The organism is Sphingobium sp. JAI105 (assembly GCF_015752145.1).
In the GTDB taxonomy this organism is placed as follows: Bacteria; Pseudomonadota; Alphaproteobacteria; order Sphingomonadales; family Sphingomonadaceae; genus Sphingobium; species Sphingobium xenophagum.
On the sequence record NZ_JADOUC010000001.1, the window covers coordinates 739,714 to 853,894 of the forward strand.

General features: G+C 63.4%; 109 protein-coding genes, 2 tRNA genes, 1 other RNA gene, 1 pseudogene and 1 other annotated feature (2 of these 114 running past the window's edge). Of the genes and pseudogenes, 40 read left to right on the plus strand and 73 right to left on the minus strand.

The window, feature by feature from the left end; genetic code table 11:
• The 5 genes from IWY39_RS03435 to gcvA all read right to left on the minus strand — a co-directional run.
• A protein-coding gene (locus IWY39_RS03435) for a putative bifunctional diguanylate cyclase/phosphodiesterase (RefSeq protein ID WP_107124640.1) crosses the window boundary here: on the minus strand, positions 1-94 show its start. Its footprint begins 1,661 nt before the window's first position; 94 of the gene's 1,755 nt are visible here — the first part of the coding sequence; its start codon is at positions 92-94; its stop codon lies beyond the left edge, outside the window.
• Between the two features lie 68 nt (positions 95-162).
• Positions 163-2,490, minus strand: a complete 2,328-nt coding sequence (parC, locus tag IWY39_RS03440) for a DNA topoisomerase IV subunit A (RefSeq protein ID WP_107124641.1) — start codon at positions 2,488-2,490, stop codon at positions 163-165.
• A gap of 66 nt (positions 2,491-2,556) precedes the next feature.
• Positions 2,557-2,853 (minus strand): CcdB family protein, encoded by a 297-nt coding sequence (locus IWY39_RS03445; protein WP_017182316.1) that lies wholly within the window; start codon positions 2,851-2,853, stop codon positions 2,557-2,559.
• Positions 2,853-3,110, minus strand: coding sequence for a type II toxin-antitoxin system CcdA family antitoxin (locus IWY39_RS03450; RefSeq protein WP_107124642.1), 258 nt, complete (start codon positions 3,108-3,110; stop codon positions 2,853-2,855). Before IWY39_RS03450 ends, IWY39_RS03445 begins: the two co-directional genes overlap by 1 nt.
• Positions 3,111-3,134: 24 nt before the next feature.
• Entirely contained in the window at positions 3,135-4,061 is a 927-nt protein-coding gene (gene gcvA, locus IWY39_RS03455; protein WP_181316715.1) for a transcriptional regulator GcvA, read from the minus strand.
• Between the two features lie 117 nt (positions 4,062-4,178).
• Between gcvA and IWY39_RS03460 the strand changes: the two genes are divergently transcribed.
• The 6 genes from IWY39_RS03460 to purC all read left to right on the plus strand — a co-directional run bounded on the left by IWY39_RS03460 (position 4,179) and on the right by purC (position 9,472).
• Positions 4,179-4,337, plus strand: a complete 159-nt coding sequence (locus IWY39_RS03460) for a hypothetical protein (protein WP_019053725.1) — start codon at positions 4,179-4,181, stop codon at positions 4,335-4,337.
• Positions 4,338-4,434: 97 nt separating this feature from the next.
• Complete coding sequence (gene otsB, locus IWY39_RS03465; RefSeq protein WP_107124643.1) at positions 4,435-5,145, plus strand: trehalose-phosphatase; 711 nt, start codon at positions 4,435-4,437, stop codon at positions 5,143-5,145.
• Positions 5,146-5,233: 88 nt separating this feature from the next.
• Positions 5,234-7,018 (plus strand): glycoside hydrolase family 15 protein, encoded by a 1,785-nt coding sequence (locus IWY39_RS03470; protein WP_261376053.1) that lies wholly within the window; start codon positions 5,234-5,236, stop codon positions 7,016-7,018.
• Positions 7,015-8,421, plus strand: a complete 1,407-nt coding sequence (otsA, locus tag IWY39_RS03475; protein WP_107124644.1) for an alpha,alpha-trehalose-phosphate synthase (UDP-forming) — start codon at positions 7,015-7,017, stop codon at positions 8,419-8,421. The genes IWY39_RS03470 and otsA overlap by 4 nt, the downstream gene beginning before the upstream one ends.
• A gap of 9 nt (positions 8,422-8,430) precedes the next feature.
• The gene (locus tag IWY39_RS24290; protein ID WP_261376052.1) at positions 8,431-8,562 is read left to right on the plus strand and encodes a hypothetical protein; all 132 of its coding nucleotides are present in this window, start codon (positions 8,431-8,433) and stop codon (positions 8,560-8,562) included.
• Between the two features lie 127 nt (positions 8,563-8,689).
• On the plus strand, positions 8,690-9,472 hold the full coding sequence (gene purC, locus IWY39_RS03480) for a phosphoribosylaminoimidazolesuccinocarboxamide synthase (protein ID WP_107124645.1): 783 nt from the start codon (positions 8,690-8,692) through the stop codon (positions 9,470-9,472).
• A 97-nt stretch (positions 9,473-9,569) separates the two neighbouring features.
• On the opposite strand, the gene IWY39_RS03485 is transcribed toward purC, so the two are convergent.
• Together IWY39_RS03485 and IWY39_RS03490 are read right to left on the minus strand one after the other, a co-directional pair.
• Complete coding sequence (locus tag IWY39_RS03485; RefSeq protein ID WP_107124646.1) at positions 9,570-10,322, minus strand: sulfite exporter TauE/SafE family protein; 753 nt, start codon at positions 10,320-10,322, stop codon at positions 9,570-9,572.
• Positions 10,323-10,371: 49 nt separating this feature from the next.
• A complete protein-coding gene (locus tag IWY39_RS03490; protein WP_019053721.1) occupies positions 10,372-10,521 on the minus strand; it encodes a hypothetical protein in 150 nt (49 codons plus the stop codon).
• Positions 10,522-10,684: 163 nt separating this feature from the next.
• Between IWY39_RS03490 and purS the strand changes: the two genes are divergently transcribed.
• Positions 10,685-10,918 (plus strand): phosphoribosylformylglycinamidine synthase subunit PurS, encoded by a 234-nt coding sequence (gene purS / locus IWY39_RS03495; RefSeq protein ID WP_017182327.1) that lies wholly within the window; start codon positions 10,685-10,687, stop codon positions 10,916-10,918.
• A gap of 3 nt (positions 10,919-10,921) precedes the next feature.
• Complete coding sequence (purQ, locus tag IWY39_RS03500) at positions 10,922-11,596, plus strand: phosphoribosylformylglycinamidine synthase subunit PurQ (RefSeq protein ID WP_107124647.1); 675 nt, start codon at positions 10,922-10,924, stop codon at positions 11,594-11,596.
• A 51-nt stretch (positions 11,597-11,647) separates the two neighbouring features.
• Here purQ and IWY39_RS03505 read toward each other — a convergent pair whose 3' ends face one another.
• The 4 genes from IWY39_RS03505 to wecB form a co-directional block, all read right to left on the minus strand.
• Positions 11,648-13,753 carry a GumC family protein gene (locus IWY39_RS03505; RefSeq protein ID WP_409994375.1) on the minus strand — a complete coding sequence of 702 codons (2,106 nt, stop codon included), beginning with the start codon at positions 13,751-13,753 and terminating at the stop codon, positions 11,648-11,650.
• Positions 13,753-14,448 carry a polysaccharide biosynthesis/export family protein gene (locus tag IWY39_RS03510; RefSeq protein WP_107124648.1) on the minus strand — a complete coding sequence of 232 codons (696 nt, stop codon included), beginning with the start codon at positions 14,446-14,448 and terminating at the stop codon, positions 13,753-13,755. The genes IWY39_RS03505 and IWY39_RS03510 overlap by 1 nt, the downstream gene beginning before the upstream one ends.
• Before the next feature lie 102 nt (positions 14,449-14,550).
• The gene (gene wecC / locus IWY39_RS03515; protein WP_107124649.1) at positions 14,551-15,846 is read right to left on the minus strand and encodes a UDP-N-acetyl-D-mannosamine dehydrogenase; all 1,296 of its coding nucleotides are present in this window, start codon (positions 15,844-15,846) and stop codon (positions 14,551-14,553) included.
• 266 nt (positions 15,847-16,112) lie between these two features.
• The gene (gene wecB / locus IWY39_RS03520; protein ID WP_107124702.1) at positions 16,113-17,222 is read right to left on the minus strand and encodes a non-hydrolyzing UDP-N-acetylglucosamine 2-epimerase; all 1,110 of its coding nucleotides are present in this window, start codon (positions 17,220-17,222) and stop codon (positions 16,113-16,115) included.
• Between the two features lie 210 nt (positions 17,223-17,432).
• Here wecB and IWY39_RS24295 point away from each other — a divergent pair, with 210 nt between their 5' ends.
• The gene (locus tag IWY39_RS24295; RefSeq protein WP_261376051.1) at positions 17,433-17,555 is read left to right on the plus strand and encodes a hypothetical protein; all 123 of its coding nucleotides are present in this window, start codon (positions 17,433-17,435) and stop codon (positions 17,553-17,555) included.
• 3 nt (positions 17,556-17,558) lie between these two features.
• Here the strand turns inward: IWY39_RS24295 and IWY39_RS03525 are convergent, their stop codons facing one another.
• Positions 17,559-18,419, minus strand: a complete 861-nt coding sequence (locus tag IWY39_RS03525) for an ABC transporter permease (RefSeq protein ID WP_017182335.1) — start codon at positions 18,417-18,419, stop codon at positions 17,559-17,561.
• A 115-nt stretch (positions 18,420-18,534) separates the two neighbouring features.
• Here IWY39_RS03525 and IWY39_RS03530 point away from each other — a divergent pair, with 115 nt between their 5' ends.
• A complete protein-coding gene (locus IWY39_RS03530) occupies positions 18,535-19,236 on the plus strand; it encodes a GcrA family cell cycle regulator (RefSeq protein ID WP_107124651.1) in 702 nt (233 codons plus the stop codon).
• Positions 19,237-19,306: 70 nt separating this feature from the next.
• Here the strand turns inward: IWY39_RS03530 and IWY39_RS03535 are convergent, their stop codons facing one another.
• Positions 19,307-20,149 carry an outer membrane protein gene (locus IWY39_RS03535; protein ID WP_017182337.1) on the minus strand — a complete coding sequence of 281 codons (843 nt, stop codon included), beginning with the start codon at positions 20,147-20,149 and terminating at the stop codon, positions 19,307-19,309.
• A 160-nt stretch (positions 20,150-20,309) separates the two neighbouring features.
• Between IWY39_RS03535 and parE the strand changes: the two genes are divergently transcribed.
• From parE to IWY39_RS23985, 3 genes are read left to right on the plus strand one after another with little or no spacing between them, the layout of a single operon-like run.
• A complete protein-coding gene (gene parE, locus IWY39_RS03540) occupies positions 20,310-22,286 on the plus strand; it encodes a DNA topoisomerase IV subunit B (protein WP_107124652.1) in 1,977 nt (658 codons plus the stop codon).
• Complete coding sequence (locus IWY39_RS23980; protein ID WP_231377489.1) at positions 22,283-22,708, plus strand: hypothetical protein; 426 nt, start codon at positions 22,283-22,285, stop codon at positions 22,706-22,708. Before parE ends, IWY39_RS23980 begins: the two co-directional genes overlap by 4 nt.
• 45 nt (positions 22,709-22,753) lie before the next feature.
• The gene (locus tag IWY39_RS23985) at positions 22,754-23,557 is read left to right on the plus strand and encodes a serine hydrolase (RefSeq protein WP_331274482.1); all 804 of its coding nucleotides are present in this window, start codon (positions 22,754-22,756) and stop codon (positions 23,555-23,557) included.
• Between the two features lie 25 nt (positions 23,558-23,582).
• Here the strand turns inward: IWY39_RS23985 and ccoS are convergent, their stop codons facing one another.
• From ccoS to IWY39_RS03610, 13 genes are all read right to left on the minus strand, one after another.
• Positions 23,583-23,723: a cbb3-type cytochrome oxidase assembly protein CcoS gene (ccoS, locus tag IWY39_RS03550; RefSeq protein WP_017182340.1), complete on the minus strand. Its 141-nt coding sequence runs from the start codon at positions 23,721-23,723 to the stop codon at positions 23,583-23,585.
• Positions 23,720-25,855, minus strand: coding sequence for a heavy metal translocating P-type ATPase (locus tag IWY39_RS03555; protein WP_107124703.1), 2,136 nt, complete (start codon positions 25,853-25,855; stop codon positions 23,720-23,722). The genes ccoS and IWY39_RS03555 overlap by 4 nt, the downstream gene beginning before the upstream one ends.
• Positions 25,855-26,310 carry a FixH family protein gene (locus tag IWY39_RS03560; RefSeq protein WP_107124654.1) on the minus strand — a complete coding sequence of 152 codons (456 nt, stop codon included), beginning with the start codon at positions 26,308-26,310 and terminating at the stop codon, positions 25,855-25,857. The genes IWY39_RS03555 and IWY39_RS03560 overlap by 1 nt, the downstream gene beginning before the upstream one ends.
• The gene (ccoG, locus tag IWY39_RS03565) at positions 26,307-27,737 is read right to left on the minus strand and encodes a cytochrome c oxidase accessory protein CcoG (protein WP_107124655.1); all 1,431 of its coding nucleotides are present in this window, start codon (positions 27,735-27,737) and stop codon (positions 26,307-26,309) included. The genes IWY39_RS03560 and ccoG overlap by 4 nt, the downstream gene beginning before the upstream one ends.
• 48 nt (positions 27,738-27,785) lie before the next feature.
• Positions 27,786-28,742 carry a cytochrome-c oxidase, cbb3-type subunit III gene (gene ccoP / locus IWY39_RS03570; RefSeq protein WP_107124656.1) on the minus strand — a complete coding sequence of 319 codons (957 nt, stop codon included), beginning with the start codon at positions 28,740-28,742 and terminating at the stop codon, positions 27,786-27,788.
• Positions 28,735-28,908, minus strand: a complete 174-nt coding sequence (locus IWY39_RS03575; RefSeq protein WP_017182345.1) for a cbb3-type cytochrome c oxidase subunit 3 — start codon at positions 28,906-28,908, stop codon at positions 28,735-28,737. Before IWY39_RS03575 ends, ccoP begins: the two co-directional genes overlap by 8 nt.
• Positions 28,905-29,651 carry a cytochrome-c oxidase, cbb3-type subunit II gene (gene ccoO / locus IWY39_RS03580; protein WP_107124657.1) on the minus strand — a complete coding sequence of 249 codons (747 nt, stop codon included), beginning with the start codon at positions 29,649-29,651 and terminating at the stop codon, positions 28,905-28,907. The genes IWY39_RS03575 and ccoO overlap by 4 nt, the downstream gene beginning before the upstream one ends.
• Positions 29,652-29,664: 13 nt before the next feature.
• Positions 29,665-31,317 carry a cytochrome-c oxidase, cbb3-type subunit I gene (ccoN, locus tag IWY39_RS03585; protein ID WP_107124704.1) on the minus strand — a complete coding sequence of 551 codons (1,653 nt, stop codon included), beginning with the start codon at positions 31,315-31,317 and terminating at the stop codon, positions 29,665-29,667.
• A 129-nt stretch (positions 31,318-31,446) separates the two neighbouring features.
• Positions 31,447-32,202: a Crp/Fnr family transcriptional regulator gene (locus IWY39_RS03590; RefSeq protein ID WP_107124658.1), complete on the minus strand. Its 756-nt coding sequence runs from the start codon at positions 32,200-32,202 to the stop codon at positions 31,447-31,449.
• A gap of 58 nt (positions 32,203-32,260) precedes the next feature.
• Positions 32,261-32,869, minus strand: a complete 609-nt coding sequence (gene fixJ, locus IWY39_RS03595) for a response regulator FixJ (RefSeq protein ID WP_107124659.1) — start codon at positions 32,867-32,869, stop codon at positions 32,261-32,263.
• 4 nt (positions 32,870-32,873) lie between these two features.
• Entirely contained in the window at positions 32,874-34,010 is a 1,137-nt protein-coding gene (locus tag IWY39_RS03600) for a sensor histidine kinase (protein WP_107124660.1), read from the minus strand.
• Between the two features lie 20 nt (positions 34,011-34,030).
• Positions 34,031-34,846 (minus strand): universal stress protein, encoded by an 816-nt coding sequence (locus IWY39_RS03605; protein WP_107124661.1) that lies wholly within the window; start codon positions 34,844-34,846, stop codon positions 34,031-34,033.
• 97 nt (positions 34,847-34,943) lie between these two features.
• Positions 34,944-36,308, minus strand: a complete 1,365-nt coding sequence (locus tag IWY39_RS03610; RefSeq protein ID WP_181316726.1) for a methyl-accepting chemotaxis protein — start codon at positions 36,306-36,308, stop codon at positions 34,944-34,946.
• A 143-nt stretch (positions 36,309-36,451) separates the two neighbouring features.
• Between IWY39_RS03610 and IWY39_RS03615 the strand changes: the two genes are divergently transcribed.
• Together IWY39_RS03615 and IWY39_RS03620 are read left to right on the plus strand one after the other, a co-directional pair.
• Positions 36,452-37,627 (plus strand): vWA domain-containing protein, encoded by a 1,176-nt coding sequence (locus tag IWY39_RS03615; RefSeq protein WP_107124705.1) that lies wholly within the window; start codon positions 36,452-36,454, stop codon positions 37,625-37,627.
• The gene (locus tag IWY39_RS03620; protein ID WP_107124663.1) at positions 37,627-38,610 is read left to right on the plus strand and encodes a 2OG-Fe(II) oxygenase; all 984 of its coding nucleotides are present in this window, start codon (positions 37,627-37,629) and stop codon (positions 38,608-38,610) included. The genes IWY39_RS03615 and IWY39_RS03620 overlap by 1 nt, the downstream gene beginning before the upstream one ends.
• Positions 38,611-38,715: 105 nt before the next feature.
• On the opposite strand, the gene IWY39_RS03625 is transcribed toward IWY39_RS03620, so the two are convergent.
• Complete coding sequence (locus tag IWY39_RS03625; RefSeq protein WP_107124664.1) at positions 38,716-39,801, minus strand: anhydro-N-acetylmuramic acid kinase; 1,086 nt, start codon at positions 39,799-39,801, stop codon at positions 38,716-38,718.
• A gap of 54 nt (positions 39,802-39,855) precedes the next feature.
• On the opposite strand from IWY39_RS03625, the gene tyrS reads away from it, so the two are divergent.
• Positions 39,856-41,073, plus strand: a complete 1,218-nt coding sequence (gene tyrS / locus IWY39_RS03630) for a tyrosine--tRNA ligase (RefSeq protein ID WP_107124665.1) — start codon at positions 39,856-39,858, stop codon at positions 41,071-41,073.
• A 76-nt stretch (positions 41,074-41,149) separates the two neighbouring features.
• Positions 41,150-41,503: a PilZ domain-containing protein gene (locus IWY39_RS03635; protein WP_107124666.1), complete on the plus strand. Its 354-nt coding sequence runs from the start codon at positions 41,150-41,152 to the stop codon at positions 41,501-41,503.
• On the opposite strand, the gene IWY39_RS03640 is transcribed toward IWY39_RS03635, so the two are convergent.
• Positions 41,466-42,548, minus strand: coding sequence for a mechanosensitive ion channel family protein (locus IWY39_RS03640; RefSeq protein ID WP_196871394.1), 1,083 nt, complete (start codon positions 42,546-42,548; stop codon positions 41,466-41,468). The two genes, IWY39_RS03635 and IWY39_RS03640, sit on opposite strands and share 38 nt — an antisense overlap.
• 51 nt (positions 42,549-42,599) lie before the next feature.
• Positions 42,600-44,663 carry an ATP-dependent DNA helicase RecG gene (recG, locus tag IWY39_RS03645; RefSeq protein WP_107124668.1) on the minus strand — a complete coding sequence of 688 codons (2,064 nt, stop codon included), beginning with the start codon at positions 44,661-44,663 and terminating at the stop codon, positions 42,600-42,602.
• An 87-nt stretch (positions 44,664-44,750) separates the two neighbouring features.
• Here recG and IWY39_RS03650 point away from each other — a divergent pair, with 87 nt between their 5' ends.
• The 5 genes from IWY39_RS03650 to IWY39_RS03670 all read left to right on the plus strand — a co-directional run bounded on the left by IWY39_RS03650 (position 44,751) and on the right by IWY39_RS03670 (position 50,343).
• A complete protein-coding gene (locus tag IWY39_RS03650; RefSeq protein ID WP_017182360.1) occupies positions 44,751-45,017 on the plus strand; it encodes an FAD assembly factor SdhE in 267 nt (88 codons plus the stop codon).
• A gap of 151 nt (positions 45,018-45,168) precedes the next feature.
• Positions 45,169-48,645 carry a transcription-repair coupling factor gene (mfd, locus tag IWY39_RS03655; protein ID WP_107124669.1) on the plus strand — a complete coding sequence of 1,159 codons (3,477 nt, stop codon included), beginning with the start codon at positions 45,169-45,171 and terminating at the stop codon, positions 48,643-48,645.
• A 111-nt stretch (positions 48,646-48,756) separates the two neighbouring features.
• Entirely contained in the window at positions 48,757-49,170 is a 414-nt protein-coding gene (locus tag IWY39_RS03660) for a hypothetical protein (protein WP_196871395.1), read from the plus strand.
• Positions 49,157-49,891, plus strand: coding sequence for a TorF family putative porin (locus IWY39_RS03665; protein ID WP_315897834.1), 735 nt, complete (start codon positions 49,157-49,159; stop codon positions 49,889-49,891). Before IWY39_RS03660 ends, IWY39_RS03665 begins: the two co-directional genes overlap by 14 nt.
• 56 nt (positions 49,892-49,947) lie before the next feature.
• Positions 49,948-50,343: an MAPEG family protein gene (locus tag IWY39_RS03670; protein ID WP_107124672.1), complete on the plus strand. Its 396-nt coding sequence runs from the start codon at positions 49,948-49,950 to the stop codon at positions 50,341-50,343.
• Here IWY39_RS03670 and IWY39_RS03675 read toward each other — a convergent pair.
• Positions 50,340-52,355 carry a putative bifunctional diguanylate cyclase/phosphodiesterase gene (locus tag IWY39_RS03675; protein ID WP_107124673.1) on the minus strand — a complete coding sequence of 672 codons (2,016 nt, stop codon included), beginning with the start codon at positions 52,353-52,355 and terminating at the stop codon, positions 50,340-50,342. The two genes, IWY39_RS03670 and IWY39_RS03675, sit on opposite strands and share 4 nt — an antisense overlap.
• A 122-nt stretch (positions 52,356-52,477) precedes the next feature.
• On the opposite strand from IWY39_RS03675, the gene moaA reads away from it, so the two are divergent.
• The 5 genes from moaA to IWY39_RS03700 all read left to right on the plus strand — a co-directional run bounded on the left by moaA (position 52,478) and on the right by IWY39_RS03700 (position 56,023).
• Positions 52,478-53,491, plus strand: coding sequence for a GTP 3',8-cyclase MoaA (gene moaA / locus IWY39_RS03680; RefSeq protein ID WP_017184534.1), 1,014 nt, complete (start codon positions 52,478-52,480; stop codon positions 53,489-53,491).
• On the plus strand, positions 53,488-54,264 hold the full coding sequence (locus IWY39_RS03685) for an NAD kinase (protein ID WP_017184535.1): 777 nt from the start codon (positions 53,488-53,490) through the stop codon (positions 54,262-54,264). The genes moaA and IWY39_RS03685 overlap by 4 nt, the downstream gene beginning before the upstream one ends.
• A 124-nt stretch (positions 54,265-54,388) precedes the next feature.
• Positions 54,389-54,463: transfer RNA gene (locus IWY39_RS03690), tRNA-Asn, on the plus strand.
• Positions 54,464-54,790: 327 nt separating this feature from the next.
• Complete coding sequence (locus tag IWY39_RS03695) at positions 54,791-55,570, plus strand: hypothetical protein (protein ID WP_145169802.1); 780 nt, start codon at positions 54,791-54,793, stop codon at positions 55,568-55,570.
• Between the two features lie 75 nt (positions 55,571-55,645).
• A complete protein-coding gene (locus tag IWY39_RS03700) occupies positions 55,646-56,023 on the plus strand; it encodes a hypothetical protein (RefSeq protein ID WP_145169804.1) in 378 nt (125 codons plus the stop codon).
• Here IWY39_RS03700 and IWY39_RS24540 read toward each other — a convergent pair.
• The gene (locus IWY39_RS24540; RefSeq protein WP_107124677.1) at positions 55,983-56,237 is read right to left on the minus strand and encodes an HGGxSTG domain-containing protein; all 255 of its coding nucleotides are present in this window, start codon (positions 56,235-56,237) and stop codon (positions 55,983-55,985) included. The genes IWY39_RS03700 and IWY39_RS24540 overlap by 41 nt on opposite strands.
• On the opposite strand from IWY39_RS24540, the gene IWY39_RS03705 reads away from it, so the two are divergent.
• Entirely contained in the window at positions 56,119-56,592 is a 474-nt protein-coding gene (locus IWY39_RS03705; RefSeq protein WP_181316718.1) for a hypothetical protein, read from the plus strand. The genes IWY39_RS24540 and IWY39_RS03705 overlap by 119 nt on opposite strands.
• Positions 56,593-56,607: 15 nt before the next feature.
• Here the strand turns inward: IWY39_RS03705 and IWY39_RS03710 are convergent, their stop codons facing one another.
• Positions 56,608-57,984 carry an IS701 family transposase gene (locus IWY39_RS03710; RefSeq protein WP_145170003.1) on the minus strand — a complete coding sequence of 459 codons (1,377 nt, stop codon included), beginning with the start codon at positions 57,982-57,984 and terminating at the stop codon, positions 56,608-56,610.
• Between the two features lie 105 nt (positions 57,985-58,089).
• Between IWY39_RS03710 and IWY39_RS03715 the strand changes: the two genes are divergently transcribed.
• Positions 58,090-58,374, plus strand: a complete 285-nt coding sequence (locus tag IWY39_RS03715) for a hypothetical protein (RefSeq protein ID WP_107124883.1) — start codon at positions 58,090-58,092, stop codon at positions 58,372-58,374.
• 40 nt (positions 58,375-58,414) lie between these two features.
• Here IWY39_RS03715 and IWY39_RS03720 read toward each other — a convergent pair whose 3' ends face one another.
• The 15 genes and pseudogenes from IWY39_RS03720 to dusB all read right to left on the minus strand — a co-directional run bounded on the left by IWY39_RS03720 (position 58,415) and on the right by dusB (position 76,382).
• Complete coding sequence (locus tag IWY39_RS03720) at positions 58,415-59,251, minus strand: IS5 family transposase (protein WP_107125139.1); 837 nt, start codon at positions 59,249-59,251, stop codon at positions 58,415-58,417.
• A gap of 94 nt (positions 59,252-59,345) precedes the next feature.
• Complete coding sequence (locus IWY39_RS03725; protein WP_107125138.1) at positions 59,346-59,693, minus strand: hypothetical protein; 348 nt, start codon at positions 59,691-59,693, stop codon at positions 59,346-59,348.
• 94 nt (positions 59,694-59,787) lie between these two features.
• Positions 59,788-61,298: pseudogene (locus IWY39_RS03730) on the minus strand (YfjI family protein).
• Positions 61,298-62,200, minus strand: coding sequence for a DUF7146 domain-containing protein (locus tag IWY39_RS03740; RefSeq protein ID WP_107125135.1), 903 nt, complete (start codon positions 62,198-62,200; stop codon positions 61,298-61,300). Before IWY39_RS03740 ends, IWY39_RS03730 begins: the two are co-directional and overlap by 1 nt.
• 29 nt (positions 62,201-62,229) lie before the next feature.
• The gene (locus IWY39_RS24545) at positions 62,230-62,418 is read right to left on the minus strand and encodes a helix-turn-helix domain-containing protein (protein WP_107125134.1); all 189 of its coding nucleotides are present in this window, start codon (positions 62,416-62,418) and stop codon (positions 62,230-62,232) included.
• A gap of 92 nt (positions 62,419-62,510) precedes the next feature.
• The gene (locus IWY39_RS03750; protein ID WP_107125133.1) at positions 62,511-64,148 is read right to left on the minus strand and encodes a hypothetical protein; all 1,638 of its coding nucleotides are present in this window, start codon (positions 64,146-64,148) and stop codon (positions 62,511-62,513) included.
• Between the two features lie 133 nt (positions 64,149-64,281).
• Positions 64,282-65,607, minus strand: coding sequence for an alginate O-acetyltransferase AlgX-related protein (locus IWY39_RS03755; RefSeq protein WP_107125132.1), 1,326 nt, complete (start codon positions 65,605-65,607; stop codon positions 64,282-64,284).
• Between the two features lie 328 nt (positions 65,608-65,935).
• Positions 65,936-67,138 (minus strand): tyrosine-type recombinase/integrase, encoded by a 1,203-nt coding sequence (locus IWY39_RS03760; protein WP_107125131.1) that lies wholly within the window; start codon positions 67,136-67,138, stop codon positions 65,936-65,938.
• Positions 67,139-67,363: 225 nt separating this feature from the next.
• A complete protein-coding gene (locus IWY39_RS03765) occupies positions 67,364-68,308 on the minus strand; it encodes a glutaminase (protein ID WP_107125130.1) in 945 nt (314 codons plus the stop codon).
• A gap of 129 nt (positions 68,309-68,437) precedes the next feature.
• On the minus strand, positions 68,438-68,920 hold the full coding sequence (gene hfq, locus IWY39_RS03770) for an RNA chaperone Hfq (protein WP_006960545.1): 483 nt from the start codon (positions 68,918-68,920) through the stop codon (positions 68,438-68,440).
• A gap of 157 nt (positions 68,921-69,077) precedes the next feature.
• Positions 69,078-70,448, minus strand: coding sequence for a nitrogen assimilation response regulator NtrX (gene ntrX / locus IWY39_RS03775; protein ID WP_019053683.1), 1,371 nt, complete (start codon positions 70,446-70,448; stop codon positions 69,078-69,080).
• The gene (locus IWY39_RS03780; RefSeq protein WP_107125129.1) at positions 70,438-72,693 is read right to left on the minus strand and encodes a sensor histidine kinase; all 2,256 of its coding nucleotides are present in this window, start codon (positions 72,691-72,693) and stop codon (positions 70,438-70,440) included. The genes ntrX and IWY39_RS03780 overlap by 11 nt, the downstream gene beginning before the upstream one ends.
• Before the next feature lie 109 nt (positions 72,694-72,802).
• Positions 72,803-74,254 carry a nitrogen regulation protein NR(I) gene (ntrC, locus tag IWY39_RS03785; RefSeq protein ID WP_017184539.1) on the minus strand — a complete coding sequence of 484 codons (1,452 nt, stop codon included), beginning with the start codon at positions 74,252-74,254 and terminating at the stop codon, positions 72,803-72,805.
• Positions 74,254-75,363, minus strand: a complete 1,110-nt coding sequence (locus IWY39_RS03790) for a two-component system sensor histidine kinase NtrB (protein WP_017184540.1) — start codon at positions 75,361-75,363, stop codon at positions 74,254-74,256. The genes ntrC and IWY39_RS03790 overlap by 1 nt, the downstream gene beginning before the upstream one ends.
• Complete coding sequence (dusB, locus tag IWY39_RS03795) at positions 75,360-76,382, minus strand: tRNA dihydrouridine synthase DusB (RefSeq protein ID WP_107125128.1); 1,023 nt, start codon at positions 76,380-76,382, stop codon at positions 75,360-75,362. The genes IWY39_RS03790 and dusB overlap by 4 nt, the downstream gene beginning before the upstream one ends.
• Before the next feature lie 98 nt (positions 76,383-76,480).
• On the opposite strand from dusB, the gene IWY39_RS03800 reads away from it, so the two are divergent.
• Both IWY39_RS03800 and IWY39_RS03805 read left to right on the plus strand, forming a co-directional pair.
• Complete coding sequence (locus IWY39_RS03800; protein WP_107125127.1) at positions 76,481-77,668, plus strand: bifunctional 2-C-methyl-D-erythritol 4-phosphate cytidylyltransferase/2-C-methyl-D-erythritol 2,4-cyclodiphosphate synthase; 1,188 nt, start codon at positions 76,481-76,483, stop codon at positions 77,666-77,668.
• Between the two features lie 4 nt (positions 77,669-77,672).
• On the plus strand, positions 77,673-78,191 hold the full coding sequence (locus IWY39_RS03805) for a CinA family protein (RefSeq protein ID WP_017184543.1): 519 nt from the start codon (positions 77,673-77,675) through the stop codon (positions 78,189-78,191).
• Here IWY39_RS03805 and IWY39_RS03810 read toward each other — a convergent pair.
• Positions 78,137-78,613: a type II toxin-antitoxin system RatA family toxin gene (locus IWY39_RS03810; RefSeq protein ID WP_107125126.1), complete on the minus strand. Its 477-nt coding sequence runs from the start codon at positions 78,611-78,613 to the stop codon at positions 78,137-78,139. The genes IWY39_RS03805 and IWY39_RS03810 overlap by 55 nt on opposite strands.
• 4 nt (positions 78,614-78,617) lie before the next feature.
• Entirely contained in the window at positions 78,618-79,583 is a 966-nt protein-coding gene (gene lipA / locus IWY39_RS03815; protein WP_019054332.1) for a lipoyl synthase, read from the minus strand.
• Between the two features lie 44 nt (positions 79,584-79,627).
• Here lipA and IWY39_RS03820 point away from each other — a divergent pair, with 44 nt between their 5' ends.
• On the plus strand, positions 79,628-80,266 hold the full coding sequence (locus IWY39_RS03820; RefSeq protein ID WP_017184546.1) for a carbonic anhydrase: 639 nt from the start codon (positions 79,628-79,630) through the stop codon (positions 80,264-80,266).
• 11 nt (positions 80,267-80,277) lie between these two features.
• A complete protein-coding gene (locus IWY39_RS03825; protein WP_107125125.1) occupies positions 80,278-81,102 on the plus strand; it encodes an NYN domain-containing protein in 825 nt (274 codons plus the stop codon).
• Positions 81,103-81,453: 351 nt separating this feature from the next.
• Here IWY39_RS03825 and ettA read toward each other — a convergent pair whose 3' ends face one another.
• A complete protein-coding gene (ettA, locus tag IWY39_RS03830; protein ID WP_017184548.1) occupies positions 81,454-83,139 on the minus strand; it encodes an energy-dependent translational throttle protein EttA in 1,686 nt (561 codons plus the stop codon).
• Between the two features lie 99 nt (positions 83,140-83,238).
• Here ettA and IWY39_RS03835 point away from each other — a divergent pair, with 99 nt between their 5' ends.
• From IWY39_RS03835 to IWY39_RS03845, 3 genes are all read left to right on the plus strand, one after another.
• Positions 83,239-84,612 carry a M20/M25/M40 family metallo-hydrolase gene (locus IWY39_RS03835; protein WP_107125124.1) on the plus strand — a complete coding sequence of 458 codons (1,374 nt, stop codon included), beginning with the start codon at positions 83,239-83,241 and terminating at the stop codon, positions 84,610-84,612.
• A 156-nt stretch (positions 84,613-84,768) separates the two neighbouring features.
• Positions 84,769-84,972, plus strand: a complete 204-nt coding sequence (locus IWY39_RS03840) for a hypothetical protein (RefSeq protein ID WP_017184550.1) — start codon at positions 84,769-84,771, stop codon at positions 84,970-84,972.
• Positions 84,973-85,239: 267 nt separating this feature from the next.
• Positions 85,240-85,316, plus strand: a tRNA-Pro gene (locus tag IWY39_RS03845).
• 13 nt (positions 85,317-85,329) lie between these two features.
• On the opposite strand, the gene IWY39_RS03850 is transcribed toward IWY39_RS03845, so the two are convergent.
• The 16 genes from IWY39_RS03850 to IWY39_RS03925 form a co-directional block, all read right to left on the minus strand.
• Positions 85,330-88,875 (minus strand): error-prone DNA polymerase, encoded by a 3,546-nt coding sequence (locus tag IWY39_RS03850; RefSeq protein ID WP_107125123.1) that lies wholly within the window; start codon positions 88,873-88,875, stop codon positions 85,330-85,332.
• Entirely contained in the window at positions 88,872-90,503 is a 1,632-nt protein-coding gene (locus IWY39_RS03855) for a Y-family DNA polymerase (protein WP_229380661.1), read from the minus strand. The genes IWY39_RS03850 and IWY39_RS03855 overlap by 4 nt, the downstream gene beginning before the upstream one ends.
• A complete protein-coding gene (locus IWY39_RS03860) occupies positions 90,388-91,242 on the minus strand; it encodes an ImuA family protein (RefSeq protein ID WP_107125121.1) in 855 nt (284 codons plus the stop codon). Before IWY39_RS03860 ends, IWY39_RS03855 begins: the two co-directional genes overlap by 116 nt.
• 39 nt (positions 91,243-91,281) lie before the next feature.
• Positions 91,282-92,022 (minus strand): prepilin peptidase, encoded by a 741-nt coding sequence (locus IWY39_RS03865; RefSeq protein ID WP_086485710.1) that lies wholly within the window; start codon positions 92,020-92,022, stop codon positions 91,282-91,284.
• Positions 92,019-92,741, minus strand: a complete 723-nt coding sequence (locus tag IWY39_RS03870; protein ID WP_019054325.1) for a type II secretion system protein N — start codon at positions 92,739-92,741, stop codon at positions 92,019-92,021. Before IWY39_RS03870 ends, IWY39_RS03865 begins: the two co-directional genes overlap by 4 nt.
• Positions 92,738-93,226 carry a type II secretion system protein GspM gene (gene gspM, locus IWY39_RS03875; RefSeq protein ID WP_196871396.1) on the minus strand — a complete coding sequence of 163 codons (489 nt, stop codon included), beginning with the start codon at positions 93,224-93,226 and terminating at the stop codon, positions 92,738-92,740. Before gspM ends, IWY39_RS03870 begins: the two co-directional genes overlap by 4 nt.
• A complete protein-coding gene (gene gspL, locus IWY39_RS03880; RefSeq protein ID WP_107125119.1) occupies positions 93,223-94,341 on the minus strand; it encodes a type II secretion system protein GspL in 1,119 nt (372 codons plus the stop codon). The genes gspM and gspL overlap by 4 nt, the downstream gene beginning before the upstream one ends.
• Positions 94,338-95,327 carry a type II secretion system minor pseudopilin GspK gene (gene gspK, locus IWY39_RS03885; protein ID WP_107125156.1) on the minus strand — a complete coding sequence of 330 codons (990 nt, stop codon included), beginning with the start codon at positions 95,325-95,327 and terminating at the stop codon, positions 94,338-94,340. The genes gspL and gspK overlap by 4 nt, the downstream gene beginning before the upstream one ends.
• Positions 95,320-95,985, minus strand: coding sequence for a type II secretion system minor pseudopilin GspJ (gspJ, locus tag IWY39_RS03890; RefSeq protein WP_107125118.1), 666 nt, complete (start codon positions 95,983-95,985; stop codon positions 95,320-95,322). The genes gspK and gspJ overlap by 8 nt, the downstream gene beginning before the upstream one ends.
• Positions 95,985-96,344, minus strand: coding sequence for a type II secretion system minor pseudopilin GspI (gene gspI / locus IWY39_RS03895; RefSeq protein WP_107125117.1), 360 nt, complete (start codon positions 96,342-96,344; stop codon positions 95,985-95,987). The genes gspJ and gspI overlap by 1 nt, the downstream gene beginning before the upstream one ends.
• 37 nt (positions 96,345-96,381) lie before the next feature.
• Entirely contained in the window at positions 96,382-96,831 is a 450-nt protein-coding gene (locus IWY39_RS03900; RefSeq protein WP_017184561.1) for a GspH/FimT family pseudopilin, read from the minus strand.
• A 46-nt stretch (positions 96,832-96,877) separates the two neighbouring features.
• Positions 96,878-97,420: a type II secretion system major pseudopilin GspG gene (gene gspG, locus IWY39_RS03905; RefSeq protein WP_107125116.1), complete on the minus strand. Its 543-nt coding sequence runs from the start codon at positions 97,418-97,420 to the stop codon at positions 96,878-96,880.
• Between the two features lie 9 nt (positions 97,421-97,429).
• The gene (gspF, locus tag IWY39_RS03910; protein ID WP_107125115.1) at positions 97,430-98,647 is read right to left on the minus strand and encodes a type II secretion system inner membrane protein GspF; all 1,218 of its coding nucleotides are present in this window, start codon (positions 98,645-98,647) and stop codon (positions 97,430-97,432) included.
• Positions 98,640-100,127: a type II secretion system ATPase GspE gene (gene gspE, locus IWY39_RS03915; protein WP_051034327.1), complete on the minus strand. Its 1,488-nt coding sequence runs from the start codon at positions 100,125-100,127 to the stop codon at positions 98,640-98,642. The genes gspF and gspE overlap by 8 nt, the downstream gene beginning before the upstream one ends.
• A 122-nt stretch (positions 100,128-100,249) precedes the next feature.
• Positions 100,250-102,430: a type II secretion system secretin GspD gene (gene gspD, locus IWY39_RS03920; protein WP_107125114.1), complete on the minus strand. Its 2,181-nt coding sequence runs from the start codon at positions 102,428-102,430 to the stop codon at positions 100,250-100,252.
• Positions 102,427-103,251, minus strand: a complete 825-nt coding sequence (locus IWY39_RS03925; RefSeq protein WP_107125113.1) for a type II secretion system protein N — start codon at positions 103,249-103,251, stop codon at positions 102,427-102,429. Before IWY39_RS03925 ends, gspD begins: the two co-directional genes overlap by 4 nt.
• Positions 103,252-103,420: 169 nt before the next feature.
• Between IWY39_RS03925 and IWY39_RS03930 the strand changes: the two genes are divergently transcribed.
• Positions 103,421-104,062, plus strand: a complete 642-nt coding sequence (locus IWY39_RS03930) for a prolyl hydroxylase family protein (RefSeq protein WP_107125112.1) — start codon at positions 103,421-103,423, stop codon at positions 104,060-104,062.
• An 81-nt stretch (positions 104,063-104,143) separates the two neighbouring features.
• On the opposite strand, the gene IWY39_RS03935 is transcribed toward IWY39_RS03930, so the two are convergent.
• The 5 genes from IWY39_RS03935 to IWY39_RS03955 all read right to left on the minus strand — a co-directional run bounded on the left by IWY39_RS03935 (position 104,144) and on the right by IWY39_RS03955 (position 110,184).
• Complete coding sequence (locus IWY39_RS03935) at positions 104,144-106,849, minus strand: TonB-dependent receptor domain-containing protein (protein ID WP_107125111.1); 2,706 nt, start codon at positions 106,847-106,849, stop codon at positions 104,144-104,146.
• A gap of 92 nt (positions 106,850-106,941) precedes the next feature.
• Positions 106,942-108,537, minus strand: a complete 1,596-nt coding sequence (locus IWY39_RS03940; protein ID WP_107125110.1) for a hypothetical protein — start codon at positions 108,535-108,537, stop codon at positions 106,942-106,944.
• Between the two features lie 244 nt (positions 108,538-108,781).
• On the minus strand, positions 108,782-109,165 hold the full coding sequence (locus tag IWY39_RS03945) for a tetratricopeptide repeat protein (RefSeq protein WP_026149798.1): 384 nt from the start codon (positions 109,163-109,165) through the stop codon (positions 108,782-108,784).
• A 327-nt stretch (positions 109,166-109,492) separates the two neighbouring features.
• Positions 109,493-109,848, minus strand: a transfer-messenger RNA (tmRNA) gene (ssrA, locus tag IWY39_RS03950).
• A 99-nt stretch (positions 109,849-109,947) separates the two neighbouring features.
• Complete coding sequence (locus IWY39_RS03955) at positions 109,948-110,184, minus strand: hypothetical protein (RefSeq protein WP_107125109.1); 237 nt, start codon at positions 110,182-110,184, stop codon at positions 109,948-109,950.
• Between the two features lie 223 nt (positions 110,185-110,407).
• On the opposite strand from IWY39_RS03955, the gene IWY39_RS03960 reads away from it, so the two are divergent.
• Positions 110,408-110,998 (plus strand): anthranilate synthase component II, encoded by a 591-nt coding sequence (locus IWY39_RS03960; RefSeq protein WP_107125108.1) that lies wholly within the window; start codon positions 110,408-110,410, stop codon positions 110,996-110,998.
• Between the two features lie 23 nt (positions 110,999-111,021).
• On the opposite strand, the gene IWY39_RS03965 is transcribed toward IWY39_RS03960, so the two are convergent.
• Together IWY39_RS03965 and IWY39_RS24300 are read right to left on the minus strand one after the other, a co-directional pair.
• Positions 111,022-112,512, minus strand: a complete 1,491-nt coding sequence (locus tag IWY39_RS03965; protein ID WP_181316774.1) for a SulP family inorganic anion transporter — start codon at positions 112,510-112,512, stop codon at positions 111,022-111,024.
• A gap of 14 nt (positions 112,513-112,526) precedes the next feature.
• Entirely contained in the window at positions 112,527-112,649 is a 123-nt protein-coding gene (locus IWY39_RS24300) for a hypothetical protein (RefSeq protein ID WP_019053649.1), read from the minus strand.
• Positions 112,577-112,632: a sequence feature (sul1 is cis-regulatory element that is thought to sense ions involved in sulfur or methionine metabolism; They are found in Alphaproteobacteria), on the minus strand. (Overlaps the previous gene by 56 nt.)
• 116 nt (positions 112,650-112,765) lie before the next feature.
• On the opposite strand from IWY39_RS24300, the gene trpD reads away from it, so the two are divergent.
• Positions 112,766-113,758 (plus strand): anthranilate phosphoribosyltransferase, encoded by a 993-nt coding sequence (gene trpD, locus IWY39_RS03970; RefSeq protein WP_107125155.1) that lies wholly within the window; start codon positions 112,766-112,768, stop codon positions 113,756-113,758.
• Positions 113,755-114,181, plus strand: the 5' portion of a protein-coding gene (gene trpC / locus IWY39_RS03975) for an indole-3-glycerol phosphate synthase TrpC (RefSeq protein ID WP_107125106.1). The gene runs 365 nt beyond the window's last position; 427 of the gene's 792 nt are visible here — the first part of the coding sequence; the start codon lies at positions 113,755-113,757; the stop codon falls past the right edge of the window. The genes trpD and trpC overlap by 4 nt, the downstream gene beginning before the upstream one ends.

Consider the following 114,181-nt stretch of genomic DNA (forward strand, 5'->3'; position numbering starts at 1 on the left):
CTATGACGAAGGATGGATATGCCTCCACGTCCCCCGCAACAGGGTCGTTGCTGGTCCTTCCGACTGGCCAGTTGCGCACAGAAATGGATTCCATGCCTTGGCCATATCGGGAAGCGGTAAATTTTCAGGAAACGATGCGCCGATCATTGTAAAAAATGGTCATTAAAAGCGATTGTCGCGCGGAAACCCGGTGGGTGGCATGCGGCCAGCCGCACCGCGCGCCACTTTCCACGGCGTCATGTCCGATTCGGTCCGCATCCGCCCGGTCTCGCCCCCCATCGCCCAGCTAAGTCCATCGGCCAGGCGGAAAGTGATGGCGTCCGACAGACCACCATCGCGATAGCGCTGCATCTGCACGCCCTGCCCACGCGCCATGCGGGGCATTTCGTCGAGCGAGAAAACGAGCAATTTGCGGTTTTCGCCAATCACGGCCACGCTGTCCGACCCCGGCGCGACCGGGCGGATGACAGCCAGCTTGGCGCCGGTGCGGACATTGACGACCTGACGCCCTTTGCGCGTTTCCGCCATGATCTCCGCCACCGCCGCAATGAAACCGCGCCCGTCGGAAGAGGCCAGTAACAATTCCGTGCCAGCCCGTGCGGGCATGAAGGCGACGATCGCGCCTTCATTGTCCATATCGACCAGCGACCGCACCGGATCGCCAAAGCCGCGCCCGCCCGGCAGCTTGTCCGATCCCAGCGTATAGACGCGCCCGGTGGACGTCGCGAGCAGCAGCTTGTCGGTGGTGTAGGCGTGGAACGCGAATTGCGGACCGTCGCCCTCCTTGAACTTGAGCGTATCGGCGGCAGCCAGATCGCGATGGCCGCTCATCGCCCTGATCCAGCCGCGTTCGGACAGAATGACGGTGATCGGTTCGCGCTCGATCATCGCCTCCAGCGGGATGTCCCGTGCGGGCCCGGCTTCCTCCACCAATGTACGGCGGTGGCCAAGGGCCGTGTCGGGGCCGTAGCGCTTGCGCAGCGCGGCAATGTCGCGCTTCAGCTTGGTCCGCTGGCGCTGCGGGCTTTCGACCAGCTTTTGCAGATCCTCCTGCTCCGCCACCAGATCGGCATGTTCGCGGCGCAATTCCATCTCTTCCAGCTTGCGCAGAGACCGCAGGCGCATGTTGAGAATGGCTTCGGCCTGCCGGTCGGTCAGGGCAAATTCGTCCATCATCACCAGCTTTGGCTCATCCTCCGTACGGATGATCTCGATCACCCGGTCAAGGTTGAGATAGGCGATGATATAGCCATCGAGCAGTTCGAGCCGATCGGCGATCTTGGCTAGGCGATGCTGCGCGCGCCGGACCAGCACGTCGATCTGGTGCTTTAGCCATTCGATCAGCACCGCGCGCAACCCCAGAACGCGCGGCGTATGGGTGGCGTCCAGCACGTTCAGGTTGAGTGGAAAGCGGTTTTCCAGATCGGTCAGTCGGTAGAGACTGTCCTTGAGCACCTGCGGATCGACATTGCGGTTCCTAGGCGTGATGACGATGCGGATCGTCTCATCGCTTTCATCGCGCACATCTTCCAGAATCGGCAGCTTCTTGTCGTTGATCAGGGCCGCGATCTGCTCGATCAGCTTGCCCTTCTGCACCTGATAGGGAATTTCGCTGACGATCAACTGCCAGGTGCCGCCGCTCAATTTCTCTATGCCGGTCGGTTCCCAGACGCCCTGATCATCCTTGCCGGTCGAAAAGCGCGCACGGGTGCGGAACGCGCCGCGCCCCGTGGCATAGGCTTCCGCAATGATTGCGGGACTATCCACCAGCACGCCGCCAGTGGGGAAGTCCGGTCCCTTTACCACTGCCATCAACGCCGCATGATCCGTATCGGGATTGTCGATCAGCAAGCTGGCGGCATCGAGTATTTCGGTCACATTATGCGGCGGTATGCTGGTGGCCATGCCCACCGCAATGCCGCTGGCACCATTGGCAAGCAGGTTGGGGAAAAGGCCGGGGAACACCTCCGGCTCTTCATCCTCGCCATTATAGGTCGGGCGGAAATCGACCGTACCTTCGTCCAGCCCCGCCATCAGGTCGGCGGCAGGCTGGGTCAGGCGCGCTTCGGTATAGCGCATCGCGGCGGCATTATCGCCGTCGATATTGCCGAAATTGCCCTGCCCGTCGACCAATGGCGTGCGCAGGACGAAATCCTGCGCCAGCCGAACCATGGCGTCATAGACGCTGCTGTCGCCATGGGGGTGATATTTGCCGATGACGTCGCCCACGACGCGGGCGCATTTCTTGTAGCTTGTGCCGTTGCGGGCAGGGTTGGCGACCAGCACGTCGGCCGACGCGCCGGACGGCTCCATCCTGAGCAGCCGCATCGCCCAGAGCAGGCGGCGATGCACCGGCTTCAACCCGTCGCGCAAATCCGGCAAGGACCGCGCGGTAATGGTGGACAGGGCATAGACGAGATAACGCTGCGACAGCGCCGCGTCGAACGGATGGTCCTTGATATTGTCGAAAGGATCGCGAAAATCGGTCATTACGCGCGGGATAGCAGCACGGGGACGAAACGGAAACGGAGATTTGGCCGGGATCGAACCGCAGCGTTAAAATCCCACCAGCAGCATGTCCAGCGCGGCGGCTATCACGTCCTGATGATCGTGCAGCGACAAGGCCGGCTGCCCAAGCGACCGGGCCGGAACCGCCCCCGCAAACTGGGTCATCATGACCAGCGTTTCGCCTTCAATCTGAAAATATGGATTAAGGCGCGCCATGGGTGTGCCAACGTCGGCAATGGGGATGAGCGGTACAACGAATCGGGTCGTCAGATGATCGAGCAAATCGGCCTGGCAATCCAGAACCCAACTACCGTCGGACAGGCGATGCGCGCTAAATCTTGCCATTAGAACATGCGATATTTTTCGAGCGGCAGGCCATGTTTTTCGACATAGGCGTTGGAAGCAGCAATACCCTGGGCATTCTCCTCTTGCCAGCGGCGTCCGCGTTCGGCGGCGATTTGCTTGGCCAGCGCGTCTTCACAGGTGCGGGACAAGTTGATTCCCAACGCCCGCGCCTCTGCGACAAGCGCCACATCCAGCGACAGGTTGGTCGCCTTTCGCGTCCCGATCCGTTCATGCCTGGTCACAACCAACTCCTTCATGAAACATGCGCATGAACATACGCATCATTCGTCACGGGGCAAGTAGCGTCCCTGCGGGTCATCGGCGATGGCGGCGGCAAATTCGGCGCTGATCCAGTCGCGAAACGCCTTCACCTTGGGCGTGTTGCGAGCGTGGGGCGGATAGACGATCCAGTAGCTCGCGATCTCGCGGACATAGGATGGCATGGCTTCGACCAGCAGGCCCGCCTCCACCTCCGCCTTCCACAAAAACAGGTTCAGGATGGCGATCCCCTGCCCCCCGATCGCGGCACGACCTTCCATCACCTGGCTGTCGAGCGCGATGCCCGGCGGCCCGCCTGCCGGATCGGCCTCCACCCCCATGGCCGCGAACCATTCATGCCACCACATATCGTCGGGCGACAGGCGCGGCAGGGCATGAAGCGCCTGCGCATCGGCGACCGGGCCATGGCGCGCCAGCCAGGCCGGGCTGCACATCGGCGCCAGGCGGTTGTGCGTCAACAGCCGTGCCTCCAGCCCCGGCCAATTGCCCTTCCCGCCGCGAATCGCCAGATCCACGCCGGTGCGGGCAAGATCGACCACCGCGTCCTCGGCCTGGATGCGAACCGCCAGCCCCGGATGACGCATCTGGAACGCGCCGATCCGGGGGGCGAGCCAGAGATGGGCGAAACTATTGGTGCAACTGATGGTAAGGACCATCGAATGATCCTGCGCCAGAGCGGCAAAGCCCTGCCGCATCTGGTCGAAAGCGCGGATGATGACCGGCGCGATTTCCCGTCCCTTGTCGGTAAGAAGCACCCGGCGGCCGGCGCGCTGGAACAGGCTCAGCCCCAGCCGGTCCTCCAGCAACTTGACCTGATAGCTGACCGCCGCCTGGGTCATGCCCAGTTCCTGCGCGGCGGCGGTGAAATTTTCGATCCGGGCAGCGGCTTCGAACACCCGAACGGCGGAGAGCGGAGGCAGGGCGGACATGGCTTTCCATAAGGGGAGCTTATTATCACTGTCCATGCTTTTGTTGGATGTCGTTACGGAACAGGCGCATTGGTCGCTTCGCACACATGCACCATTTCAATCGAAAGGATCGCGACCATGCGCGACCAGTATGACGCCCGGTTGTGGACGGACCATCATCGCGAAGCCAGCGCCGGGATCGACCGGCTGATTGCACGGATCATGCAGGCATTTCGCGTGCTGCATTCAATCCATTGGTCGGCCCCCTGGTCCGATGACAGCCGGTGCGGCGCGTAAAAACGACAAGGGGCTACACAACAGGGGTTGCGAATTGGCGGTAAAGCGCCACTTTGCGCCCGTGTCAGATCATCCCCTCCCCCCGCCCCCGCCCGCCTTGTTGACCGACGCGGCGCTGTTCCTCGATTTTGACGGGACGCTCACGCCCATTACCGACACCCCCGACGGGGTGATTGTGGATGATGGACTGGTGCAGTTGCTCCTGGCGCTGCGGGAAAGGCTGGACGGGCGACTGGCGATCGTGAGCGGGCGGTCGATCGAAACGCTGCGCGCGCTGGGCTTTGCCGACTTCCTGCTGGCTGGCACCCATGGGCTGGAATTTGCCCGCCCCGGCGGCGCCATCGCCGCGCCAGCGCGCCTCGCGGCAATCGATGATGCCGAAGCCGCCTTCAACGCCTTTGCCGCCGACAAGCCCGGCGTGCTGGTCGAACGCAAATCGATCAGCGTCGGGCTGCACTATCGCGGTGCCCCTGCCTGGCAGGATGCCGCGCATGCGCTGGCCCGCCAATGGGCCGATCAGGACGGTCTGGCGCTTCAGCAGGGCAAGATGCTTTATGAATTGCGGCCCGGTGGCGCGGACAAGGGCAGCGCGGTCCATGCGCTGATGGCGCAGGGGCCAATGGCGGGCGGTGTGCCGGTCTTTATCGGCGACGACGTGACCGACGAGGAAGGCTTTGCCGCCGCCGTCGAACTGGGCGGGGTTGGCATATTGGTCGGACCTGTGCGACAAACGCGAGCGGCATATAATTTGGAACAGGTTGCCGCCGTCAGGCATTATCTGCGAGAGGGGGTTGCACGGCTCGCATGATCCGTGCCCCCTCAATTTGCCAAAAAGCATTAGGGGCAGTGCGATAAACAGCAATACTCACCCAATATTGGGCGGCAACGCCCGCAATTTGGACCTCTGGCCGATTGGCAATTGCCAGGCATCGGCGCTGATCGATCGGGCCGGTCGGATGGTATGGGCCTGCGTTCCCAGGGTCGACGGCGATCCCGTCTTTTCCGCGTTGCTCGACGATGCTGATTGGGATGATGACGCCGCGATCGGTTTCTGGGCGATCGAACTGGAAAATTGCGTTGCGGTGGAGCAATATTATCTGCGCAACACCCCCGTTCTGGTCACGCGCCAGAGCGACACGCAGGGCAACGTCATCGAAATTTTCGATTTTTGCCCCCGCCACAAGCATAAGGGCCGCATGTATCGCCCGGTCGCCTTCGCCCGGATCGCGCGCCCGGTGGCCGGATCGCCGCGCATAAGAGTGCGCCTGCGCCCGACGACGGCCTGGAATGCGGAAAAGGTGCCGATCAATTACGGCTCCAACCATATCCGCATGGTCCTGTCCTACATGGCGATGCGGGTGTCGACCGACGCGCCGATCGGCCTGATCGCGCAGGAAAGCTGGTTCCGGCTGGAGCAGGACGCCCATTTCTTCATGGGGCCTGACGAAGGATTTTCGGACGCCTTGCGCCCGGCGCTCCAGCGGATGCTGGACGACACGGTGGAGGAATGGCGCCTGTGGGTGCGCGGCCTCGCCATCCCGGCGGAATGGCAGGAAGCGGTCATCCGGTCCGCGATCACACTCAAACTGTGCCAGCATGAAGAAACTGGCGCGATTGTCGCGGCGCTGACGACCAGCATACCCGAACATGCCGATTCGGGTCGCAACTGGGACTATCGCTACTGCTGGGTGCGCGACGCTTATTATACCGTCGAAGCACTCAACCGGCTGGGCGCGCTGGATGTGCTGGAAACCTATCTGGTCTATCTGCGCAACATCGTCGATGGCGCAAAGGGCGGGCATATCCAGCCGCTTTACGACGTGCGCGGCAACGCCACGCTGACCGAATGGGAAGCGGACGAACTGCCCGGCTATCGCGGCATGGGCCCGGTGCGGGTCGGCAATGCCGCCTACAGCCAGATCCAGCATGACGCCTATGGCCAGATCGTCCTGTCGTCGGTGCAGGGCTTTATCGACTGGCGGTTGCTGCGCATGGCGGGTCATGCCGATTTCGAGGCGCTGGAGGCCGTGGGCGAGCGGGCCTGGAGCGTCTATGACAAGCCGGATGCGGGTTTGTGGGAACTGCGCAATCGCACCCATGTCCACAGCTATAGTGCGGTGATGTGCTGGGCGGCGTGCGACCGGCTGGCCCATGCCGCGCTGGCGCTGGACCTGCCGTTGCGCGCTGCGCACTGGCAGAACCGCGCCGACACGATGAAGGCGCGCATCATCGATGCGGCGTGGCGAGAGGACAGCCAGGCCATATCGGCGAATTTCGAGGATGATTCGCGCGACGCATCGCTGCTGCAACTGCTCGACCTGCGTTTCCTGAGCGCGGATGATCCCATGTTCACCGGCACATTGGCCGCTCTGGAGGCGGATTTGCGGCGTGGCAATGACATGCTGCGCTACAGCGCGCCCGACGATTTCGGCGAGCCGGTGACTGCGTTCAACGTCTGCACCTTCTGGCTGATCGAAGCACTGCATCGCACCGGTCGTACGGAAGAAGCCCGCACCCTTTTCGAAGAGATGCTGAGCCGACGCACCGCCGCAGGATTATTGTCCGAGGATATTGATCCTGTGACCGGGGAATTGTGGGGCAATTATCCTCAAACCTATTCGCTCGTCGGCATCATCAACTGCGCCGTCTTGTTGAGCAAACCCTGGAGCGTGATGCGATGAGTCGCCTGATTGTCATTTCCAACCGCGTGTCCCGACCCAACAAGTCGGGCAATCAGGGCGGACTTGCGGTCGCGCTGGCGCAGGCATTGCGGGAAAGCCGGGGGACATGGATCGGCTGGTCGGGCGAAATCACCGATAATTTCACTGGCCATATCGGCTTTTACGAGGATGACGGGGTCAAGACTGCGACGATCGACCTGGAAGAACAGGATGTCGACGAATATTATAACGGGTACGCCAACAAGACGCTGTGGCCGCTCTTCCACTTCCGCATTGATCTGGCCGAATATGCCCGCGATTTCGAGGGCGGCTATAACCGGGTCAACCAGCGCTTTGCCGATACAACCGCGCCGCTGATCGAGCCGGAGGACGTCATCTGGGTTCATGATTATCACATGATCCCGCTGGGCCAGATGCTGCGTGACCGCGGCCACCGCAACAAGATCGGTTTTTTCCTCCACATCCCCTGGCCACCCACGCGATTGCTCGTGTCGCTGCCCCATCACAGCAAGCTGGTCAGCACCTTGTTCGCCTATGATGTCGTAGGGTTCCATACCGAAGAATGGCTCGAATCCTTCCGCCATTATGCCGAGCGGGAGATGGGTGGTACGGTGAACGGCGATTTCATCACCGTTGGCGACCGGACGATCCAGGCGGTCGCTTGCCCGATCGGGATCAACGCGAAGGAATTTGCCGAAGCGGCCGAAAGCGAGGTTGCACAGAACATGCTCCGGCAGATACGCGCCTCGCTTCAGGACCGCTCGATGATCGTCGGCGTCGATCGGCTGGACTATAGCAAGGGGCTGGAGGAGCGGTTCAACGGCTATGCCCGCTTTCTGAAGGACCATCCCGACCAGCATCGCAAGGTTTTGCTGACCCAGGTCGCGCCGCCTTCGCGCGGCGAAGTCGAAAGCTACCAGCAGATACGCGCCGCGCTCGATTCCCTCGCCGGGCGGATCAATGGCGAATATAGCGATGTGGACTGGACGCCCATCCGCTACGTCAACCAGGGTTATCCGCGCGACAAGCTCGCCGGCATTTATCGCAGCGCCAAGATCGGGCTGGTCACGCCGTTGCGCGATGGCATGAACCTGGTCGCCAAGGAATATGTCGCGGCGCAAGACCCGGAGGATCCGGGCGTTCTGATCCTGTCCCGCTTTGCCGGGGCCGCTATGCAGCTCAAGGACGCGCTGCTGATCAATCCCTACAGCCCGGAGGAAATGTCCGACGCCATCCTGCGCGCGCTCGCCATGCCGCTGGATGAACGCAAGCGTCGCTGGCGCGCCATGATGGATAGCGTTGAAAAGCAGGACATCAGCTGGTGGCGGCAATGCTTTACCGGGCGACTGATGGCGGTGGATCGCGATACGGCGCGGGTTGAGCCGGAAGCTGCGGACAGCTAACAACGGCGCATGATCGATGATGATGATGAGCCGCGCGGTTTGGCCGCAACCCTGCGCGCCCGATCAGGCGTCATCATCGGCGCGATCGGTATGGTGGCGTGGATAGCGTTGCTATGGGCGATGTTCGGCGACGTGCTGTAAGGGCCGCACCAATTGCACCTCCGCCCGCTTTGTTCTATGGGCGAGGCCCAAGCAGCCCCGGCACCCGCTGATCCTTCTCGATTCGCGATTGTCGGGGCGCAGTATTTTTGACCAGACAGGAACGCGCATGGCCCGTCGCCGCCAGATTTACGAAGGCAAGGCAAAGATCCTTTATGAAGGCCCGGAACCGGGCACGATCATCCAATATTTCAAGGATGACGCAACCGCCTTCAACGCGCAGAAGAAGGGCACGATTTCCGGCAAGGGCGTGCTCAACAACCGGATTTCCGAGCATATCTTCACGCTGCTCGGCCAGATCGGCGTACCGACCCACTTCATCCGCCGCCTCAACATGCGTGAGCAGCTGGTGCGTCAGGTGGAGATCGTGCCGATCGAAGTCGTCGTGCGCAACGTTGCCGCCGGGTCGCTCAGCAAGAAGCTGGGGATCGAGGAAGGCACGCAACTGCCCCGCACGCTGATCGAATATTGCTACAAGGATGACGCGCTGGGCGACCCGCTGATTTCCGAAGAGCATATCGCCTGCTTTGGCTGGGCGACGCAGGAAGAGATGCACGACATTGCCGACATGGCGATCCGCATCAACGACTTCATGTGCGGCCTGTTCGCCGGGATCGGCATTCGCCTCATCGACTTCAAGCTGGAGTTCGGTCGCCTCTATGACGGCGATTACAGCCGCATCATCCTGGCCGACGAGATCAGCCCCGATGGCTGCCGCCTGTGGGACGCTGCGACCAACGAGAAGCTGGACAAGGACCGTTTCCGTCGCGATCTGGGCGGCGAAGTGGAAGCCTATCAGGAAGTGGCGCGCCGCCTGGGCCTGCTGCCCGAAGGGCGGGACACCACGGTGCTGGACCTCGACACGCATCGCAAGAAGCGCGAGAAGGAATAAATCCTTCGATCCGCCGTCATCCTGACGCAAGTCAGGATCCAGAGTTGGCGCAAAGCCGCCTTGGATGCCGGATCAAGTCCGGCATGACGGTTATGGGTTACGCCATCAGCGCATCGGCAACCAGCTTGATGCCCAGCAGCACCATCAGCACATAGATCAGCGTGTAGAAGCGCGCAGCATCCACCCGCCGCACCAGCGCGACGCCCGCCAGCGTCGCAACGATCGCGACCGGCAGCAGCATGGCGGTCGCCGTCAGATTGCCACGCGTGAATTGCCCCAGCGCGGCATAGGCGGGCACCTTCATCCAGTTCATGACCGCGAAGGCGACCGCCGTGGTCCCGACCAGCATGTCGCGCGGCAGGCGCCTGGGCAGCACCCACATCTGGAACGGGGGCGAACCGGCATGGGCGATCTGGCTGGAAAAGCCGCTGGCGACGCCGAGCAGCATGCCCACCCAATCGGGCGATGTGGACGGCAACACGATCGCCCCGCCCCGCTCGACCCATAGCCGTTGCAGTCCGAACACGATCGAAATCGCGCCCAGCGCGCCCAGAACCGTGGTTTCATGCACTTGCGCGGCAAACAGATAGCCAAGCGTCACGCCGACCGCCGCGCCGGGCAGCATCACCCGCAAGATATGGCCGTCCCAGCTTTTCCGGAATGCCCAGACGCTGACGGCGTCCTGCACGATCAGGATGGGCAGCATTATGGCCGCGCCGCGTACCGGGTCCACACCCAGCGCCATGATCGGCATGGCCAGCGCGCCGACCCCGGCAAAGCCGCCCTTGGCGAGGCCCGATATGGCCATGGCGATGAAGGCGCAGGCGTAATAGAGATAATCGGGGTCCATAGCGCTTCGCCTAGCGCAAGGGACAGGCAATTGGCATTGAAAAAGACGCTCAGCGACTGGCGCGATAGCCGATCGTCAGGCCCAGGCTGAAGGTCGCGAGCAGGGCAAGCTGCACCTTTCCATGCGGGTCGTCATAGCCCACAATCTGTTGCCCCCAAGCGAACAGCCCGACAAACATCGCCAGCGCCACCCCGGACATGCCTAATGCTCCCCCCGGATTTCTGCGCCATGACAGTATCGGATGAGATGCTAACAAAAGCATAATGGCTTGCCACCCCGCCACACCGGGACTAGGGGAGCGGCAAAGTCGATCCCCCGGACCGCACGGTTCGGCCCTGTCCGTCTCAAGGAGTTCGCCGCTCATGAAAGCCCGCATTTTCGTCACCCTCAAGGGCGGTGTCCTCGATCCGCAGGGCCGGGCGATCCACCATGCGCTGGAAGGCCTGGGCTTTGACGGCGTCAATGACGTGCGCGCGGGCAAGCTGATCGAACTGGACCTGGCCGATGGCACCAGTGACGAGGATATTGACGGCATGTGCCGCAAGCTGCTCGCCAATACGGTGATCGAAAACTACCGCATCGAAAAGGTCGCCTGAGCCATGAAGAGCGCCCTCATCGTCTTTCCGGGCAGCAATTGCGACCGCGACCTGGCGGTGGCGTTCGAGGCTGCGACCGGCGCGAAGCCAGCCATGGTGTGGCACCGCGATACCGAACTGTCCGACGACATCGACCTGATCGGCGTGCCCGGCGGCTTTTCCTATGGCGACTATCTGCGGTCCGGCGCCATGGCGGCGCGGTCGCCGGTGATGCAGGCGGTGGCGCAGGCGGCCGATCGCGGCGTGTTCGTGCTGGGCATCTGCAACGGCTTTCAGGTGCTGACCGAAAGCGGCCTGCTGCCCGGCGCGCTGCTGCGCAATGCCGGTGGGCATTTCGTGTGTCGCGACGTCGCGCTGACGGTCGACAATGCGCAGAGCGCCTTCACCAGCCGCTACGCAGCGGGCGAGACGATTTCCTATCCGGTCGCGCATCATGACGGCAATTATTTCGCCGACGACGCGACGCTCGACCGGCTGGAAGGCGAAGGCCGGGTCGCGCTGCGCTATGCGGAGAATGTCAACGGTTCGGCGCGCAACATTGCGGGCATATTGAACGACAAGGGCAATGTGCTGGGCATGATGCCGCACCCCGAACGGGTGATCGAGACTGCCCTTGGCGCGACCGATGGCAAGCGCCTGTTCGACGGCCTGGTCGAAGGACTGATGGCGCGGGCCTGATGGCGATTTAACACAGCCTCCGTTCGTTTCGAACGGATATTTGCATTTCCCTCACCCGCCGCGGTGATAATCATATTCCATTGCCCGCCCCTGCTGCTTGGTCAGGATCGCGCCGATGATCGTGCCGCCTGCCCGGCGCAGGCGGTCCACGGCGGCGCGCAGGCCACCATGATGGTTGCGCCCCCATTCGACGACGAGCAGGCTGGCCTGCACCCTGCCCGCCAGCAGCAGCGTATCGGTCCCGCCCAGGATCGGCGGGGCGTCTATCAGCACCGCGTCATAACTGTCGCGCACGGCCAGTAGCAGCGCTTCGAATGCCGGGGTCGCCAGCAGTTCGGCCGGATTGGGCGGCACCGCGCCACAGGGGAGCAGCGCCACGCCAGACGTGCCGGTTTCCACGATAACCTCTTCGGCGCTGGCCTGCCCGGTCAGCAAAGCGCTGATGCCGCGACCGGCTGGCAGGCGGAACAGGCTGTGCTGGACCGGGCGGCGCATGTCGCCATCCACCACCAGCACCCGTTTGCCCAGGCCCGCCAAGGCCAGAGCCAGCGCATGCAGGGTCAGCGACTTGCCCTCCCCCTCCTGCGCGCTGGTGACGAGGATCGAGCGCGGCAGGCCGTCCGCCGACGCCAGCAGCAGCGACGACGCAAGCGGCGTGAAAATATCGACCGGCTGCGGGGCGTCGCCCGTCACCGGCACCGACCCCAGCAGCGGCAGACCGACCCGTTCGGTCAGCGTATCGGCGGACGTTACAGCATCATCGAACATGTGCCGCGCCGCGACCAGCAGCAGGCCCAATGCCATCCCGCCCAGCGACGCCAGCAGCAATGTCATGCCGATGCGCGGCGAAAAGGGCCGGGTCGGCACGGCTGCGCGATCGAGCGGCTGGATGCGACCGGCCTGAAACCCCGCCTGCGACGCCATGTCGCGATAGCGCTGGAGCAGGCTGTCATGCAGCATCCTGTAGGTATCGACAGACCGTTCCAATATGCCCGTCTGCACGTCACGCCCGCGTTCGGCCTGCGCCTGCCGCTCCAGATCGGCGATTTCGGCCGCAATCTGGGTTTCGCCATGCACCGCAACCTCATATTGTTCGCGCAGCGACGCGCGAATGGTGTTCGCCATCGCCTCCGCCTGATCGTCCAGCGCCGCCAGACGGGCGCGCGCCTCGCGCATGTCGGGATGGGCATCCTTGCGGAACTGCCGTTCCTCGACAATGGCGGCGCGCGCTTCGGCGCGGCTCGTCATCAGGCTCTGCATCGCGCCATTGCCCAGCACTTCGGGCAGCGTTTCAGGACTGGCGCGACGTGCGCCCTCCCACCGCTTCTGCGCCGCGATCCGATCCGCCAGCGCCTGCGCGCGATAGGCGTTTAACTGGGCGAGACGCGCGGCGATCGTGCCTTGCGGCGGGCGCTGCGTATCATCGCCATCGTCCGTCACCCCGCTGGTGCGTGCGGCATAGACCGCCAGATCGCGCTCGGCCCGCGCCAGATCCTTGCGCGCCCCGTCCAGTTCGCCCAGCAGGAAGCGGCGCGCCTGCACGCCCGATTCAAAGCCGCGCTTCAGGTCCGCGCGGATCAGGCTGTCGGCATAGCTGTTGGCGACGCGCGCGGACAGGACCGGGTCCGCACTGACGAAGCTGATGCGCAGAACGCGCGACTTGCCGGGCAGATCGACCTCCAGATTGTCGCGCAGCAGGCGCACCACCATATCCTGTTCGACCTGCCGCTGGGTCAGGCTGCCTGCGCCTTCGGTCGGGCGCTTGCGGTCCATGCCCGCAAAAAATGTAGGGGTGCCGACCAGCGCCAGATCGCGCGCGACCTCTTCGGCCAACGCCCGGCTGCGCAGCACCTCCAGTTCGGTCTGCATCAGCGATTCGATGTCGCCCGGCGCACCATGGGTCGCGGCCTGCGCATTTGACCCGGCGGCGCCCGCTGGCACGTCCTGCACCTCGACTGATGCCGTGGCACGATAGTCCGGGGTGGACATCAGGATGATCAGCGCGCCCGCCAGCAGGCACAACGCCATGGTGACGAACAGGATGACGCGATGGCGGCGCAGCACGGCCCAGCCGTGGCGGGTGGCGGCCGCGAAACGGGCGGCGCGGCCCTCGCCCAGCACGATTCCGTCAGACGCCATGGTGTCCGGTCCGCTCATCAATTCTTCCCGTCCAGGGCAATGAACCCGGCGGCCAGCGCCGGCGCGGCCAGCAAGGTGCCGCCCAATATCGCCTTCGCCCGCGACAGGCCGACAATGATCATATCGCCGGGCAGGATTTCGGGATCGGCGGCCTTGCCCCGGCGAATAGCGGCAAGATCGAACATCGCGGCCTGCCGTTCCCCGTCAATCTGCCGCACGACAATGATTTGCGAGAGGCTGGCGAGCCGGGTCGGCCCTTTGGCCAGCGTCACCGCCTGGCTAAGCGTCAGGCGCCCGTCGACCGGGAACAGGCCCGGTTCCCGCACTTCCCCGTCCACGGTGATGCGGCGGCCGACCGCCTTCTTCACGAATATGGTGACTTGCGGCGACACCAGATAGCGCTGGCCCAGCCGATCGGCGATCAGGTCTGCCGCATCGCCGGATGACAGGCCGGCAACCGGCACATCCCCGATCAGCGGCATCCGCACCATGCCAGCAGCGCTCACCTGCGCATCCTCCAGCGACAGGTCCGGCTCATGATAGACCTGAATGCGCAGCAAATCGTCGGGGGACAGGCGATAATCCATGCCGATGGCGGGCGCTGGCGGAATGATCGCATAGGCCTCGTCACCGCGCGGTGCCGGCTCGACGCTCGCGCAGGCAGACAGCAACGCGCAACCGCTCATCGCGGCATAGATCTGCCTGATGGTCATCTGCACTTCTGCCCCCTTATGGCCCGATTGAGGCCGGGGGGTAGCGGTGCGGCACGACGAAGGCAACCACAGGCGCGACGGGTCGCGCCCGATGGCCGGTCGTCAGACGGCGACGCGCCCCGGCGCCGGTTCGGCGAAGCGGCGTGGCTGATCGGGCCAGATGCCGCGGGTGTCATAAACGGCCTTGCCGACACGTTCATCGACGGGGACAGATTTGAACATGTCATGATCGACAAGAATGACAAACACGCCACATTGTTCCAGAGCCGTATCGAGATCGATCAGTTCCGCGCCCGTCCCGGCAAATTCCATCGGCAGGGCATGGGCGTAGGGTTCGACCAGCTTGATCCGGCGACCATAGCGACGGGCCAGCCGCGCGGCGACCTTGACTGCCGGGCTTTCGCGGAAATCGTCGATATTCGCCTTGAACGCCAGGCCCAGGCAGGCAACATCCTCGCCAGCAAAGGCATCGATCATGTCAGACGCCTTGGCCACGACATAGTCGGTCTTGCCGTCATTCACTTCGCGCGCGGTGCGGATGATGCGGGCATTTTCCGGGTCGCCATGGACGATGAACCAGGGATCGACCGCGATGCAATGGCCGCCGACGCCGGGACCGGGGGAAAGGATATTGACGCGCGGATGGCGGTTGGCCAGCCGGATCACTTCCCACACGTCGATGTCCATATTCTCCGCGATCACCGACAATTCATTGGCAAAGGCGATATTGACGTCACGGAAGCTGTTTTCGACCAGCTTGACCATCTCCGCCGCGCGGGCCGTCGTGGTGATGCACGCGCCGCGCACGAACTGGCGATAGAAGCCCAGCGCCTTGCGCGCGCAACGCGGCGTGATGCCGCCAATGCAGCGATCATTGTCGATCAACTCGACCAGGATACGGCCGGGCAGAACGCGCTCCGGGCAATAGGCGATGGCGATGTCGCCCTGCACGCCCTTGCCGGGCATTTTGAGGTCGGGGCGCATCGTGCCGATGACATCGCGCATCGCTTCGGTCGTGCCGACAGGCGATGTGGATTCCAGAATCACCGTGTCGCCCGCCTTCAGCACCGGGGCGATCGTGCGCGCGGCTTTCAGGACATAGCTGATGTCGGGCGCGCGATCTTCCGCCACCGGGGTCGGCACGGCGATGATGAACACGTCGCTTTCCTCGACCTCCAGGCTGGCGCGCAGATTGCCGCGCGCGACGACGCCTTGCACCAGTCCGTCAAGATCGACTTCCTCGATATGCACCCGGCCGGAATTGACGGTTTCCACGACATGGGCGGACACGTCCACGCCAACCACCTGCGCGCCGCCACGCGCGATCAGGGCTGCGGTCGGCAGGCCGATATAGCCAAGGCCGATGACGGAAACCTTCTGCTTGGTGTCGACGGGCATGAACAGGCAGTCCTTATGAGGCTAAGATTTGCCGCAGTTTCTGCCCGGAAATGCTGAAGATTTCGGTAACGGTGGCACCAAGATCGACCTTCTCCCCCTGGGGGAGAAGGATATGGAGCCTTACCGCATCCGAAGGATCGGTTAGGCGCAGTTGGATGAGGGGGCAGTGCGCCAACGTCAGGGCGGACGCCCTCACCACTGCGACTAAGGCAGCAAGCTGCCTAGTCTCGTTGCCTCTCCCCTGCGGTAGAGGAAATTATGACGCTCTATCCCGCGATAACGCCGGCAATCCGCTCCGCCGCATGGCCATCACCGAACGGATTATGCGCCCGCGCCATGGCATCATAGGCGGCCTCATCATCCAGCAACGCCAGCACTTCACGCACGATCAGCGCGCGGTCGGTCCCGACCAGCTTGGCCGTCCCGGCCTCCACGCCTTCTGGCCGCTCGGTCGTTTCCCGCATCACCAGAACCGGCTTGCCGAGCGAGGGCGCTTCTTCCTGCACGCCGCCGCTATCGGTCAGGACGAGGGTGCAGAGATCAAGCAGCCGCACGAAATGCGGATAATCAAGCGGCTCGATCATCGCGACATTGGGCAGGCCGCCCAGCACTGCGTCCATGATCGGGCGGACATTGGGGTTGGGATGAACCGGAAAGATAACAGCCACGTCAGGCCGCGCCGCGATGTCGGCGATGGATCGGGCGATCGCCTCCATGCCGCCACCGAAATTTTCGCGCCTGTGGCTGGTGACGGCGATGATCCGCTTGCCAGCGAAACGCGCGGCAAGATCATCAAGACCGCTGGCAAGCGTGGGATCGGCCAGCACCCGGTCGCGCGTCGCGAGCAACGCGTCGATCACGGTATTGCCGGTAATGTGGATACCCGCTGCGTCCCGGCTTTCGCGCAACAACGCATCGGCAGCCGCCTGCGTCGGCGCGAAATTCATGTCCGCGATGCAGGCGACGACGCGGCGGTTCACCTCTTCGGGCCAGGGGTGGTGGATGTCGCCGCTGCGCAGTCCCGCCTCGACATGGGCAACGGGGATCTTGCGATAATAGGCCGCCAGGCTCGCGACCATGGTGGTCAGCGTGTCGCCATGGACGACGATGCGATCAGGCTTTTCGGCGTCGAACGCCTTGCCCAGTTCGACGATCAGCTTGGCGGTCAGCCCGTCGAGCGTCTGGTTCGGGACCATGACGTCAAGGTCGACGTCCGGCACGATCCCGGCAATCTCCAGCACCTGATCCAGCAGGCCGCGATGCTGGGCCGTCACGATGACGCGGGTTTCCACGCCGGGCCGCGCGCGCAGGGCGTGGATCACCGGAAACATCTTGATCGCTTCGGGGCGGGTGCCGAACACTATGGCGATCTTCATCATCAATCTTTCTTGCTGCAAAGCGGTATCGCAGCCGCTGTGGCAGAGAAATGTAACCATCGCCTGAACGCAGGCGGCCCCGCAGATGCTTTTGCAACGCCCCGGCGCATGCTAGGGCAACGATCTTGCTGCGGGTGATGATGATTTTATGCAGGTTGCGATGATCGAGACTGGCCAGGCGCGCACCCGGATTGGCGGATCGAACCGCTGATGTGGCCCTGGGACGAGGAACATCGCGATGACGCCCTGCCCCGCTGGCATCACTGGCTGCTGGCGATCGTGATGCTCATCGTCCTCAGCGCGCTCATGCCGATCTTCGCCGCCTTTTCCTGACCGTTACGCCTTGATCTTCCAGCCGCGCTTCAACAGCGTGTAGCAGAGCGTGCCAAGCCCGATATTGAGCGCCAGCAATACGCTGCTGCCCACCACGATGTTGGTATCGGCCGCCGCTACGAAGCCATAGCGGAAGCCTGAAATGATATAGAAGAACGGGTTGGCGTGGCTGATCCCCTGAAAAAAGGGCGGCAGCCGGTCGATCGAGTAGAAAGTGCCCGACAGCAGCGCCAGCGGACCGATAACGAAGTTGGTGACCGCGGCGTTATGATCGAACTTGTCGGCCCAAATGGACGTCAGCACGCCCAGAAAGGCGATGAAGCTGGTGCCGATCAGGGCGAACCACAGCACCGCCCACAGATGCGCGGGGGTGACATGGACACCGGGCCACAGCGCCATGGCCGCCCACAGCGCGGACCCCACGAACAGCGCGCGCGTGACCGATGACGCCACCAGTGCGCCCAGCAATTCACCCACGGAAATAGGCGGCATCAGATAATCGACCAGCGTTCCCTGCACCTTGCCCACCATCAGCGGAAAGCTGGCATTGGCGAAGCAGGCGTTGATCATGCCCATGATGATCAGGCCGGGTGCGACGAAATCGGCGAACGGCACCGCCTGCCCGCGCAGCATCACGGTGCGACCGCTGCCGCCCAGCGCGACGATGAAGATGACCAGGAACAGCAGGGTGGTGATGGCCGGTCCCCACACCGTCTGAAGCTGCACCTTCATGAAGCGGCGCACTTCCTTCAGATAGAGCGCCCAGCTGCCCGCCCAGTTGATGTTGCGAATCACCGGCACCCCCGGTTCGGGGAATGGCGGCGTGGCGGGCGCGGTCGGGCTAATTTTGGGCTGGTCGTTCATGGATGGATCGACTATCGGCTGAGAGGATTTGCTGCAAGGGCGCTGTTCACGGATTTGAACCTGCGCACCGGCTCCCCATATAGGGGCGCAGCCAGATATTTTGAGGAGTGTTTCATTGTCCTGGACCGACGAGCGTATCGACCAGCTCAAGGGTATGTGGGAACGCGGCCTGACCGCCAGCCAGATTGCCGAGGAATTGGGCGGCGTCAGCCGTAATGCGGTGATCGGCAAGGCCCATCGCCTGGGCCTGCAATCGCGTCCTTCGCCGGTCAAGGCCAATGATGCGCCCAAAAAGGCTCCCGCGCCGCCGCGCAAGCCAGCCAGCCCCGCTCCGGCGGTCGAAGCAGAGGCCGCGCCGCGCCCGGTTGCGCCCGCGCCGGTGGCCGAAGCTCCTGCCCCAGTCCGCGCCTTCACGCCTGCCGCAGCGCCTGCCGCGCCTGCGCCAGTGCCCGTCGCTGAAGACGCAGCCGCCAAGCCGCAACCGCGCATCGTGTCGGTCGGGCCGGGCGGTTTCCTGCGTCAGGGTCCGGGCGATCAGCAGGCGCCGATCCCGCCCGCGCCGCCCCGTCGCCTGGTCCCGGCCAAGCCCAGTGCGGAAATCGCGGGCAAGACGTCGTTGCTCGACCTCACCGAGCGGATCTGCAAATGGCCGATGGGGCATCCGGGCGAGCCCGACTTCCATTTCTGTGGCGAGCAGGTGAACCCCGGCTTCCCCTATTGCGTCGAACATTGCGGCCGCGCCTATCAGGCGCAACTGCCGCGCGGCACCCGCCGCCCGCCCCCGCCGCTGCCTTTCGGCGGCCCCAGGGTGCGTTGACCATCTGACCCGGATACAAAAAAAGGGGCCGGTTCCTGCGTAGGAACCGGCCCCTTTTTCATGCCATCTATCAGAAGCGGAAGCTGGTGGTCACCATCACGCTCTGCGTGTCGAACTTGTCGCCACGGTTCATGCTCGTGCCGCCCGACGGGGTGATCAGGAACGGATTGGTGGCAGGCGCAGTCCCCGCACCGACATCGACGCGATAATCGTCGACATTATAGCGGGTCCACAGATAGCGCGCGCCGATCGAGAAATTGTCGGACACTTTCGCTTCGAGGCCGCCACCCATGGTCCAGCCCCATGCGTCTTCCTTGGCATTGACCGAGGTAAAGCTGTTCGCGCCATTGCTGGTGCTAAAGCTGTTCTTGACCTTGGCATAGGCAAGACCGCCAGTGATGTAGGGCATGATGCCGCTGGGCGTGGTGTAGCCCAGGCGCGCGCGCAGATTGCCGTTCCAGTCGATCCGCCGCGTCATGGTGTAGAAGGCCGGGGTGGTCGAATATTCGGTCACGCTGTCGCTGATATAGGCCTTGCCCGCTTCGGCGACGACACCGGCGACGATGCCGCCGAACTGCATGTCATAACCGACATGGCCCATCCAGCCGATCGCATCCTTGTCATCGTCGCAACCCGACGCCGGGGTGGGGCCGCGCGCTGCGCCGCCGCAAGTGCCGGGCGAAAAGGCATTGGCGCCGGTGATGGTGGTCACCGTGTCATTGTAGCTGCCGTCGGCATTGGTATCGAAGCGCAGATGCTCTGCGCCGTCGCTCTTCTGGAAATTATAGCCGAACGACCCACCCACATAAGGGCCAGTCCAATCGACCGGGCCGCTATCCTGTGCGAAGGCGGGGGCCGCCGCCAGAGCGAGCGCCAGGGTGGCGCCAAGCGGCGCGATACGGTTGAAAAACATTGAAAAAATCTCCTCGCCTGATCGGGTATCGAAACCCAACTGCGCTCCGCTAACGGATCGAACGGCGCTTTTGTTTCACATCGCAATGCAACATTTTGTTGCTGTTGCCATTTCAGCACAGTGCTTGCGCGGATCGCGCGCCTGCCTATAGCTTGCAATCATGTCCGATGACCTGTTCGCCGCCCAGCCCACATCCTCCTCCGGCTATGATGCCTCCGCCATTGAAGTGCTCGAAGGACTGGAACCAGTCCGTCGTCGCCCTGGCATGTATATCGGCGGCACGGACGAGCGCGCGCTGCACCATCTCGCGTCCGAAGTGCTGGACAACAGCATGGACGAAGCGGTGGCGGGTCATGCCACGCGGATCGAGGTGACGCTGGAGGCGGGCAACCGCCTGACCATCATAGACAATGGCCGTGGCATGCCGATCGACGAGCATCCGAAATTTCCCGGCAAGTCGGCGCTGGAAGTCATCATGACGACGCTCCATTCGGGCGGCAAGTTTGAGGGCAAGGCCTATGCCACGTCGGGCGGCTTGCATGGCGTGGGGGCCAGCGTCGTCAACGCGTTGTCGACCGAAACCGTGGTGGAGGTCGCCCGCAACAAGGAATTGTTCCGCCAGAGCTTCTCGCAGGGATTACCGCTTGGCCCGCTGGAAAAGGTGGGCGCTGCCCCCAACCGGCGCGGCACGTCCGTCAGCTTCACGCCGGACACGGCCATTTTCGGCGAGCAGAAGTTCAAGCCGGCGCGCCTCTATCGCCTCGCCCGGTCAAAGGCCTATCTGTTCGCGGGTGTCGAGATACGCTGGAAATGCGATCCTTCGCTCATCAGCGACGATACGCCAGCAGAAGCCGTGTTCCAGTTTCCCGGCGGCCTTGCCGATCATCTGAAGGAACAGGTCGGCAATCGCGAATGCGCGACCAGTGTGTTTTTCACCGGCAACCAGGATTTTCCCGGCATTGCTGGCCGGGTCGAATGGGCCGTCGCCTGGCCGCTCTGGTCCGATGGCAGCTATAGCTGGTACTGCAACACCATCCCCACGCCTGATGGCGGCACGCATGAAGCGGGGTTGCGCACCGCTTTGGTCAAGGGCATCCGCGCCTTTGGCGATCTGGTCGGTCAGAAAAAGGCGAAGGACATCACCGCCGACGACATCATGACGTCATCGGAAATCATGCTGTCGGTATTCATCCGCGAACCGCAATTTCAAAGCCAGACCAAGGACCGCCTGACCAGCCCGGATGCGGCGCGACTGGTGGAAAATGCGGTGCGCGACCATTTCGACCATTTCCTCACCGATCATATGGATCGCGGCAAGGCGCTGCTCGCCTATGTCATCGACCGGATGGACGATCGGCTGCGGCGCAAGCAGGAAAAGGACGTCAAGCGCAAGACCGCGACGAGCGCGCGCAAACTGCGCCTGCCCGGCAAACTGACCGACTGTTCGACCGACAATCCCGAAGGAACCGAGATTTTCCTGGTCGAAGGCGATTCGGCGGGCGGCTCGGCCAAGCAGGCGCGCGACCGCAAGACGCAGGCGATCCTGCCCCTGCGCGGCAAGATATTGAACGTCGCATCCGCCAATACTGCCAAGATCCTGGCCAATCAGGAAATTGCCGACATGATCCTGGCGCTGGGCTGCGGCACGCGCAAGGACTGCAACCCCGACAATCTGCGCTATGAGCGCATCGTCATCATGACCGACGCCGACGTCGACGGCGCGCACATCGCAACGCTGCTGATGACCTTCTTCTTTCAGGAGATGCCGGAACTGGTGCGGCGCGGGCATCTCTATCTCGCGCAGCCGCCGCTCTACCGGATCGTGGCGGGCGGCAAGAGCCTCTATGCCAAGGATGACGCGCATCGCGAGGAACTGTTGCGCAAGGAGTTCAAGGGCAAGAAGGTCGAGGTCAGCCGCTTCAAAGGGCTGGGCGAAATGAACCCGATGCAGCTGCGCGAGACCACGATGGACCCCGCCACCCGCAGCCTGATCCGCATCACCCTCCCCGCCGATGTCGAGGACCGCGCCAGCGTGCGCGATCTGGTCGACCGGCTGATGGGGACCAATCCGGCGCACCGCTTCGCCTTCATTCAGGAAAATGCAGCGGCGGTGGACGAAGAAGCGATCGACGCATGAAGATGCTTGTCGCGGCGCTTGCCTTGCTGGGGCTGGCGCTGTGGCCGACCGTTGGCGCAGCCAGGGACGCGACCTATCAGGCCAGGGCCGACCAGCTATTGTCGATCCTGTCCGCGCCGGGCGGCGAGGACACCTATTTCTCCACCCTGTTTCTGGACGCCGTCCCGGTCGCGCAATGGCGCGCATTGGCCGCCGATCTGCGCAAGCAATATGGCAAGCCGCTGGCGCGCGGCGCAGTGCAGGTCGAAAGCCCGACGACAGGCGTGGTGGAAATCCGTTATGAGCGGGCGACGATCGGCTTTACGCTGGTAGTCGCCCCCCAGGCGCCCAACCGGGTGGTTGGCCTGCAACTGGTCGGCACGCGGCGGACGGATGACGATATGGACCGGGTTATGGCCGGCATCGCTGCCCTCCCCGGCTAGGCCGCGCTTTCGATAGCGCAACTGGGCGATGCAGGCCCAGCCTGGCTGCACGAGCAGCACGCCGATACGCTGATGGCGACGGGATCATCCTTCAAACTTTATATATTGGCGGAACTCGCCCGCGCCGTGGCAGCAGGCGAGCGACGCTGGAGCGACGTCATCCCGCTGTCGCACAAAAGCTTTTCAGGGCGGCTATTGACGACGCCCGATGGCGCGCCGATGACGCTGCACAGTCTGGCGCTGGCGATGATCGCGGAAAGCGATAATAGCGCGGCCGATACGCTGTTGCTGGCGCTGGGGCGCACGCGGGTCGATGCCATGGTCGCAACCAGCGGCCATGCCCGCCCGGACGCGACGCTGCCCCTGCTGACGACGGCGGAAGCGTTCGCGCTCAAAATGCCCGCCCATGCCGATCTCGCGCGCAACTATGCCGCAGCGACGCCGGACCAGCGCCGTGCGATCATCACTGCCAACGCCGCGCAACTGACGGCGGGCGCGGTCGACATCGGCACGGTTGCGGACATTCCCACCGCCATCGACAGCATCGAATGGTTCGCCACGCCGCGCGACATGGTCCGGTTGCTCGACTGGCTACGGCGCAATGGCGGCGATGCCCTGCCGATCATGGCGGTCAATCCCGGCATTGCGCCTGCCGATGGCAAACGCTGGCGCTATCTGGGCTACAAGGGCGGATCAGAACCGGGCGTCATCGCCATGAATTTTCTGGTGCAGGCGCGCGATGGCCGGTGGTTCGCCATCGCCGCCAGCTGGAATGACAGCGCCGCGCGCGTCGATGAACCCCGCTTCGTGGCGCTCATGACCCGCGCGCTGAACCTGCTGGCGCAATAGCGCTTAATCAGGATCGCGCGCGCCGTCAGTCATCATCGTTCAATATGCGCAGCGCAGCGCCGTCAGGATCATCGAACTGCCCCGCCTTCAACGCCCAGAAGAAGGCGCCAAGCCCGACCAGCCCCAGCGAAAGGGCAATGGGAATGAGGAGGGCAAGGCCGATCATCGTGCCGCCCGCCGCAAACGCAGCGCATTGGCAATGACGATCAACGACGAACCGGACATGGCCAGCGCCGCGACCAAGGGCGTGACAAGCCCGGTGATCGCCAGCGGCACCGCCAGAAGATTATAACCCACGGCCAGCATGAAATTCTGACGCACGATCGCCAGCGTCCGCCGCGCTGCACGGACGGCAACCGCAACCGATGACAGGCTGTCGCCCAGGAACACGACATCGGCCGCCAGTTGGCTGGCGTCGCTGGCCGATGAAGGCGCCAGGCTGACATGGCCCGCCGCCAGCGCAGGCCCGTCATTCAGGCCATCCCCGACCATCAGGACGCGATGCCCCTGCGCCTTGAGCCGCTCGATCATCGCCAGCTTGGCCTGCGGGCTCATATGGCCGGTCGCCAGCATCCCCGTCGCCATCGCCACTTCATGCAGCGCCTGCGGCCGGTCGCCGCTCGCTATGATGGGATCGAGGCCAAGGGTGCGAAGCGCCGCCGCCGTCGCCGCGGCATCGGGACGCAGCATGTCGGCAAAGGTCAGGAGAATATGGCAATCGCCATCCCGATATTCGGTCGACAGGCTGGTCCAGTTGCCCGCATTGGCCGGTCGGGCAAGCGATACCGGCCTCCCCTGCCACAAGCCGCTGACGCCAACGCCAGCCTCCTCGCGCAGGTCGGACAGCGTGGCCGCCATGACGCCTTCCCGTTGCAGCGCCTCGGCCAGAGCGGCGCTCAGCGGATGGCGGCTGGCGCGGGCCAGCGCCAGCACCACTGGCCGCACATCGGCAGGCAACGCATCGAGATTTTCGGGCATTGGCCGCCCCAGCGTCAACGTACCGGTCTTGTCGAACATCGCGCGGTCCGCCTCGGCCAGCCGCTCCAGCGCAGACCCGTCCTTCACCAATATGCCGCGCCGCATCAGCGCGCCGCACGCGACCACCTGCGCGGCGGGCACCGCCAGGCCAAGGGCGCAGGGACAGGTGATCAGCAGCACGGCGGTCGCGATCAGCAGCGCCTGATGCACGCCAGCGCCAGCGATCATCCAGCCTGCGAACGACAGGGCAGCAAGCAGATGGACGGCAGGCGCGTAAAGCCGCGCCGCCCGGTCGGCAATCCGCACATAGCGTGACTTGCCCTGCCCGGCTGCATCCATCATCCGCGCTATGTCGGCGATCAGCGTATCCGCGCCCGCCGCCCTTACGACCACGCTGAGCGGCCCGTCCATATTGAGCGCGCCTGCATGAACGCCATCACCGACGCCGACCGCCACCGGACGGCTCTCACCCGTCAGGAAAGCCAGATCGACGCTGCTTTTCCCCTCCCGAATTTCGCCATCGGCCGCAAAGCGTTCGCCTGCGGCAACCTGCATCATCATCCCCGGCACCAGCGCGCGCGCTTCGACCCAGCGGCGCTGACCGGCCTCGATCACATAGGCGCCCGGCGCGGTCTGGCGCAGCAGGGCGGCGACGCCGTCCCGCGCCCGCCCCCGCATCATCGCGTCCAGGCATCGTCCAGCCAGCAGGAAAGTCAGCAGCATCACCGCGCCGTCGAACCAGGCATGGGTGCCGCCGGTAATCGTCTCATAGAGGCTCATGCCCGTGGCCAGCAGCACCCCGATGCTGATCGGCACGTCCATATTGGTGCGCCCGACCCGCAGCGCGGCAAAGGCGGAACGGAAGAATGGCTGCCCGGCATAGGCGACCGTCGGCAGCGCGATCAGGGCGGACAGCCAGTGGAACAGCTCACGGGTCGCGCCCACCGCCCCGGACCAGATCGATACCGACAGCAGCATGATGTTCATCGATGCAAAGCCAGCGACGGCCAGCGCGCGCAACAGCCGCTTGTCCTGCGCATTCTCCACCGCGATCGTCGGATCGGCCAGCGGCTCGGCGGCAAAACCTATGCCCGCAATCGCCGCGCGCAGGTCCGGCAGGGTCAGCGCCGGATCATGGGTGATGGCGACGCGCCTGGCCGAATAATTGACCCGCGCGGCATGAATGCCCGGCAGCGCCGTCAGCCCGCGCTCGACCTTGGCGATGCAGCCTGCGCAATGCATGTCCGGCACAGCGAACAGGCTATGGGCAGCATCCGGTGCGATGGGATCGGGCGTCAGGGTGACGGGCAGGCTCGCCATCATCCATGCCTTTCCACAACGCGAATCTCGTGCCCGTCGGCCCTGACTGTCCAGTGGATGATCCACCGCCCGGCGGGCAACGGCTGCGCCGCCCGCCACTCGCCATCGGCCTGCCGCTCGATGCGCAAATCCAAGTCGGGCGCGCGCCCCAGCGGATGCTCCGCCGTCGCGGTTACCGTCATAGACTGTGATCGCGGCCCGACCAGCTTCAGGATCACATGGCGGGCAGCGTCCAGCCGTGTTTCCTGTTGCCAGCCAAGCGCATCCTGTTGCCGCGCCTGCGCCAGCCAGCCGTTGAAGCGTTGGCTGGCGACATAGCTATTGTCGACCACCGTGCCGCCAAAACCGCCCACGGCATAGCTCGCCATCAGGACATTCACCGCAATCACCACGGCAAAGAAGGCCACGAAAATCGCCGCGACATGGCGGCCGGTCAGGTGAAAGCCGGGCATCATTGCAACCTTTCAAAATGGGCGGGTTCGCTGGCTGTGCCGCCTTCGCGGTCGGTGGCGCGGACAGTGAAGGCGAAATCCTCGCGCTGTGGCCCCTCCGCTGGCGCGGCCAGGAAGATGCGCAATTTCGCCACGCTGTCGGACGGGACGATCGTGTCGATCGCCGCCCGCGCATCGGCCCGGCCATCCCGGTCGGTCCACAGGCTGACCCCGGCCAGCCCTTCTGCCGATATACGCATGGGCCGTGGCCGCGATTCCATGTTCCGCAGCTTGACGGTGAAAGCATTGCGGACCGTGCCGTCGGACAGGCGCATCGCGATGGGATTACGATCCTGCTGCGCACTGATGTCGATCCGGGTGCGAGTGCCCAACGCAAACAGCATGGCGACGCCAACTGCGCTCCACAGCGTCAGATAGACGAGCGTGCGGACATGGAGCAGCGAACGGATGACGGGGCGTGGCGCTCGGCCTGCCTTTTCCGCAGTGGCGTCATCCTCGGTGCAATAGTCGATCAGGCCGCGCGGACGCCCCACCTGCGCCATCACCTTGTCGCAGGCATCGACGCACAGCGCACAGGTGATGCAGCCGATCTGCGGCCCTTCACGAATGTCGATGCCGGTGGGGCAGACGGCGACGCACTGGTCGCAATCGATGCAATCCCCAAAGGCGTCGGGCTGCGCCAGCGATTTTTTCAGGCTCCCCCGCTGCTCCCCGCGCCAATATTTATAGGTGACGACCAGCGACTTTTCATCGAGCATCGCGGTCTGGATGCGCGGCCAGGGGCACATATAGATGCACACCTGTTCGCGCATGAAGCCGCCCAGGATGAAAGTGGTCGCGGTCAGGACGGCGACCGTTGCATAGGCAACAGGCGCAGCGGTCCCGCTCCAGAACTGTTGCTGCAACGTCGGCGCGTCGGCGAAATAGAAAATCCACGCGCCCCCGGTGCCAAAGGCGATGAGCAGCCATATGCTCCATTTGGCGACCCGGCGAGCGATCTTGCCCGCGCTCCAGGGCGCCTTGTCCAGGCGGATCTGGGCATTGCGGTCGCCGTCGATGAAGCGTTCGACATGCTGGTAGAGGTCCGTCCACACCGTCTGCGGGCAGGCGTAGCCGCACCAGGCGCGCCCGACTGCGGACGTGACCAGGAACAGGCCGACCCCGGCCATGACCAGCAGTCCGGCGACATAATAGAATTCATGCGGCCAAATCTCGATCGCGAACATGTAGAAGCGACGATGGGCGAGATCGACCAGCACGGCCTGATCGGGCGCATAGGGGCCGCGATCCCAGCGCAGCCAGGGCGTTATCCAGTAGATGGCGAGCGTGACCGCCATGACCACCCATTTGAGGCGACGGTAAAAGCCGTCGATCGCCTTGGGATAAACGCCCTTGCGCTTGGCATAGAGGGACAGGGGAGCGGCGGTCATGGCAGGCGCACCTGACGCCTGCCATCCACCAACCCTTGCGCTGGCAGGCTATTGCCGCACATCGCTCGTCGCCTCCGCCGCGCCGTTGTCCACCGCAGCCGCCACCGTCGGCACCGGCACCGGCGCAGCCTCGCCCCCACCCAGGCTGTGGACATAGGCAGCCAGCATCCGCACCGTCGCCGGGTCCAGCTTGTCGCCCCAGCGCGGCATCACGCCCTGGCGGCTGTTCCACACCGTCTGGTGGATGCTCTCCGCGTCGCCGCCATACAGCCATATGCCATCAGTCAGATTGGGCGCGCCTAGCTCGCGATTGCCCTTGCCTGCCGGGCCGTGGCAGACGGCGCAATTGTCTGCGAAAAGCTGCCCGCCCCGCCGGGACGCGGCATCCGGCTTCTGCTGGCCGCTGATCGTGCGGACATGCGCCACAAGATCTTCGACCTGCGCCGCCTGCAACAACTGGTCACGGCCGAATGCGGGCATGATCGACATGCGGGTTTCGGCATGATCGGGATTGCGGATGCCATCGATGATCGTCTTTTCGATGGTGACCAGATCGCCACCCCACAGCCAGTCGTCGTCATTCAGGTTGGGATAGCCCTTCGATCCGGCAGCGCCCGATCCATGACATTGCACGCAATGGACCTTGAACGCCGCGCGCCCGCCATCGACCGCCGCCTGCATCAGCGCGGCATTGGCCGGCAACTGGTCGATCGGCGTCGCCGCGATAGCGCGGTGGATCGGCGCGACCTTCGCCGCCTGCGCCGCCATGTCGCGCGCCAGATCGCCACGGCTGGACCAGCCCAGCATCCCCTTGGTATAGCTGTTCACCAGCGGCCAGGCCGGATAGGCGATGACATAGCCCAGCGAAAACAGGATGCAGGCGTAGAAGGTCCACAGCCACCAGCGCGGCAGCGGCGTATCCAGTTCCTCGATCCCGTCCCATTCATGCCCCATCGTCGGGGTGCCGCTATGTTGGTCGATCTTGCTCTTGGTCGGGTCAGCCATGGTCGCCCCCCTTGGTGTCGCTGTCGGTGAAGATCATAGTGGCGGCATCGCCGCTGCGGCGGCGCGCGCCGGGCCGGAAATGCCAGCCGATGAGGATCAGGTAGGAGAGGCCCATGAAAACCAGGCCCCAGCTGTCGGCGAAATGGCGCATCGCGTCATAGCTCATCGCACCGTCTCCTGCGCGGCGGCGGCCTTGGTATCGACCAGCGTGCCGATCATCTGGAGATAGGCGACCAGCGCATCCATTTCGGTCAGCCTGTTCGGATCACCGTCGAAATCGCGCACCTGCGCCTTGGGATAGCGCTTCGCCAGCGCCGTGCTGTCGGCGCTGGGATCGGCCTGCGCTTTCAGATCGTCATTGGCGGCGGCGATGGCGTCCTTGTCATAGGGGACGCCGACGCGCGCCAGGGCGGTCAGGTCGCCGCTCATGTCACCGGCCTTCAGGTCGCGTTCGGCCAGGAAGGGATAGGTCGGCATGATCGATTCCGGCACCACCGCGCGCGGGTCTTTCAGATGCTGGACATGCCATTCGTCCGAATAGCGTCCGCCCACCCGCGCCAGATCCGGCCCGGTCCGCTTGGACCCCCACTGGAAGGGATGATCATACATGCTTTCCGCCGCCAGGCTGTAATGGCCATAGCGTTCCACCTCGTCACGGAACGGGCGGATCATCTGGCTATGGCAGTTGTAGCAGCCTTCGCGGATGTAGATGTTGCGCCCGGCCAGCTCCAGCGGGGTGTAGGGGCGCATCCCCTCCACCTTCTCGATCGTGGAGTCGATCCAGAACAGCGGCGCGATCTCCACGATGCCGCCGATGGCAACGACGATCAGCGCAGCGATGCCCAGCAGGGATACGTTGCGTTCCAGCCTGCCATGATCGAAAAATTTGCTTTTGGTCTTGGTTTCCATGTCGGTTTCTCCGTCACGCGGCGTGCGGCTGGAGGGGACGGTCGGCGGCGGGATCGAAGGCAGCGTCGCGCATCGGTTTTTCCTCGCGCTGGCGACCTGCGATGGTCAGGCCGATATTGACCGCCATGATGATCGCGCCAGCCAGATAGAGCAGGCCGCCGGCCGCGCGGATCAGGTACATCGGGAACATGGCCTTCACGACTTCGGAGAAGGCGTAGACGAGGTAGCCGTCGCTCCCATATTCGCGCCACATCAGCCCCTGCATGATGCCCGCCGTCCACATCGCCGCGGCGTAGAGGACGATGCCGACCGTCGCCAACCAGAAGTGCCAGTTGACCATGCGCAGCGAATAGAGGCGCCCCCGGCCCCACAGGCGCGGCGCCATATAATAGAGGCAGGCAAAGGTAATCATGCCGTTCCAGCCCAGCGCGCCGCTGTGCACATGGCCGATCGTCCAGTCGGTATAATGGGACAGGCTGTTGACCGCCTTGATCGACATCATCGGGCCTTCGAAGGTCGACATGCCGTAGAAGGCGAGCGCCATCACCATCATGCGGATGATCGGGTCGGTGCGGATCTTGTCCCATGCGCCGTTCAGCGTCATCAGGCCGTTGATCATCCCGCCCCAGCTGGGCATCCACAGCATGATCGAAAAGACCATGCCCAGCGTCTGCGCCCAGTCGGGCAGCGCGGTGTAATGCAGATGGTGCGGCCCCGCCCAGATATAGAGGAAGATCAGCGACCAGAAGTGGATGATCGACAGGCGATAGCTATAGACCGGGCGTTCGGCCTGTTTGGGAACGAAATAATACATCATCGCCAGAAAGCCGGCGGTCAGGAAGAAGCCGACCGCATTATGGCCGTACCACCATTGGGTCAGCGCATCCTGCACGCCCGCAAAGGCGGCATAGCTTTTGGACCCCAGCAGGCTGACCGGCATCGACAGATTATTGACGATGTGCAGCATCGCGATGGTGATGATGAAGGACAGGTAGAACCAGTTGGCGACATAGATATGCGGTTCGGACCGCTTCAGGATCGTCCCACCGAACACCAGCAGGTAACAGACCCACACGACCGTCAGCCACAGGTCGACATACCATTCCGGCTCGGCATATTCCTTGCCCTCGGTAATGCCCATCAGATAGCCGGTGGCGGCCAGCACGATGAACATCTGGTATCCCCAGAAAACGAAGCGGGCCATGGTGGGAAAGGCGAGCCGCGCCCGGCAGGTGCGCTGCACGACATAGAAGCTGGTCGCGATCAGCGCGTTGCCGCCAAAGGCAAAGATGACTGCCGAGGTATGCAGCGGCCGCAATCGCCCGAAACTGGTATATTCAATCCCCAGGTTCAGCGCGGGAAAGGCCAGCTGGAGCGCGATGTAGAGACCGGCGAGAAAACCGGTCAGACCCCAGAATATCGTCGCAATGACGCCCCAGCGGATCATGTCGTCATCATAACGCCCCCGATCGGGCATCTTGAGCGCGCCGCGGATGATCGCACCATAGTCGGCGCGTTTCAGGGTGAGCGCCGCGAGCAGCAGTCCGGTCGCCGCCACGATCGTCATATGGACGGCAAAACCGCTGTCCGCCGCCATGACCGCCGCAGCGGCCGCGAGCAGGGCCAGCGCGAACCACCCGCCCGCCTTCATGACCAATTGTTCCATGCTTATCCCCCAGGAGATATGTTCGTCGAAATCGCCTGCACGGGCGGACATCGACTGTCCTTGTCCTCTGTCAAAAGGGGGCATCGGGGTCTGTAGGTGAATGTCCCTATCCGGGCCGATATGTGCCGGTCAGGCCGCTTCGGCGAGGCAGGACAACTGGTCGCGATCCAGTATTTCGACGGTGCGGCGGTTCGGCAGGTCGATGATTTTCGCCCGCTTCATGTCGGTCATCTGGCGGCTGACCGTCTCGATCGTCAGGCCCAGCACATCGGCGACCTGCTGGCGCGACAGGGGCAGCGCGAAGCTGTCGAGCGGCCCGGCGCCCTCCCCCGCCAGCCGGTGCGACATATCGAGCAGGAAGGTCGCGATCTTTTCCCGCGCATTCTTCCGGCCCAGCAGCAGCATCCAGGCGCGCGCCCGGTCCAGATCGTCCAGCGTGCGTTGCAGCAGGCGGTGGCCAAGTTCGGGATGGGTGCGGGCAAAGCCGTCGAACGCACCCCGCGTGAACAGGCAGAGGCGCGCGTCGGTCAGCGCGGTCACGCTATGGGGGGTGCTGCGGCCAAAGGGGCGACCGATGAAATCGGACGGATAGACCACGCCGACAATCTGTTCGCGTCCATCGCCGGTGGAGGCCGACAATTTGAGCGTGCCTTCGATGACGTTGGCGACGATGGTGGCATCGTCCCCTTCCCACATCACCGTCTGCCCGGCCTGCACCGTCACCCGCCGGCCAAGCCGATTGAGCGCGGCGCGATCATCCTCCTCCAGCGTGCCGCAAATCGCGCGCGCACGCACGTCGCATCGCTGGCAGAAGCTGGCGTCCTGGCACGGAACCGGGGCGGAGGCGGCGGGCGCGGTTTGCGCCAGATCAAAATGCATCATCATGATCGCTGCCTGACGCAGCGGCGGGCATCAGCCTATCCGTAATGTCCCTGATCGGGCATCATTGCATCCCGGCCTGGAACGCGATGCGCAGCGCTTCGGACAGGCTGCGCACGTCCAGCTTCTGCATCAGATTGGCGCGATGGATTTCCACCGTCCGCGGCGAAATGCCCAGATCATAGGCGATCGACTTGTTGGGCAGTCCTTCGACCAGACCGTTCAGCACCTCGCGTTCGCGATCGGTCAGGATGTTGAGACGCGCCTGCGCATCCTCGCGCCGCGCGCCGGCATCGCGGTGGGCGGCAACCTGCGCATTGGCGGCGGCGATGGCGTCCAGAAGAGCCGCCTTCTCGAACGGCTTTTCGATAAAGTCGGTCGCGCCCGCCTTCATCGCGGCCACCGCCATGCCGACATCGCCATGGCCGGTCATGATGATGACGGGCAACAGGACGCCCCGCGCGCGCAGTTCGCGCTGCACCTCCAGTCCGTCCATGTCCGGCATCCGCACGTCCAGCAGGACGCAGCCCTGTTCCAGCCCGGCGGCTTCCTTCAGGAACGGGATGCCGCCTGAAAAGCTCTGCACAACAAAGCCGCTGGTCTTGAGCATGAAGCTGAGCGATCGGCGGATCGCCTCGTCATCATCGACGACATAGATGAGGGGTTGGGTCATGGCGTCAATCCGCGGCGTCCAAGGTGAAATGAAAGGCGACACCGCCCCAGCGCGATCGCGTCGCCCAGATGCGGCCGCCATGGCCTTCCACGATGGTGCGGCTGATCGACAGCCCGACGCCCATGCCCGTCGGCTTGGTGGTGCTGAACGGGGTGAAGAGCGATCGTTCGACCGCCGGATCAAGGCCGGGGCCGCTATCCGCGAGGACAATCTCCACCCGGCCATCATCGTCAGGCGCGGCCGACAGATGGAGAATGCGCATCGGACGCCCCTCCATCGCTTCCACCGCGTTACGGACGAGATTCGTGATCACCTGCTGCACCTGCACCCGGTTGGCCATGATGCGGCCTACACGGGGATCGACGGCGATGTCCATATCGATGCCCCGGCTGTTGATGCCGATAAAGGCCAGCGCCACCCCTTCCGACAACAGGGTCGATACGGTTTCGGGCTGGCGGTCCGCTTCGCCCCGGCGAATGAATTCGCGCAGCGACCGGATGATCTCCCCGGCGCGCAGCGCCTGCGTCGCGGCCTCGTCCATCGCTTCGCCCAGCAAGGTCCGGTCGATCGCGCCTTCCTGCGCCAGCAGGTCGCGCCCTGCCTCCATATAATTGGCGATTGCCGTCAGCGGCTGGTTGAGTTCATGCGCCAGCGCCGCGGCCAGCGTCCCCATTGCGGTCACGCGCGACGCATGGCTGAGTTCGGCCTGCAAATCCTGTACCCGCCGTTCGGTTTTCTGCCTCTCGGTCAGGTCGCGGATGAAGCCGGTGAACAATCGCATACCCTGATCGCTAACCTCGCCGACCGCCAGTTCGATGGGAAAGGTCGATCCATCCCGCCGCCGCGCCGTGGTCAGGCGACCGATGCCGATGATCTTCTTTTCCCCGGTCTCGCGATAATGATCCAAATAGCCGTCATGCCGCTCGCGATCGGGCGATGGCATCAGCATCGACACATTCTCGCCCAGCACTTCGGCTTCGCCATACTGGAACATGCGCTGCGCCGCCGGGCTGAACGACATGATGCGCCCGCGCGCGTCGATGACGATCAGGGCGTCGGGCACCGTCGCCAGGATCGACCCCAGCAACGCCTGTTCCAGGCTATGCGCATCATCGCGCGGATCGACATCGTTGATCGCCATTGCCCATCACTGACGCGAAATCAGTGCGCCAGCAAGAGCGGAACCCGCGCTTCGCCCAGCAGATAGCGGGTGACGCCGCCGAATATGGTTTCGCGCAGGCGGCTATGGCCAAAGGCACCCATCGTGATCCAGTCGACGCGCAGTTCGTCGGCGGCGGCGGCCAGAGCCTCCTCGACCGTCCGGCCCTTGCGCGGCCATTCGTGGATTTCCGACGCGATGCCATGGCGCGAAAGATATTCGCTGGCGTCGATCGGCGGAAAATCGCGCTTGGCCTTTTCCTCGACGGTCACGACATGCACCTCGCTCACCAGCGCCAGCAATGGCCGCGCGGCGCACAGGGCCACGGCGGCCTCGTGCGATCCATCCCATGCCACCATCGCCCGACCCTGACAGGCAAAAGCCTTGCACCCCTTGGGCACGGCCAGGATGGGCGCGCGGCTGCTGATTGCCAGGTCGGCGACGATCGGCAACGGATCGCCGATCCCCCGGCGGCCCGGCCCCGGCAGGGTCACGATGATCGCATCGACCAGCCGGGAAGCCGACAGGATGCATTGCACGACGTCGCCATCGCTGTGCCGCCAGTCCCACGCCACGCCCTCGCGCTGGATACGCGCTTCGATCTTTTCCTTTTCCTGCGCCTCGGCAATGCGGATATTGTCGATGTCTTGGGGCAGCACATAGCTGCCGCCATACATGTCCGCCGACACATAATCGATCACCGGCGTAACCTGAAGGCAGCGAACATGCGCGCCGGTCGCACGGGCAATATCCAGCGCCACCTCCATCCGGCTATTCTGGGCGCTATCCTCATGGATATGCAGCAGAATGGTTTTCATGGGCGAAACTCCGGCAGGCAAGGGCGTTGGACAATTGCCTTCCTGCTTATCCCTGCGCCGCCACCCGCTCCATCCGCAAATGTCCCTATTCGGGCCGTCAGATCAGATAGCCAACCTCATACAGGCCCCATCGCCGCCCTTCGAAAACCAGCGGCACGAACACGCTTCGCAGCGCGCGATAGCGACCCTCGCCCAGATCCTGGCGATAGGTGAACAGGAAAAAATCCCCCTCCCCGTCCAGCGCCCGCCGGGTCTGGCTGTCCATGAACATCTGGCGGTTGCGCGCATGTTCCATGTTCCAGCGCGGATCGCCGGGCCGCTGCGGCTGGCTGCGGGTGCTGATATGGGTGGGCAGATAGCCGTTCATGTCGATCAGGCAGCACCCCACGATCGCGCTGTCCTCGCCCGTGCGCCTGTCCAGCGTCGGACGCAGCAGCGCGTCGGCAAAGGCGGTGAAGCGGGTCTGATATTGCGCCGGTTCAGTCCCCTCGATCCGGCGATAATCGGTGTCGAACAGGTCGCCCCGGCTCAGCTGATTGTCCGCAATCCCCTGCCGGATCACCGCCATCACCTCATCAGCGCCTTCCTCCGCCAGCGCGATATAGCGGCTGTTGCGGGTCCGCCCTGGCCCATGGGCAGCGGTATCGAGCATGGCGTTGGCCATGCCCTCCAGCCCTTCCAGTTGCCCGCGCGCCACTTCCACCCGCGTCGCGCTTTCGCTTGCCGACTGGCTGAACAGCGCCAATCCCTGCCGCAATGCTGCCACGTCGCTGTCCGCCTCGTCGGTGCAGGTCACGATCGCATCGGACCGTTCGGCAAATTGCGTCACCAGCGATGCAATCTCCGCCATGCTCATCCGCAGCCGGTCGATATGCGTGCCGACATCGCGCCCGCGCACGATATTGGCCTCCACCCCGCCGATCAGCCGCCGGGCATCGCGATCCAGCAGGCCCAGCTTGTCGCCGACCGATGCCGCCGATTCGCCCGCCTGCCCCGCCAGCCGCCGGATTTCGTCCGCCACCACGGCAAAGCCCTGCGTCGCCTCCCCGCCGCGCGCCGCCTCGATCGCGGCATTGATGCCCAACAGCCGCGTCTGCCGCGCGATCGTCCCCAGCTCGTCAGAAATATCGCCCACCGCCTCGATCACCGACAGGAACTGGCGCAAATGCCCCTCCAGCCCCGTGACATGCTCGACCAGCCCCGCCACCTCGCCGAGCGACAATGTGATGGCCGCATGTCCCTCAGCGATGATCCGCCCCGCCCGACGCGCGGTCAGGCTCAATTCCTGCGCGGCTGCGACACTTTCATTCTGGCTGGCGGCCAGCGTATCCATATTAGCGTGCAAATCGGACAGCCTCGCTGAGTCCTGCTGTATCCGCAGGTTCAACTCGCTCAGAAAGCCCGCAGTTTCGCTGCATTGCAACGCGATGTCGCCTGACCGTTCCCCAAGATCAGCCAGCAAGTCCCTGTTTTCCAAGCGTAGGCCCCAAATTTCCCGATGACTGGATAGTGACACATTAACCATGCACTGCAACACTTAATATTCCGACAAGCGCTGAGTCCGGCCACTTGCATCATGCGCCGCGCTGCCCGACAAAGGCGGCCATGCTGCTCAATTTTCTCGATGCGCTCCGCGCCGCCGGCATCCCCGCCAGCATCAAGGAGCATCTGCTGCTGCTGGAAGCGCTGGACCGCGACGTCATCGAACGGCGGCCGGAGGATTTCTATTATCTCGCCCGCGCAACCTATGTGAAGGATGAAGGGCTGCTCGACCGCTTCGATCAGGTATTTGGTCAAGTGTTCAAGGGCGTGCTCGGCAGTTCGGGCGTAGAGGCGGAAATACCGGAAGAATGGCTGCGACTGGTCGCGGAAAAATATCTCAGCCCCGAAGAGATGGAGAAGATCAAGTCGCTGGGCGACTGGGACGAGATCATGGAGACGCTCAAGAAACGGCTTGAGGAACAGCAGGGGCGGCATCAGGGCGGCAATAAATGGATCGGCACCGGCGGCACCTCCCCCTTCGGCAATGGCGGCTATAATCCTGAAGGCGTCCGCATCGGCGGGACGAGCCGGCACAAGCGCGCGATCAAGGTGTGGGAAAAGCGCGACTTCGCCAATCTCGACAACACAAAGGAGCTGGGCACCCGCAATATCAAGGTCGCGCTGCGCCGCCTGCGCCGTTTCGCGCGCGAAGGATCGGCGGAGGAACTGGACCTGGATGAAACCATCCGCGGCACCGCGCGGCAGGGCTGGCTCGACATCAGGATGCGGCCCGAACGGCATAATGCGGTCAAGCTGCTGCTGTTTCTGGACGTCGGCGGATCGATGGACCCGTTCGTCAGGCTGTGTGAGGAACTTTTCTCCGCCGCGACCAGCGAATTCAAGAATATGGAATTTTTCTACTTCCATAACTGCCTGTATGAAGGCGTGTGGAAGGATAATCGCCGCCGCTTCGCCGAACGTACCCCGACCTGGGACATTCTCCACAAATATGGCCATGACTATAAGGTGATCTTCGTCGGCGACGCGACGATGAGCCCCTACGAGGTCAGCCATCCGGGTGGATCGGTCGAACATATGAACGAAGAGGCGGGCGCGGTCTGGCTGCAACGGGTCGCCCATACCTATCCCGCGACCGTATGGCTCAACCCCACGGCCGAAGCGCATTGGGGCTATAACCAGTCTATCCGCCTGATCCGCGAATTGATGAACGACCGCATGTATCCGCTGACGATCGAGGGCATCGAGGCGGCCATGCGGGAGCTGACGCGCAAGCGCTGATGGCGACGATCGTGGCCGAAGCGCTGGCGCTGCTTCAGCGTGGCGACAGTGCGTCGGCGCATGGGCTGATCGATGCGGCTTGTGCGCGCGGCGATGGCGATGCGCTGGCGATGCGGGCGCTCTGGCGGGTCGAGGGGCGATGGTTGCCGCGTGACCTGGCCGCGGCACGGGTGGATCTCGCCGCCGCCAACAGCATCGGCGCGGCGCGGATTCTCGCGGGCTTCTTGGCTTCCGGCATGGGTGGCGCACGCGACTGGGCCGGGGCGCTGACGATGCTCGACGACTGGGCGGATCGCGACCCGATCGCGGCCGGGCAACGCGCCCTGATTGCGGCAATGGCGATCGACGCCCATGGCGATCCGCTCGCCTGGCCGACACCTGAACCATTGTCCGACAGCCCGATGATCCACGCCCTGCCCGGCCTGCTCACGCCATCGGAATGTGACCTGCTCGCCAGCCTGTCCGACCGCAGGCTACGCCCGGCGCTGATCTTTCATGAAGGGCAAAAGCGCTTCGTCGCCGATCCTGTGCGCGATTCCGACGCGGCGGGATTTCCCATCGTGTCCGAATGGCCCGCCATTCACGCCATCAACCGCCGCCTCGCCGCCGCCAGCGGCACCACGGTCGAACAGGGCGAAACGCTGCAAGTCCTGCGCTATCGCCCCGGCCAGCAATATCGCGTCCATCTGGACGCCGTGCCGGGCCTTTCCAACCAGCGCAGCCTGACCCTTCTGGTCTATCTCAACGACGATTATACTGGCGGACAAACCCACTTCACCCGCCTTCCGCTCTCCCATCGCGGTCGAAAGGGCGATGGACTGCTCTTCGCCAACATCCTGCCCGATGGACGCCCCGACCCGATGAGCGAACATGCCGGGCTGCCGGTGCAATCGGGGATCAAGCTGATCGCCAGCCGCTGGATACGGCAAAGGCCACCGGACGGCCCGGACGGCTTTGGCCAGCATGAGGCGACATCATCATGACCCCGCTGTCCTATGACAAACCGGGCTGTTATGATGCGTCAGCCACTTTGCGATAGGATCACGCTCACATAATATAATGTCGCATTTACCGGGAAATATGCGAAGTTAAGCCCGAAACAGTACCCCGCCTGTCATCGGCGCCGGCGCGCCCGTCGTACCCGGAAAGCTGATCGGCAGCCCCGCAAGATGGCGCACCGCCATATAGGCGAAACCCTGCGCCTCCAGCGCGTCGCCGTCCCAGCCCAGCGCATCGACCGACCGGACATCGACCCCGCACCGCTCGGCCAGCATCGCCATCAGCGTCCTGTTATGCCGCCCGCCGCCCGCGACATGCAGGCACAGCGGTCGCTCGGCCAGATGGTCGATACCGCGCGCGACCGCCGCTGCGGAAAAGGCAGTCAGTGTCGCCGCGCCATCCTCCAGATTCAGCCCCTGCACCGCTTCGATCGTGAACGCCTCACGGTCGATGCTCTTGGGCGGCGGCGCGGCAAACCATGGGTCGGCCAGCATCGCGCCCAGCCGCGCCTCATCGACGCGCCCTTGCGCGGCGCAGGCTCCGCCCGCGTCATACGCCATGTCGCCATGCGCCTGCATCCAGTTGTCGATCAGCCCGCTCGCCATGCCCGTGTCGAACGCCGTCAGCGCCCCGTCCGATCCGATTGCGGTAATGTTGGCAACCCCGCCCAGATTGAGGATAGCGACCGGCTTTTCCAGCGCGGCAGCCAGCGCGCGATGATAGACCGGCAGCAGCGGCGCGCCCTGCCCGCCCGCCGCCACATCCGCGCTGCGCAGGTCACCGACGACCGCGATGCCGAACGCCCCGGCCAGCGCCGCGCCATCGCCAATCTGCCAGGTCCAGCGCCGGTCGGGCCGGTGCGCGACGGTATGGCCGTGAAAGCCGATGACGCCGACATCCTCCGCCACATGGCCGCTCCGCCCCAGCAGGTCGGCCACCACCTCCACATGCAATTCAGTAAGCTCCGCCTCCACCGAGGCGATCAGCGGCTCGAACCCCGGCGCATCCATCGCCATGGCGCGAGCGCAGGCTTCGGCCAGCCGCACCCGGAAGCCGTCCTGATAGGCCTGCGCATGAAAAGCGACCGGCTTGACCAGCCCATCCCCATCCGTCTCGATCAGCGCCGCGTCGATCCCGTCGCGCGATGTCCCCGACATCAGGCCGATTGCCAGCATTTACGACTCTCCGCCTCTTTTACAGCCGCCCTCCCAATGCTACAGGCGCGCGCCATGAGCAACTATCAGTCCGACCTCCTGCGCCTGCTCGACACGCGCGGCTATATCCATGACGTCACCAATGCGGCGGGTCTCGACGCGCTGGCGCAAAAGGAGATCGTACCGGGCTATATCGGTTTCGATCCGACCGCCCCCTCGCTCCATGTCGGCAGCCTGGTGCAGATCATGATGCTGCGGCGGATGCAGCAGGCGGGGCACAAGCCGATCGTGCTGATGGGCGGCGGCACCGGCAAGATCGGCGATCCCAGCTTCAAGGACGAAGCGCGCAAGCTGCTGACCGACGATCTCATCACGTCGAACGTCGCCAGCATCAAGCGGGTGTTCGAAAAATTCCTGACCTTCGGCGATGGTCCGACCGATGCGGTCATGGTCGACAATGCCGACTGGCTCGACGCCCTGGAATATATCCCCTTCCTGCGCGACATCGGCCAGCATTTCTCGGTCAACCGGATGCTCAGCTTCGACAGCGTGAAATTGCGGCTGGATCGCGAACAATCGCTCAGCTTCCTCGAATTCAACTATATGATCCTGCAAGCCTACGACTTTCTGGAACTGTCGCGCCGTTCGGCCTGCCGGTTGCAGATGGGCGGATCGGACCAGTGGGGCAATATCGTCAACGGCATCGAACTGGCGCGCCGGGTCGATGGCACCCAGGTCTATGGCCTGACCAGCCCGCTCATCACCACGGCGGACGGGGGCAAGATGGGCAAGACGATGAACGGCGCGGTCTGGCTCAACGCCGACGCGCTGCCGCCCTATGATTACTGGCAATTCTGGCGCAACACCCAGGACGCCGATGTCGGACGCTTCATGCGGCTGTTCACGGACCTGCCGCTGGACGAGATTGCCCGTCTGGAAGCCTTGCAGGGTGCCGAGATCAACGAGGCCAAGAAGATATTGGCCGATGCCGCCACCGCCATGGCCCATGGCGCGGAAGCTGCCGCCGCTTCGGCGGAAACGGCCCGCAAGACGTTCGAGGAAGGCGCGTCGGACGCGAACCTGCCGACCGTCAGTATCGGCGCGGAAGGGTTGACGGTGGTGCAGGCCAATGTCGCGCTCGGCTTTGCCTCGTCGAACAAGGAAGCACGACGCAAATTGCTGGAAAATGCGATCCGGGTGAACGGGAATGTGGTAAACGATCCCGCACTGACCCTCAAACCGGGGGACAAGGTCAGTTTCGGCGCGAAAAAGCATGGGATCGTGATCGCCTGACGGGGAAATAATGCTAGGGGAAAATTAACCTTCCCCGGTAGCATTGCGTCCATCTTCGTCCCCCTAGGCTGCGGCCATGTCTTCGCTGTTCGCCAACCTCAATCATGTCATGCGTTCGCGCGATCCCGCCGTGGATCAGCGCCGCGCGCCCCGCGATCTGGTTGACATGGTCAGCCACGTCACCGCGCGCGGCCGCACCCATGGCGTGCGCATCATCAACATATCGCCGCTTGGCGCCATGTGCCGCAGCGATGGCGGATTGCTGGTGGGTGAGCAGATGACGATCTGGCTACCGATCGTGAAGGACCATCCCGCCGAAGTCCGCTGGGTCGAGGATGGACGGCTGGGCGTCGAATTTCTGCGACCCATCGCGCCGCGTACCTATGACGCGCTCATGGCGCTCGTCCCTCCGCGCCGGACGGCGTGGTAAACAATCCGTCCGCATCTATCCGCTGACGGGTCCGCACCAGCGCTTCGGGCATATCCGTGCGCAGGAAGGACAGCATCGCTTCGCGCACCTCGCAGCGCAGATCGAATGCAATGCCTGCATTGCGGGCGCTCAGCAATCCCCGCAACTCCAGCGCATCGGCGCGATGGTCGGTCACCTGCAGGATGGCGACGCGCTTGTCCCAGGGGGCATTGGCGCCGGTCACTTCGATGAACTTGGCGCGAATGCGCTCCACATCGGCGGTCGGGTCCACATAAAGAAATATGGTGCCCAGCAGGTCGGACGTTTTCGTCGTCCAGTTCTGGAACGGCTTTTCCAGAAAATAGGATACCGGCACCACCATCCGCCGGTCATCCCAGATATGGACGACCACATAGGTCAGCGTAATATCCTCTATCCGGCCCCATTCCCCCTCCACGATCACCACATCGTCCAGCCGGATCGGTTCGGAAAATGCCATCTGGATGCCCGCGATCAGATTCTTGAGCGCGGGCTGGGCCGCGGCGCCAACCGCCAGACCGACCAGCCCCGCCGACGCCATCAACGTCACGCCCACGGCACGGACACCGGGAATGGCGATCAGCATCATCGCGATCACCAACACCGCAACGATGCTCTGGGTGATGCGATAGAGGATGCGGACCCGCGTATGACGCCGCCGGGCCTTCAGATTGTCCTCCACGCTCATGTCGGCCTTGTGTTCGATCATGCTGCGCAGCGCGCGCAGCCCACGCAGGACGAGCCAGCCGACCAGCAACGCGAAGATCATCTTCGACCCGATGGACCAGAACTCTTCGACACGCGGTCCCATCTCGATGGACTTGAGGCCACCCGCCAGAGCCATCAGGACGACCAGCCATCGCGTGGGCTGGAATATTTCCGGCAATAGCAGCGGGGTCATGCGGGCGCGGACGATCCGCAACGCAACGCCATAGATCGCCCAGTGCAACAGGAATGCCACGCCAACGGCGATGCCGATGGATAGCGCCGCCATGGGCGTGATGTGGGTCATGCTGATGTCGGTCATGGGATGCGAACGTGGCGCACCCTCATTTGTTTCGCAAATGCAGCATTTTTCCTAGCCGCCGCGCAACAGCCCCACCGCCGCATCCCGCTCGAACAGATAGAGGCAGGTCCGTGCCGCCTGTCCGCGCAAGCTGTCCAGCCCACCGTCGCGGTCGATCAACAAATGCGCGTCATCTCGCGCCGCTTCCAGCAACGCTGCCAGATGCTCGGGCGTAGCGAGTTTCAGCTGCTGTTCGCCCGACTGGCGCGTCCCCAGCACTTCACCGGCCCCGCGCAGCTTCAGATCCTCCTCGGCAATGCGAAAGCCGTCATTCGTTTCCCGCATCAGCGCCAGCCGCGCCCGCGACGTCTCGCCCAGCGCATTGCCGCGCAGCAACAGGCAGACGGACGGCTTGTCGCCGCGTCCCACCCGTCCGCGCAGCTGGTGCAACTGGGCCAGGCCGAACCGGTCCGCGCCCTCGATGATGATCAGGCTGGAATTGGGCACGTCGACGCCCACCTCGATCACCGTGGTCGCTACCAATATCTGCGTCCGGTTCGCGGCTAAGGCGTCCATCGCCGCGTCCTTTTCCGGTCCTTTCATCCGGCCATGGACCAGCCCCACCCGGTCGCCAAAGCGCAGCTTCAACGATTCAGCCCGCGCTTCCGCCGCCGCCTGGTCGCTCGTCTCGCTCTCTTCCACCAGCGGGCAGACCCAATAGGCCTGCCCCCCGCCCTCGACATGGCGGGCCAGTGCGTCGACAACCTCGTCCAGCCGCGTCGCCGCCATCACCACGGTCTGGATCGGCTGACGGCCTGGCGGCATCTCGTCCAGCTTGGACACCTCCATCTCGCCATAATAGGTCAGCGTCAGCGTCCGGGGGATAGGCGTTGCCGTCATCACCAGCAGATGGGGCGCGCGTTCGGCCTTGTTCGCCAGCATCATCCGCTGGGCAACGCCGAAGCGATGCTGCTCGTCAATCACGGCCAGGCCCAGATTCTTGTACTGCACCGCTTCCTGAAAGATCGCATGGGTGCCGACCAGGATGTCGATGCTGCCATCGGCCAGCCCCATCAACGTCGCCTCACGCACCTTGCCCTTGTCGCGCCCGGTCAGGATGGCGATCTCGACCGGCAGGCCCGACGCCATTTTGCGCAGCGTCTCATAATGCTGGCGCGCCAATATCTCGGTCGGGGCCAGCATCGCCCCCTGCATCCCGACCTCGACCGCGTTGAGCAACGCCATCAACGCCACCAGCGTCTTGCCCGACCCGACATCGCCTTGCAGCAATCGCAGCATCGGCGTGGCCTGCGCCATGTCGCCCTCAATTTCGCCAAAGGCCCGCCGCTGCGCCCCCGTTGGCGCGAAGGGCAGCTTGAGCATTGCGCGCAACCGTCCGTCGCCCGCGATCGGCACGCCGCGCCGCCGTCGCGAAGATTGCCGCACCAGCATCAGCGCCAGTTGTCCCGCGAAAATCTCGTCATAGGCCAGCCGCTCGCGCGCCATGGCGTCGGACGGGTCCGCATGGATGCGGGCCAGCGCCTCGCGCCAGCCCGGCCAGTCCTTGCGGGCCAGCAGGCTGGGTTCGATCCATTCGGGCAGGTCGGGCGCGCGGGCCAGCGCCTGCCTCACCAGATCGCGCAGCCGGTTGTTGGTCAGCCCTTCGGACAGGCCATAGACCGGCTCGCGCGCGGGAATGGTGGCCGCTTCGTCGGGCGGCAGAACATGGTCGGGATGAACGATCTGAAGATTGTCGCCATAGGCTTCCAGCTTGCCCGATACGAATTTGGGTTCGCCCAGCGGCAACAGCTTGCGCGGCCAGGCGCTGTTCCGGCCGAAATAGGTGAGCGACACCGGATTGCCATGCCTGTCGGTCGCATGGACGCGGAACGGCGCGCGGGCGCTGCCGCTCGCACGGTAATCCACCGGGGTCAGGACGATGCCGATCACCCTGCCCGCATCGGCCATATCCAGTTCGTCGGTCAGGACGCGATCGACCCAGCTGACCGGCAGGTGGAACGCCACATCGACCGCGCGCGCCAGCCCCAGCCGCTCCAGCGGGCGGGCCAGCGCCGGTCCAATGCCCTTAAGGACAGAGATTTCGGCAAAGAGCGGATTGAGAATATCGGGTCGCATGTCTATCTGCTGCCCATCTAGCTGAGCCGGGACGATGGCACAAACATCCGATCGGCTTTTTCGGCGTGTCCGCAAAAGGAACAAATTGTGAACGATGATCCCCAGATGCGCCGCCTGAAATTCCGCGCCTGGCACCGGGGCACACGCGAATCCGATTATGCGGTCGGCGGCTTTTTCGAGCGGTATCACAAGGAGTGGAATGCCGAAGAGATCGCCTGGTTCGAGCGGTTCATGGATGAACAGGACGCCGACATCATCGGCTGGGCGCTGGGCACCATCCCCGTGCCGGACGAATGGAAAGGGCCGATGATGGACAAGTTCCTGAAGCTCGATTTCGTGAAGATCGAAAATTAGAAACTCCTCCCCTGCAAGGGGAGGGGGACCGCGCCCGAAGGGCGTGGTGGAGGGGTGTCGCCCTCTCGATAGCATGACATCCCTCCGTCAGGGCTTCGCCCTGCCACCTCCCCTACCAGGGGAGGATGATTGAGTTGAAGAGCGAACATTTATGACCGATCTCCAGAAAATCCTCCGCGCCAAAGCGCCGCTGACCCTGTCGGGCGTTCCTGCGGGGTTCCAGCCCTGGCTGCTGGCGGACATCGCCCGCGCCGCGCATGGTGCAGGTTCGCCCCGCGCCGTGTTCGTCGCCTCCGACGAACAACTGATGCGCGCCGTGGCGGAAACGGCCCATTATTTCGCGCCGGAGATCGAGATCATCGAAATCCCGGCCTGGGACTGCCTGCCCTATGACCGCGCCAGCCCTTCGCTGCGCACCGCGTCGGCACGCCTCGCTGGCCTTCACGCCTTGCAGGTCAAGCCCAAAGGCCCTCAACTGGTGCTGACCACGCTCAACGCCCTGACGCAGCGGACGCTGACCCCGTTTCGCGTCAGGCAACTGGTGGCGAAGCTGGCGCCCAAGGAGCGGATTGCGATCACGCGCCTTGCCGACATGCTGCAAGCCAATGGCTATGTCCGCACCGATACCGTTCATGATCGCGGCGAATTCGCGATTCGCGGCGGCATTGTCGATCTGTTTCCGGGCGGTGAGGATCAACCGTTGCGCCTCGACTTCTTTGGGGACGAGATTGAGACGGTCCGCCGGTTCGACCCCACCGATCAGCGCACCACCGGCAGCGTGGAAGGCTTCACCCTGCTGCCAGCGTCCGAAGCGTTGCTGGACGAAGATACGATCAAGCGCTTTCGCGGCCGCTATCGCGAAATATTCGGCGCGACCGCGACCGGCGATCCGCTCTATCAGGCGATCAGCGAGGGGCGGCGGCTGTCGGGCATGGAACATTGGCTGCCCCTGTTTGAGGAAAAGCTGGTTCCCCTGTCCGACCATCTGGGCGACGATGCCGTCATCATCCGCGACCATGGCGTCGTTGGCGCAGCGGATTCCCGGTTTGAGGCGATCAGGGACTATCATGCCAACCGGGTCCAGGCGAAATCGTCCGATCCGGGCGCCTATCGCCCGCTCAAGCCCGATCTTCTCTATCTAGACGCTGCCGAATGGGACGCGGTCGTCGCCCGCTGGCCAATGCACGTCGCGACGCCATTTCACGAACCGGACAGCGCCACCGTGCTGGACTTTGCGGTCGATGGTCCGCGCGATTTCGCGCCGGAACGGGCGCAGAACGCCAATGTCTACGACGCGGTCGGCAAGCATATCGCGGCGTTGCAACGGACGGACAAAAAGGTCGTAATCGCCAGCTATTCCGCCGGTGCGCGCGAACGGCTGTCGGGCCTGCTGGCCGACCATGGCGTCAGGCGCATGGCGGCGGCGGACGATTGGCAGGAGGCGCTGGGGCTGGCCGCCAATGGCAGCGTGGTGCTGACCATCCTGCCGCTCGACCATGGTTTCACCGCGCCCGACGTCGCGGTGCTGACCGAACAGGACATGCTGGGCGATCGCCTGGTCCGCCGGGCCAAGCGCAAGAAGAGCGCCGACGCCTTCCTGGCGGAACTGGCGACCCTCTCGCCCGGTGATCTGGTGGTCCATATGGACCATGGCATTGGCCGTTATGAAGGACTGACCCAGATCCCGGTCAGCAAGACGGCGCATGACTGCGTAGCGCTCAGCTATGCCGGCGGCGACAAGCTGTTCGTGCCGGTAGAGAACCTCGAAGTCCTTTCCCGCTATGGCTCCGACAGCGAAGGCGTGGGCCTCGACAAGCTGGGCGGCGAAGCCTGGCAGCGGCGCAAGGCGAAGATGAAGGAGCGCATCCGCGAAATAGCGGGTGAACTGCTCAAGACCGCTGCGGAACGCGCGCTGCGCGCGGCCACCGTCGCTGAACCGGACAATGCAGGCTACCCCGCCTTCGTCGATCGCTTCCCCTATCAGGAGACAGAGGATCAGGAGCGCGCCATTTTGGACGTGATCGAGGATCTGGGCGCTGGCAAGCCAATGGATCGGCTCGTCTGCGGCGATGTGGGCTTTGGCAAGACCGAGGTGGCGTTGCGCGCGGCCTTCGTCGCGGCGATGGCGGGGATGCAGGTCGTGTTGATCTGCCCCACCACCCTGCTGGCGCGCCAGCATCATATGCAGTTTGAGGAGCGCTTTCGCGGCTTCCCGGTCAATATCGGTCGCCTCTCCCGCCTGGTCCCCGACAAGGAAGCCAAGGCGGTCAAGGCGGGCCTTGCCGACGGCACGGTCGATATTGTCGTTGGCACCCACGCGCTGCTGACCAAGGGTATCGAGTTCAAGCGGCTGGGTCTGGTCATCGTCGATGAAGAACAGCGGTTCGGCGTGACCCACAAGGAACGGCTGAAGGCGCTCAAGACCGACGTGCATGTGCTGACCCTGACCGCCACGCCGATCCCGCGCACATTGCAGATGGCCATGTCCGGGCTGCGCGAACTGTCGGTCATCCAGACCCCGCCGGTCGATCGTCTGGCGGTACGCAGTTACATCATGCCATGGGACGGGGTGGTGATCCGCGAAGCGCTGCTGCGTGAACATTATCGCGGCGGGCAGAGCTTCTTCGTTGTCCCCCGCATCGCCGACCTGACCGAGATCGAGGAGTATCTGCGCACCGAAGTGCCGGAAATCAAGGCGATCGTCGCGCATGGCCAGATGAGTGCCACGCAGGTGGAAGAACGCATGTCGGCCTTTTACGACAAGCGCTACGACGTTCTGCTCTCCACCACCATCGTCGAATCCGGGCTGGACATTCCCAGCGCGAACACGCTGATCATCCATCGCGCCGACCGTTTCGGCCTCGCCCAACTCTATCAGCTGCGCGGTCGCGTGGGCCGGTCCAAGACCCGCGCCTACGCCTATATGACGACGCCCGCCAACCGCATCATTACCGAAACGGCGGAAAAGCGGTTGAAAGTGCTGTCCGACCTCGACACGCTGGGCGCTGGTTTCCAGCTTGCCTCGCACGATCTCGACATTCGCGGCGCGGGCAATCTGGTCGGCGACGAACAGTCGGGCCATATCCGTGAAGTCGGGTTTGAACTGTACCAGTCGATGCTGGAAGAGGCGATTCTGGACGCCAAGGCGGGCGGCGCTGGCCTTGAAGCGCGCAGCGACAGCTTCTCGCCCCAGATCAGTGTCGATGCGCCGATCATGATCCCCGACGATTATGTCCCCGACCTCGACCTGCGCATGGGTCTCTATCGCCGCCTGAACGAGATAGAGGATCGGCAGGGACTGGAATCCTTTGCCGCTGAACTGATCGACCGTTTCGGCAAGCTGCCCGCCCCCACGCAAAACCTGCTCAAGATCATCGAGATCAAGCAGAATTGCGTGAAGGCGAATATCGCCAAGATCGACGTCGGGCAAAAAGGCGCGCTGGTCAGCTTCTTCGAGGATCGCTTCCCCAATCCGGCGGGGCTGGTCGCCTATATTCAGCGGCTGGACGGCGTGGCCCGGCTGCGGCCTGACAGCAAGGTTGTGGTCAACCGCAACTGGGCCGATTCCGCAGCTCGCCTCAACGGCGCGCTGCAATTGTCGAAGGGTCTGGCCAAGGCGGCGGCATGACGAAAGCAGGCTTTTGTCGTGCGCCAGCAATGGCCGGGAAACAGTGACTATCTAAGTCACGCTGCTGACGATCAGGCAAGATAGCCCGACGTCGCAAAGCAGGAGAAATATATGAGCATGTCCCTTTTCGCGATGGCCGCCGCTGCCGCGGCTTCGCATAGCGTTGCGATCGATCATCATGGGATGCAGGTTCAGGCCAATTACACCGCGCGACTGGTGGTCAGCGCGCGCACGGTAGGCGCACGAACCCCCAACCGGATGGATATGCAGCGGTGCAAATGGACCGCACGGGTCGAGATAGACCGCAGCCTGGCCCATGGTCCCGCACTCGCCCGCACCATCGCCACCGATCCATTGGCGTCGGGCAGCGATAGCGCGGCCTGCCCGCCGAGCCACCGTTTCCGCAAGGATATTGCCGAACGCCATCAGGGCCAGGTTCAGGCCCAGTTGGCGGCAGCCGTGGCGCAGGACCGCGCGCCATTGCTGGCGGAACTGGACATGGTGCGCAATCTTGCGTCCAACTGATCCGCGTTACGGCATCCTTTGGGCGGCGATGCTCGTCACCGCCGCCCATGCCGTGCCAGCCGTCGCGCAAAGTCCCGGCCTCGACGCATCTGTCGAGGCGATGAGCGACGAGCGGCGGCGGGGTATCAGCTGGAGCGATGGTGATCCGGCACTGCGCCTGGGCCTGTCCGTTCCCGTCACGGATGGTTTGAGCATCGAAAGTGCTGCGACCGGCCTGTGGGGCAGCGCGCGGCATGGTGGGGCGGATGGCGTGATCGACGCCGGGTTGAACTGGACCCAGCAACTGGGCGGCTGGCGGCTGTCGGCCCAGGGGCGTTACCATATGTTTCCGGGTGCATCAGGCCAGGACTATGGCGAAGTCGGCGCCGTTGCGGGCTTTCTCCTTGGCCCCGCAAGCATCGACTTCGGCGCGCACTATGCGCCCCATCAGTCGGCCATAGGCGGCGACAATCTCTATCTGTCCATAGCCGGCGCAATAGCGCTGCCGAACACGCCCTTCACCCTGTCCGGCCATGTCGGCCGATCATCGGGTGATGCTGACGATCCGGCTCGTTCTGCCCGTTTGCGACCTGACGGCACCTACCGCGATCATGGCATCGCGCTGGACTGGTATCGCGGGCGATGGTTTGCAGGATTGCGCTACAGCGGCACCAGCATCGGCGGACCCGCGCGCCGCGACGCGGGCGATACGCTGATCGCGCGAGCGGGGTTCAGCTTTTAATTGCCGCTTCCCCGGCATCGGCCTACCCTCTGCCTGTCAACAGAGGGACTATTGCCATGCCGATCGAACTGACGATCCTTGCCTGGGCCATGATTTTGCTGATGGCGCATGTCTTTGTCGCCGCGCACGCCAAAACCCGGCAATATGGCGCGCACTGGAATATGGGCGCGCGCGACGAATCGCTGCCGCCGCTCAATGCCTTGGCAGGCAGGCTGACGCGGGCCCAGGCGAATTTTCAGGAAACGCTGCCAATTGCGATCGTCGCTCTGATCGGCGTGGTAGTGGCAGGACGAACCAGCGACATGACGGCGCTGGGCGGCTGGATATGGATCGGCGCACGCATCGCCTATCTTCCCGTCTATGCGCTGGGCATCCCCATGGTCCGCACGCTCATCTTCATGGTCAGCCTGATCGGCCTTGGCATGGTGTTGTGGCCGCTGCTGGGCCTTTAGCCCGCCAGCACCAGCGCAACCAGATCGGCGGATGAAACCCCCGCCGATCGCAGGAAGCCCTGATAAAAATCGCACCCTTCGCGCGCGAGCAGATCAAGCTGTTGCTGCGTTTCGACGCCTTCGGCCACGACCTTGAGGCCCAGCGACTTGGCCATGTGGATGACGCCGCGCACGACGATCCGGTCTCGCGCCGTTCCGGCAATATCCTGCGCCAGCCCGCTGTCGATCTTGAGATAGTCGAGCGGCAGGCTCTTGAGATAAGCGAGACTGGAATAGCCAGTCCCGAAATCGTCGATCGCGACCGCCAACCCCTCGGACCGAAGCGCGGTCAGCAACACAGAGGCGGCATCGACATCCTCGATCAATCCGCTTTCGGTGATCTCCACCGTCAGGCGGGACCGGGGAAAACCGCTTCGGTCGACGATCGCCAGCAACCCGGCCATAAACCCCGGCTGGGCAATATCCGCAGCGGTCACATTGATCGACAGGCGCAGCGTCGCGAGCGCGCGCGGCCACGCCGCTGCCTGCCGCAATGCTTCCGCCTGAATATGCGCCGACAGCGGCAGCATATAATCGGATCGCTCGGCGGTAGCGAACAATATGCCCGCGCCCAGCGGGCCATATTGCGGATGGTTCCAGCGCGCCAGCGCCTCGACCCCGCTAATGACCTCCGAATCGACCGGATATTGCGGCTGGAACACGATGCCTATCTCGCCCCGGTCGAGCGCTAGTCGCAGGTCGGTTTCCAACTGGTCGGGATCGACCTGACGGCTGTGCCGATCGGTCGACAGGATGCGGATGCCCTCCCCGCCTGCCTGTCGTGCATCCGCCAGCGCAGTCCCGGCACGGCGCAGCAAATGGGTCGCATCGTCTTCGGGCCGCGCCTGGGCTATGCCGCAACGGGCGATCAGGCGGATAAGGTGATCCCCCGCGCTGAACGGGCGGCCGATCGCCGCGATCAACTGGCGCGCCAGAAAGGTCGCCCGATCGCTGCCCGCCGCTTCGCCGGTCAGGCCGACCAGAAATTCGGTCCCGGTGATGCGTGCGACCATCGCACCGGGTGCGACATCGTCGACCATCCGTTCGATCCGCCGCGCGATCCGGCCAAGCAATGCGTCGCCGACAACCTGGCCATAGGCCGCGTTCATCCGTTCAAACTGACTGATCGACAGCAATATGGCGGTCGTCGCCAGGCCGGTACGCCGATCCAGCCAGTCCAGCGCCGCCTGTCGCGATCGCAGGCCGGTCAGATAGTCGCGGCTGGCCAGATCCCGCTCTTGCGCGTCGGACAGCCATTCAACATCGGCGGCAACCACCCCCTGCTCGATCCGCAGATGATGCACCAGCCGGTTGCCCGGCCGGTCGGGCAGATCATGCGCCAGTGCAGCAGGTCGCCCGGCACGCATCATCGCCCGCAGTGCCGTCAGCACCGCGCGCCGTTCCGCCCTTGGCAAGCGGCGGATCAGCGTCGCAGGATGAACCTGCGCCATGGGCAGATCGAGATGACGGGCCAGACTTTCGCTCAGCCGCAGCAGCGAATCGCCGCGTCCCAATTCCCAATAAAGCGCGTCGCCCCGTCGGATGCGCTGCGCGCGCTGACTGGGCGATGCCCCGCCGCCCAATCGCTCCACCAGCCGCTGGGCGGACGCCAGCACGGCGCGCAATGACGCCTCGCTATAGGGTGCGGTCAGAAAATGCGTTGCGCCCGCCGCCAGCAGATCGGGGATGATCGCTTCGTCCGCCTTGTCGACCAGCACGATCAGCGCGCCGCCACCCGCCTCCATCGCCGGGACTAGCGGCGCCAGCAATTTGGCTTCCCCGCCGCCTGAACGCATATCGACCAGCGCAACCTGCGCCTCGCTGCGCAAATAGCGTTGCGGTGCCTCTCGCGCGCGTCTGGCGCCGATCGCGCGCCAGCCGGCTGAGCGCGCGGCATGGCACAGTCCGTCCCGGTCGCCGGGCGACAGGATGAACAGGCTACGCTGTCCGTCTTCGGCCTGATCCGCGATCACTGATATGGTCCCCTGAACGCGCGCATCGCGCCGCCTTAGCAGCAACGGGTTACCGACGTCTTGCCTCTACCGCAACCGGGCTGCCCTTGCGCCGGGCAAGTCCATCGCCTAGCTAGGTTGCCATGGCCATGGCGGACCCCTCGCGCGCGCAGATGACCGACGGCCTGGGCCGCCGGATCAGCTATTTGCGCATATCCGTCACGGACCGCTGCGACCTGCGTTGCCGCTATTGCATGGCGGAAAAGATGCAGTTCCTGCCCAAAAATCAGGTGCTCACGCTGGAGGAGATCGCGCTGCTGGCCGACCTGTTCGTAGCGCGCGGCATCAACAAGATCAGGCTGACCGGCGGCGAACCGCTGGTGCGGCGCGATATTGGCGATCTGGTGCGCCGGATCGGGCGGCATCTGGGCAGCGGGCTGGACGAACTGACGCTCACCACCAATGGCACCCAGCTGGCCGACCATGCCGACATGCTGGCCGACGCCGGGGTGCGCCGGATCAACGTCAGTCTGGACAGCCGCGATCCAGCCCGCTTTGCCCATGTCACCCGTGGCGGTGACATTGCCGCGGTGTTCGCCGGGCTGAAAGCGGCGCAATCGGTGGGACTGGCGATCAAGATCAACATGGTGGCGCTCAAGGGCATCAATGATGATGAAATCCTGCCAATGCTGCGCTGGTGCGATGCCGAAGGGCTGGACCTGACCCTGATCGAAACGATGCCGTTGGGCGAGACGGGCGAGGACCGCACCGACCATTATCTGCCCTTGAGCGAGGTAGCGGATGATATTCGCGCGCGTCACGCACTGACGCCCCTGCCCGACCGCACCGGCGGCCCGGCGCGCTATCATGCGGTCGCCGGGATGACGGCACGGCTTGGCCTCATCACCCCGCTCACCAATAATTTCTGCGCCGATTGCAACCGCATTCGCATGACGTGCGAGGGCAAGATTTTCATGTGCCTTGGCCATGAGGATCATGTCGATTTCAAGACGGCGCTACGTGAAGGCGGACTGGCTGCTGTCGAGCCGCTGATCGACCGCGCATTGCGTTTGAAGCCAGCGCGCCACGACTTTCGCATTGGTGCGGGCGAAACCGCGCCTGCGACGCGCCGCCACATGAGCGTTACCGGCGGATGAGCGACGAAATGCGGCGTGCGCTGGTCGTGTCCCCTACCCAAGCGGCCAAGGCTGCCGAGGAACGGCTGCGCGCCACTTATGATTTCGTGCCGGTCGAAGAAGCCGAGATGATCATCGCGCTGGGCGGCGATGGCTATATGCTCCAGACCCTCCACGCAATGCTGGAAGCGCGGCGGATCGTCCCCGTGTTCGGCATGAACCTTGGCACGGTCGGCTTCCTGATGAATGAATGGCGGCTGGAACGGCTGGAGCAGCGGCTGGAAGCGGCCAAGATGTTCAAGGTCAATCCGCTGCGGATGATCGTCGATACGGTCGATGGTGAGCGGTTTTCGATTCCGGCCATTAACGAAGTGTCGCTGCTGCGCGAAACCCGCCAGACCGCCAAGCTGGAGGTGCAGGTCAATGGCCGCGTCGTCCTGCCTGAACTGGTGTGCGACGGCGTGCTGGTGGCGACGCCCGCCGGGTCGACCGCCTATAATCTGTCGGCCCATGGCCCCATCCTGCCCCTGGGATCGGCGCTGGTCGCATTAACCCCGATCAGCCCGTTCCGGCCGCGTCGCTGGCGCGGGGCCATTCTGCCGGAAAATACCGTCATCCGCTTCACCGTGCTCGATCCGGTCAAGCGCCCGGTCAGCGCCGTGGCCGACCAGCGCGAAGTGCGCGATGTGGCCCAAGTGGAGGTCAAGATCGACCGTGCGACGCCCCTGACCCTGCTGTTCGACCCGGAACATACGCTGGACGACCGCATCGCGGCCGAACAATTCATCGCCTGAACAGGCGCTTTGACAGCGCCAAAGCCCGGCCTGACGGGGAGCCAAAAAAATCATCAGATTAGCGCTTGCCAATTCTTAAAAGCCGCTGCTATAGGCGCGGCCTGCCCGGCGGAAGTCGGGCTGCTCCCCGATAGCTCAGCGGTAGAGCATTCGACTGTTAATCGAATGGCCGTAGGTTCGAATCCTACTCGGGGAGCCAACATCGCTTATAATTAGCGAAATAAATCAGTGGGTTGGCGGCATCCGAGTATGGGCGTTCCCACGTTTGATCCCACGTTACATTTCAGTTTTGGGCGGACCCGCGCGGGAGCTCTGAATTTTTAGCGCTGTCCATGAAATGTGTCGCCGGAGGCATGTTAGAACCTTCATGGCGATTGGTACGTACCGGTAAAGCTTCCGCAACGGAATGCTTGGTAATTTTGAACGGCAGACGACAACCCGGCCTTGATAATCGCTCCTCCTCAGCGCCTGTTGCAGATACCCTTCCTAACGATTACGCGTCGTCATTTCGGGGGGGGGGGAAAGAATGAGGAAAAGTGCCTTAGGTATTGGAACCGCAACATTGTTGTTGGTTTCCTGCGGACAGAATCCGTCCAGCGCGCCACTAGATGCGCCGACAAGCCAGTCTGAGACAGCCTTCGTGAACCCTTCTAAACCTAGGCCAGCACCCAGATTCGTTGAAGACGAAAGCTCCACATATTACTATGTGACAGCCGTGTCAGAAGAGGACGAAAAGAAGGGTAAGGCAGTCGGTGATGTAATTGGTTTTCGGTATCTGGGAAAGAATGATAAGGGGCAGCATACGCTGCGACAGATTACGAAAGATGGCAAACCGCTCTCAAAATCCTTCTGCTCGGAACCTTGCAGGATAATAAGATACGAAGATGGCGAGCGTGTTGCTTACGATCCATCCTCCATCATCGGGGCTGCATTTCAGGACGCTATCAATGGTCACTTGAAAGCTGCCAGCACCAATGATGTAGAGCGCCTTGATTACCCCCGCACCGTTAGCACTGTGCCGAAGGCCTTTCGTGGCGCTTGGGACGAACTGACCGACGATAATTGCGAAGGACGGGAAGCTCGCTTTGTTTTGCAATCGACGAAGTTTCGCAACTTCGAAGTAGTGTGGGCTGTGACCAAAGTTGATCTTTTCTCTGCCGATGAAATTGATCTCCATACCACCACGAAGGATGAAAACGGCGATCAGGTGAACGAGGTGTGGCAGTTCAAGCTGGCGGACGGTGGAAAGTCCCTTACGAGCAGAAAGCCGGGTACAACATTTTTCCGGCGGTGCCCGTTAGCTTAGAGGGATGACCGCAAAATGGACCTATTCATTAAGCTAAGCAGACGCATGGGCATGTGTATCGCGGCTAGTGCGACTATGGGATTGTTCACCGCATGCACCGCGAAGCCGCTTCCAATCCTTATTGAGAAATATTGCGTAAGCGACAGCGGCTTATCAAAATACTGGCTCACCCTGAACACGTCTGACAAGACAGGGGCCATCCGGTATCAATATATGGGCCAAGACGTGCGATATGTTGTCAAAACGATGCAGATCAACGGCAACGAAATTGGAGGCCGAGCGGATTTTCAAGCGAGTGCCACGGGAGAGATACGCGGCACGCCGATTACGTTCATCTATGATGATAGCATCGGCACCTTTAAGGATGGCAATGCGGGGACATCCTGCCAGAACAAGCAGCCCGCCGAACATATTAGCAGTCCACCTCCCGCACCAGCCGCGCAATCCCTTTGAGGTAGCGAACCGCCGCGATTGTCTCGGCTGACCGTCCGCCATGCTTCCGGGCATTCCCATTTCCTTTAGGCGCGCCCGGATTTGTCCCCCCGTGCATGCGGCATCGTTTCCGCCCCTTCACGGCTGGAGATTGGCACTCCGTTCCCGAACGGGTCCGCGCCAAGCAGCGCGGAGCCGATGCCAGCCGCTCCGGTTGTATGGGATTGATCGTCATTTTTCCTGTTTCCTTGACCCCCGGTGTTGATGCTTTCGGCAATGACGGCTTGGCCACCGCGATTGTCGACATGGATGTGCCGCACGACTTGTTCGCCACCGCGCCGCATGCGGGCGAGCGTTTCCATCTGCCCCTGAGAGGTGCGCAGGAGCTTCGTGGCGAGATTCCCGAACATCTGAGAAGTCTGCACCCATTCGGATTTGCCAAGCTGGGTAAGAGCGCGAATCGCCGCGTCATGGGTTACATACATCTGCACCAGCAACAGTGCCTCGGCCTGGGTTTGCGGCTCCATGCTTTCGATAAACGACAGCGCGGCATTGTAGCGCCCGTCATTGTCTGCATTGACCGAGCTTAGCTCGGCTTTGTACGTTTAGGTGGCGAAGCACAGCGCGTTTGCCATGCGGACCAGGCGAGCGGGAGGAATTATCCGCGGTTCCCGGTGCGGCGGGGAATGCGAATTAATGTCACCGACCCAGAGCTGAAGCCGGACGGCGCCGATGGCGTCGGTGAATGTCAGGCTGGTTTTTCGATACCACGCGGCTGCGTAAGGCGTGCTTGAGGAAGTGAGAAGATCACCAGCCCACAGCGAGATAAGGCTGTAGAATCCGAGAAGTGCCGGCGTGGTTCGAGCGATAGCTTTGTCGGTCCATTGACGCTGTGTCTCGACGCCCAGGTGAGCGCGCGTTTCGGCGAATGTGACTTCGATTTGCCATCGGCGGACGTACAGGGCGATGATATCGGCGGGCTCGATGGCGATGTCTGTGCTGAAGAAGGCTTGCGGATCGCGCTTTTCGTCGGGGTCGCGAACCAGCACCCATCGGACCGGCAACACCGGGGTGCCCGGCCTGTACCACAAGGCGATCCCGGATGTGATATCGAGTGCTTTGCCGCTGACATGGCCATACCAGGCGGACACGAAGATCCTCGTCCAGCGTGTCGCTGGGTTGGACAGCAGGGTCTTGAGTTTCGGCAGCGCCAAGCCTTTCTGCGCGGGTCGTCCCATCGTGCGCGACGTTCGCTCTGCGGGCGGTGCAAACAGGTTCGCATCCAGCCGTAGGCGGCTGATGAGCGTTGCCCGCCGTACGATGGCATGGGCCAGTTCATGGACAGCGAAGCTGCTGTCGCCGATGAAGATGATCTGACGACCTGGCAGCCAGCGCGACAGTTGCAGTGCGCCTTGCCGGGCCCAGTCCGTCAGCACTTTGTGACGACAGCCGCGAGCTCGATTCGATCGCTCCGAAGGGGCGAGCAGCGTCAGGACCGGCAACGCCTTGATCAGGCTGGTCCATGAAACCGGAGTGAGCACCATGAAGCTCAGCCAGCGCAGCCCGCTGGCTTTGACGAAATGGCCGTGGCTAGAGCGCACCGGGTCCCGGTATATTCCCCGCGCGCTGATCCGGCGTCCCCATCGGCGTTCAATGGTGTCGTCCATACCGATGACCACAGGGCCGTCGGGCACAAGGCGATCGACGACAATGCCCAGCAGCCGTCTGGCAACAGCGCGGGAGCTCCAGCGGGCACGGTTGAGGATCTGGTGATAGCTGGCAAAGTTGGAGGCTTGGGCCCTGCCGGTCACACGCAGGCACGAGGTAACGGTTCGCTTGCCTGTTGCCAGCACGGCACCCATCACCAGAACGAGCACGTGCTCCCAACTGGGCGCGGTGAAACAGGGCCGCAACGGCTGCAGCCAACGGCGCAGTATCAGGGGAACGGGGTCGCCGATAACGGCCTTGTCTGGATCCAGCATCCCATGCTTCGAATCCCGACTGGCACGGGTTGCAATGCTATGATTGTTGCCATGCGGCGAGCTGAATCGGATACGCTCTGACCCGAAGGCAGCTATGGTTGCGCCATGAAAGACGACGAAATCGCACGGCAGATCGAAGCGTTCGACGCAGCCAATGGCGGCGGCGTCGGCTGGTACGAGGACAAAGGCGCCTACCACCTTTACCTGCTGACAACCGAGGCGCCGATCGCGCGCCTGAAGCCGGTCGGTATGGGTGACGACGTTAGGCTCGGCTACTGGTCACATCGACGGCGTTGGGAAGATATCGACGACATGGGCGGATGCGTCTTGCCACTCGATCAGGCACTCGACCACATCGCTAACAACAGCATTTTCTGGACCTGGACCTGACGAAAAACGTACAAAGTCGAGCTAAGAGCCTGATTCAAAATTATCGGGCGTGATTTGATGGCCTTGCGATGCGGCGTGCGAAGAGCTGGATCGAGGCGATGAAGAGCCATGCGGTAGCCGATGCGATGGTCTGTTCAAAGTCCTTGGCGAGGCGGCGATTGCGGTTCAGCCAGGCGAGGGTTCGCTCGACGACCCAGCGTCGCGGGAGAATGACAAACCCCTTTGCGGCATCCGACCGTTTGACGATCTCGATGGTCCATTTGCCGATCCGGCGCAGCGCGTCCCTGAGTTTGTCACCGGCATAGCCACCATCGGCGAAGACATGGCGCAGCCACGGGAAGCGCCTGATGATCTCGGCCAGCACCAGCGGAGCGCCGTCACGGTCTTGGATGTCGGCGGTGTGGACTACGGCATGGACGAGATTGCCGTCGGTATCCGTCAGGATATGGCGCTTGCGCCCCTTTGTCTTCTTGCCCGCGTCATAACCCCGTGGCCCGCCGCTTTCCGTGGTTTTGACGCTCTGGCTGTCGATCACGCCGGCGCTGGGCGAGCCCTGGCGGCCTGCAGCTTCGCGCCCGATCAGCAGCAGGGTATGGTTTAACGACAACCACAGCCTGCTGTCCCGCCACAGATAGAACCAACGCCGCACCGTCGAGACCGGCGGAAAACACGGCGGAAGCATCCGCCACGGGAGGCCGCCACGCAACAGATACAGGATCGCCTCGACAATCCGCCTGAGCGGCCACTTGCGCGGACGCCCTACATGCGAGGGCGGCGGAAAGAACGGCTCGAGCAGCGCCCATTCGGCATCGGTCAAATCGCTTGGCAAAGCCAAGTCCGCACGGGCATACTGCGCCCGAGTGGTGTCGGTCCACATCGTTGATTTCCTTTGGTTTGTCGCAAAACCGCTGAATCAACGACAGGGCACGCCGTCAAGCTAACCCGCTGATACCACTCAACTTAATTTCGGATCAGGCTCTTAGATAATTCAGCAACTCGCTGGCCCGCGCGTTCACTGGGTCTATCGACACGGCTGAGAATGTCTTTTGCAGCTTGAGCACGCCAAGCGCCTCGCACTTTCCAGCCATGTCAATCGAAAGACCGCCGTTCGGTTTGCGCGTAAGTGTCACTTGAACCGGCTGGCGCTGCTTGCGCTGGGCGACGGCAATTTCCGCCAGTTCCGTTTGTTGTTCCTTGCTCAGTTCGTCCCAGCCCGGAATGCCCTTTGCCAGAGTCGCCTTGGCTTCCTCTGGCGTGCCAGCTTCCGGGACAGCGACAGTTATGACCTGTTCCTTCGCCTTGGCCTTTTGCTTTGTCATGGATCACCTCATTTCGTGGAAATGCGCTTGGGGGTCACTGACAAAACCGACGAAACCCCCTTCTGTCAGTTTTGTCAGTTCCAGCCGGGGGCATTCAGCCCTTCATGGCCTTGGGATTTGCAAGATAGATGGTCGACGGTCGCCCGCCTCGCTCGCCTGCATTGGCGTCCCGTGCGCCGATCCAGTCCGCATCAAGCAATGCCTCCAGCCCGGCTGCTATCCTTTGCTTGTCATTGAGGCCGGACCAGCCCTTGCGCTGAATATCCCGCGCCGTGAACGGGCCTGTCAGATCGTCCCTTTTCACCCGCCGCCAGATCGAGCGCGCTGCCTCGGCATTGTCGACCGACAGGGACGCATAGGCACGCCGCGCATGGGATTCGAGATATTCCGCCCAACCGATAGCCTGCCGGGTGGCCGCCGCCGACACGGGGCCAAAGCCATTGTTAGCGAGATGGCAGACCAGCGCCAGCCGTGGGACAAGCCCGCGATATTTCGACAGATGCGCCACCATCGCCGGGGCCATGTCATCACCACGCAAGCCGCGCTCCAGCCCTTCCCGCCATCCGCTGAATATCTCTTGGGCGTCATCCGCAAAGCGAAGGTAGGGAACGCCGTGGGGGCCGTCGAACTCATCCCATTGCGCGCCAAGCTCGCGCACATCGAGACTGGCAAGATCGCCATAGCATTCATGCGCCAGCCGCCGCGCCTCACTGTCGGGGAAGCGATCAGCTTCGCGGAAGTCGCCTGAAAAGTCCGGCCATGCGAGCAATTGCAGGCGCTGCACCATGCCATCGTCAAAGCGGTTGAGGCTATCACGCACATATACGGCAATCCGGCTGGGCTGCGTCGTTCCGAATACCGACAGATTGACCGCTGGAATGCGGACGGTTCCCCGCATGATCCGGTCGAAGGTATAGCCCTCCAGCCCGCCCCATCCCGTCAGGAAGAAGCCGCGCGCCGATGTTTTCTCTGGATTGTCCAGATCGGCAAATAGGGACAGCAGTTCGTCACGATGAACCATGATCCCGTTGGGATTGGCTGCGCAAATCTCGCCCAGCTTCTCCGCAGTTGCGTCACTGGTGAGATGCCGCCGCATCGGTGGCGATTGCGGCTCCGCTACCGCTTGCAGCACCGCCATGGCCGCGCACTCTTTTCCGCGCCCTCGCGCTCCAGCTTGTAGAGCGATTCGGAGGCGTTGAACTCAGCCAACGCCGCCTCATTGTCCGCCGCAGCCTTAACCTCCAGCCGCCTGATCCGGGATAGGGCCTCGCTTGCGGCTGGGCTTTTCATGCTGCCGGGACGTGCGACGACGCAGCCCCATAGATTGCCCACTTCCAGCCAATCAGTGCGCCTTTGCGGGCGAATGCCGATTCGCCTGCCGATCAGCGCGCCAGCCGAAACCATGGCGGGGATCGCCACAAGATCGGGCGGGCAGTTCATCCGCTCAGCTATGTCCTGCACCCATCCCCGTAATTGGCTGGGCAACAGGGCTGGGTTCATGGGCAGGACGGACGGCAGTTCATCACGAAGCGGGATCGGGTCCGGCCAAATGTCCAGCGGCTCCGCTTGCGCCAGCCGATCTTGCAGTGTCGGGTTGGTCGCCATTACCGCTCCCCCCTCAGTTCATCGTTGAAGTCTTTGAAGCCCGCCGCCGGATAGATGATGCGGACGGAAAGCCCGCGCATGACGAAGGCTTGGGCGGCCTTGTGCACGGCCTGTTCCCCGGCAGCGTCGTTATCCGCGCCGATGACAACGGATCGGACGCAGGGCGGGAAGCGCATGGCCGGTAACATGCTTGCGCCAGCCGCCACCCATACGGGACCGTCGATCATGGAAAGCAGCGAAAGGCCGTCCTCTGGGCCTTCGCAGACAGTCACCATGCCGGAAGGGTCCAACTCGCCCAAGCGGATAGCGCCACCCGCCACCGTGCCCAGCGACAGCTTCGCCTTGGGCAGATCGGCCTTCCCCTTGCCATCCCCGCGCAAATATATGCGCTGAATGCCGATCACTTCGCCTGCAACATGGCGCACCGCTGCAATCAGGCAGGGCAAAGGATTAGATTTGCCATAGGGAAGCCGTGAGAAACGAATATCGGGCGGAAACGGAGGAAGGATGCCCCGGCAATCCAGATAGGACTCAGCGAGCGTCCCAAGGGCAGGAATAGCCCTTTCCCATATCGCCACCGCCTCCCCATTCCGGTTCGCCCTATCGGCTGGCGGCAGCTTAGGAAGGTCCGCCTTGGGCAGATCGCCAGCGCCAAGGCGGTGAGCGGCTTCGACCATGTCCAGCCCATAAAGCTGCATCACATAGTCCAGCACGTCGCCCGACTGTCCGCAGCCAAAGCAATGGAACCGCTCGCCATCGGCAAAGATGGTGAAGCTGGGCGAGCGGTCGGCATGGAAGGGGCAACACCCCTTCCACTCATTTCCGCTCCGGTGAAGGCGAACTTGTGCGCCCGCGATGGCCTGCAGGGGGTTGTCTCGGCGGATTGCGTCAATGTCGATCATAGCGCCGCCCTTCCCTTTTCGGTCATGGCTTAGACCTCCCCCGCGATTAGCGCATGCAGCGCCTCGGCTGGAATGATCGTTCTGCCACCAACGCGAACAGCGCGAAGGCGACCAGCCGAAATGTGATTGTAGAGCGTGGTCCTGCCTAGGCTGGACGCCTGACAAGCTTCCCGAATGCTATAACCGATCTTCGGGGGATCGTGCTTGACGGATTGCATTGGATTACCTCGGTTTGGTTTGAACCGAGGCAATCAAGCGACACTGAAAAATCCGCAGCAAATTGCCCATGTGCGGAGGGGTATGCGGGTTTTCATGCGGCCTTTTTGGGCCTCCCTGCAGGCTTCCACCGTCCCTTTATTAATTCCCTCACTGCCGTAGTCGCTACGTTCTCAAAGCCCGGCTCAAGCCGCATCTGTTTGGCAATTGTCCGTCCATCTAAACCGCGAGCTTTCATTTCATCGGCCTTGGCCAGAATCTCGTCATCGCTCGGTGGACGGCCCGCCTTCACAGATGGCGCACGATCAACAACTGCACTTGGGGAAGCTGCCATTGCGGCTCGCCAGTCACCGAATGCCAGTCGCGACAGTAGAATGGGGCATCCCGCGCCATGATCCGCAGGTGCCATGCCGCGATAGACGTGGTGCAGGCTTTCCGGGTTTCCGCCATTCCAATAGAACCGAGGCACAAGCAGCGGACCGCCATTCGTCGGCGCGACATAGGCTGGCAAACTGCCCTCCCGTAGCGCGCCGTGGAGGGTGCGGCTGGCTTGGCGATACGTCTCCATGAACGGCGTGGGAGAGCCATCCGCGCGCGGCTCGATTACTGCGCCACTTGGATCGCGAAAAATCAAATCGCCAGCAGCATTCTGCCAAATCTCAATGTCGTGTGACGGCTTGCCATCCGCCAGCCATGACAACGCTTCGTCCAGCGGCATGATGGTGCCAATCTCAGGCAATGCCGCTGGTAACGGGACACAGAACGCCCGCGCCGTATCTTCATGATCGGGAAACAGCTTCAATAGGTCGGCGCGGCTAACCTTGACCGAGCGGAACGCGTCCGTGCGATCCTGCAACACTCGTTCAAGGGCGCTACCTTCCTTGTTCGAAGTCAGGCCCGTACCGTATCGCAAGCCGTCATAGAGAATGTCGAATTGAGCAAAATCCTCAAATCGCACCGGGTCAATCGGAGCAGTGAGCACCTTGCTTTCGTCAGTCGAATGGCTTTCCACACACTTGCCGCGCGCCGCGATTTGGCCACCGCTTGCCCGGATTGCCAGCCTAGCAATGGCATCGGAAAGCGCCGCTTGAGGATCGGTTGCATCGAAGGCGTTTCCGGAAATTGCGCGGTCGAGGCTGACACGGTCCAGCGCAAAGCCGAATGCGATCCACGTCAATGCCTCGGACAGCGTGACAAACGGCGCATCCGAGGGAAGCCGTTTCTTGACCGGCTCCGGCTTCGATTGGGCATCATACGGGAGCGGGAGTGCGGGCAAGTCGGCGGGATCATACAGGGTTTGGCTATCCATCCACTTCGTGAAAGTGTCGCGGTCCAGATATATCGAGTGACATGACCAGCGCTGCCATTCGTCCGGCAGGAACACGTCCAAGGGCAAACGCCCTTCTAACCAGACATGCTCATTCCGCTCTGCCCCTACCCATGCCCAGCCCGGAACATCGCGGGATTCCAATCCGTCGCTGAAATGCGCCTGCACCGCGCCCGACAGCAAACCTCGCTGCAAGACAAGCATGGAACGTTCTTCCATCTTCTTGCGGCGGACGAATGCAACATCATCGCCTTCGGAAAACATCTCGATAAGGACGGGCGAAACATCGAGCCATGGAGCGGGATCGGCATCAGGCACCGCAGCTTTGAGGCGCTGGTGCAATTCCCGGATTGCATCCCGGCAGGAAATTGAATTGGGGCGGACGCTGCCCCCATGCGTAACCATATATCCGCCTCCCGAGCGGCTCCCAAAGGTATAGCGGGGAAGCACGTGGGAAGTGCGCTTGTCGGATGGCCGTCCTATCCCCCAGCAGGCTATGCCGGTTTTGTAAGTAAGTCACACGCGCAAAATCCGCCTTCTAAAAGCGACCAAGGTGTTCGTTGGCGAGGTTTGCGAACGGCCCCTGAGCTAGAATCCGCAATCGGTCGATTATCGACTTACGTTCTTCTTCTGTCATACCTGCAATTTTTGCGGCGGCAGTGTCGAATAACGTGGCCCGCCGTTCTGGCACTCCGTGCAGAAACCGCTGTGTCAACTGTAGGATTACATAATCAGGCAGCAGCAGGCTCACTAAGGCGGGGTCAAACCCTGCTGGCCGATACGCATAAGCAACTTTCCGAAACACACTTGTCAGGCTTTGCGCCAAGTTAGTGCCGAAGCTGTCGCCAAGGATTAAGCAACTACCCTTTACTGGAGCATCCTTGTTTTGCCAGAGCCGCAAGCACCCTTGGTTAAGAACGCCGTTGTCAAAGACTAAAAAGCCATCGAATTTACGGGAAAAAACTAACTCATAACTGGCCTTTGGTGGATCTAGTTTGATACCCAAGTCACCATGCCGTTGATGCACCATAAACTCTTGCGGTAGCGCAGCCAACGCTTCCTCGTCCATCTTCCAATGTCTAAGGACAGCCCGGGCAGCAATGGTTGCTCCATAATCAGTCCAGTGGGTATCAGTTTCGCAATAACTAAATTGTTTCTGGGCTCGCAACTCGTGGATCGGAACAATCGCTTTCGCTCCGAAGCGAAAGCGAAAATCGTCTATAATGGTGCGCCTTGCACGCGGCATTGGAAATGCTTCCGGTAGAATCTCTTCCTTTGCAGGAGCGACGAGGAAGGCCATGCGCAGCGATAGCTCAGTTTCCCATCCGGTCATCGCGTCGAAAGTCGCGGTCCACGCTTTTAACGAGTGCTCTGGCAGTTCACGGCTTTCAGTGAATTGTCCGATGCTGTCATTGCTGTCCCCACCAAGAAACAACTGGCCGGCTTTACCCACAATCGCATATGGACCACCTTGCTCGTCAACAATGTCGAATGTCATTACGCCCGGTTCCGCCCCTGAATCTGGCGAGCTTTGCACCTCGAGTCGGTAAGGTCCAAGACGGCGGGGAACGCTTATATCAAAACCGCAGCGCTCCATACTTGGGCGTGCAGCAGGGTCTGCAATGCGGGCTCGAGCGACATCAGGGCGCAGAAGGTCCGCGACCTTCTCAATCAACAAGGTGCCACTGTGAGAGATACCAACTCGCCCCGGTCCTCCTTGGGCCAGAAGCCAACCACGAAACCGAACATCTTGCGAAGGATTATTCTCATCTTCAAGCCCCTCAACCGGACTCTCCAGATTCCAACCTAGAAATTCACCGCCATTTTGAGAATTGACGAGCTTTACAGACCATTCAGCCGACATCGTTTGACCTTCGAATATAATACATGCGCATGATCGAATAACAGCAGATCCAAAACAACGAAGGATCAATGGCTGATCAAATAGGATCAGCCCCGCACCGGAGCGCTAAGTCAAGCGGGGTCGTACGGCAATTTGCTTGAACTCGTCGCCGCCAGACTCCGCTAAATTAACTGCTAGCCCATCTTGGAGCGGGTCGCGCGCCAATCGTACCGATCCATCATTTTCCTGATTGAATGATCCAAAGCTGTTTCGTCAACCATATGAGGGCAGGGCAAGATGGAGAGTCAGATTTGCGCTTGTTAATCTGAAGGAAGCCCGGTGAAACTCTCTATCCGGCTTTAGCCTTGCCGATCGGTACAACATTCTCGCCTGCACCGGAAAGCGATGGTGCAACGTGCCTGCCCCATCCATTCATGAGCGCCCGGCGCATGTCGCGCAGATCGCTGCGAAGATAGGCTTGCTCGGTCGCAGTGCCGACACTATGCGCCAACGCCATTTCGGCCACCATAGCGGGAATTGTTGGCATCTGTTCCGCCGTCCAATCGCGGAAGCTGGAGCGGAAGCCGTGAACGGTCGCCTCCTGCCCTGCCAGCCGCATCATCCGGGACAGCGACATATCGGATAGCGGCTTGCCTTTAGCGCCGGGGAATATCAGCCCCTTGCGAAAAGCCGCTTCGGTGAACCGTTCCAGCAAGGCAATCGCCGCGTCATTCAGCGTGATTACGTGAGGCACCTTCATTTTCATTACGGCGGCGGGACGCGACCATATCCTCGCTTCAATGTCGATTTGATCCCATGTCGCATGACGCACTTCGCCCGAGCGCGCGCCTGTCAGGATGGAAAAGAGCATGGCGGCACGGCTGGCCACCAGTTCCTTGCCCAACTCGCTCGCCACGAAGGCAGGCACGTCCGCATAGGGCATGGCAGCAAGGTTTCCGCCCCGCTTCTGCCGGGCAAGCCCTGCGCGTAACTCCCGAACATCAGGAAGGGCGTCGGCTCGCCAGCCACGCGCCTTAGCGACGGCCAAAACCTGCATGATCCGGCCACGCACCTTGCGGGCCATATCGGGTTTTTCCGTCCAGATCGGCGAAAGCGCCGCGATCACTTCGGACGAGCCGATGGCGTCGACACGCAAGCCGCCGAGTTTCGGCGTGGCATGTTCCGCCAGTGACGCCTTGAATGCCTTGGCGGTCTTGTCGGACCAGCCATCGCCCTTGGACAATTCCTCGTGGGCTTCCTTGGCCGCTTCGGCGAAGGTTGGAATGCGCCGCTTGTCACGGTCGCGCTCGGCAATCGGGCTTAGTCCTCGCTTCGCGGCTTTCCGCAGCTTGGCAGCTTCCTCCCGCGCCTCAGCCAGCGACAGTTCGGCAATCGAGCCTAGCCCAATGTCCTGCCGCCGCCCCTGCACTTGCACCCTGAGAACCCAAGAGCGGGCACCGGACGGCTTCACGCGAAGGTAAAGGCCCGCGCCATCGCCATGCACCCCCGGCTTGGCCTTTTCGACTTTCAGAGCGGTTAGCTTTCCCATCATTCCGTTCCCACATTCGATCCCACACTTTTAGCCGGTTTTAGTGGAACGTCAATGAACAGAATGGAACGTTCTGCCTCAGCCAGCCTTGGTATTACTTGGGTTTTTAGAACTACCGCGAACGCCGTTGGACGCAGATTATATTCCTACTCGGGGAGCCAGTTTTTCCTGCCAGCGCGGCGATACTGCCGCCCACGGTGCGGGCTCCAAACTATCCGATGATCACTGTCAGCCGCGCTCTTCCGGCGGGCTGAATACCGACCAGCCGGTACGGCGGGCGAGTTCTTCGAGCGCCAGCGTGCCAAGGCAGCTATTGCCGCTGGCATTGAGGCCCGGTGACCAGACCGCAATCGCGGCACGGCCCGGTACGATCGCCAATATACCGCCGCCAACGCCCGACTTGCCAGGGATGCCGACACGAAAGGCGAAGTCACCCGATGCGTCATAATGGCCGCAGGTGAGCATCAGCGCGTTGATACGACGCGCGCGGCGCGGCGAGATGACCCGGCCACCGCCCGGATGCCGGCCATCCAGCATCAGATAGCGACCGGCGAGCGCCAATTGTCGGCAGCTCATTTCAATCGCGCATTGATGGATATAGCTTCCCAGCACCAGTTCGGCAGGATGACGCACATTGTCGAAGGCGCGCATATAGTTGGCGAGCGCCATGTTGCGAAATCCGGTGGCGGTTTCGGACGCGGCAACGGCCTCGTTAATGGCAATGCTGTCATCGCCGGCCAGATAGCGTACGAAGCGAAGCATCTCGCCAATGGCGACACGCGGCTCGTGACCGCCCAGATTGACGTCGGCGACGACGATCGCACCAGCATTGATGAAAGGATTGCGCGGGATGCCCTGCTCATGTTCCAGCTGGGTAATCGAATTGAACGCATTGCCCGACGGTTCGCGCCCAACCCGGTCCCACAGCTGATCGCCGACCTTGCCGAGCGCCAGGGTAAGCGCAAACACTTTGGACACGGACTGGATCGAAAAGCCGGTGTCGGCGTCTCCGCCGGTCAGCATCCGGCCATCGGCGGTAGCGATGGCGATACCGAATTGCGCGGGGTCGATTGTCGCAAGTTCCGGGATATAGGTCGCAACCTGACCGCGATCCTCCATCGACGCCATGGTGGTCGTAATATCGGCAATGACGGCTGAAAGATCGAGGCTCATGCCCGCGCCGTGCCCCTGTTGTGCAAAGCCGAAAGGCCGTATCGAAGGATCATACACATCGCATGATGTCTCGATACGGCCTTTCCAGACGCTCTATAGAAGGGATGCGACCAAGCGCGCCGTGCAGGATCAGTCGTCCTGTTCGTTTTCGCCGGACAGGTCGAGCGAATGGAGCGGCTGGACCGTCGAAATGGCGTGCTTGTAGACAAGCTGAACCATCCCGTCGCGCTCCAGCAACATGCAGAACAGATCAAAGGCGGCGATTTCGCCCTGAAGCATTACGCCATTGACCAGGAACATGGTCACCGGGCTGCCGGACTTGCGCACCGCAGTCAGGAAGATTTCCTGCAACAGCTTGGCCTTGCCATTGCCATCGCTCGCCTTGCGCAGATCGGTCAGATCCATCGACTGGGCAGGCATCACGGTGGAGATCGCGTGCTTGTACACCAGTTGGGACTGGCCATCGCGGCGCAGCAGCACGGAAAAATTGTCGAACCAGGTGATGATGCCCTGCAACTTCACGCCCTTGACCAGAAACATGGTCACCGGGGTCTTGCTCTTGCGCAGGCTGTTCAGGAAAATATCCTGAAGATTGTTCACTTTATCGGCCATGGTCTCTGCCGGTCCTTTATTCTTGGCGGGACGTTACCCGCTCTTGCACCCCTGGGCAGGGTGTCTTGCCTGCCCCCGCTTGTCGGGGGTCAGGAGCAATCGTATCGCAATTGCGAAGGGGCGTCCATGGGGAATGGCACGCCCCTGATCGCTCTTGCTATTCCTTGCCGTCAGTGATGCCCAACAGCTTGAGTTTACGGTGCAATGCCGATCGCTCCATGCCGATGAAAGTCGCCGTGCGCGATATATTGCCGGAAAAACGGCGGATCTGGATACGCAGATATTCCCGCTCGAAACTTTCGCGCGCTTCCCGCAACGGCGCGCCCATGATGGCGGACTGCCCCATGCCTTCGCCGCCGCCACTGCTGGTCAGTTCAGCGGGCAGCATGTCCAGTTCGATCCGGCCAATCCGATCACCGGGCGCCAGAATCATCGTGCGTTCGATGACATTACGCAACTGGCGGACGTTACCGGGCCATTCATTGGCCTGCAGGGCCGCCATCGCGTCACTCGCCATATCTGGCGGCGGCACGCGCCGTTCCGCGGCGAAGCGGGCGAGATAATGTTCGACCAGCGGCGGAATATCATCGCGCCGTTCGGACAAGGGCGGAATGACCAGCGGCACGACGTTCAGCCGATAGAAAAGATCCTCCCGGAAGCGGCGCTCTTCAATCTCGGTCGACAGATCGCGCGCGGTCGAGGAAATGACCCGGACATCGACCTTGACCTGACGCTGGCCTCCCACACGGGTGAAGCTCTGGTCGGTCAGGACGCGCAATATCTTGCCCTGCGTCGTGATCGGCATGTCGGCAACTTCGTCGATATAGAGCGTGCCGCCATGCGCCTGTTCCAGATAGCCCGGACGGACCAGACCGCTCTGATCCTCCAGACCGAACAGTTCCTCCTCTACCCGGTCCGGGTCCATGCGGGCGGCGGCGACGATGATGAAAGGCGAATCAGCACGCCCGCTCCAGCTATGGAGCATCCGCGCGGCGACTTCCTTGCCGACGCCCGCCGGGCCGGAAATGAGGACGCGGCTGCCGGTTCCCGCGACCTTCTTGATCGTGGCGCGCACGCCGTTGACCGCCGCCGATGTCCCGGTCAGTTCATCATCCTGCCCGAACCGCGCGCGCAACACCTGATTTTCGCGCCGCAACCGTTCCGTCTCGGTTGCTCGGCTGACCAGATGCAGCAGCCGGTCGGCCTCGAACGGCTTTTCGATGAAATCGGCGGCGCCCTTGCGGATCGCGGCGACGGCCGTGTCGATATTGCCATGGCCGGAAATCATCAGCACCGGAATCGTCGGATCGCGCCGCTTGATCTCGTCCAGCAGCTCCAGGCCATCCATGCGCGATCCCTGCAACCACACGTCCAGCAGGACCAGCGATGGACGGCGCGAATCCAGCGCCTCGATCGCGCTGTCGCTGTTGGCAGCGGTGCGGGTGGTAAAGCCCTCATCCTCCAGCACACCCGCGACCAGATCGCGAATATCCTCTTCATCATCGACTATCAGAATATCAAGCGCCATTGGCCGTCACTTTTCCTTTGGGCATGGCGATAGCCTGCCCTTCTTCCAATTTTTCCAGCGCCGCCGCAGCAAAGCGCAATGTTACCGATGCGCCGCCCCCCTGCGTGTCGTCGAAACGAATTTCCCCCAGATGCTCCTCGACAATCTTCTTGACGATGGCGAGGCCCAGACCCGTCCCCTTGGTCCGCGTGGTCATATAGGGTTCCAATATGCGCTCCCGTTCGGGGGGCAGGCCGATACCGTCATCGCGCACGGTGATGACCAGATCCTCGTCCACCTGCGCGACCTGCATCGATATATGCCCGCGCGGCTGACCGTCTGCCGGTTCGGGCTTGGGCTCGATGGCTTCCACCGCATTCTTGACGATGTTCGTCAGCGCCTGTCCCAACTGGCGCCGGTCGCATACCAGTTCCAGATCAGGCGCGTCGGCATGATAATCAAAGCGAATGTCGGGATGCGCCACTTCGTGCAGGAACAGCGCGTGGCGGGCAATATCGCCCACCGTCTCGCGCCGGAACACGGGTTTGGGCATCCGCGCGAAGGAGGAGAATTCATCGACGATACGGCGCAGGTCGCCTACCTGCCGCACGATCGTGCCCGTCAACCGGGTGAAGGTCGACCGGTCGCTGCTGATTTCGTCGGCATAGCGACGCTGGAGCCGTTCTGCGGCCAGCTGGATAGGCGTCAGCGGATTCTTGATCTCATGCGCAATGCGGCGGGCCACGTCGGACCATGCGGCTCGGCGCTGGTCAGACAATTGCTGCGTAATGTCGTCGAAGGTCAGGATATGGCCGGACGCATCGTCCGATACCTTGACCGCCAGCGTCCGCAAATCGCCATGGGCGCGGACCTGCACGATCCCCGCGCTTTCGTCCGAGGCAATCAGGTCTGCCAGATCGACCGACACGTCGCTGAGCAGGCGGCCGACCGGGTCGTCGCCTTCCTCCACCAATATCGCCGCAGCCGATCGGTTGAGCAACTGGATCACGCCCTTGCGATCGACCGACAGCACGCCGGCAGTCACACCCGACAGGATCGCCTCGATAAAGGCGCGGCGTTCGTCCAACTGGCTGTTGGCGGCGACCAGCGCCCCGGTCTGCGCTTCCAGCCGCTGGGTCATGCGATTGAAGGCGGATGCCAGCGTGCCGATTTCGTCGCGGGCAAGCGGGCTGGTGACACGCGCAGACAGATCGCCCGCCGTGATCCGGCGGGCCGCCGTCACCAGTTCATTGACAGGCCGGACCATCCAGTCGGCAACGGCCAGCGCGATATATACCGCAATGCCCACCAGCAGCAGCGATCCCACGAACAGGGCAATGTTGAAGCGGAGCTGCAACGCGCGCGATTGCGCCGAAAACATGTCATAATCGGCAATCACCTTTTGCGCGCGCTCGACATTGCTGAACGCCCAGGACCCGGAATCGCGGGTGGCATAAAGATAGATTTTCGAATTCGGATAAAGCAGCGTCACAGCCTCGATCTGCTGCGGCTTGGCCTGAACGACCACATTTTCGCCTGCGTTCAGCCGCTTGATTACGGCATCCGTCAACATCTGCGCGGCGGGGCGGTTTTCCGGGTCGACCGTGGCGGCGGTGCGGGCGACGCCATCCTTGCCAACCTCAATGATGGCCGAACGATTGAGTTTGCGGGTTACGACCTGATAGATGAAGCCCTCGGCAAAGCGCGGGCTGCTGACCTTCGACTGGGCCAGATAGTCGCGCAGATCGCTGGCCATGGTGACCGTTTCATCGCCGACTTCGCGCAGATTTTGCTCATAATAGCCGCGCGCCAGATCGCTGGCATTTTGCAACATTCCGCGCGCGCTGTCGGAAAACCAGAATTGCACGCCATATTGAAACAGGAGCGAGGCGAAGATCACGACCAGCAGCATGGGAACGCTGGCAACGATCGAGAAGATGGCGACCAGCCGAACGTGCAACTGGCCATCGCTGCCAATGGCCGAAGCCGCCGCGCGCCGCTTGGCGACACGCCGCCCCAGCAGCACCAGCAGGGCGATGGCAGGCACCAGATTGGCGACCAGCAACAGCGCCACGATCGGCGGGGTCAGCAGCGCATAGGATTGGCCGCTACTCGACACGAGCCGGTAGGTCAGCACCGCCATGCCCACGAACAGCGCCAGGGTCACCGCTTCGACCAGCGCCGCCAGACGCCGTCGGCGCAGGAAAGGCGGCAAATGCCTCCGCCATCCAGGCACCCGCCGTGAAACTGTAGTCGCGCCGCTCATAGTGGCTTTGTTACAACAACCCCGTGCCCGATCAAACACAGTAATTGTCGCTTCTGCTGTTACTGGTCGATCCAGGCCATCCGTTCGTCTCGCACGATGATGATCTGGATCAATCAATCAGGCGCAGTTGCAGCGGGTCCAGCCCATAATCGGTCAGCTTCTTGCGCAGCGTATTGCGGTTGATGCCCAGCAAGCCGGCGGCGCGGATCTGGTTGCCATCGACCGTCGCCAGCACTTCCTGCAACAGGATCGGCTCGATGACAGCCAGCAGGTCATCATGCAGGTTGCGGTTGGGCTGGCCGATGCCGACCCCCAATTGCCGCCGCGCCCAGTCGCGCACCGCATGGGCCAGATGATCGGCAGGGGCAGCATAGTCGGCCGGAACCGCCTCCAACGGCAACATGTTGCGCAATATCTCGCCAGTGATGACATTTTCGCGGCTCAGCACCGCCAGACGCTGCATCATATTCTGCAATTCGCGAACATTGCCCGGCCAGTGATAGACCATCAGCAATTGGGTTGCATCGTCCGCCAGCGTCTTGCGCGGCAAGCCTTCCTGCGCGGCGCGCTCCAGAAAATGACGGGCGAGCAGGATCACATCCTCGCGCCGTTCACGCAGCGCGGGCAGGGAAATCGGCACGACATTCAGACGATAATAGAGGTCCTGCCGGAACCGGTTTTCCTCGATCAGTTGCGGCAGATGCTTGTTGGTCGCCGCGATAATGCGGACATTGACCCGAACAGGTTTGGAGCCGCCCACCGTCGTCACTTCGCCCGATTGCAGCACGCGCAGCAGCCGGGTCTGCGCCTCCATCGGCATGTCGCCGATTTCGTCGAGGAACAGCGTGCCACCCTGCGCCTGCTCAAATTTCCCGGCGGTACGGGCGTGGGCGCCAGTGAAAGCGCCTTTTTCATAACCAAATAGTTCTGCTTCGATCAATTCGCGCGGGATGGCGGCCATGTTGATCGCGACGAAAGGCTTGGTCCGGCGCTGACCCAGACTGTGGATGGCTTCGGCCACCAGTTCCTTGCCGGTGCCCGATTCGCCCAGGACCAGGATCGACAGGTCGTTGGACAGCACGCGCGCAATGGTCCGATAGACTTCCTGCATGGCAGGCGATCGCCCGACGAGCGGTAGCCCGTCATGGGGCAGAGCCCCCTCTCCCTCCTCCGCCTCTCCATTTTCAGCCTGCCGGGTGCCCAGCGCATCGGACACGGCGCGAGTCAGTTCGTTCAGATCGAACGGCTTGGGCAGATATTCAAACGCGCCCTTTTCGGTCGCACGAATCGCCGTGTTGAGCGTGTTCTGCGCAGACAGGATGATGACGCTGAGCGCCGGGCGGTCGGCGATGATGTCCGCCACCCCTTCCAACCCGTCGCCATCGGGCAGCATGACGTCCGTGATCAGCACATCGGGCGTGAAACTGTCCATCAGCGCGGCGCGCTCGCGGATCGACCCGGCGGTCTTAACCTTGTGCCCCTGCCGCCGCAGCGCTTCGCCGACCACCACGCAGATAGCCGGATCATCATCGACCACCAGCACCGTTCCTGTTGCGGCCATCAGCCCATCCCCATCGGCAACAGGATGCGGAAGGTGGATTCACCCGCCTCCGCATCGCGCGCATATTGCACAAATCCGTTCATGTCCCGCACCAACTTGTCCACCAGCGCCAGGCCCAACCCCTGCCCATCGCGCTTGCCGGTGATGAAGGGGTTGAAGAGATGGTCCAGAATATGTTCCGGCACCCCCGGTCCATTGTCGACCACCACGATCTCGATGGGCAGCACCGCACTGCCCTTGCCTCCGCCAACCATCACCGACACACCGTGCCGGAACGCCGTTTCGACCCGAATGCGGGGCTTGGCGACATGCTCCAATGCCTCCGCAGCATTTTTGAGCAGGTTGATCATGACCTGTACCAGCGCATCGTCATTAATATTGGCGAATGGCAGGGATGGGTCATAACGCTTTATAATACGGATATTTCTTGCAAATCCTGCTGCGGCGATGTCTGCTGCCCGATCGATCAGGGGATAGATGTTCCCCGGACGACATTCCAGCGTGCGATCGGTGGTAAAATCCTGCATCCGGTCGATCAGCGCCGCGATCCGATCAACCTCATTGCAGATCAATTGGGTCAGCGCCGCATCGCGTCCGCCCTGCCCGCCTTCCAGCAATTGTGCCGCGCCACGTATGCCCGACAGCGGGTTCTTGATCTCATGCGCCAGAATGGCCGCCGCGCCCATGGCGGATCGCGCACCGCCCGACGTGCCGCGATGGCCGATCTTGCGTGCCTGGCTTTGCGCATGGAGCGACACGACACGCCAGCCGTCATGATCGACGATCGGCGCGATCATCAGGTCGACCTCCATTTCAGCGGTGCGCCCGGCATGGACCTTTATATCATAGGCAGCGATCGGCTTCTGACTGTGCCAGATGTCGAAGCGCGCGCCCGCCTCCGCGATACGAATGGTGCGTGCGACATCGCTGCCGACGATGGCGGAACGGGCCATGTTGAGCAGGGTTTCGGCCCGCACATTGGCTTCGGCAATGCTGTTGTCGGGCCGGACCAACAAAGTCGCCACCGGCAGCGCCGTCATCTGTTCGGCCAGCGATGGCCCGTCCTGCTGCATCCGTAACGGCGGCACCAGCGGCTGCGCGCCGGTCATGCCGCCTGACGCGCGTCCACCGCCTCTGCACCGCCGGCGATCAGCGGTTCGTAGAAGCGGGCGAGCATGTCCAGCACCTTGTCCGCGTTCGGCTCCTGATTGACCGCATGGCGGAACTCGGCCGATCCGGTCAGTCCCTTGGTGTACCAGCCGATATGCTTACGTGCCATATTGACGCCGGTATAATTATCATAATGTTCGAGCATTGCCTTATAATGCCCTATGATAACGTGATATTGTTCTTCCAGCGTCGGGTCGGGAACGCGCTCGCCCCGGTCGAGCCAAGCCATAACCTGACTGATGAGCCAGGGTCGCCCATAGGCACCCCGCCCGATCATCACCCCGTCCGCGCCGCTCTGTTCCAGCGCCATATCGGCGTCCTCGATCGAACAGATGTCGCCATTGGCGATGACCGGCAGCTTGACGGCGTCCTTGACGGAACGGATGAAGCCCCAGTCCGCCGACCCCTTGTACATCTGGCAGCGGGTCCGACCGTGAACGGTAATCAGCTTCGCGCCCAGATCCTCGGCAATATGCGCCAGTTCAGGCGCGTTGAGGCTGCTATGGTCCCAGCCCATCCGCATCTTGACCGTCACGGGCACGTCCACCGCCTCGACCGTCGCCTTGATCAGCGCAGCGGCCAGCCGCAGGTCGCGCATCAGTGCGCTGCCGGCGTCACCATTGACCACCTTCTTGACCGGGCAGCCCATATTGATGTCGATGATCGCCGCTCCCCGATCCGCGTTGAGCTTCGCGGCATCGGCCATTTCGGCGGGAGAACAGCCAGCCAATTGCATCGACACCGGTTCTTCCAGCGGATGCCAGGCGGCCTTTTGCAAAGACTGGCGGGTTTCCCGGATCATCGCCGCAGTCGCGATCATCTCCGTCACGTTGAGGCCGCAGCCATAGCGGCGCACCAATGTGCGGAACGGCATGTCGGTTACGCCAGTCATCGGCGCCAGCACGACGGGCATGTCGATCGTCAGCGGACCGATGGATATGGGGGAAAGCCTGCGCATGATACTCAAAGGATAGTGCCTAAAAAACAGGCAGCCCATAGCGGTTATTGATCGATGGAGCAAGCGAAGGGGTCTGGCGGGGGTGCGTGCAAGCGTCTATGCCCCGCGCCATGACTGACAACAGGCACAGGACCGTTGCCCTGCTGGTAGCTGCTGGCACCGGCAGTCGCGTGGGCGGCGACATTCCCAAGCAATTCCGAACCATCGGTGGCAAGGCTGTTATCCTCCATGCCGTCGACGCCATGATGGCGCATGGAGGGATCGATGCGATCCACCTGGTTATCGGCGCCGGACAGGAAGCGCAGGTGCGCGCGCTGCTGGCGGATCGCGCCATTGCTGGCTTGACCGAAGGCGCCGACAGTCGGCGCGGGTCGGTGCGCGCGGGGCTGGAAGCGATTGCGGCAGCGGGTGGCGCCGATCGGGTGCTGATCCACGACGCCGCGCGGCCTTTCCTGCCTACTGCCGTGATAGACCGGCTGCTCGGCGCGCTCGACGATGCGCAAGGGGTGATCCCGGTGCTGCCGGTCGCCGATACGCTGGTGCGGGGTGCGGATGGCGCGATGGGCGATGGCGTCGTGCGCGATAGCCTGTTTCGGGTCCAGACGCCCCAAGCCTTCATGTTCGACACGATATTGGCCGCGCACCGCTGCTGGGACGAAAGCCGCGAAGCCACGGACGACGCGCAGATTTTGAAAGAGCAGGGTCATGACGTCATATTGGTCGCTGGCGATGAAGGGCTGGAAAAATTGACCTATCCACAGGATTTCGCCCGCGCAGAGGCCCGGCTGGCAAGCGCCCGCACGGTGCGCGTGGGCATGGGCTATGACGTCCATCGCCTCGCCGCGGATGAAGAATTATGGCTGGGCGGCATTCGCGTACCGCATGATCGCGGGCTGGCCGGGCATAGCGACGCCGACGTGGCGCTGCACGCAATCGTCGATGCGCTGCTGGGCGCATTGGCGGAGGGCGACATTGGCAGCCACTTTCCACCATCCGACCCGCAATGGCGCGGGGCGTCGTCCGACCGCTTCCTCGCTTATGCGGGCAACCGGGTCACGGCGCGCGGCGGGACGATCGATCATGTCGACCTGACCATCATCTGCGAAGCGCCCAAGATCGGCCCTCATCGCGACGCCATGCGGGCGCGGATCGGCGAGATACTGGGCCTGCCGGTAGACCGGATCAGCGTGAAGGCGACCACGACCGAACGGCTGGGTTTTACAGGGCGGCGCGAAGGTATTGCGGCGCAAGCGGTTGCCACCCTCTCCCTTCCCGCGCTATCCTGATCCCATGCCAGACAGCATTCTTCCCCCCATCCTGGTCGAACTTGCCGACCGGGTCATCATCGCCAACCGTCGTGCCGGGCGGACCATCGCCGTCGCTGAAAGCTGCACCGGGGGACTGGTGTCCGCCGCGCTCACGGAAATCGCAGGCTCGTCCGACGTGTTCGAGGCAGGATTCGTCACTTATTCCAATGATATGAAGGCGGAACTTCTGAAGGTTTCGCATGATGTGCTGGAAACATTTGGCGCGGTGTCCATCGCTACGGCCTGGGCCATGGCGCAGGGCGCCTTGCTCAACAGCCACGCCCATGTCGCCGTTGCGATCACCGGGATCGCCGGGCCGGGCGGGGGAACGGAGCAAAAGCCGGTTGGCACCGTGGTATTTGCCCGCGCCGAACGCGGGGCAAGTCCCGACAAGATCGTCGCGGACATGCGGCATTTTGATAATGATGGCCGCGGTGGCGTGCGGCTTCAAGCCGCGCTGTGCGCGCTCGAACTGCTGCTGCCCGATTCGTCCGGCGCGTAAAGCTGCGCGGCGCGAGTCTCGAACGCGCCGATCATCTTGCGCAGCGCCTTGTCGAACATCTGCCCCGCCAGCATTTCGAACAGCCGGTTCTTGAAGGCGAACTCGACCTCGAAATCGACCAGGACTCCGCCCCGTCCGTCGTCGCGAAAAGCCCATTCATTGTGCAGATGCTTCAAGGGGCCGTCGAGATAATCGACCCGGACATGGTCGGGCCGATGCTTGTGAACGCGCGAGGTGAAGCTTTCCTTGATGCCCTTGAACCCGACGATCATGTCGGCGACCATTTCCGTGTCGCTATCGGAGCGGACCCGGATCGCGCTGATCCAGGGCAGGAATTCGGGATAGCGCGCGACATCGGCGACCAGATCGAACATCTGGGTCGGGCTGTAGGGCAGGTGCCGGGTCTCATTATGCCGGTGCATGGGCTTACCGGGCAGCCTTTGCCAGCTTGGCTTCCCGCGCGGCGCGCATTTCGGCGAAGTCCGCGCCAGCATGATAGCTGGACCGGGTGAGCGGACTGGATGCGACTTGCAGGAAGCCCTTCGCCCGCGCGATTGCGGCATAGGCGTTGAAAGCAGCCGGGGTAACGAATTCGATCACCTTGGCATGCTTGGGCGTGGGCTGAAGATATTGTCCCATGGTCAGGAAATCGATGTCTGCGGAGCGCATGTCGTCCATCACCTGATGCACTTCCAGCCGCTCCTCGCCCAGGCCCAGCATGATGCCGGACTTGGTGAAGATGGAGGGATCAAGCCGCTTGACCGACTCCAGCAGCCGCAGCGAGGCATAGTAGCGCGCGCCAGGACGGATGGTCGGGTAAAGGCGCGGAACGGTCTCCAGATTATGATTATAGACGTCGGGCCGCGCCGCGACGATCATCTCGACCGCCCGCTCATGCTTGTTGCGGAAGTCCGGCGTCAGGATTTCGATCGTCGTGCCGGGCGTGGTGCGGCGCAGCGCCTCGATCACCTTCACGAATTGCGACGCGCCGCCATCGGGCAAATCGTCGCGGTCGACAGAGGTGATGACGATATGTTCCAACCCCATTTCGGCGGCGGCATCGGCCAGATTCTGGGGCTCGTTGACGTCAACCTTGCGCGGCATCCCGGTCTTGACGTTGCAAAAGGCGCAGGCCCGCGTGCATACATCGCCCAGGATCATCACCGTCGCATGCTTCTTGGTCCAGCATTCGCCGATGTTCGGGCAGGCCGCTTCCTCGCAAACCGTATTCAACCCCTTGGTCCGCATCAGCTTGCGGGTCTCATGATAGGCCGGACTGGTCGGCGCCTTCACGCGAATCCAGTCGGGCTTGCGCAGGCGCTCCGGCTTGGCAGGGTCACCGGGCATGGGGATAGGAGCGATATCGTTCATGCGCCCCAGATAGCGATCCATGGTCACACTTGCCAGCCCCGATATTGTGCGGCACAGACCTGCCCATGACTGATTTTTCAAACATGATCGAAGGCTATCGCCGGTTCCGCCAGACCGGATGGTCCCAGCAGCGCGAGCGGTGGGACGAACTGAACGAAGGGCAAAGCCCCAAGGTGATGATCATCGCCTGTTCCGACAGTCGCGTCGATCCCGCCCAGATTTTCGACACCAATCCAGGCGAGATTTTCGTCGTGCGCAATGTCGCCGCTCTGGTGCCGCCATTTGAAACGACGCCCGGTCGCCACGGCGTGTCGGCGGCGCTGGAATTTGCCGTGCAGGTGCTGGAAGTCGACGAAATCATTGTCATGGGTCATGGCAAATGCGGGGGTTGCAAGGCGGCGCTCAGTCAGGATCTGAAAGACGCCGAACCGGGTGACGGCGGCTTCATCCATAGCTGGATCGAACTGCTGGACCCGGCGCGGGCGAAAGTGATCGCCCAATATGGGGATGATCGCAGCCGGGACGTGGAACGGGCGATGGAGCAGGAAGGCGTCAAGGTGAGCCTTGCCAATCTGCGCACCTTCCCCTGCGTCCGGTCAAAGGAGCGCAAGGGCGAGTTGAAACTGATCGGCGCATTCTTTGCCATTTCCGACGGGCAGTTGCATGTCATGGATGAGCAGAGCGGCATCTTCGCGCCTGCCTGAAAGGACATGTCATGACATCACTGGACGGGCCGAGCGGTAATATCGCCCTGCTGATCGATGCCGATAATGCCTCGGCCGCCCATTTCGATCCGGTGATGACGGTGCTGGCGGAACTGGGCACGGTCAATATCCGCCGTGCCTATGGCAATTGGAGCAAGGCGACGCTGAAAAGCTGGGCGGCGCTGTCGATCGCGCAGGCCATCGAGCCGCAACAGCAGTTCGACCTCACCAAAGGCAAGAACGCGACCGACATGAAAATGACGATCGACGCGATGGACCTTATGGCAAGCGGCCGTGTGAGCGGCTTTGGCCTGATGTCGAGCGACAGCGATTTCACTCCTCTGGTCACCCGTATCCGGCAACAGGGCATTCCAGTCTATGGCTTTGGCCGGATAAGTTCGCCGGAGGGTTTCCGCCGCGCCTGCACCCGCTTCATCGACGTCATGGCGCTGGCGGAGGTCGATGCGGACGATCCGGTGGCAGAGAAGGCGACGCCCTCAGCGCGCGCGCGCAAGGCTGATGAAAAGAAAGCGCAGCCCGCAAAAGCCGCGCCACCAGCGCCCACGCCGGTCCCGGCGCAACCCTCCGCTCCCAGCATCAAGAAGGCTGTCGATGCGGAAGTCATCAAGTTGCTGATCGACGCCTATGATTCCGTCAAACGCGACGAGCGCGGTTTTGTAAGGCTGGGATCAGTGGGCCAGCTTGCGGGCAACCGTTCCAGCTTCGACGTGCGCAACTATGGCTACAAGCGCCTGTCCGACCTTGTGCAGGCGATACCCAACTTCATCACCGAATCACGCGAAGGCGGGCAGGTCTGGATCAAACGGGTGAATTGAATGTCCTCATGCGCCCAGGCCAGTGAAGGACCGCCCTGCCCCATCACCCAAGACCCAAGACCCATGTTGAAATAAAAAAGGGCCGCCCCTGTGAAGGAGCGGCCCTTGAGAGTTTAGGAGAGGATGCCTGGAAGGCCCGCTGCTTGTGCATTGATAGCGCTATCATTGCAATTGCAAAATGCGCAATTGACTCTGCGGGCAATGCAATCGCAATTGCGCTTATGGTTCGCCCCTGAGCGCCTCTACGGTGCGTACGACCAGATACAGCTTGACCCGCTGCCTGAAGAGTCCCGTTTGGTAATGGGGGAGTTGGGACGCAGCTTTACTGCGTCCCAACTCCCTATTCGCGCTTCAGCGGGTCAGCTTCTTGTAGGCCAACCGGGTCGGTCGATCGGCGGCATCGCCCAGGCGACGGCGCTTATCTTCCTCATATGCTTCGAAATTCCCTTCGAACCATTCGACATGGCTGTCGCCTTCAAAGGCAAGGATATGGGTGGCGAGACGGTCGAGGAAGAAACGGTCATGGCTGATGACCACGGCGCAGCCTGCGAAATTTTCTATCGCTTCTTCCAGCGCGCCCAGCGTTTCGACGTCCAGATCGTTGGTCGGTTCGTCAAGCAGCAGCACGTTGCCGCCCTTTTTCAGCATCTTGGCGATATGAACGCGGTTGCGTTCACCGCCTGACAGCTTGCCGACGTTCTTTTGCTGGTCCTGCCCCTTGAAGTTGAAGGCGCCGACATAGGCCCGCGTCGACATGTCATGGCCGTTGACCTTCACATAATCGAGGCCGTCGGACACTTCTTCCCAGACATTCTTGCTGTCGTCCAGATGATCGCGGCTCTGGTCGACAAAGCCAAGTCGTACGGTCGTACCGATGTCGATCTCACCCGAATCGGGCTGTTCCTGGCCAGTGATCAGCTTGAACAGGGTCGATTTACCCGCGCCGTTCGGCCCGATGACGCCAACGATGCCGCCCGGCGGCAACAGGAAGGACAGATCTTCGAACAACAGCTTGTCGCCGAATGACTTGGTGATGTTCTTGAATTCGATCACCTTGCCGCCCAGACGTTCGGGCACCTGGATGACGATCTGCGCCTTGCCCGGCGAGCGGTTGTTCTGCCCGGCGACCAGCTCTTCGAACTTCTTGATACGCGCCTTGGACTTGGTCTGGCGGCCCTTGGTACCGGCCCGGATCCATTCCAGTTCGTCGTTGATCGCCTTCTGGCGGCCGGAGGCTTCGCGATCCTCCTGCTCCAGACGCTTGGCCTTCTTCTCCAGATAGGTGGAGTAATTGCCTTCGTAGGGGAAATATTTTCCGCGATCGAGTTCGAGAATCCAGCCGACGACATTGTCGAGGAAGTAGCGGTCGTGGGTGATCATCAGGACCGACCCGGCATATTCCTTCAGATGATTTTCCAGCCAGGTGACGCTTTCCGCGTCAAGATGGTTGGTCGGTTCGTCGAGCAGCAGGATGTCGGGCTTCTGGATCAGCAGCCGGGTCAGCGCAATCCGGCGCTTTTCACCACCTGACAGATTTTCCACGGACCAGTCGGACGGCGGGCAACGCAGCGCCTCCATCGCGATTTCCAGCTGGTTGTCGAGCGTCCAGCCATCGACCGCGTCGATCTGCTCCTGCAACGTGCCCATTTCCTCCATCAGCGCGTCGAAATCGACGTCTTCCGGCGGATCGGCCATGATCATGCTGATCTCGTTGAAACGGTCCATCTTGTCCGCGGTCTCGCGTGCGCCGTCCTTCACATTTTCCAGCACGGTCTTGGTAGGGTCGAGCTGCGGCTCCTGCGGCAGATAACCGACGCTGATATTTTCGCCCGGCCAGGCTTCACCGGTGAAATCGGTGTCGATGCCGGCCATGATCTTGATCAGGGTCGATTTACCCGCGCCGTTCGGGCCGACGATGCCAATCTTGGACCCACGGTAAAATTGCAGGTTGATATTGCTCAGAACCGGCTTGGCCGCGCCGGGGAAGCTCTTGGTCATGTTCTTCATGACATAGGCATATTGCGAGGAGGCGGACATGTTTGGGCAGCTCCAACGGTAGGAAAAGAGGATTTGGCGCGGAGTTAGCGGAGGCGGGACGCATTGGCAAATGGGCGATGGCCCGCTACGCTCCCACCCATGCAGAAAATCCGATCGGGCACGCTTGCCGCCCTCCTCCTAGGCAGCCTTTTCACCCCCGTCCTGGCCCATGCCGCTCCGGCAGACAGCGCCGCGATTCGCGACGCCGCGCTCAAGGATGAGGTCGCATGGGATTTCACCGAAGGCCTGACCACCGAAGTCGGCCCGCGTCCGGCCGGCACGCCGCAGGAAGCGCGCGCGCGCGAGTGGGCGGTGGCGAAGCTCAAGGCGCTGGGGTTCAGCAATGTGCGCGCCGAACCCTATACGATGCCGGTATGGCTGCGCGGCCGGGACGAAGCGAAAATCCTCTCCCCCTTCCCGCAGAATCTGGTGCTGTCGGCGCTGGGCAATAGCGGTTCGACCCCGGACAAGGGGATAGAAGGCGAAGTCGTCTATTTCCCGACTCTCGCCGATCTGGAAGCCGCACCCGCCGCCAGCGTCAAAGGCAAGATCGCCTTTGTCAGCCATGACATGACGGCAACGCAGGACGGTTCCTCCTATGGCTATTTCGGCGCCGCCCGGCGGCAGGGGCCCAGCATCGCGTCCAGCAAAGGTGCGATCGCCATATTGATCCGGTCGATCGGGACGGACCATCATCGCCTGCCTCATACCGGTGTTCAGATGTGGGCCGATGGCGTGACGCCAATCCCCGCCGCCGCGCTTTCCGTGCCGGATGCCGAGCAACTGGCGCGCGTGATCGGGCGGGGACAGCCGGTCAAGCTCCACCTGACGCTGACATCGAAAATGCTCAAGGACCAGCCGTCGGGCAATGTCATCGCGGAAATTCCCGGCAGCGATCCGGCGGCCGGCGTGGTGGTCGCGGCCTGCCATCTCGACAGCTGGGATCAGGGCACGGGCGCGATCGACGATGCGACCGGCTGCGGCATCGCGGCGGCCGCGGCATTGCAGGTGGCGAAGGCTGGCCAGCCCCGCCGCACCATCCGCGTGCTGATGGCCGGGGCCGAGGAAGTTGGCGGCGACGGGGCGCGGGCCTATTTCAAGGCGCATGGCACGGAGAGACACGCGCTCGCGATTGAATCGGATTTTGGCGCCGATCGTGTGTGGCGCGTGGATTTCAAATTGCCGCAGGGGCATGATGCGCTCGCGACCAGAATCTCAGTGGCCCTCGCGCCGCTGGGCATCGGCGCCAGCAAGCAGGAAGCGGGCGGCGGCGCCGACATTGCGCCGCTGGTGAAGGCAGGCGTGCCGGTGATCGACCTGCAACAGGACGGCACCCGGTATTTTGAGCTGCATCACACGCCCGACGATACGCTGGACAAGGTGGACCTGGCGCAATTGCGGCAGAATGTCGCCGCCTGGGCCGTAACGTTAAACCTTGTTGCCAATGCGCAAGAATCCATGGGCATTAAGTGAACTTTTATAGTAGACAACGCCCCGTCGCGTGATTCCATCGTTTCACCGGCGCAGAAAAGCATTGATTTGTGCATCGCACACGTTAATGCGGGTCGCTCGCGTAGGGTCACATTGTAACGTGCCTGACGCGGCATAATGCTATGGGAGCCGTACACAATGAAGAAGATCGCTGCTGTTTTCGCTTCGGCCAGCCTGATGGCCCTCGCCGCTTGCGGTGAGAAGCCGGCCAACGAAACCGCGAACGCTTCGAACGCCGTCGTGGAAAACGTTGTCGACAACGCCATGAACGCTGCTGAAAATGCAACGAACGCTGCTGACAACGCTGCGAACGCTGCCAACAACGCTGCGAACGCGATGTAATCTTCGCCTTAGCGAGATTTCCGAAGGGCGGGCTGTCTCTACAGCCCGCCCTTTTTGTTTGTGCCAGAGACATTGCGCCCCTGCCCCCGGAACATCCGTCCCGCTCCATCAGTTGTTTCTGAATTGTTACAGGAGAGAATATCATGGGCAAGGGACTGTTATTATGGCTGATCGGAGTGCCGATCCCCATCATTCTGCTACTTTGGCTCTTCTTTCATTGATCGCCGATTGACGGGACGCGCGATAGACCGCTAAGGGCCGAGGCGTCGGGGAGTAGCGCAGTCTGGTAGCGCGCCTGCTTTGGGAGCAGGATGTCGCAGGTTCGAATCCTGTCTCCCCGACCAACTCGCAAAATCGCTAATGAAAATCGCGCGATCCCGGCAATATCCGCACGTTGCGCGGATGGCCGTGGTTGCGGATCCGCGACATCACCGGGTGGACAGCCTTGTCGCCCGGTCCCGCTTCAATAAGCGTCGCATGATCCTCTGACAGCCGATCGAGTTCGGCGGTACGGTCCACGATGCGATCAGCCATCAGATGCAGCACATCGACCGGCCCTTCCCGCACCCGTTGCACCACACCATGCGCCTCCATCAGCCGCGCGGCCATCAGCGGCAGGCGATAGCGGTCCAGCATTCTGGCCCAGAGCAGGATGTTGACGATACCTGTCTCATCTTCCAGCGTAGCGAAGATCGCATTGCCCTTGCCGGGCCGCTGCCGCACCAGCACCACGCCTGCAACCTTTGCCCGTGTGCCATTCTTGACGCTGCTGACCTGCTCGCTGGTCAACAGGCCTTCGGCCGCGAAAACGGGGCGCAGGAAGGTCATGGGGTGCTGCTTGAGCGACAGACGGGTCAGCTGATAATCCGCCGCTACCGCTTCGGACAGGGGCATGGGCGGCAGGGCGGCATCGGCTTCTTCCCCCAGTTCGCGCGCGCGGGCAGCGGCAAACAGCGGCAATTCGCCCGCTGGCATCCTTCGCACATCCCAGGCCGCATCGCGCCGTTCGCGCCCGATCGAGCGGCAGGCATCGGCATCGGCCAGCAAATGCAGCGCACGGGCAGGCAGGCGTACCCGTCGCCCCAGTTCCTCGATCGTGGCGAAGGGACCGGATGTCGCGCGATCCTCCGCAATCGCCTCCCCCCAAGCCTCCCGGAAACCATCAATCTGGCGAAAGCCCAGCCGCAGCGCGAACGCCCCATCCTTGCGGTGGCGCGGCACGATGTCACCCCAGCGGCGATTGGCCGGGGTCCAGCGCTTGCGCGCATCGGGATCGTCCACCGCAATCGGCTCCAACCCATTGTCCCAGCCACTGGCGTTGACGTCGATGCCGCGCACCATGACGCCATGTTCGATCGCGTCGCGCACGATCTGCGCCGGGGCGTAGAAGCCCATCGGCTGCGCATTGAGCAGTGCCGCGGCAAATACGGCAGGCTGGTAGCATTTCAGCCAGGCCGACACATAGACCAGTCGGGCAAAGGAGATGGCGTGGCTTTCGGGGAAGCCATAGCTGCCAAAGCCCTTGATCTGGTCATAGCAGCGCTGGGCAAAGGCGCGTTCATAACCACGCGCCACCATGCCGCCGATCATCTTTTCCTCAAATTCGCCGATCGTCCCGACATTGCGGAAGGTCGCCATCGCCCGACGCAGCTTGTTCGCCTCCCCCGACGTGAAATTGGCGGCGGTGATCGCCAGCTTCATCGCCTGCTCCTGAAATAGCGGCACGCCATAGGTGTGGCCCAGCACATGATGCAGTTCATCGGCGGGGTGCGGCGGGGCTGGCGAAGGAAAGCGCCAGGAAGGCGGCTTGCCATCGCGCGCCTCGGCCCGGCGGGCGAGATAGGGATGGACCATATCCCCCTCGATCGGGCCGGGCCGCACGATCGCGACCTGCACCGCCAGATCATAGAAGGTGCGCGGGCGCAGGCGGGGCAGCATGTTGATCTGGGCGCGGCTTTCGACCTGGAACACGCCGACGCTGTCCCCCCGGCACAGCATGTCGTAAACCGGCGCCGCTTCGCCTGGCACCGACGCCAGCGTCATGTCGCCCAGGCCATGGTCGTGCATCAGCGCAAATCCCTTGCGGATGCAACTGAGCATCCCCAGCGCCAGTATATCGACCTTCATCAGGCCCAGCGCGTCGATATCATCCTTGTCCCACTCCAGAAATGTGCGATCCGCCATTGCCGCATGGTGGATCGGCACGGTTTCATCCAGCCGATCCTGCGTCAGCACGAAACCGCCGACATGCTGCGACAAATGGCGCGGGAAGGTCAGCAGCCGGTCGACAAGTTCCTTCAACTGCATGACCAGCGGATTGCCCACGTCCAGCCCGGCATCACGGAAGCGCCGTTCTTCCATGCCGCTGGCATGGCTGCCCCACACGGTGCTGCCGATCCTCGCGGTGACATCTTCCGACAGGCCCAGCACCTTGCCGACTTCCCGCACCGTGCTGCGCGGGCGATAATGGATGACGGTCGCGGCTATGGCGGCGCGATCGCGACCATAGCGGGCGTAAATATGCTGGATCACCTCCTCACGCCGTTCATGCTCGAAATCGACGTCGATATCGGGTGGTTCGTCGCGATCCTCCGAAATGAAGCGGGAAAAGAGCAGGTTATGCCTGGTCGGATCGACCGAGGTGATCCCCAGATAATAGCAGACCGCCGAATTGGCCGCCGATCCGCGCCCCTGGCACAGGATCGGTGGATCGAGGCTGCGGGCAAACTGCACCGCTTCATAGACGGTCAGAAAATAGCAGGCGTAATTGCGGCTGCGGATCAGCGCGAACTCTTCCGCCAGCATCGCATGGACCCTATCCGGCACGCCATCGGGAAAGGCATCTCCCGCCAGCCGCAGCACTTCATGTTCCAGCCAGTCCTGCGCCACCCACCCTTCGGGCACCGGCTCATGCGGATATTCATATTTCAGATGGGACAGATCGAACCCGATCCGGTCCAGCACATCGCGCCATGCCCCCACCGCCTGCGGCCAGTCGCGGAACAAGCGCGCCATTTCGCGTGCGGGTTTCAGGTGCCGTTCGGCATTCGCCTCCAGCCGCCGCCCGGCCTCCCGCAGGGTCACGCCCTGCCGGATACAGGTGACGACATCATGCAACGGCCGGTCCTGCGCCATGGCATAGAGCGCATCGCAGGTTGCAAGCAGCGGCAGCCCCAGCCGCCCGGCCATCGCCGCCAGCCGGGCAAGGCGGCGGCGGTCCGGCCCGGCGCGCGGCATGGTGACGCCGATCCACAGCGCACCCGGCACCCGTTGCGCCAGCCCTGCCAGCAGCGCCTCGTCCGCTTCCCCTGCCATAGCAATCAGGACCATGTCCTGCGCATGGTCGATCAGGTCGGACAGACGCAGGTCGCAATCGCCCTTTTGCACCGTCTCTTTCAGATTGCCGACGCTCAGCAGCCGGGTCAGCCGCCCCCAGCCATGGCGGTTGATGGGGTAGGCGACAATGTCCGGCGTCCCGTCGGCAAAGCAGAGCCGCGCGCCGGTGACGAGACGGAAAGCCTGCGCCAGCGGCAGCGCCTGCGCCGCAAGATGACGGCGCTCCGCAGCCGACTGTGGGGTTTCGCCCGTGCGGATGCCCTGATCCTCGGCATCCTCGACCAGCATCCTGCGCACCGATTTGAGCGCGCTCCACGCCCGCACCACCCCGGCCACCGTATTGCGATCGGCAATGCCGATGCCCGCATGGCCCAGCGCCAGCGCCTGTCCGACCATATCGGCCGGGTGGGACGCACCGCGCAGGAAGCTATAATTGGTTGCCGCGACCATTTCGGCAAAATCCGGCGCAGGCGATGGCGGTCCCGGTCGCCGCGCCCGCAGCGCCGTGTCGAGAGGGATGGGTTGACGCCCCTCCCCCTCCGGCCCCGGATCACGCCCCCGGCTCATGCGAACAGGCCATGCAGATACCAGCGCGGCATAGGCTTGTCCGGTTCGAAGAAACCAAGGCGGAATATCCAGAAACGGCGACCGCGCCGGTCCTCCACCCGGTAATAGTCGCGAATATGATCGGGCGCGTCGCCCAGCAGATAGCGAATATCGACCTCGCCCGGATCGCTGCCGGGCCGGGGCAGTTCGATCGACACGGGCCGCCTGCGCCACCATTCCCCGGCGATCCGCTCCGGCCCTTCGAACCGGGCGACTTCGTGCAACGCCCGGCGCCAGCGGAAACGGCGGGGCGGGCCGTCGGGGACTTCGGCGCCCAATACCTCGATCGGCTGGGGCGGATCGAACAGATGGATGGGACGCAGCGGCGGCTCGCCCGGTTCCGGTGTCGTCCACGAACCGGACGGCGACGTATCGAGCGCGGGCAGCGCAAATTCGGCCTGTTCGGGCATATGGCTGTCGCGTGCGCCAAAGCGGCGGACGCGGTTGCGCCCCAGCCGGGTGCTCAGACGCTCGACCAATGCGGTCACCGCCGCCTCGCCGGTCGCGCCGCCCTCCAACTGCAATTGTGACGCGCCCAGCGGTTCGGTCAGCGGGACGTTCAGCCGCAGCAGGTCGAAACCGAATCCGGGATCGATCGGATCGTTCAGGCTGTCGATCCGCTCGCGGATCAACCGCATCAGCGCAGGCACATCCCGCATCGGCGCGCCGGTTTCCACGGTCAGGCGGCGCACCAGCCCGTCGCTGCGGAAAAACAGCGCCTCGAACCGGCGACCGCCATGGCCCCTCTGCTCCAATATCCCTGCCGCCTCCCCTGCCAGTTCAGCCAGGATCGTCATCATGGTTTCAGTGCGCGCGACCGGTTCGGCAAAGCGCCGCTCCACGCTCATCGGCGGGACCAGCCGGCGCGGGGTCAGCGCGCTGTCCGCCTCCCCCACGATCCGGCGGATCGCCATCACCGCGTCCGCGCCGAAACGGGCGGCGATGGAGGACATCGGCCGACGCGCGACATCGCCAATGGTTTTCAGCCCCGCGCGGCGCAGCGCCAGCGTCGCCTCCTCTTCCAGTTCCAGCGCCGCTACGGGCAGGCGGCGGATCGCGCTATCCTCGTCGCATGCAGCCCCGGCCACATAGCGGGCCAGCGCCCGCGCGCCCTCCGGCGTTCCGGCAAAGGCCAGCCGCACCGCCACGCCCAGCCGCGCCAGCCGCCGCTCCAGATCGGCCGCCAGCCCAGCCTCTCCACCAAAGAGATGATCGCACCCGCTGGTATCGAGGATCAGCCCGTCGGGCGGATCGAGCGCGACGGTCGGGGTGTAGCGGGTGCAGCCATCGGCCAGCCGCTCCAACCAGTCCTGATCCTCATGCGGGACATGGTCGAACAGGTCGAGGTCGGGCACACGGGCGCGGGCATCCGCCATCGACAGGCCGGGCGACAGGCCCAGCGCCGCCGCCGTCTCATCCACCGCCGCCAGCCGCAACGCGCCGCGGATCTTCTCGACAAAGGCGCGTGGCCGTTCATCCTGCCCGGCGCACAGATGGGGCCGGGTCAGGCGCAACCGCTCCGCCGGGAGCCAGGGGAAGAACAGGGCGAGATAGCGGCGGTGCCGGGGGGCTGGCGTCGCGATCGTCATGCTCTGCGCCTCCCATGGTTCGTCCATCACTGGCAGCACGTCTGAAACAAAGTCGGTCACGGTCCCACTCCATGCGCCAGGGACCGGCCGGGGGGCCGGCGCGCCGACGCAGCAATTCGATTTGAAACAGGGATGCTCCTGGCGCGTCCGCTTCCAGCGCGATCGAGGGGGATGCGCTCACCCGCCAGCGTGTATCGGCGGCGCTGGGCGCAGTATCGGCGGCGATGCGCAGCAGGAACAGAGTGACGCCCGATGCTTCGGCGGCCAGCATCAGGCGGCGAGTGGCGGTCAGGTCCAGCCCGCGCATCGCCCCCCATCCTTCGACCAGCACCGCGCCCAGCCCGGCGCAACGCGCGGCCTCCGCCGCTGCATGGAGCAAAGCGGCTTCGTCAGGGGCCAGCACCAGCAGCATATTGGCGGGATCGATCCCCAGTTCGACAAGGCCGGTGGCGTGCAACCCTCCAACCCGTTTCTGCATCGCTTCGGTGCGCAGCCACAGGAAGGGACGCCCTTCCCCCGCGCGCAGGCTGAAGAGGGCGGCAACCCCAGCCCCGCTGCTGGCATCTTCCTGATCGGCAAAGATTTCATGCAAGCGCCCACGCGCCAGTCCACCGCCTAGTGCCGCGTCCACCCCGTCATGCCCCAACGCGAATAGCCCCGCTGGCGTAGCCGAGCGGCGCGGCTCCAGCTGTTGCAGGCTCTCCCTCAACCGGGCAAGAACAGGAGACGAATCGCGCATATGTTCACTATATGTTCTATTGTTCCTTTGCGCCAGTCGTCAGAACAGGGAGTGGGCAAGATACCAGCCCGGCACCGCCGCCAGCGCCAGAAATGTGCCGAGCGGCACCCGCGCCGTCGCTGCCATTGCCCGGCCCGTCGCCAGCATGACGCCCAGCCCGGCCAGCGCCGCGATCAGCAGGATGAAGGGCAAGGCCTGCCAGCCGAACCATGCGCCCAGCGCGCCCAGCAACTTGGCATCGCCCAGCCCCAACCCCTCTCGCCCGCGCAGAGCGCGATAGGTCAGCGCAATCGCCAGCAGGCTGCCATAGCCCAGCGCCGCGCCGATGATCCGGTCGGCCAGCACCACATCGGTCGCCCAAAGTCCCAGCGTCAGGCCCAGGAAAGCCAGCGGCAGGGTCAGCGCATCGGGCAACCAATAATGCCGCCAGTCGAGCACGGCCAGCGTCAGCAGCATCCAGCCCAGCAACGCCCAGCCAAGGCCGCCCAGATCCGGCATGGCGCCGATCGCCAGCGCGCCAATGACTGCGCAACTGAGTTCGATCCGCCCATGCAGCGGATCGATCGGCGCGCCGCACGTCCGGCACCGGCCATGCTGGAACAGGGCGCTGAGCAAGGGGATCAGATCGCGCGGCGTCAGCGTGCGGCCACAGCCATCGCAGGCCGACCGCCCCCGCGTCACGCCCCGTCCCTGCGGCCAGCGCAGGATCAGGGTGGCCAGGAAACTGCCGAAAATCGCGCCGACCACCCCACCCAGCAGCGTCGCCAATATCGGCGTCACAACGTCCCTTCGACCTTCAGCAATTGCGCATTGCCCACGGTCGCAAAGCCCGCCTGCCCCAGCGATGCCGCCAGCGTCGGATCAGCGGTTTCCACCCGCATGGTCGCGCTGTACCGGCCCGACCGCCAGATGCGCAGCGCGATCGTTTCCATGCCCGACTGGCTGGCGAGCGGCAGCAACAGCGCATCGCCATCGCAGGCCAGGGCCCCGGAAAAACCCTGTGTCAGGTTCAGCCCCGGAAACTGCCCCGCCATCCGCGCCCGCACCCGTCCTTGCGCATGACCGCACCGATCGCCGATGAAATAGGCAGACACATCCTCCATCTGAAGCCCGGCGATCGGCAGCGGCGCGAAGGTCCGGCCCAGCGGCACCGCGCCGGTCACGTCATCCACTCCGATCCGCCCGAACCCAACCGTCAGCGCGCCCGATATGTCGTCGGCCAATCCCTTGGTCCGGGCAATGTTGAACCGCGCCCGACCCGTCAGCAACGCCAATGGAGAAAGGCCCGCGCGCACGCTGCCCATTGGCATGTCGCCCAGCATCAACTGGTCGATCCGCCCGCTCCATACCGTGCCCCGCACGTCACGCGCGGCCACGCCCAGCCGCTCCAGCCCGGACAGACCCAGCGCGACCCGCATCGGCAGAAACAGCAACAACCCCAGCAGCACGATCAGCAACAGGATGATCCGCATCCGGCGGGACAAGACCAATCCCATCATTGCCCGCTTCCCCGCACCAGCACCGCCTGCACCGACAGGCTGCCAGCGGTCGGCGCGGGCCGCGCGCTCATCGTTTCGACCCGCACGCCCTGCGCTTCCAGCACCGCGATCCAGGAAAAGAGCGCGACCGGCCGGATCGCGGCGATGGCAATCTCCATCCGGTCCGGCCCCTGCGCCTGCGCGCGTTCCAGTGTCAGGCCCGCTTCGCCAGCGCCCTGCCCGACCAGCTGGTCGAGCGGCGCGGCCGGGCCACCAGCCGCCGGACGGCTGGGCAACGCCTTCAGCTGCTGCACAGCCGTGCGCACCGCGGCGTTGCGCTCGGTCGCCTCGACCAAATTGTCGCGCGCCGACCGCTGCGCCCGGTCGAGCGGCACTGCTACCCCGAACCAGAGGAGCACGCCTGCCAACAAGGCGAACATCACGCCCAGCATCACCTGCTCACGCGACGATCGTTCCGCCCAAAGCGCCTGCATCCGTTCCATCATGACCGCACCGTAATCTCTGCCAGCGTCCGCCCGCCCGGCTCCTGCGCGGGTGTCGCCGTAATCGTGAAGCCTGCCGCCTGTAACGCGAGCAGCACTATGTTGATGTCATCCGCCTTCGCCGCCGCCAGCGTGGCGCGCATCATCCCGTCCGGGTCGCGCGACAGGCTGGTCAGCGCCACGCCCGGCGCATCCTGCATCGCCGCCATCAGGGCTGCGACCGGCGCGGTAAAGGCCCGCCCACCAGCGCCCCGCGCAGCCAGTTGCTGCTCCATCGCGCCAAGCGCCTGGGCCGCATCGCTCGCGCCGGGCACGACCTGCTGCGCCAGCGCCAGGCTTTCCGCGTCCAGCCGACTGGCCTCGCGATGGCTTTTGACGATGCCGACCAGTGCGATCAGCAGCGCGGCAAGCAGGATCAACCCGCTCCACACAGCCGCGCGTTTCAGCACGCGCTGGTCGAGCTGCCGCCGCACCCGCTTGGCAAAATCACCCTGCCGCAGATCGATGGGCGGGGCGTCAAGCGCCGCGATGGCGCGCCCCTCGATCACGCCCCGTGGCACATCCACCACCGGCGCGTCGCCGATCAGGGCGGGCAGGGCCAAGTCGCCGGTCAGCGCCATATCCGTGCCGCGCAGCACCGTCATCTCGCCGATCAGCCCGCGCGAAAAACCCGCCTCCGGCTCCGGCAGCAAAAGCGGCGCTGGCACGATAATATCGGGGTCCAGCCCATGATGTTGCGCCCAGAGCAGCCAATGCTGCATGTCTGCCCGCGCCGCCAATGCCACGATATGGGGCCGCGCAGGATCGTCCTGCACATCGGTCACCGCAAACAGCTGATCGGCGGGCAATATCCCGTCCGCCAGAACCGCCAGCCGTGACGCCGCGCGTGCCTGCCGCACCGGAAGGTCGGGATGCAGCGCCCAATGGAGAGCCACCAGAGCCGCAGGCGGCACCAGCATCACCCGCGCCTCAACGGGCAAGGCGGCAATGCCGCACGCTGCCAGCCAGTTCGCGCCCTCGCCCGATTGCACCAGCGCGCCATCGATCACGCGCATCCAATATGGCGGCGCGTCCTGCGCTTCGGGCAGAAACACGATCAGGGCGTCGCGCGCGCTCATGCCCCCGCACCCCAGCTGCGCCGCACCACGATTGCGGGGCTTTCCCGCGCGTCGATCAGCGACCGCTCCACCAGTTGCGTTCCCCCGACAGTCACCGCCACGTCCACTCCGAAAAATCCCGTCGTCAATTTGACCTGCTCGGCCACCTCGGTCATCGGCGACAGGCCGGCGAGCGAGGGCAAGGCCCAGAACTGGTTCGTGCTGCCGTAGCCGTCCGCGGGCCGCTGCGCCAGCAATTGCCGCGCCTGTCCGACGCTCAATTGCCCCGGCAACAGCATCGCGAACAGCGGCGCCTGCTCCGGCAACAGCGTGTTGATGTTGATCGGCGACAGATCCGTGACTGGCAATGCGCAGATCCAGGGCCGCACCGTCGCATAGATGGCAGGCGTAATGCCATTGACCGCGCGCAACTCGCTGGCATCGACCATCAGGCGGTTGGCCGCGCGATAGGGCCGCGCCATTTGCCCATAGACCGCATCCTCCGCCCCGCCCGGCTGCGGATCGCCATCGCTGTCGATCCAATCGGCCAGGCTCGCCGCAGCGCCCTGCGCCTGTCGCGCATCGACGCCCAGCGCCACCAGCAGCGCCTGAAATTGCGACACACCGATGGGCCGCGCCTTCAGGCTGGCCTCGCTTTCGCCGCTGACCACACTGTTGAGGTTGAAACAATTGCCGCCGTCGTTCACCCGCGCCGTCGCGATGCCGCCGGGCACCGGAATGCTTTGCGGCGCGCCCAGCCAGCCGCCCGCCAGCGTCATCTTCGCCGGATTGGCCGCGACCAGATCGCCGATCCGCAAGCGCGCAACCGCCGTGCCAGCCTCGGCATAGGCGCGCGCCTGATCGATCGCGCCGCCGTTGCCGGTCATTCGCGTGGCCAGCGCCACTCGCTCCAGCGCGGTCGCGGCAACGACTGCCATCACCGCTACCAGCAGCAACACGGTCAGCAGCGCTGCGCCCTGTTCATTGGGTTTGCGCGGATCAGGCACCGGGCGCACCTTCGATGACCGGCTTTTCGACCGGGCCGGGCGCGACCAGAAAGCGCAAGGTCACCGGCGGCTCGCCCGCGCGGGTGAGCGTCATTTCCACCGCGCGCGGCAACAGGTCGGGCTGGGTCGGCGTCCAGTCGTCACGCCATTTCCCCCGCGCATCGCGGAATTTCAGCGCGACCGCCTCTACATCCTCCAGCAAGGCGGCAGGCTGATCCCCCGCCGCGCCATCCAGTTGCGCATAGGTTCGCCGCTCCAGCCGCCCCTGCCGCACCCAATATTCGACCTTCTGCAAGGAGGGCCGAGGCAGATCGCCCAGATTGTCCCACCCGCCCCGCACGAACTGCATCACCGGCTGATCCTCACCTTCATGATGCGCCCAGAAGGCGGGTGCCAACGTGCCGCTCTCCGTACGGGTAATGCGTGGCACAGCCTGCCCCAGATCGCCCGCCAGCGCCCCGCCAGCCCGTTGCACCGCCGCCATATCGTCGAGCCGCGCCTTGACCTGCGCTTGCGCCGACACGCTGTTGCCCAGCAGGAGGACACCGGCGCTGGCGAGCATGGCAAAGATCATGAGAGCGACGAGCAACTCGATCAGGGTGAAGCCATCGTCACCCTTGATCCTGTCAGATCCACATTGGTTGAGGCGCGCCACCATCACTCCACCACCCGTATGAAGCTCAACACCACGGGCGAAGCGCCCGGCTGGCCATCGACGGTCAGGTCGACCTGCAACAGGCGCTGGTCGTCGGTCGGCTTGACAGTCCGGCTCCAGTGCCAGCGCCGCCCGCCATTCTCGACATCGCCCGCTTCTTCACCAACCGACGGCGGCACCGGGTCGCTCTGCACATCGACCATCAGATTGCGCGCGACGATCTGGCCCAGCGCCTTGCTATCGAGATCAGCCGCCGTCCGCAGCGTCACCCCCTGCAACCGCACCAGCGCCAGCGCCGCCAGGCTGAACACCGCCAGCGCGACGAGCATTTCGAGCAGGGTGAAGCCGCGTTCGCCTTTCAAATGGTCGTCCCGGCATGACGGTGGAGGAGATGGCCGACTACCCACCGACCATGACCTTTCCCGCCATGTCGACCGTCACCGACACCCGCTCGCCCTCGCGCGCCAGCGTTACGGTCAGCGGATCGGTCGGCAAGCCGGTGCCGTCGAAGGCGATCTGCTGCCGCCCATCCTTGCCGACCAGCGCGCGGGTGCCGCTTTTCCAGTTGGCGGTGACGAAAGGCTTGTCCTCCAGCGCCACCCATTGCCCGCCATCGCGGCGCTGAAAGCCATAGCCGGATGCGGAAACCCAAAGGCCCATGGGGGCGGCGGTCACGACCGCTTCGTCGCGCGCGGCGGCAACGCGCGCGGCGAAGCGGTCGGCATCCTCGATCACCCGCCCGCGCGGATCGGGAATAGCCAGCACGACGGCAGCCGAAATGAAACCGATGATCGTCAGGACGACCATCAGTTCGAGGAGGGTGAAGCCATTTCCGTTCGGTTCGAGCATGTCGAGAACCGTTTCTCGACTTCGCTCGAAACGAACGGATGTGGTTTTATAGCTCGCTGGAATGAATATCCGCATTTTCGCTCTCGCCGCCCGGCTGGCCGTCCGCCCCCAGCGAACTGATGTCGAACGCGCCCTTGCGCCCCGGCACGGTGTAGATATAGGCGCGGCCCCACGGATCGTCGGGCAGCTTCTTGATATAGCCGCCACGCCGGTAACGTTGCGGCTGCGCCAGCGATGCGGGCGGATTGAGCAGCGCCTGCAACCCGTCCGATCCCGCAGGATAGGTCAGATTGTCGAGCCGATATTGCTCCAGCGCCTGTTCGATCGTGGCGATGTCCGCCTTGGCCTTCTCGACCCGCGCCGTGTCCGTCGCAGGGATGACGTTGATCGCCACGATCGTCGCCAGCAGGCCGATGATGACGATGACGACCATCAGTTCGACAAGGGTGAAGCCATGTTCGGCGGAACGCCGGGCGGACCCGAATCCTTCTTCCCCGTTCGTCCTGAGCCTGTCGAAGGACTGCTCTTTCCTTCTGAAGCAGGGCAGGGCTTCGACACGCTCAGCCCGAACGGATTCTAGTGTAACCATATTCAACTCCTAAGCCCCGGTCAGGCTTTGCAGCTGCAAGATCGGCAGCAGGATGGACAGGATGATGACGGCGACGATCGCGCCCATCATGATGATGATGATCGGTTCCAGCATGGCGAGCGCGGTCGAGGTGAAGGCGTCGAATTCGCGTTCCAGATAGTCCGCCGCCCGCTCCAGCATCGTGTCGAGCCGCCCGGCGCTTTCGCCGCTCGCGGCCAGATAGACCAGCAAGGGCGGAAACACCCCGGCCCGCCTGAGCGCCGCCGACAGGCTGCCGCCGCCACGAATGGCCTCGACAATATCGTCCGAAGCGTGTCGCAATACCCGATTGTGAACGGTGTTGGCCGTCAGTGTCAGCCCCTCCAGCAGGGGCAGGCGGCTTGCCACCATGGTCGACAGCGTCCGCGCCATCCGCGCCGCGTGCAGATCGCGGGTCAGCTTGCCGATCACCGGCAGCCCCAGCAGCATCGCATCGAACCGATAATGGAACCGCTCATTCTTCATCGCCCGCCAGAAGCCAAGAGCCGCCAGCCCGGCCAGGATCAGCAGCAGCCACCACCAACCCGCCAGAAAGGCCGACAGGCCCATCACCATCCGGGTCAGCAACGGCAATTCCTGCCCCACCGTATCGAACTGCTCGACCACCTTGGGCACGACGAAGATCATCAGAGCCGCGACGACCAGCACGGCAAAGCTGGCCAGCACCGACGGATAGGCGATGGCGGTCAGCACCTTGGAGCGCATCTGCGCCTGCCGCTCCATCAGGTCCGACAGCCGTTCCATGATCGCGGGCAGGCTGCCTGAACTTTCGCCAGCGGAGATCATCGCGCGATAGAGGGGCGGAAAGCTTTTGGGTTCGACGCCCAGCGCTTCGGCCAGTCGTCGCCCTTCCATCACGCCGCCATGCACTTTGCCGACAATAAGCCGAACATGGTCCTGCTCGCTCTGCCGCCCGATCGTGCGCAGCGATTCCTCCAGCGGGCTGACCTGGGTCAGCGTCGCCAGTTGCCGGGTGAACAGCGTCAGTTCCTTGGGACTGAGGCGCGGGGTGCGCAGCGACAGGCCAGTGCGTTTGCGGGCGACCTCCACCGCACCGGCGCTGAGTTCGACAATGAACAGCTTGCGCGCGTCGAGCTTCGCCCGCGCATCCTCCAGCGTTTGCGCCTTCAGCGCGCCTTTCCGCTCCTTGCCCGCCGGGTCGATCGCGACATAGTCAAATTCAGCCATCGGCGATGGTTTCCGCGTCCACGCTGTCCCGCCGCGACACGCGGATGGCCTCTTCGGCCGTCGTCTGCCCGTCACGTACCAATGCCCGCGCCGCCGATCCCAGATTGGGAGCATTGAGGAAAGCATGGCGCGCGATCAGCGATTCATCGCCACCATCGTTGATCAGGCGTCGGATCGTATCGTCCACCCGGATCGCCTCGAACACGCCGATCCGGCCTTTATAACCCGTGCCGCCACATTCGCTGCAACCTCTGGCCCGATAGATGATCGTGCCGGGGTCGAAGCCCAGCAGGGCGCTGGCGGACTTGTCCGCCTGCACCGGTTCGCGGCAATGCTGGCACAGTCGCCGCACCAGCCGCTGGGCGATGACCGCGCGCAGGGTGGAGGCCAGCAGAAAGGGTTCGACCCGCATGTCGCGCATCCGCGTGATCGCGCCGACCGCATCATTTGTGTGAACGGTCGACAGCACCAGATGCCCGGTCAGCGACGCCTGCACCGCAATTTCCGCCGTCTCGCGATCGCGGATTTCGCCGACCATCACCACGTCCGGGTCTTGCCGCAGGATTGCGCGCAACCCGGCAGCGAAGGTCAGCCCGACCTTGGCATTCACCTGCGTCTGTCCCACGCCCTCCATCGCATATTCGACCGGATCCTCGACGGTCAGGATATTGCGGCTGCCGTCGTTGAGCTGACGCAAGCCTGCATAGAGCGTGGTCGTCTTGCCCGATCCGGTCGGCCCGGTGACCAGGATGATGCCATTGGGTTCGCTGAGGCCTTCGCGGAAAATCCGGTCCGGCACGCCGTTCATGCCCAGCAGGTCGAGCGTGATCCCGGCATTTTCCTTGTCCAGGATACGCAGCACCACCCGCTCGCCCGCCCGGCTCGGCAAAGTCGATACGCGCACGTCGAGCAATTTGCCGCCCAGCGTCAGGCCGATGCGCCCATCCTGCGGCACGCGCCGTTCGGCGATGTCGAGCCGCGCCATCACCTTGACCCGGCTGACGACCACCGGGGCGACATGGGGCGGCATCCGCAGCGTTTCGCGCAATACGCCGTCGATCCGCATCCGCACGACCAGGCCGGTTTCATAGGGTTCGATATGAATGTCCGACACGCCCTGCCGCGCGGCTTCGGCGATGATGCCGTTGATCAGGCGGATTGCGGGCGCATCATCGGCGCTGTCCAGCAAATCGTCGGCGGTCGGCATGTCGGCGGCCAGCATGTCCAGTTCGTCCGCGCCCATTTCGATCGACCCGGCCATGGCCGCCGCGCTACCGTCCATCGCATAATGGTTGGACAGATGCCGGTCGAATTCGGCCTGATCGACGAAACTGACATCGAAACTGCGCGCCAGATGACGACGGACTTCCAGCAAGACCCGCGGATCGCTGCCTTCGCGCACTGCGATCGACAGGCGCTCGCCCTCCTGCGGCAACAGCACCACGCCATGCTTGCGCGCAAAGCCATAGGGAATGTCGATGGCGCGTGGATGGGCTGATGCAAAAGCCTCGTGTTCCTGCGCAGGCAGGAGCCCAGGGTTCTGGACACGGCCCTCTCCGCCCTGGGCTCCTGCCTGCGCAGGAGCACCTTGCCCATTCTCGCTCACTTGCGTTCTCCGCTTGCCGGTATCTCGACCGGGCGCACCACGCCGCTTGACTGGCGCACGGTCGGTTCGATCATTTGCGGCGCATCCGGCTGCACCATGGCATCGCCCGGTTGCGGCGCGACTGGCGGGGTCGCGCCCATATAGTCGCGGACCAGTTCGTCGATCGTCGGCTCCATGTCGGGATTGCGCTGTAACTGCATGTTGCGGACATAGCCGTAACGCTGCTGGGTCAGCTTCTGCGCATCCTCCTTCGACCGCAGGATGGTCGGGCGGATGAACACCATCAAATTGGTCTTGGTCCGGCTGCGGCTGCGCGATTTGAACAGTTCGCCAAGGCCCGGAATGTCGCTGAGCAAGGGAATGCGCTCGATCGTCTTGCGCTCATTATCGTCCAGCAATCCGCCCAGCGCCAATATCTCGCCATCGTCGACCGTGACCGTGGTTTCGATCTCGCGCTTGTTGATGATGAGGTCGCTGCTGGAGTTGCTGACCGGCCCGGCCACGCTCGACACTTCCTGCCGCAGAAACAGTTTGATTGCGCCGCCGGTATTGATCTGCGGCTTCACCTCCAGCTTGATGCCGACATCCTGCCGCTGGACGGTGCGGAACTGATTGTCGAAATTCTGGCTCAGCGCTTCCCCGGTCGTCACCGGCACCTGCTGGCCGACCAGGATCGACGCCTTCTGATTGTCCAGCGTCATCACCGACGGCGTGGACAGAAGATTGCTTTCCGTATCGGATTTCACCGCGTTGATGATCGCGCCGAAAATCCCGTTCTTGCCGATACTGCCGCCCAGCCCGGCAATCGCGCCGGTTGCGCTGGTCAGGCTGTTGAACGCCGATTGCTGGAGCGTACTGGCCAGATCGCCGCTATTTTGCACTTCGGTCGTGGTTTGCGTACCATCGGGCGCCACCACCGTGGTTTTGGTCGTGCCCAGTTGCGTCGCGCCATAGGCGCCCGCCAGCGTCAGCAGATTGGGCGAGGCATTGCTGTAATTGGTCGCGGCAAAGCCGGTCGATGTGCTGCCGATCAGGAATTGCACGCCCAGCTTCTTGGCCGCTGCATCGCTGATTTCGACGATGATCGCTTCGACCAGCACCTGTTCGCGGCGCGTGTCGATCTGGCGAATGGTTTCGCCCAGCATCCGCTGCACGTCGCTATTGGCCGCCACAATGATGGCGTTTGCGCCCTCATAGCGGGTGACGATCGCCGGGCCGCGCGTGGAAATACCGCTGCCGCTGGAGGAGGAGGATGCCGCCACAACCGGCGCGGCCGCCGCGCTCGCCGGGGCAGCGCCGCCCGCCGCCGGGGTGGAGGCGGTTACCGGCTGGCTGGTCGATTGCCCGACCAGTTGCTGCAACACCGGCAGCAATTTTTCGGCATCCGCATGTTCCAGCCAATAGACCCGGATTTCGGTGCCGCTCGCAGCCTGCTGATCGAGTTGCCGGGCCATCGCGGCCAGGCGTGCTACCGTGTTGGCATCCCCGCGGATCGCGATGGCATTGCTACTGTCGATCGGCACGACGGTCGCAGCCGAAGGGGCGGCATTTTCCCCGCCGCCGCTTTCCACCAATGCCTGGAGCGATGTCGCAATTTCCCGCGCACCGGCATTTTTGAGCATCACCATCTGCGTCGATGAAATATCGCGATCGACCCGTGCGATGACTTGCCGGATACGGGCGATATTGTCGGCATAGTCCGCCACCACCACGCTGTTGCCAGCGCGATTGGCGGTGACCGACCCGTCCTTGCTGACCAGCGGGCGCAGCGTTTCCAGCGCGCTCGCCGCGTCGATGGAGCGCAGGCGGAACACCTCCGTGACGAAACTGTTGCGATTGGCCGCACGGCCAACACCGCTGGGCTGCCCCGCCGCGCCGTCGGCGGGCTGGATGCGATATGCCCCGCCGGGGGCTGGCACCGCGACCAGGCCGTTGGCGCGTAGCGTCGACAGCACGATCTCGAAATATTCGGATCGCGACAAGGGCCGGTCGGTGACGACAGACACTTTCCCCTGCACCCGATTGTCGATGATGAAGGTGCGGCCCGTCACGCGCGCAGCGTCCTGAATGAAGGCGCGAATATCGGCATCGCGAACGTTCAGCGTCTGCTGCGCCATGCCCGGTGCGGCCAGAACCAGCGCAAGCGCGGCGGAAAGGGGAAGGAAATATCTGGTCATTGGCCTTGCACTATGAGGTTCACCGAAGCGACGGTCGCACCGCGCTCCACGGTCAGGGACAGGCGCGCGCCGGGCGCGATCTGGTTCTGCACGGACTGAAGGTCGCCCACCGGCTGGCCGTTGATCTGGCTGATAATGTCGCCGGGCCGGAAACCGGCGCTGGCAAAGCCCGGCCCCTTCGCGCTGACCACCAGACCCGTGACCCGGCCATTCTGCATCCGGGGCGCAAAGGCGATGTCGCGTTTCAGACTGTCGGCGGTCGGGCCAGCCGCTGCCGGGGGCGAAGATGGCGGTGGCGACGCTGGTGGCGATGCCGGTGCTTCGCCCCCTTCCGGGGCGGCCGTGGGCACCGGCGCCGACTGGTCGAGGAATATCTGCTCCTCCGCCCCGCCCCGGTCGATCGTCACATGATCGAACGAAACCGATTTCAGCACCACGCCGGGCAGGATCTCATCCCCCACGGCAAAACTGTTCTGCACACCGTCCGGCGCGGCGATGATCGCCGACCCCAGGCCCGATCCTTCATTCAACCGGATGCCATAGAGTGTCAGCGCCAGCGACGTGACGACACCCTTCCCTGCCGTTTGCGGCGCGCCGCTGCGAAAGAAAGGATCGAAGCTGGCGAACAGCGCCTGTCGCGCGGCGGGAGGCAGCAGTTGCGCCTGCCGCCCTTCCCATGGGCCGAAACTGCCGATTGGCGTCACAACAACCCAAGCCAGCCGCACCAGTTGCAGCGCCAGCAGGGCGATCAGCCCCTTTTCCAGCAACGCCAGCCCGTCAATCGACCGGCCCCGCAACCTGTTGGCGATCGCCACCCGCATCTGCCCGCTTGCCCCTTTATGATGGGACCGCTGCTAGGCGCTTCGTCTTACGGCTGGATGACAGTCATATGACCTATTTGTGACAGGCGAAATTCCGCTGTCATGATGCTTGCATTTCCGGTCCCGGTCAGTAGCAAAATCGCCCTCTCAGGCCATGCTTGCGAGTATTATGTCCGATCATCCCGCCGCTCCCGATGCCGATCCTGCGTGGATCGCCAGCCATGCCCGCGTCCAGCGCGTCCCCAGCCGGGATCTGACGCTGTTCATCCGGCGCGATTTTCTGTCCGCCGCCGAATGCGCGGCGCTGATCGAGCGAATCGAAGCAAATCGCCGCCCGTCCACCATCGCGGATGCCAATGGCGACGGCTATTTTCGCACCAGCGAAACCTGTGACCTGGACCATGGCGACCCGTTCGTGGCGACGATCGACGCGAAACTGGCGGCCTTTGCCGGGATCGACCCCGCCTATGGCGAACCGATCCAGGGTCAGCGCTATTATGTGGGGCAGGAGTTCAAGGCCCATACCGACTATTTCGATCCCAAGGGTGCGGACTATCCCAAATATTGTTCGGTCGCGGGTAACCGCACCTGGACCCTGATGGTCTATCTGGACGAACCCAGGGCAGGTGGCGCGACCCGCTTTCCCAAAATCGGCAAGACCGTCCAGCCGGAAACCGGCAAGCTGCTTGCGTGGAACAACCGGATTGCGCCGGGCCAGCCCAATCCCGCGAGCCTCCACCATGGCATGAAGGTTCGCGTGGGCGTGAAGAATGTCATCACCAAATGGTATCGCGAAAAGCCGTGGGGATAGCCTGACGCAAAACGACCGGCCCGCCTGAAACGGACCGGTCGTCTTGTCGGTGACGGGACCGCCTTCGCGGCCCCGTTCATGTCAGAAGGCCACCGTCATCGATGCAGCGATGGTCGTGCCGATCTTGTAGCGGTTATAATAGACGCGGTTGCCGTCCTGTTCCTGGAACTCCTGGAACTTGCGGCCCAATATGTTGCGCGCCTCGAACTTGACTTCGCTGTTGATGCCACCGGGCAGCTTGACCCCCTGGCGCGCCACGAAGTCGAGCTGGATGCCCGGCCGTTCCTTGATGTCGGGCTGAAGGTTGGGACCACGGCTGGTCACGCGATCGCTGGCATAGGTCAGCAGGAAGGTCTGCTGCGACAGCGTATCGGTGTCCTCCAGCCCCAGTTGCAGGTTGACCAGATGGTCAGACTGCCCCGTCAGCGGCACGCCGTTCAGGAAGAAGTCGGACGCCGCCGGCGGCTCCCCGGTCGTGTAGGTATAGGGAATGGTCGTGTCCCCGGCGCCGACCTTCAGCTTCGACTGGGTGTAGGTATAGTTGCCGATCAGCGCGATGCGCCGGCTGACGAAGAAGCTGGAATCCGACAGGGTATCCAGCGGCACATATTTCTGCACTTCCACTTCCGCGCCATACAGCGTCGCTTCGGGTGCATTGGCGAAGCTGGTCGTGACATTATAGGTGTCGGTGATGGTCGTGTAGGTTTCGATCGGATTGTCGATCTTCTTGTAGAAGGCCGCCGCCGTGATCCGTTCATCCTTGCCCATATACCATTCGGCCCGGATGTCCGCATTCCACAGCTGGCTGTCCTGCAGGAACGGGTTGCCGCGGAAGAAACGGTTGGATTCAGTGTCGAGATAGGGCTGGGCGATCAGTTCGCGGAATTGCGGACGGGCGATGGTCTTGGACCCGCTGGCGCGCAGTTGCAGACCCTTGGCCGCTTCGAACGTGAAGGTAACGGCAGGCAGCCAGTAATCCTTGCGGATTTCGTTGAACGGCGTCAGCCCGGTGTTGTAAACGTCAACACCCGTCACCGACATTTCGCCCTTTTCGTAGCGAACGCCTGCATTGACCGACAGGCCGGCAAACAGGTCCGCCTGCACCTGGGCATAGCCCGCATGGGTGCGCAGCGCCGCGTCATAGACCGGATAGTTACCCGAAAATTCGAGCAGGCCGAGATCGTACAACTGGATCGTCGCATCCGACAGCAGATAGTCCGGGCGCAACTGCTGCACCGGCACGGGCAGGTTGACGGCATCGAAATGCAGCTCATAGCGCGACGAACGACGCTTGGTGTCGTTGAAGGCATAACCCGCCGTCAGCGAGAAGCCCGGCGCGATCTTGTAGCTCAGGTCGGCGCCTGCAAACCACAGATCTTCATTGAGGTCGCTGAAGGTAACGGACGCATCGCCGCGCTGACGGTTGAGCGCATTGACGAAACGGTCGCCAACCGGATCAGTCGCCAGGTCGCGATTGCTGCGGACGTAAGTGAATTCGCGCTCATAGGGCGCTTCACGCTGCGAATTGGCAAAGCCGCCGCGCATGTCGAGGCTGAGGGCATCGGAGAGTTTGAATTCACCGACCAACTGGGTGTCGATCAACTGACGCTCATACCAGCCGGTGCTTTGCGTCAAATAGTCAGCGCCCTGGATCAAACCGTCATTCTGACCGATGGTCAAAGCGCTGCGCTTCAACGTGTCGCGAATATAAAGGTTGGTCCAGCGCAGCTTCTGCTCACCCAGTTCCAGGCCCAGGCCAAGAAGCCCGTTGACCGTGATTTCATTATCGGTCGCGACCTGCTGATAGCTTTTGCCAGCCCCCTGCGACACGTCAAGCGAGGATTGCTGGAGATTGTCGCGGGTGCGCCACTTGTTGCTGTAGGATGCGGTAGCGATCACGCCCAGCCGCCCGTCGCTGCCGACATCAACCGCCGTGCCGCCATTGAGCGACGCGGAAAAGTTGAACGGCAGGCTGTTGGTCCGCTGCACGACCGACGTGTCGGCATTCAGGAACTGCATCGCAATTGCCTGCTGATCCGTCCGGCTGATGTTCGGGAACGGCACGCCGCTGGCAAAGGCCTGCTTGAGCAGCGGCGGCACATCGCGCGAACTGTCGTCAAAGCCGGTCCAGTCGGACTTGGACCCATAATGGGTATAGCCCAATTGGCCGGACGTTTCGGTGTTGGCCGAACTGCCAAAGCCGATTTCCAGATAGCTTTCGGCCGGGATCGCCTTGGTCGTCAGATTGATGACGCCGCCGCCAAATTCGCCGGGGAAATTGGCTGAATAGGTTTTCTGCACCAGCGTCGATGCGATCACGCTGGTCGGGAAGATGTCGAGTGGCACGACGCGCTTCAGCGGTTCCGGGCTTGGCAGCGGCGAACCGTTGAGCAGCGCGAGCGAATAGCGATCACCCAGGCCGCGGACATAGACATAGCCGCCGGATACGACCGACAGGCCGGTGACGCGCTGGAGCGAACCGGCAATATCGCCTTCGCCCGTCCGCTTGATGTCGGCCGCCGACAGCACGTTGACCACCTGCGGCGCGGCCTGCGACACGTTGGTCGTGCGGCGGCCGGTGACGACAATGTCCGCGCCGGGGATCGACACGTCGACATTGCCTGCATCGGAATCGGCCTGTTCGGCGGCGGTCGGCGTGCCGGATGTAACGGCACCGCCAGCATCCGCGCCGGTCGTGCCAGCGGGGTCGGTTTGCGCCAGGGCCACAGGTGCGACCAGGGCGGATGAAATCAGGAGCAGGCGCGCCAGGCTGAGCGGCTTCGACATGCTAGGGGTCCCCCTTTGGGAATTGCAGTGCAAAAGAAGGCGGGGAAGCGCAGATGCACGCTCCCCCGCCCCTGTTGAGGTCGTGGGTCCGATCAGGTCGTCGGGATCGCCGTGCAGCTCTTGCTGGTGCTGCCGAAGCTGGCAGTTGCCGAGTTGCAGGTCCAGCCGGCATACCAGGTGTCGCTGCTGTCCTTCACCGCACCGATATAGTTGGTGGTGGTGAAGGCACTGTCGATCGTCTTGGGGTCGATCGCCACTACAGCGGTTTCCGTTGCCCCGTTGATGAACAGGCTGGTCAGCGACGGGGTGTAGGTGAAGCTGCTGTTCGCACCGGCAGTGAAGATCGACTGGACCAGCGCTGCATCGACGCCCGTGCCAGTGCCCTTGAAGGGCGTGCCGTTGCACTGCATCACAACCGAGATGTAGCGCGGCTTGCCGGCATCCTGAAGCGCGGTGTCAGCATCACGCACAGCGGCGGCGCCGTTGATGCGCAGGCAGCTCTGGTTGGGGCTGACGATGATGCCGTTGACCAGCGCCAGATCGGCGCCGCCGCGCAGCAGCATCGAAGCGCCGTCGTCGCCGGTGTTGGAACGCTGGATATGCGTGAAGTTTGCAACCTTCAGATACTGGCGGGGCAGCACATCTTCGCCGTTGTTGGAGGCCGAACCACCGTTCGAGTCGGTTTCGAGGAAGGTGTCCCCGATATTATTGCCTTCCCGCTGAACCGAGATGACAAACTGCGCCGTGCCGCGGAAGCCGACATCGGTATCCAGATTGTCGTCTTCGTTCCCGGTCAGCACCAGATAACGCATGTTGGCCGAGCCACCAAAGGCTTCGATGCCGTCGTCGGAGCTGTTGTGGATCTGGATATGGTCAAGAACCGTGCCAGTGCCAACGCCCGAAGGCGTGAGGCCTTGCAGTTCCTTGCCGTCAGCCAGCACGAAACCCGAATAGCGGATCTGGACATAGGACATGCGGCCCGAACTGTCGGCGTCATTCGCGCCGCCATAGAGCGCGTTGCTGCTGCCTTCGGTGTCGCGTTCGCACGCCGTGGTTCCTGCCGCTGCGGCCGGGGCCAGACAGTCGGTGATCTTCGCGCGGCCCAGCAGCACGACGCCACCCCACTGGCCAGACGACTGGTCAGTCGTGGTCCCCAGCACATTTTCACGGCTGGTGAAAACGATCGGCTGCGACGCGGTGCCGACAGCGTTGATCTTGTTGCCACGATTGACCGCCAGATAGGCGTTGCCGGTCGCGGCGAAGATGGTGACGCCCGGATCGATCGTCAGCGTGACGTCAGTGTTGGTGCTGGCAGCGCCCTGATCGGTGCCGACATCGACGCGGCCGGGCAGCGAATAGATGACGCCCGGAACCTTGGCGATCGCGGTCGAGCTGGTGAAGCGGGTCGGGAAACCGCAGTTGCGCCACGTATTCCCACCATCGGAAATGGTGCCGAGGTCGGCAAGCTGCGCGGAACCGGCGATGGTCGGGCAGTTGGCAGCCGGGGTCACGCCGGTCGGCGTGGGGGTCGGCGTAGGCGTAGGCGTAGGCGTGGGGGCCGGGGTCGGCGCGGGGATGACAATGGTGCCCTCGCCCGGCGAAGCGATGTCGTCAGCGCCGCAGGCGCTCAGGCCTACGCAGGCGCAGCTCGCCATCAGGATCGTGTGGATACGGTTAATCTTGGCCATGTCGTCTCCGCTCCGGTAAAATACCGGGATTGTTGCTGTGCGGAGCGCAGGGGATATGATTCGGACAACGCCCCCTGTCGCCCTCCGAAGGGGCAGTTAGGGACGTCCGGTGACAGGCTTGTTCTGATTTGGTGACGAAACAGCGTCACTAAAATGACAGTTTAGTGACTTGCGTTATGCTTTCATGACAAGGGCGCGGTTAAGCCCCGCGCCCCGTGCAATTGCTTGAAACAGAATGCCTCGATCAGCGCGACGCATAAACCGGCGTCAGACGGCTCATCGCCCGCCGCGCCACATCACGCGAGGATTGTTCGCTGCCGTCGGCCATCACCAGCGTCATTTCCGGGGAGAAGCGCGCGGACTTATAGGCGGAGCGGGCATCCACCATGCGCCCCATGCCCGCATAGGCATTGCCCAGGTTGATGAGGCGCGCGGGGTCATTGGCGCTATCGGGCCACACGGCCTTCAGCCGCTTGGCCGCCTTTGCATAATCGCCAGCCGTCAGATCGCGCGCGGCAAGGCCGCCGTCGGGAACGCCGACCACGATCACATCCTCCGGCGCACTCTGCGCCATGGCAGGCGAGACGCAAGCGAGAGCAAAACCGGCGATGAGGGCGACCTTCAGCATCATATTTCTCCAGCAAAACCTTCTAACTATAGCCCTGATTATTTCATTATGATGACATTTGAGCAATAGCGGTTCGATGGTCGAAAAAGGATTTTCTTTTACGTAAAAACAGACACTTATAATTTTTTCTTCATAATGTCATAAAAGTGTAATCGAACGGATGCGCAGAGTCGATAGCGATTCGCGCGGTGCTGGCCGGTTTCGCGCTGCGCGGCGACGGGCACAGGTTCAGCGTCAGGCAATCGACCAAGCGACGCCCGCCAAACGATGACAGCAAAGGGGATGAAGGTCCGGGAGGTTCTGTTGCCCGGCCCTCCCGGAGGCCGCTGAATTCCCTTCTGTTGCCCGGTGGGTTCAACCGCGCTATTTTAGAATGAAGTCAGGCCGTTAGGCCCTCATTCACGCTGCAATGGCGAGTGCTTCGTTATCGTTGGCACTTATGAGTTTTGCACAGTTTAACGGCTTACACGGGCCGGGTAAAAACATCGTCTTTGAACACACGTCGATCCTAGTTCGGCCCCGTCAGACATCCCGTTCAGCCCATGGGTCGACCGGGATATGTGGTGGAACCGCCGGGTACTGCCCCCGGGTCCGCTGCGTCTATTACACGACACAATTTATCACCATAGCCGGGCGAACCCGGCACGACCCATATGGGCGTAAAGTTGCGCCTTTTCAAGCCGCCGCATGAGGGAAGGCCCATGTGCATCGTGACAATGGCATGGGCGGCCCATCATAGAGCAGCCGACTGCCGAGACCATGATGGCGTTCGCCTGGCCGCTTTAGCGCAGCACCGACCGAGGCTGGCGCGCGAGATGCAGCGAGGAGCGTACGACCGGCGACTCGATCAGCCTGGTTTTCATGAGGTCGCGCATCCGGTCGGCCCCATCAGGGTTCAGCATCACCACGCGGGTGCCGCCCGATGTCAGCGCTTCGATGGTGGATATGGCCAGCGCGTGCCTGGTGCAGAGCGCCTGCACATCGGCCAGCGGCGCGTTGACGTTGATCGCGCGGCTCATGCGTCGCGGCCGACGACAGGGGTGATGGAAAGACGAACATATTGGTCCAAGAGAAAGCGCCTTGCTGGCAAGCGGGAGCGCTGGTGTCTCTCGGTCACGCGAATGCTTGCGGGCAGGGTTCGCGTCGATAGGCTGGCTTTAGCAGAGGCATGTGTTCCCGTCGCGACATTTATGGCGCAGCCCGCTTCCCCTTGCCGCGCTGCCTCTCTATAGCCCTGATCCCATGATCCTCGTCATCGACAATTATGACAGCTTCACCTGGAACCTGGTCCATTATCTGATGGAACTGGGCGCGCGGGTGGAGGTCGTCCGCAACGACGCCATTTCGGCGGGCCAGGCGCTCTCCAGCGGGGCAAAGGCCTTTTTGCTCTCGCCCGGTCCCTGCACCCCCAATGAAGCGGGCGTCAGCCTTGATCTGGTCGCGGCTTGCGCCGACGCGGGCGCGCCGCTGCTGGGCGTGTGCCTGGGTCATCAGGCGATCGGCCAGCATTTCGGTGGCAAGGTCGTGCGCGGCGGCCTGATGCATGGCAAGACATCGCCCGTCACTCATAACGGCACCGGCCTGTTCGCCGGCATCCCCTCCCCCTTCACCGCGACCCGCTATCACTCGCTGATCGTCGATGATATTCCGGACAGCCTGGTCGTCAATGCAACCAGCCAGGACGGTTCGGTCATGGGCTTTCGCCACGCGACGCTGCCGATCCATTCAGTCCAGTTCCATCCCGAAAGCATCGCCACGGAATATGGCCATGACATGCTGGCCAACTTCATGAAGATAGCGGGCATGAAGGTGAAGGCGCGCGAAGCGGCCTGACCGGGGCCCCCTCCCACCCCTCTTCAATGCGGGGCTAGGCCGCTTTCCACGCCGGTCTTGTCATGCAGCGCGAAGCGATCGACAATGTCCGCACTGGCGCGATTATAGCCGATCACATCGACCGTGCAGCCGTCGCGGCGCAGACGCGCGATGATCTTGTCGAGCGCGCCAACCCCCGAAATATCCCAGAAATGCGCGCCTGATACGTCGATCAACACAGGCGTCGATCCATCTTCGGCTTGGAAGGCGCTGGTAAAGCGATCGACCGATGCGAAGAATATCTGGCCGACGACATTATAGGTCACATGGCCCGTCGACACTGTGCGTTCCACCGCGAACATCCGCCGAACCTTGCCTGCAAAGAAAATGCCCGACAGCAGGACGCCCGCCAGTACGCCCAGCGACAGGTCGCGTGTCGCGACCACGACAACCACCGTCGTCACCATCACCACCGACGATGTGGGCGGATGGCGGCGCAAATTGGCGATGGAATTCCAGCTGAACGTGCCGATCGACACCATGATCATGACCGCCACCAGCGCGGGCATGGGGATCTGCCCGACAAATGGCCCCAGCACCGCCAGCAAAAAGAGAAGGAATGCGCCTGATACAAAGGTGGAAAGACGACCGCGTCCGCCCGATGTCACATTGATCACCGACTGGCCAATCATCGCGCAGCCGCCCATGCCGCCAAACAGCGCCGCGACGATGTTGGCGCTCCCCTGCCCTGCGCATTCGCGCCGCTTGTCACTGTCGGTATCGGTCATGTCATCGACGATCTGCGCCGTCAGCAGCGATTCGAGCAGGCCGACAGCCGCCATCGTCAGCCCATATGGCAAGATGATCTGCAAGGTTTCGAGCGTGAATGGCACCATGGGAAAGGCAAAGCTGGGCAGCCCTTCCGGCAACTTGCCCATGTCGCCGACGGTGTTGACGGACAGGCCCATGCCGATGCTGATTGCGCTCAACGCCAATATGGCGACCAGCGGCGACGGCACAGCCCTGGTCAGGCGTGGCAAAAGATAGATGATCGCAAGGCCGCCCGCGATCATGGCGTAGGTTTCCCAGCCGACATTGGTCAATTGCGGCAATTGCGCCAGGAAGATCAGGATCGCCAGCGCATTGACGAACCCGGTAATCACCGACCTGGACACGAACTGCATGAGCAGGTCCAGCCGCAACAGCCCCGCAATGATCTGGACAATGCCCATCACGATGGTCGCGGCGAACAGATATTCGACCCCATGGTCGCGAACCAGCGGCATCACCAGCACGGCGACCGCCGCCGTTGCGGCTGAGATCATGCCTGGCCGACCGCCGGTAAAGGCCACGACCATCGCAATGACGACCGAGGCATAGAGGCCGACGCGCGGATCGACGCCAGCGATGATCGAAAATCCGATTGCTTCGGGAATGAGGGCGAGCGCAACGACGATACCCGCCATGACGTCCCGACGCGCAGCCTGTCCGTCACTGAACCATTGCTGGCGATAGCGTGTCAAAAAATCTGTCATCTGAAAATTCCACATCAGGGCATATCGCGCCGGGATACAGGCGCTGGCGTAAGAACATGCGTGATGTTGTCCGGCGGATCGGCGGCCGGAATAGCCACCCGGAATTTCACCGGGTCCTTGCGAATGTCGCGGTTCATAGCGGGGCGACGACCGATTGCAAGGTCGGGGTTTGGCCGAGCGACTGGCCCCCACACGCAAAATTGCCGTCGCCACCCCTCGACTCACTACCCCGCTGATGATTAAGGCAAGCGCGATGACCAGCCTGCCCGATCCTTCCAGTCCGCTTGATGCGCAGGCCGCCGCCCGCGCCTTCGACGTGCTGTTCGACGCCGACCTTCCCGAAGCGGACATCGCCGCTTTTCTCGTCACCATGGCCCGGCGCGGCGAAACCGCGATCGAAATCGCGGCTGCCGCGCGCGCCATGCGCGCCCGGATGATCCCGGTCACCGCCCCGGCAGGCGCTATCGACGTGTGCGGCACCGGGGGCGATGGCCATCATACCCTCAATGTTTCGACCGCCGTGTCGCTGGTCGTCGCAGCCGCTGGCGTCCCCGTCGCCAAGCATGGCAACCGCGCGGCATCCTCCAAGGCGGGTGCAGCCGACACGCTCGAAGCGCTTGGGCTCGACCTGGACCGGGCGGCGGCCAGCGCCGAAAAGACGCTGGCGGAGATCGGCATCTGCTTCCTCTTCGCGCAAAATTACCATCCCGCGCTCAAGCGGCTCGGCCCGATCCGCAAGGCGATCGGCGAACGGACCATCTTCAACCTGATGGGACCGCTCGCCAACCCGGCCGGGGTACGCCGCCAACTGGTCGGCATCGCCCGCCCCGCCTATGTTCCCATCTATGCGCAGGCGCTTGCCGAACTGGGCGTCGACCGGGCCATGATCGTGTCGGGCGATGAAGGGCTGGACGAACTGTCGCTGGCAGGCGGCAATGACATTGCCGAAGTCGCGGGCCATGGCGTCGTTGCCATGCATCGCCTGTCCGCTGCCGATCTGGGCCTCTCCACTGCCCCGGTCGATGCGATCCGCGGCGGCGACGCAGCGCATAACGCCGCCGCCCTGCGCGCGCTGCTGCTGGGCGAGCCGGGCGCCTATCGTGACGCCGTGCTGCTCAACGCCGCAGCCGCCCTTGTCGTGGCCGACGCGGTTGCTGACCTTAAGGAGGGCGTGGAGGAAGCGGCCGAGACGATCGACCGCGGCCTTGCCAATGCCCTGCTCAATTGCTGGATAGCCTATCAATGACCAACAAGCTGATCGAGATTTGCGATTTCAAGCGCGAGGATGTCGCCCGGCGCAAGGCCGCGAATTCGCTGTCGTCGCTCCACGCCCGCGCCAGCGAACAGACGCCCCCGCGTGGCTTTCGCAAGGCGCTGGACGACGCAGCCCGTTCCGGCTTCGGCCTGATTGCGGAGATCAAGAAAGCCAGCCCGTCCAAGGGGCTGATCCGCGAAGATTTCGATCCCCCCGCCCATGCGCAGGCCTATGCCGCTGGCGGCGCGGCCTGCCTGTCGGTGCTGACGGACGAACCCTATTTTCAGGGCCATGACGATTATCTGATGGCGGCCCGCTCCGCCTGCGCGCTTCCCGTACTGCGCAAGGATTTCATCGTCGATCCCTGGCAGATTTTGGAAAGCCGGTCGCTGGGGGCCGACGCGATCCTGATCA

Coding starts and splice junctions, on each gene's coding strand:
- fixJ (WP_107124659.1), bottom strand. CDS start 32,869: ATGACCCAACCCCTCATCTATGTCGTCGATGATGACGAGGCGATCCGC.
- IWY39_RS03640 (WP_196871394.1), bottom strand. CDS start 42,548: ATGACCGACATCAGCATGACCCACATCACGCCCATGGCGGCGCTATCC.
- IWY39_RS03760 (WP_107125131.1), bottom strand. CDS start 67,138: ATGATGGGAAAGCTAACCGCTCTGAAAGTCGAAAAGGCCAAGCCGGGG.
- ccoO (WP_107124657.1), bottom strand. CDS start 29,651: ATGGAAACCAAGACCAAAAGCAAATTTTTCGATCATGGCAGGCTGGAA.
- IWY39_RS03490 (WP_019053721.1), bottom strand. CDS start 10,521: ATGTCCGGGGTGGCGCTGGCGATGTTTGTCGGGCTGTTCGCTTGGGGG.
- IWY39_RS03715 (WP_107124883.1), top strand. CDS start 58,090: ATGAAAGACGACGAAATCGCACGGCAGATCGAAGCGTTCGACGCAGCC.
- purQ (WP_107124647.1), top strand. CDS start 10,922: ATGAAGAGCGCCCTCATCGTCTTTCCGGGCAGCAATTGCGACCGCGAC.
- IWY39_RS03505 (WP_409994375.1), bottom strand. CDS start 13,753: ATGAGCGGACCGGACACCATGGCGTCTGACGGAATCGTGCTGGGCGAG.
- IWY39_RS03835 (WP_107125124.1), top strand. CDS start 83,239: ATGCAGAAAATCCGATCGGGCACGCTTGCCGCCCTCCTCCTAGGCAGC.
- wecB (WP_107124702.1), bottom strand. CDS start 17,222: ATGAAGATCGCCATAGTGTTCGGCACCCGCCCCGAAGCGATCAAGATG.
- IWY39_RS03510 (WP_107124648.1), bottom strand. CDS start 14,448: ATGACCATCAGGCAGATCTATGCCGCGATGAGCGGTTGCGCGTTGCTG.
- IWY39_RS03800 (WP_107125127.1), top strand. CDS start 76,481: ATGCCCCGCGCCATGACTGACAACAGGCACAGGACCGTTGCCCTGCTG.
- ntrX (WP_019053683.1), bottom strand. CDS start 70,448: ATGGCGCTTGATATTCTGATAGTCGATGATGAAGAGGATATTCGCGAT.
- IWY39_RS03935 (WP_107125111.1), bottom strand. CDS start 106,849: ATGTCGAAGCCGCTCAGCCTGGCGCGCCTGCTCCTGATTTCATCCGCC.
- gspJ (WP_107125118.1), bottom strand. CDS start 95,985: ATGGTGGCGCGCCTCAACCAATGTGGATCTGACAGGATCAAGGGTGAC.
- IWY39_RS03635 (WP_107124666.1), top strand. CDS start 41,150: ATGTCTTCGCTGTTCGCCAACCTCAATCATGTCATGCGTTCGCGCGAT.
- IWY39_RS03940 (WP_107125110.1), bottom strand. CDS start 108,537: ATGGCCAAGATTAACCGTATCCACACGATCCTGATGGCGAGCTGCGCC.
- IWY39_RS03870 (WP_019054325.1), bottom strand. CDS start 92,741: ATGATGGGATTGGTCTTGTCCCGCCGGATGCGGATCATCCTGTTGCTG.
- gspD (WP_107125114.1), bottom strand. CDS start 102,430: ATGACCAGATATTTCCTTCCCCTTTCCGCCGCGCTTGCGCTGGTTCTG.
- ntrC (WP_017184539.1), bottom strand. CDS start 74,254: ATGGCCGCAACAGGAACGGTGCTGGTGGTCGATGATGATCCGGCTATC.
- hfq (WP_006960545.1), bottom strand. CDS start 68,920: ATGGCCGATAAAGTGAACAATCTTCAGGATATTTTCCTGAACAGCCTG.
- IWY39_RS03575 (WP_017182345.1), bottom strand. CDS start 28,908: ATGAGCTATGACGCGATGCGCCATTTCGCCGACAGCTGGGGCCTGGTT.
- IWY39_RS03705 (WP_181316718.1), top strand. CDS start 56,119: ATGCGGCATCGTTTCCGCCCCTTCACGGCTGGAGATTGGCACTCCGTT.
- IWY39_RS03660 (WP_196871395.1), top strand. CDS start 48,757: ATGAGCATGTCCCTTTTCGCGATGGCCGCCGCTGCCGCGGCTTCGCAT.
- IWY39_RS03825 (WP_107125125.1), top strand. CDS start 80,278: ATGACATCACTGGACGGGCCGAGCGGTAATATCGCCCTGCTGATCGAT.
- IWY39_RS03720 (WP_107125139.1), bottom strand. CDS start 59,251: ATGTGGACCGACACCACTCGGGCGCAGTATGCCCGTGCGGACTTGGCT.
- IWY39_RS03840 (WP_017184550.1), top strand. CDS start 84,769: ATGAAGAAGATCGCTGCTGTTTTCGCTTCGGCCAGCCTGATGGCCCTC.
- purS (WP_017182327.1), top strand. CDS start 10,685: ATGAAAGCCCGCATTTTCGTCACCCTCAAGGGCGGTGTCCTCGATCCG.
- gspF (WP_107125115.1), bottom strand. CDS start 98,647: ATGGCTGAATTTGACTATGTCGCGATCGACCCGGCGGGCAAGGAGCGG.
- moaA (WP_017184534.1), top strand. CDS start 52,478: ATGGCCATGGCGGACCCCTCGCGCGCGCAGATGACCGACGGCCTGGGC.
- purC (WP_107124645.1), top strand. CDS start 8,690: ATGGCCCGTCGCCGCCAGATTTACGAAGGCAAGGCAAAGATCCTTTAT.
- parE (WP_107124652.1), top strand. CDS start 20,310: ATGTCCGATGACCTGTTCGCCGCCCAGCCCACATCCTCCTCCGGCTAT.
- IWY39_RS03615 (WP_107124705.1), top strand. CDS start 36,452: ATGCTGCTCAATTTTCTCGATGCGCTCCGCGCCGCCGGCATCCCCGCC.
- IWY39_RS03620 (WP_107124663.1), top strand. CDS start 37,627: ATGGCGACGATCGTGGCCGAAGCGCTGGCGCTGCTTCAGCGTGGCGAC.
- trpD (WP_107125155.1), top strand. CDS start 112,766: ATGACCAGCCTGCCCGATCCTTCCAGTCCGCTTGATGCGCAGGCCGCC.
- IWY39_RS03525 (WP_017182335.1), bottom strand. CDS start 18,419: ATGAACGACCAGCCCAAAATTAGCCCGACCGCGCCCGCCACGCCGCCA.
- IWY39_RS03850 (WP_107125123.1), bottom strand. CDS start 88,875: ATGAGCCGGGGGCGTGATCCGGGGCCGGAGGGGGAGGGGCGTCAACCC.
- ccoP (WP_107124656.1), bottom strand. CDS start 28,742: ATGGCTGACCCGACCAAGAGCAAGATCGACCAACATAGCGGCACCCCG.
- IWY39_RS23980 (WP_231377489.1), top strand. CDS start 22,283: ATGAAGATGCTTGTCGCGGCGCTTGCCTTGCTGGGGCTGGCGCTGTGG.
- IWY39_RS03805 (WP_017184543.1), top strand. CDS start 77,673: ATGCCAGACAGCATTCTTCCCCCCATCCTGGTCGAACTTGCCGACCGG.
- otsA (WP_107124644.1), top strand. CDS start 7,015: ATGAGTCGCCTGATTGTCATTTCCAACCGCGTGTCCCGACCCAACAAG.
- recG (WP_107124668.1), bottom strand. CDS start 44,663: ATGCGACCCGATATTCTCAATCCGCTCTTTGCCGAAATCTCTGTCCTT.
- IWY39_RS03955 (WP_107125109.1), bottom strand. CDS start 110,184: ATGAGCCGCGCGATCAACGTCAACGCGCCGCTGGCCGATGTGCAGGCG.
- lipA (WP_019054332.1), bottom strand. CDS start 79,583: ATGGATCGCTATCTGGGGCGCATGAACGATATCGCTCCTATCCCCATG.
- IWY39_RS24540 (WP_107124677.1), bottom strand. CDS start 56,237: ATGACGATCAATCCCATACAACCGGAGCGGCTGGCATCGGCTCCGCGC.
- IWY39_RS03670 (WP_107124672.1), top strand. CDS start 49,948: ATGCCGATCGAACTGACGATCCTTGCCTGGGCCATGATTTTGCTGATG.
- IWY39_RS03605 (WP_107124661.1), bottom strand. CDS start 34,846: ATGAAAACCATTCTGCTGCATATCCATGAGGATAGCGCCCAGAATAGC.
- IWY39_RS03930 (WP_107125112.1), top strand. CDS start 103,421: ATGTCCGATCATCCCGCCGCTCCCGATGCCGATCCTGCGTGGATCGCC.
- ccoS (WP_017182340.1), bottom strand. CDS start 23,723: ATGATCGGCCTTGCCCTCCTCATTCCCATTGCCCTTTCGCTGGGGCTG.
- IWY39_RS03965 (WP_181316774.1), bottom strand. CDS start 112,512: ATGACAGATTTTTTGACACGCTATCGCCAGCAATGGTTCAGTGACGGA.
- IWY39_RS03810 (WP_107125126.1), bottom strand. CDS start 78,613: ATGCACCGGCATAATGAGACCCGGCACCTGCCCTACAGCCCGACCCAG.
- IWY39_RS24300 (WP_019053649.1), bottom strand. CDS start 112,649: ATGAACCGCGACATTCGCAAGGACCCGGTGAAATTCCGGGTGGCTATT.
- IWY39_RS03755 (WP_107125132.1), bottom strand. CDS start 65,607: ATGTCGGCTGAATGGTCTGTAAAGCTCGTCAATTCTCAAAATGGCGGT.
- IWY39_RS03625 (WP_107124664.1), bottom strand. CDS start 39,801: ATGCTGGCAATCGGCCTGATGTCGGGGACATCGCGCGACGGGATCGAC.
- IWY39_RS03535 (WP_017182337.1), bottom strand. CDS start 20,149: ATGTTTTTCAACCGTATCGCGCCGCTTGGCGCCACCCTGGCGCTCGCT.
- IWY39_RS03725 (WP_107125138.1), bottom strand. CDS start 59,693: ATGACAAAGCAAAAGGCCAAGGCGAAGGAACAGGTCATAACTGTCGCT.
- IWY39_RS03695 (WP_145169802.1), top strand. CDS start 54,791: ATGAGGAAAAGTGCCTTAGGTATTGGAACCGCAACATTGTTGTTGGTT.
- gspG (WP_107125116.1), bottom strand. CDS start 97,420: ATGGTTACACTAGAATCCGTTCGGGCTGAGCGTGTCGAAGCCCTGCCC.
- IWY39_RS03685 (WP_017184535.1), top strand. CDS start 53,488: ATGAGCGACGAAATGCGGCGTGCGCTGGTCGTGTCCCCTACCCAAGCG.
- IWY39_RS03590 (WP_107124658.1), bottom strand. CDS start 32,202: ATGATGATGCATTTTGATCTGGCGCAAACCGCGCCCGCCGCCTCCGCC.
- IWY39_RS24545 (WP_107125134.1), bottom strand. CDS start 62,418: ATGCAATCCGTCAAGCACGATCCCCCGAAGATCGGTTATAGCATTCGG.
- IWY39_RS03900 (WP_017184561.1), bottom strand. CDS start 96,831: ATGCTCGAACCGAACGGAAATGGCTTCACCCTCCTCGAACTGATGGTC.
- IWY39_RS03600 (WP_107124660.1), bottom strand. CDS start 34,010: ATGGCGATCAACGATGTCGATCCGCGCGATGATGCGCATAGCCTGGAA.
- wecC (WP_107124649.1), bottom strand. CDS start 15,846: ATGCCCGTCGACACCAAGCAGAAGGTTTCCGTCATCGGCCTTGGCTAT.
- ettA (WP_017184548.1), bottom strand. CDS start 83,139: ATGTCCGCCTCCTCGCAATATGCCTATGTCATGAAGAACATGACCAAG.
- IWY39_RS24295 (WP_261376051.1), top strand. CDS start 17,433: ATGTGGCCCTGGGACGAGGAACATCGCGATGACGCCCTGCCCCGCTGG.
- IWY39_RS03445 (WP_017182316.1), bottom strand. CDS start 2,853: ATGGCAAGATTTAGCGCGCATCGCCTGTCCGACGGTAGTTGGGTTCTG.
- dusB (WP_107125128.1), bottom strand. CDS start 76,382: ATGCGCAGGCTTTCCCCCATATCCATCGGTCCGCTGACGATCGACATG.
- mfd (WP_107124669.1), top strand. CDS start 45,169: ATGACCGATCTCCAGAAAATCCTCCGCGCCAAAGCGCCGCTGACCCTG.
- IWY39_RS03820 (WP_017184546.1), top strand. CDS start 79,628: ATGACTGATTTTTCAAACATGATCGAAGGCTATCGCCGGTTCCGCCAG.
- IWY39_RS03560 (WP_107124654.1), bottom strand. CDS start 26,310: ATGATGCCCGGCTTTCACCTGACCGGCCGCCATGTCGCGGCGATTTTC.
- gspL (WP_107125119.1), bottom strand. CDS start 94,341: ATGAGCGCGCGCGACGCCCTGATCGTGTTTCTGCCCGAAGCGCAGGAC.
- IWY39_RS24290 (WP_261376052.1), top strand. CDS start 8,431: ATGATCGATGATGATGATGAGCCGCGCGGTTTGGCCGCAACCCTGCGC.
- IWY39_RS03780 (WP_107125129.1), bottom strand. CDS start 72,693: ATGAGCGGCGCGACTACAGTTTCACGGCGGGTGCCTGGATGGCGGAGG.
- parC (WP_107124641.1), bottom strand. CDS start 2,490: ATGACCGATTTTCGCGATCCTTTCGACAATATCAAGGACCATCCGTTC.
- IWY39_RS03945 (WP_026149798.1), bottom strand. CDS start 109,165: ATGCTGAAGGTCGCCCTCATCGCCGGTTTTGCTCTCGCTTGCGTCTCG.
- IWY39_RS03765 (WP_107125130.1), bottom strand. CDS start 68,308: ATGAGCCTCGATCTTTCAGCCGTCATTGCCGATATTACGACCACCATG.
- IWY39_RS03860 (WP_107125121.1), bottom strand. CDS start 91,242: ATGCGCGATTCGTCTCCTGTTCTTGCCCGGTTGAGGGAGAGCCTGCAA.
- IWY39_RS03710 (WP_145170003.1), bottom strand. CDS start 57,984: ATGCTGGATCCAGACAAGGCCGTTATCGGCGACCCCGTTCCCCTGATA.
- IWY39_RS03960 (WP_107125108.1), top strand. CDS start 110,408: ATGATCCTCGTCATCGACAATTATGACAGCTTCACCTGGAACCTGGTC.
- gspM (WP_196871396.1), bottom strand. CDS start 93,226: ATGATGGAACGGATGCAGGCGCTTTGGGCGGAACGATCGTCGCGTGAG.
- ccoG (WP_107124655.1), bottom strand. CDS start 27,737: ATGACCGCCGCTCCCCTGTCCCTCTATGCCAAGCGCAAGGGCGTTTAT.
- IWY39_RS03555 (WP_107124703.1), bottom strand. CDS start 25,855: ATGGCGAGCCTGCCCGTCACCCTGACGCCCGATCCCATCGCACCGGAT.
- gcvA (WP_181316715.1), bottom strand. CDS start 4,061: ATGTCCGCCCTGCCTCCGCTCTCCGCCGTTCGGGTGTTCGAAGCCGCT.
- tyrS (WP_107124665.1), top strand. CDS start 39,856: ATGAGCAACTATCAGTCCGACCTCCTGCGCCTGCTCGACACGCGCGGC.
- ccoN (WP_107124704.1), bottom strand. CDS start 31,317: ATGGAACAATTGGTCATGAAGGCGGGCGGGTGGTTCGCGCTGGCCCTG.
- IWY39_RS03460 (WP_019053725.1), top strand. CDS start 4,179: ATGCGCGACCAGTATGACGCCCGGTTGTGGACGGACCATCATCGCGAA.
- IWY39_RS03855 (WP_229380661.1), bottom strand. CDS start 90,503: ATGACGATCGCGACGCCAGCCCCCCGGCACCGCCGCTATCTCGCCCTG.
- IWY39_RS03485 (WP_107124646.1), bottom strand. CDS start 10,322: ATGGACCCCGATTATCTCTATTACGCCTGCGCCTTCATCGCCATGGCC.
- IWY39_RS03750 (WP_107125133.1), bottom strand. CDS start 64,148: ATGGTTACGCATGGGGGCAGCGTCCGCCCCAATTCAATTTCCTGCCGG.
- IWY39_RS03925 (WP_107125113.1), bottom strand. CDS start 103,251: ATGCGGGTGGCGATCGCCAACAGGTTGCGGGGCCGGTCGATTGACGGG.
- IWY39_RS03700 (WP_145169804.1), top strand. CDS start 55,646: ATGGGATTGTTCACCGCATGCACCGCGAAGCCGCTTCCAATCCTTATT.
- IWY39_RS03450 (WP_107124642.1), bottom strand. CDS start 3,110: ATGAAGGAGTTGGTTGTGACCAGGCATGAACGGATCGGGACGCGAAAG.
- IWY39_RS03790 (WP_017184540.1), bottom strand. CDS start 75,363: ATGACCGGCGCGCAGCCGCTGGTGCCGCCGTTACGGATGCAGCAGGAC.
- IWY39_RS03740 (WP_107125135.1), bottom strand. CDS start 62,200: ATGATCGACATTGACGCAATCCGCCGAGACAACCCCCTGCAGGCCATC.